100 protein-coding genes, 1 tRNA gene, 1 pseudogene and 1 riboswitch (2 of these 103 only partly in view) are annotated in these 115,343 nt (G+C 69.0%); of the genes and pseudogenes, 62 read left to right on the top strand and 40 right to left on the bottom strand.

Annotated elements, in window-relative coordinates:
- The 6 genes from K883_RS23385 to K883_RS23360 all read left to right on the top strand — a co-directional run.
- A protein-coding gene (locus tag K883_RS23385; protein WP_036455987.1) for a non-ribosomal peptide synthase/polyketide synthase crosses the window boundary here: on the top strand, window positions 1-682 show its 3' portion. The gene continues 24,092 nt to the left of window position 1, outside the view; the window shows 682 of its 24,774 coding nt (coding positions 24,093-24,774); its start codon lies beyond the left edge, outside the window; it ends in the stop codon at window positions 680-682.
- A gap of 121 nt (window positions 683-803) precedes the next feature.
- Entirely contained in the window at window positions 804-1,373 is a 570-nt protein-coding gene (locus K883_RS23380; protein WP_008257873.1) for a carboxymuconolactone decarboxylase family protein, read from the top strand.
- Between the two features lie 62 nt (window positions 1,374-1,435).
- Window positions 1,436-2,560 (top strand): NAD(P)H-dependent flavin oxidoreductase, encoded by a 1,125-nt coding sequence (locus K883_RS23375; RefSeq protein WP_008257872.1) that lies wholly within the window; start codon window positions 1,436-1,438, stop codon window positions 2,558-2,560.
- A gap of 82 nt (window positions 2,561-2,642) precedes the next feature.
- Window positions 2,643-2,826, top strand: a riboswitch (M-box (ykoK) riboswitch).
- Between the two features lie 287 nt (window positions 2,827-3,113).
- The gene (locus tag K883_RS23370) at window positions 3,114-3,359 is read left to right on the top strand and encodes an Rv1535 family protein (protein ID WP_008257871.1); all 246 of its coding nucleotides are present in this window, start codon (window positions 3,114-3,116) and stop codon (window positions 3,357-3,359) included.
- A 206-nt stretch (window positions 3,360-3,565) separates the two neighbouring features.
- A complete protein-coding gene (ileS, locus tag K883_RS23365; protein WP_008257870.1) occupies window positions 3,566-6,715 on the top strand; it encodes an isoleucine--tRNA ligase in 3,150 nt (1,049 codons plus the stop codon).
- A gap of 207 nt (window positions 6,716-6,922) precedes the next feature.
- On the top strand, window positions 6,923-8,308 hold the full coding sequence (locus tag K883_RS23360) for a DNA polymerase IV (RefSeq protein WP_014385151.1): 1,386 nt from the start codon (window positions 6,923-6,925) through the stop codon (window positions 8,306-8,308).
- On the opposite strand, the gene K883_RS23355 is transcribed toward K883_RS23360, so the two are convergent.
- Entirely contained in the window at window positions 8,273-9,199 is a 927-nt protein-coding gene (locus K883_RS23355; protein ID WP_036456157.1) for an asparaginase, read from the bottom strand. The genes K883_RS23360 and K883_RS23355 overlap by 36 nt on opposite strands.
- 70 nt (window positions 9,200-9,269) lie before the next feature.
- Between K883_RS23355 and lspA the strand changes: the two genes are divergently transcribed.
- Window positions 9,270-9,872, top strand: a complete 603-nt coding sequence (gene lspA, locus K883_RS23350; protein WP_080588025.1) for a signal peptidase II — start codon at window positions 9,270-9,272, stop codon at window positions 9,870-9,872.
- On the top strand, window positions 9,865-10,791 hold the full coding sequence (locus tag K883_RS23345; RefSeq protein WP_008257866.1) for an RluA family pseudouridine synthase: 927 nt from the start codon (window positions 9,865-9,867) through the stop codon (window positions 10,789-10,791). Before lspA ends, K883_RS23345 begins: the two co-directional genes overlap by 8 nt.
- Before the next feature lie 44 nt (window positions 10,792-10,835).
- Here the strand turns inward: K883_RS23345 and K883_RS23340 are convergent, their stop codons facing one another.
- Entirely contained in the window at window positions 10,836-11,594 is a 759-nt protein-coding gene (locus tag K883_RS23340; RefSeq protein WP_008257865.1) for a class I SAM-dependent methyltransferase, read from the bottom strand.
- 42 nt (window positions 11,595-11,636) lie between these two features.
- Window positions 11,637-12,043, bottom strand: a pseudogene (locus K883_RS23335) (group 1 truncated hemoglobin).
- Window positions 12,044-12,264: 221 nt separating this feature from the next.
- On the opposite strand from K883_RS23335, the gene K883_RS23330 reads away from it, so the two are divergent.
- The 4 genes from K883_RS23330 (at window position 12,265) to dnaE (ending at window position 18,524) form a co-directional block, all read left to right on the top strand.
- Window positions 12,265-13,305: an SDR family NAD(P)-dependent oxidoreductase gene (locus K883_RS23330; protein ID WP_008257863.1), complete on the top strand. Its 1,041-nt coding sequence runs from the start codon at window positions 12,265-12,267 to the stop codon at window positions 13,303-13,305.
- Between the two features lie 3 nt (window positions 13,306-13,308).
- Window positions 13,309-14,112, top strand: coding sequence for an SDR family NAD(P)-dependent oxidoreductase (locus K883_RS23325; protein ID WP_008257860.1), 804 nt, complete (start codon window positions 13,309-13,311; stop codon window positions 14,110-14,112).
- 325 nt (window positions 14,113-14,437) lie between these two features.
- Window positions 14,438-14,869: a type II toxin-antitoxin system Rv0910 family toxin gene (locus K883_RS23320; RefSeq protein WP_008257858.1), complete on the top strand. Its 432-nt coding sequence runs from the start codon at window positions 14,438-14,440 to the stop codon at window positions 14,867-14,869.
- 121 nt (window positions 14,870-14,990) lie between these two features.
- The gene (dnaE, locus tag K883_RS23315; protein ID WP_020822852.1) at window positions 14,991-18,524 is read left to right on the top strand and encodes a DNA polymerase III subunit alpha; all 3,534 of its coding nucleotides are present in this window, start codon (window positions 14,991-14,993) and stop codon (window positions 18,522-18,524) included.
- 69 nt (window positions 18,525-18,593) lie between these two features.
- On the opposite strand, the gene K883_RS23310 is transcribed toward dnaE, so the two are convergent.
- Window positions 18,594-19,055, bottom strand: a complete 462-nt coding sequence (locus K883_RS23310) for a PPOX class F420-dependent oxidoreductase (RefSeq protein ID WP_036456155.1) — start codon at window positions 19,053-19,055, stop codon at window positions 18,594-18,596.
- A gap of 60 nt (window positions 19,056-19,115) precedes the next feature.
- On the opposite strand from K883_RS23310, the gene K883_RS23305 reads away from it, so the two are divergent.
- Window positions 19,116-19,505: a helix-turn-helix domain-containing protein gene (locus tag K883_RS23305; protein ID WP_020822850.1), complete on the top strand. Its 390-nt coding sequence runs from the start codon at window positions 19,116-19,118 to the stop codon at window positions 19,503-19,505.
- On the opposite strand, the gene K883_RS23300 is transcribed toward K883_RS23305, so the two are convergent.
- A complete protein-coding gene (locus K883_RS23300; protein WP_020822849.1) occupies window positions 19,484-20,356 on the bottom strand; it encodes a class I SAM-dependent methyltransferase in 873 nt (290 codons plus the stop codon). The genes K883_RS23305 and K883_RS23300 overlap by 22 nt on opposite strands.
- A gap of 100 nt (window positions 20,357-20,456) precedes the next feature.
- Between K883_RS23300 and fadD11 the strand changes: the two genes are divergently transcribed.
- From fadD11 to K883_RS23270, 6 genes are all read left to right on the top strand, one after another.
- Window positions 20,457-22,283 carry a fatty acid--CoA ligase FadD11 gene (gene fadD11, locus K883_RS23295; RefSeq protein WP_020822848.1) on the top strand — a complete coding sequence of 609 codons (1,827 nt, stop codon included), beginning with the start codon at window positions 20,457-20,459 and terminating at the stop codon, window positions 22,281-22,283.
- Window positions 22,280-24,184, top strand: a complete 1,905-nt coding sequence (locus K883_RS23290; RefSeq protein ID WP_020822847.1) for a lysophospholipid acyltransferase — start codon at window positions 22,280-22,282, stop codon at window positions 24,182-24,184. Before fadD11 ends, K883_RS23290 begins: the two co-directional genes overlap by 4 nt.
- 87 nt (window positions 24,185-24,271) lie before the next feature.
- Window positions 24,272-25,057: a DUF6065 family protein gene (locus K883_RS23285; protein WP_020822846.1), complete on the top strand. Its 786-nt coding sequence runs from the start codon at window positions 24,272-24,274 to the stop codon at window positions 25,055-25,057.
- Window positions 25,058-25,692: 635 nt separating this feature from the next.
- Complete coding sequence (locus tag K883_RS23280) at window positions 25,693-26,130, top strand: nitroreductase family deazaflavin-dependent oxidoreductase (RefSeq protein ID WP_020822845.1); 438 nt, start codon at window positions 25,693-25,695, stop codon at window positions 26,128-26,130.
- Window positions 26,131-26,168: 38 nt separating this feature from the next.
- Window positions 26,169-27,452, top strand: coding sequence for a threonine ammonia-lyase (gene ilvA / locus K883_RS23275; RefSeq protein ID WP_020822844.1), 1,284 nt, complete (start codon window positions 26,169-26,171; stop codon window positions 27,450-27,452).
- Between the two features lie 16 nt (window positions 27,453-27,468).
- Window positions 27,469-28,374 carry a phosphatase PAP2 family protein gene (locus tag K883_RS23270; protein ID WP_014711935.1) on the top strand — a complete coding sequence of 302 codons (906 nt, stop codon included), beginning with the start codon at window positions 27,469-27,471 and terminating at the stop codon, window positions 28,372-28,374.
- A gap of 2 nt (window positions 28,375-28,376) precedes the next feature.
- Here the strand turns inward: K883_RS23270 and K883_RS23265 are convergent, their stop codons facing one another.
- On the bottom strand, window positions 28,377-29,057 hold the full coding sequence (locus K883_RS23265; protein ID WP_020822843.1) for a pyridoxamine 5'-phosphate oxidase family protein: 681 nt from the start codon (window positions 29,055-29,057) through the stop codon (window positions 28,377-28,379).
- Window positions 29,058-29,085: 28 nt separating this feature from the next.
- Between K883_RS23265 and K883_RS23260 the strand changes: the two genes are divergently transcribed.
- Window positions 29,086-30,414 (top strand): aminotransferase class I/II-fold pyridoxal phosphate-dependent enzyme, encoded by a 1,329-nt coding sequence (locus K883_RS23260; protein ID WP_020822842.1) that lies wholly within the window; start codon window positions 29,086-29,088, stop codon window positions 30,412-30,414.
- Between the two features lie 7 nt (window positions 30,415-30,421).
- On the opposite strand, the gene K883_RS28010 is transcribed toward K883_RS23260, so the two are convergent.
- The 8 genes from K883_RS28010 to K883_RS23225 form a co-directional block, all read right to left on the bottom strand.
- Window positions 30,422-30,586, bottom strand: a complete 165-nt coding sequence (locus K883_RS28010) for a hypothetical protein (RefSeq protein ID WP_014711932.1) — start codon at window positions 30,584-30,586, stop codon at window positions 30,422-30,424.
- A 61-nt stretch (window positions 30,587-30,647) separates the two neighbouring features.
- A complete protein-coding gene (locus K883_RS23255; RefSeq protein WP_020822841.1) occupies window positions 30,648-31,253 on the bottom strand; it encodes a mismatch-specific DNA-glycosylase in 606 nt (201 codons plus the stop codon).
- A gap of 18 nt (window positions 31,254-31,271) precedes the next feature.
- Window positions 31,272-33,008: a malto-oligosyltrehalose trehalohydrolase gene (gene treZ, locus K883_RS23250; RefSeq protein ID WP_020822840.1), complete on the bottom strand. Its 1,737-nt coding sequence runs from the start codon at window positions 33,006-33,008 to the stop codon at window positions 31,272-31,274.
- Window positions 33,001-35,310, bottom strand: coding sequence for a malto-oligosyltrehalose synthase (treY, locus tag K883_RS23245; RefSeq protein ID WP_020822839.1), 2,310 nt, complete (start codon window positions 35,308-35,310; stop codon window positions 33,001-33,003). The genes treZ and treY overlap by 8 nt, the downstream gene beginning before the upstream one ends.
- A gap of 3 nt (window positions 35,311-35,313) precedes the next feature.
- Window positions 35,314-37,524: a glycogen debranching protein GlgX gene (glgX, locus tag K883_RS23240; RefSeq protein ID WP_020822838.1), complete on the bottom strand. Its 2,211-nt coding sequence runs from the start codon at window positions 37,522-37,524 to the stop codon at window positions 35,314-35,316.
- Between the two features lie 59 nt (window positions 37,525-37,583).
- Window positions 37,584-39,770 carry an acyltransferase family protein gene (locus K883_RS23235; protein ID WP_020822837.1) on the bottom strand — a complete coding sequence of 729 codons (2,187 nt, stop codon included), beginning with the start codon at window positions 39,768-39,770 and terminating at the stop codon, window positions 37,584-37,586.
- Window positions 39,771-39,871: 101 nt separating this feature from the next.
- Window positions 39,872-40,663 (bottom strand): NlpC/P60 family peptidoglycan-binding protein RipD, encoded by a 792-nt coding sequence (gene ripD, locus K883_RS23230; RefSeq protein WP_020822836.1) that lies wholly within the window; start codon window positions 40,661-40,663, stop codon window positions 39,872-39,874.
- Window positions 40,664-40,994: 331 nt separating this feature from the next.
- Window positions 40,995-41,432: a hypothetical protein gene (locus K883_RS23225; protein ID WP_008257820.1), complete on the bottom strand. Its 438-nt coding sequence runs from the start codon at window positions 41,430-41,432 to the stop codon at window positions 40,995-40,997.
- A 62-nt stretch (window positions 41,433-41,494) separates the two neighbouring features.
- Between K883_RS23225 and K883_RS23220 the strand changes: the two genes are divergently transcribed.
- From K883_RS23220 to K883_RS23200, 5 genes are all read left to right on the top strand, one after another.
- Complete coding sequence (locus K883_RS23220; protein WP_020822835.1) at window positions 41,495-42,799, top strand: adenosylmethionine--8-amino-7-oxononanoate transaminase; 1,305 nt, start codon at window positions 41,495-41,497, stop codon at window positions 42,797-42,799.
- A gap of 165 nt (window positions 42,800-42,964) precedes the next feature.
- Window positions 42,965-44,122, top strand: a complete 1,158-nt coding sequence (locus K883_RS23215; RefSeq protein ID WP_020822834.1) for an 8-amino-7-oxononanoate synthase — start codon at window positions 42,965-42,967, stop codon at window positions 44,120-44,122.
- A gap of 9 nt (window positions 44,123-44,131) precedes the next feature.
- Entirely contained in the window at window positions 44,132-44,812 is a 681-nt protein-coding gene (gene bioD / locus K883_RS23210) for a dethiobiotin synthase (protein WP_020822833.1), read from the top strand.
- Window positions 44,812-45,321 (top strand): 2'-5' RNA ligase family protein, encoded by a 510-nt coding sequence (locus K883_RS23205; protein ID WP_020822832.1) that lies wholly within the window; start codon window positions 44,812-44,814, stop codon window positions 45,319-45,321. The genes bioD and K883_RS23205 overlap by 1 nt, the downstream gene beginning before the upstream one ends.
- 271 nt (window positions 45,322-45,592) lie before the next feature.
- Window positions 45,593-46,102, top strand: coding sequence for a methyltransferase family protein (locus tag K883_RS23200; protein WP_020822831.1), 510 nt, complete (start codon window positions 45,593-45,595; stop codon window positions 46,100-46,102).
- A gap of 66 nt (window positions 46,103-46,168) precedes the next feature.
- Here the strand turns inward: K883_RS23200 and K883_RS23195 are convergent, their stop codons facing one another.
- The 6 genes from K883_RS23195 to K883_RS23170 all read right to left on the bottom strand — a co-directional run bounded on the left by K883_RS23195 (window position 46,169) and on the right by K883_RS23170 (window position 53,703).
- Window positions 46,169-47,584, bottom strand: coding sequence for a mechanosensitive ion channel domain-containing protein (locus K883_RS23195; RefSeq protein ID WP_231504783.1), 1,416 nt, complete (start codon window positions 47,582-47,584; stop codon window positions 46,169-46,171).
- Between the two features lie 10 nt (window positions 47,585-47,594).
- The gene (locus K883_RS23190; protein ID WP_020822829.1) at window positions 47,595-49,778 is read right to left on the bottom strand and encodes an adenylate/guanylate cyclase domain-containing protein; all 2,184 of its coding nucleotides are present in this window, start codon (window positions 49,776-49,778) and stop codon (window positions 47,595-47,597) included.
- A 51-nt stretch (window positions 49,779-49,829) separates the two neighbouring features.
- Window positions 49,830-51,194: a hypothetical protein gene (locus K883_RS23185; protein WP_020822828.1), complete on the bottom strand. Its 1,365-nt coding sequence runs from the start codon at window positions 51,192-51,194 to the stop codon at window positions 49,830-49,832.
- On the bottom strand, window positions 51,191-51,553 hold the full coding sequence (locus K883_RS23180) for a hypothetical protein (RefSeq protein ID WP_014385129.1): 363 nt from the start codon (window positions 51,551-51,553) through the stop codon (window positions 51,191-51,193). Before K883_RS23180 ends, K883_RS23185 begins: the two co-directional genes overlap by 4 nt.
- Before the next feature lie 4 nt (window positions 51,554-51,557).
- Complete coding sequence (locus K883_RS23175; RefSeq protein WP_036456153.1) at window positions 51,558-53,390, bottom strand: hypothetical protein; 1,833 nt, start codon at window positions 53,388-53,390, stop codon at window positions 51,558-51,560.
- A gap of 112 nt (window positions 53,391-53,502) precedes the next feature.
- A complete protein-coding gene (locus tag K883_RS23170; protein ID WP_020822826.1) occupies window positions 53,503-53,703 on the bottom strand; it encodes a hypothetical protein in 201 nt (66 codons plus the stop codon).
- 134 nt (window positions 53,704-53,837) lie between these two features.
- Between K883_RS23170 and bioB the strand changes: the two genes are divergently transcribed.
- Genes bioB through K883_RS23155 form a run of 3 tightly spaced genes read left to right on the top strand, consistent with a single transcriptional unit; the run spans window position 53,838 to window position 55,795 of the window.
- The gene (gene bioB / locus K883_RS23165) at window positions 53,838-54,875 is read left to right on the top strand and encodes a biotin synthase BioB (RefSeq protein ID WP_036455986.1); all 1,038 of its coding nucleotides are present in this window, start codon (window positions 53,838-53,840) and stop codon (window positions 54,873-54,875) included.
- A 30-nt stretch (window positions 54,876-54,905) separates the two neighbouring features.
- On the top strand, window positions 54,906-55,133 hold the full coding sequence (locus K883_RS23160) for a biotin synthase auxiliary protein BsaP (protein ID WP_008257787.1): 228 nt from the start codon (window positions 54,906-54,908) through the stop codon (window positions 55,131-55,133).
- Window positions 55,130-55,795 carry a DUF2567 domain-containing protein gene (locus tag K883_RS23155; protein ID WP_036455985.1) on the top strand — a complete coding sequence of 222 codons (666 nt, stop codon included), beginning with the start codon at window positions 55,130-55,132 and terminating at the stop codon, window positions 55,793-55,795. The genes K883_RS23160 and K883_RS23155 overlap by 4 nt, the downstream gene beginning before the upstream one ends.
- On the opposite strand, the gene K883_RS23150 is transcribed toward K883_RS23155, so the two are convergent.
- Complete coding sequence (locus K883_RS23150) at window positions 55,790-57,130, bottom strand: lipase family protein (RefSeq protein WP_036455983.1); 1,341 nt, start codon at window positions 57,128-57,130, stop codon at window positions 55,790-55,792. The genes K883_RS23155 and K883_RS23150 overlap by 6 nt on opposite strands.
- 163 nt (window positions 57,131-57,293) lie before the next feature.
- Complete coding sequence (locus tag K883_RS23145; protein ID WP_008257784.1) at window positions 57,294-58,019, bottom strand: NUDIX hydrolase; 726 nt, start codon at window positions 58,017-58,019, stop codon at window positions 57,294-57,296.
- 45 nt (window positions 58,020-58,064) lie between these two features.
- Between K883_RS23145 and nadA the strand changes: the two genes are divergently transcribed.
- Genes nadA through nadC form a run of 3 tightly spaced genes read left to right on the top strand, consistent with a single transcriptional unit; the run spans window position 58,065 to window position 61,548 of the window.
- Complete coding sequence (gene nadA, locus K883_RS23140) at window positions 58,065-59,114, top strand: quinolinate synthase NadA (protein WP_008257783.1); 1,050 nt, start codon at window positions 58,065-58,067, stop codon at window positions 59,112-59,114.
- Window positions 59,111-60,691, top strand: a complete 1,581-nt coding sequence (locus tag K883_RS23135; protein ID WP_036455982.1) for an L-aspartate oxidase — start codon at window positions 59,111-59,113, stop codon at window positions 60,689-60,691. Before nadA ends, K883_RS23135 begins: the two co-directional genes overlap by 4 nt.
- A complete protein-coding gene (nadC, locus tag K883_RS23130) occupies window positions 60,688-61,548 on the top strand; it encodes a carboxylating nicotinate-nucleotide diphosphorylase (protein ID WP_036455981.1) in 861 nt (286 codons plus the stop codon). Before K883_RS23135 ends, nadC begins: the two co-directional genes overlap by 4 nt.
- A 127-nt stretch (window positions 61,549-61,675) precedes the next feature.
- Here nadC and K883_RS23125 read toward each other — a convergent pair whose 3' ends face one another.
- Window positions 61,676-62,089, bottom strand: coding sequence for a nitroreductase family deazaflavin-dependent oxidoreductase (locus tag K883_RS23125; RefSeq protein ID WP_036455980.1), 414 nt, complete (start codon window positions 62,087-62,089; stop codon window positions 61,676-61,678).
- Window positions 62,090-62,198: 109 nt separating this feature from the next.
- Between K883_RS23125 and hisD the strand changes: the two genes are divergently transcribed.
- From hisD to K883_RS23080, 9 genes are all read left to right on the top strand, one after another.
- On the top strand, window positions 62,199-63,602 hold the full coding sequence (gene hisD / locus K883_RS23120; protein ID WP_036455979.1) for a histidinol dehydrogenase: 1,404 nt from the start codon (window positions 62,199-62,201) through the stop codon (window positions 63,600-63,602).
- Window positions 63,599-64,732, top strand: a complete 1,134-nt coding sequence (locus K883_RS23115; protein WP_036455978.1) for a histidinol-phosphate transaminase — start codon at window positions 63,599-63,601, stop codon at window positions 64,730-64,732. The genes hisD and K883_RS23115 overlap by 4 nt, the downstream gene beginning before the upstream one ends.
- The gene (gene hisB, locus K883_RS23110; protein WP_014711916.1) at window positions 64,729-65,361 is read left to right on the top strand and encodes an imidazoleglycerol-phosphate dehydratase HisB; all 633 of its coding nucleotides are present in this window, start codon (window positions 64,729-64,731) and stop codon (window positions 65,359-65,361) included. The genes K883_RS23115 and hisB overlap by 4 nt, the downstream gene beginning before the upstream one ends.
- Window positions 65,358-65,978, top strand: coding sequence for an imidazole glycerol phosphate synthase subunit HisH (hisH, locus tag K883_RS23105; protein ID WP_020822822.1), 621 nt, complete (start codon window positions 65,358-65,360; stop codon window positions 65,976-65,978). Before hisB ends, hisH begins: the two co-directional genes overlap by 4 nt.
- Window positions 65,979-66,060: 82 nt before the next feature.
- Window positions 66,061-66,804 carry a bifunctional 1-(5-phosphoribosyl)-5-((5-phosphoribosylamino)methylideneamino)imidazole-4-carboxamide isomerase/phosphoribosylanthranilate isomerase PriA gene (gene priA, locus K883_RS23100; RefSeq protein ID WP_020822821.1) on the top strand — a complete coding sequence of 248 codons (744 nt, stop codon included), beginning with the start codon at window positions 66,061-66,063 and terminating at the stop codon, window positions 66,802-66,804.
- Window positions 66,805-66,811: 7 nt separating this feature from the next.
- On the top strand, window positions 66,812-67,612 hold the full coding sequence (locus K883_RS23095; protein ID WP_020822820.1) for an inositol monophosphatase family protein: 801 nt from the start codon (window positions 66,812-66,814) through the stop codon (window positions 67,610-67,612).
- Window position 67,613: 1 nt separating this feature from the next.
- Complete coding sequence (gene hisF, locus K883_RS23090) at window positions 67,614-68,402, top strand: imidazole glycerol phosphate synthase subunit HisF (RefSeq protein ID WP_008257764.1); 789 nt, start codon at window positions 67,614-67,616, stop codon at window positions 68,400-68,402.
- Window positions 68,399-68,746 carry a phosphoribosyl-AMP cyclohydrolase gene (hisI, locus tag K883_RS23085; protein ID WP_020822819.1) on the top strand — a complete coding sequence of 116 codons (348 nt, stop codon included), beginning with the start codon at window positions 68,399-68,401 and terminating at the stop codon, window positions 68,744-68,746. Before hisF ends, hisI begins: the two co-directional genes overlap by 4 nt.
- A gap of 61 nt (window positions 68,747-68,807) precedes the next feature.
- On the top strand, window positions 68,808-69,914 hold the full coding sequence (locus tag K883_RS23080) for a calcium:cation antiporter (protein ID WP_020822818.1): 1,107 nt from the start codon (window positions 68,808-68,810) through the stop codon (window positions 69,912-69,914).
- 9 nt (window positions 69,915-69,923) lie between these two features.
- On the opposite strand, the gene K883_RS23075 is transcribed toward K883_RS23080, so the two are convergent.
- A complete protein-coding gene (locus tag K883_RS23075) occupies window positions 69,924-70,382 on the bottom strand; it encodes a peroxiredoxin (RefSeq protein WP_020822817.1) in 459 nt (152 codons plus the stop codon).
- A 53-nt stretch (window positions 70,383-70,435) separates the two neighbouring features.
- Here K883_RS23075 and K883_RS23070 point away from each other — a divergent pair, with 53 nt between their 5' ends.
- From K883_RS23070 to usfY, 11 genes are all read left to right on the top strand, one after another.
- Window positions 70,436-71,974, top strand: a complete 1,539-nt coding sequence (locus K883_RS23070) for an anthranilate synthase component I (protein ID WP_020822816.1) — start codon at window positions 70,436-70,438, stop codon at window positions 71,972-71,974.
- On the top strand, window positions 71,967-72,647 hold the full coding sequence (locus K883_RS23065) for a TIGR02234 family membrane protein (protein ID WP_051197737.1): 681 nt from the start codon (window positions 71,967-71,969) through the stop codon (window positions 72,645-72,647). Before K883_RS23070 ends, K883_RS23065 begins: the two co-directional genes overlap by 8 nt.
- 113 nt (window positions 72,648-72,760) lie before the next feature.
- Window positions 72,761-73,579 carry an indole-3-glycerol phosphate synthase TrpC gene (trpC, locus tag K883_RS23060; RefSeq protein ID WP_008257758.1) on the top strand — a complete coding sequence of 273 codons (819 nt, stop codon included), beginning with the start codon at window positions 72,761-72,763 and terminating at the stop codon, window positions 73,577-73,579.
- Window positions 73,580-73,649: 70 nt separating this feature from the next.
- The gene (trpB, locus tag K883_RS23055; protein WP_179945125.1) at window positions 73,650-74,912 is read left to right on the top strand and encodes a tryptophan synthase subunit beta; all 1,263 of its coding nucleotides are present in this window, start codon (window positions 73,650-73,652) and stop codon (window positions 74,910-74,912) included.
- Complete coding sequence (trpA, locus tag K883_RS23050; RefSeq protein ID WP_020822813.1) at window positions 74,909-75,724, top strand: tryptophan synthase subunit alpha; 816 nt, start codon at window positions 74,909-74,911, stop codon at window positions 75,722-75,724. Before trpB ends, trpA begins: the two co-directional genes overlap by 4 nt.
- Window positions 75,721-77,331: a prolipoprotein diacylglyceryl transferase gene (locus K883_RS23045; RefSeq protein WP_020822812.1), complete on the top strand. Its 1,611-nt coding sequence runs from the start codon at window positions 75,721-75,723 to the stop codon at window positions 77,329-77,331. The genes trpA and K883_RS23045 overlap by 4 nt, the downstream gene beginning before the upstream one ends.
- A gap of 51 nt (window positions 77,332-77,382) precedes the next feature.
- Window positions 77,383-77,826: a DUF2752 domain-containing protein gene (locus K883_RS23040; RefSeq protein ID WP_020822811.1), complete on the top strand. Its 444-nt coding sequence runs from the start codon at window positions 77,383-77,385 to the stop codon at window positions 77,824-77,826.
- 66 nt (window positions 77,827-77,892) lie between these two features.
- Window positions 77,893-79,311, top strand: coding sequence for a pyruvate kinase (gene pyk / locus K883_RS23035; RefSeq protein WP_014711914.1), 1,419 nt, complete (start codon window positions 77,893-77,895; stop codon window positions 79,309-79,311).
- A 26-nt stretch (window positions 79,312-79,337) separates the two neighbouring features.
- Complete coding sequence (locus tag K883_RS23030) at window positions 79,338-80,213, top strand: acyl-CoA thioesterase II (protein ID WP_081490114.1); 876 nt, start codon at window positions 79,338-79,340, stop codon at window positions 80,211-80,213.
- Window positions 80,214-80,356: 143 nt separating this feature from the next.
- Window positions 80,357-81,754 (top strand): bifunctional lysylphosphatidylglycerol flippase/synthetase MprF, encoded by a 1,398-nt coding sequence (locus K883_RS23025; RefSeq protein ID WP_036455977.1) that lies wholly within the window; start codon window positions 80,357-80,359, stop codon window positions 81,752-81,754.
- Between the two features lie 143 nt (window positions 81,755-81,897).
- Window positions 81,898-82,209, top strand: coding sequence for a protein UsfY (gene usfY, locus K883_RS23020; protein WP_014385114.1), 312 nt, complete (start codon window positions 81,898-81,900; stop codon window positions 82,207-82,209).
- A 26-nt stretch (window positions 82,210-82,235) separates the two neighbouring features.
- Here usfY and cydC read toward each other — a convergent pair whose 3' ends face one another.
- From cydC to K883_RS22985, 7 genes are all read right to left on the bottom strand, one after another.
- Window positions 82,236-83,909 (bottom strand): thiol reductant ABC exporter subunit CydC, encoded by a 1,674-nt coding sequence (cydC, locus tag K883_RS23015; RefSeq protein ID WP_020822809.1) that lies wholly within the window; start codon window positions 83,907-83,909, stop codon window positions 82,236-82,238.
- Window positions 83,896-85,509: a thiol reductant ABC exporter subunit CydD gene (cydD, locus tag K883_RS23010; protein WP_081656376.1), complete on the bottom strand. Its 1,614-nt coding sequence runs from the start codon at window positions 85,507-85,509 to the stop codon at window positions 83,896-83,898. Before cydD ends, cydC begins: the two co-directional genes overlap by 14 nt.
- Window positions 85,510-85,571: 62 nt before the next feature.
- Complete coding sequence (cydB, locus tag K883_RS23005; RefSeq protein ID WP_036455975.1) at window positions 85,572-86,612, bottom strand: cytochrome d ubiquinol oxidase subunit II; 1,041 nt, start codon at window positions 86,610-86,612, stop codon at window positions 85,572-85,574.
- Between the two features lie 42 nt (window positions 86,613-86,654).
- Entirely contained in the window at window positions 86,655-88,127 is a 1,473-nt protein-coding gene (locus K883_RS23000; RefSeq protein ID WP_014711908.1) for a cytochrome ubiquinol oxidase subunit I, read from the bottom strand.
- A gap of 86 nt (window positions 88,128-88,213) precedes the next feature.
- On the bottom strand, window positions 88,214-88,819 hold the full coding sequence (locus K883_RS22995; RefSeq protein ID WP_026071350.1) for an HdeD family acid-resistance protein: 606 nt from the start codon (window positions 88,817-88,819) through the stop codon (window positions 88,214-88,216).
- Window positions 88,820-88,857: 38 nt separating this feature from the next.
- Entirely contained in the window at window positions 88,858-90,189 is a 1,332-nt protein-coding gene (locus K883_RS22990) for an adenylate/guanylate cyclase domain-containing protein (protein WP_014711907.1), read from the bottom strand.
- Window positions 90,190-90,921: 732 nt separating this feature from the next.
- Window positions 90,922-90,998: transfer RNA gene (locus tag K883_RS22985), tRNA-Leu, on the bottom strand.
- Window positions 90,999-91,111: 113 nt separating this feature from the next.
- Here K883_RS22985 and K883_RS22980 point away from each other — a divergent pair.
- Window positions 91,112-91,726 (top strand): ANTAR domain-containing response regulator, encoded by a 615-nt coding sequence (locus K883_RS22980; RefSeq protein ID WP_008257686.1) that lies wholly within the window; start codon window positions 91,112-91,114, stop codon window positions 91,724-91,726.
- 195 nt (window positions 91,727-91,921) lie between these two features.
- Here K883_RS22980 and K883_RS22975 read toward each other — a convergent pair whose 3' ends face one another.
- Both K883_RS22975 and K883_RS22970 read right to left on the bottom strand, forming a co-directional pair.
- Window positions 91,922-93,130 carry a lipid-transfer protein gene (locus K883_RS22975; RefSeq protein WP_020822806.1) on the bottom strand — a complete coding sequence of 403 codons (1,209 nt, stop codon included), beginning with the start codon at window positions 93,128-93,130 and terminating at the stop codon, window positions 91,922-91,924.
- Window positions 93,127-93,567: a Zn-ribbon domain-containing OB-fold protein gene (locus K883_RS22970; protein ID WP_020822805.1), complete on the bottom strand. Its 441-nt coding sequence runs from the start codon at window positions 93,565-93,567 to the stop codon at window positions 93,127-93,129. Before K883_RS22970 ends, K883_RS22975 begins: the two co-directional genes overlap by 4 nt.
- Window positions 93,568-93,731: 164 nt before the next feature.
- Between K883_RS22970 and polA the strand changes: the two genes are divergently transcribed.
- The 5 genes from polA to coaE all read left to right on the top strand — a co-directional run bounded on the left by polA (window position 93,732) and on the right by coaE (window position 101,379).
- The gene (gene polA / locus K883_RS22965; RefSeq protein WP_162143695.1) at window positions 93,732-96,392 is read left to right on the top strand and encodes a DNA polymerase I; all 2,661 of its coding nucleotides are present in this window, start codon (window positions 93,732-93,734) and stop codon (window positions 96,390-96,392) included.
- Between the two features lie 13 nt (window positions 96,393-96,405).
- Window positions 96,406-97,047: a TetR family transcriptional regulator gene (locus K883_RS22960; protein WP_179945123.1), complete on the top strand. Its 642-nt coding sequence runs from the start codon at window positions 96,406-96,408 to the stop codon at window positions 97,045-97,047.
- Between the two features lie 17 nt (window positions 97,048-97,064).
- On the top strand, window positions 97,065-98,600 hold the full coding sequence (locus tag K883_RS22955) for a carotenoid oxygenase family protein (protein ID WP_020822802.1): 1,536 nt from the start codon (window positions 97,065-97,067) through the stop codon (window positions 98,598-98,600).
- 103 nt (window positions 98,601-98,703) lie between these two features.
- The gene (rpsA, locus tag K883_RS22950; RefSeq protein WP_020822801.1) at window positions 98,704-100,146 is read left to right on the top strand and encodes a 30S ribosomal protein S1; all 1,443 of its coding nucleotides are present in this window, start codon (window positions 98,704-98,706) and stop codon (window positions 100,144-100,146) included.
- Between the two features lie 18 nt (window positions 100,147-100,164).
- Window positions 100,165-101,379 carry a dephospho-CoA kinase gene (gene coaE / locus K883_RS22945; protein ID WP_020822800.1) on the top strand — a complete coding sequence of 405 codons (1,215 nt, stop codon included), beginning with the start codon at window positions 100,165-100,167 and terminating at the stop codon, window positions 101,377-101,379.
- Between the two features lie 126 nt (window positions 101,380-101,505).
- Here the strand turns inward: coaE and K883_RS22940 are convergent, their stop codons facing one another.
- From K883_RS22940 to K883_RS22920, 5 genes are read right to left on the bottom strand one after another with little or no spacing between them, the layout of a single operon-like run.
- Complete coding sequence (locus tag K883_RS22940) at window positions 101,506-101,919, bottom strand: hypothetical protein (protein ID WP_020822799.1); 414 nt, start codon at window positions 101,917-101,919, stop codon at window positions 101,506-101,508.
- A 47-nt stretch (window positions 101,920-101,966) separates the two neighbouring features.
- Window positions 101,967-102,752 (bottom strand): Fpg/Nei family DNA glycosylase, encoded by a 786-nt coding sequence (locus K883_RS22935; protein ID WP_020822798.1) that lies wholly within the window; start codon window positions 102,750-102,752, stop codon window positions 101,967-101,969.
- Complete coding sequence (gene ligD / locus K883_RS22930) at window positions 102,745-103,635, bottom strand: non-homologous end-joining DNA ligase (protein WP_020822797.1); 891 nt, start codon at window positions 103,633-103,635, stop codon at window positions 102,745-102,747. The genes K883_RS22935 and ligD (K883_RS22930) overlap by 8 nt, the downstream gene beginning before the upstream one ends.
- Window positions 103,635-104,633, bottom strand: coding sequence for a non-homologous end-joining DNA ligase (ligD, locus tag K883_RS22925; RefSeq protein WP_020822796.1), 999 nt, complete (start codon window positions 104,631-104,633; stop codon window positions 103,635-103,637). The genes ligD (K883_RS22930) and ligD (K883_RS22925) overlap by 1 nt, the downstream gene beginning before the upstream one ends.
- 5 nt (window positions 104,634-104,638) lie before the next feature.
- Complete coding sequence (locus K883_RS22920; RefSeq protein ID WP_020822795.1) at window positions 104,639-105,280, bottom strand: chemotaxis protein CheB; 642 nt, start codon at window positions 105,278-105,280, stop codon at window positions 104,639-104,641.
- 106 nt (window positions 105,281-105,386) lie between these two features.
- On the opposite strand from K883_RS22920, the gene K883_RS22915 reads away from it, so the two are divergent.
- Complete coding sequence (locus K883_RS22915; RefSeq protein WP_020822794.1) at window positions 105,387-106,100, top strand: Crp/Fnr family transcriptional regulator; 714 nt, start codon at window positions 105,387-105,389, stop codon at window positions 106,098-106,100.
- Window positions 106,101-106,111: 11 nt separating this feature from the next.
- On the opposite strand, the gene K883_RS22910 is transcribed toward K883_RS22915, so the two are convergent.
- Together K883_RS22910 and K883_RS22905 are read right to left on the bottom strand one after the other, a co-directional pair.
- Window positions 106,112-106,552 (bottom strand): ribonuclease FAU-1 family protein, encoded by a 441-nt coding sequence (locus K883_RS22910; RefSeq protein WP_008257664.1) that lies wholly within the window; start codon window positions 106,550-106,552, stop codon window positions 106,112-106,114.
- 94 nt (window positions 106,553-106,646) lie between these two features.
- Entirely contained in the window at window positions 106,647-109,241 is a 2,595-nt protein-coding gene (locus K883_RS22905; RefSeq protein ID WP_231504782.1) for an FHA domain-containing protein, read from the bottom strand.
- Between the two features lie 157 nt (window positions 109,242-109,398).
- Between K883_RS22905 and K883_RS22900 the strand changes: the two genes are divergently transcribed.
- The 4 genes from K883_RS22900 to K883_RS22885 form a co-directional block, all read left to right on the top strand.
- A complete protein-coding gene (locus tag K883_RS22900; protein WP_008257662.1) occupies window positions 109,399-111,438 on the top strand; it encodes a serine/threonine-protein kinase in 2,040 nt (679 codons plus the stop codon).
- Between the two features lie 20 nt (window positions 111,439-111,458).
- Window positions 111,459-112,259 (top strand): hypothetical protein, encoded by an 801-nt coding sequence (locus K883_RS27260; RefSeq protein WP_369798928.1) that lies wholly within the window; start codon window positions 111,459-111,461, stop codon window positions 112,257-112,259.
- 557 nt (window positions 112,260-112,816) lie between these two features.
- The gene (gene uvrB / locus K883_RS22890) at window positions 112,817-114,988 is read left to right on the top strand and encodes an excinuclease ABC subunit UvrB (RefSeq protein ID WP_008257660.1); all 2,172 of its coding nucleotides are present in this window, start codon (window positions 112,817-112,819) and stop codon (window positions 114,986-114,988) included.
- Window positions 114,989-115,045: 57 nt separating this feature from the next.
- A protein-coding gene (locus K883_RS22885; protein WP_008257658.1) for an MFS transporter crosses the window boundary here: on the top strand, window positions 115,046-115,343 show its 5' end (the start). 1,121 nt of this gene lie beyond the right edge of the window; the window shows 298 of its 1,419 coding nt (coding positions 1-298); its start codon is at window positions 115,046-115,048; its stop codon lies beyond the right edge, outside the window.

Here is a 115,343-nt window from a genome sequence, read left to right as displayed (position 1 = left end):
CGGCAACAGCAAGTGGGCCGGCGAGGTGCTGCTGCGCGAGGCCCACGACCTGTGCGCGCTGCCCGTCGGGGTGTTCCGCTGCGACATGATCCTGGCCGACACCACCTACGCCGGTCAGCTCAACCTGTCCGACATGTTCACCCGGTTGCTGTTCAGCGTCGTCGCCAGCGGCGTCGCGCCGCGCTCGTTCTACCAGCTCGACGCCCGGGGCAACCGGCAACGCGCGCACTTCGACGCCCTGCCGGTCGAGTTCGTCGCCGAGTCGATCACCACGCTGGGCGCCCAGGTGGGCCGCGATTCGGCCGCAGGGTTCGAGACCTATCACGTGATGAACCCGCACGACGACGGCGTCGGGCTCGACGAGTACGTCGACTGGGTCATCGAGGCCGGCTACCCGATCGAGCGGGTCGACGACTTCGGGGAGTGGCTGCACCGGATGGAGACCGCGCTGCACGCCCTGCCGGAACGCCAGCGCCACCAGTCGGTGCTGCAGCTGCTGCAGTTGCGCAACGCCCAACACGTGCCGCCGGCGGACCCGGCGCGCGGCTGCCTGGGACCGACCGAACGGTTCCGCGCCGCGGTGCAGGAAGCCAAAATCGGCCCCGATAACGACATCCCGCACATCACCGCGGCGGTGATCGTCAAATACGTGACCGACCTGCGGTTGCTCGGTCTGCTCTGAAATATTTTGGGCTGCAGCGTATTTCGCCGCCGCGTCCGAAGTCGTCGTCGCCGCGCCTCCCGCTGACTACCATGACCCGTAGAACGCGACGGTCCCGCCGCCGGAGAGGAGTGCTCATCCGATGACAACAGCGCGCCTGCCCAAACTGCCACTGGACGAAGCCAAAGCCGCCGCCGACGAAGCGGCCGTCCCCAACTACATGGCCGAACTGAGCATCTTCCAAGTGCTGCTCAACCATCCGCCGCTGGCGCGCGCCATCAACGACCTGCTCGCCACCATGCTCTGGCACGGCGCCCTCGACGCGCGGTTGCGCGAGTTGGCGATCATGCGGATCGGCTGGCTGACCGCCTGCGACTACGAGTGGACGCAGCATTGGCGCGTCGCGTCCCGGCTCGGCGTCCCGGGTGACGACCTGCTCGGCGTGCGAGATTGGCGGAACTACGCCGGGTTTGGGCCCGCCGAGCGGGCCGTGCTGGCGGCGACCGACGACGTGGTGCGCGACGGCGCGGTCAGCGCCGCGAGCTGGGCGGCCTGCGAGCGCGAATTCGACGGTGACACAACGGTTCTCGTTGAGCTGGTCACGGTCATCGGCGCGTGGCGCATGGTCTCCTCCATCCTGCAGAGCCTCGAGGTGCCGTTGGAGGAGGGCGTATCGAGCTGGCCCCCGGACGGCCGGCCGCCCGGGCCCTAAGGCTGAATTGCACAGGGCCGTAAGCGATTGACTTATCAATCGGGAACTCTTAGCGTCGGGCAATGAGAACCAGGGTCGCCGAGATGCTCGGTGTTGAATTCCCGATCTGCGCCTTCAGTCATTGCCGCGACGTGGTGGCCGCGGTGACCAACGCGGGCGGATTCGGCATCCTGGGCGCCACCGCGCACAGCCCGGCGCGGCTGCGCAGCGAGCTGACCTGGATCGAGCAGCAGACCGGCGGCAAGCCCTACGGGGTCGACCTGCTGCTGCCGCCCAAATACGTCGGCGCTGAGCAGGGCGGGATCGACACCAACCAGGCCCGGACCCTGCTGCCCGAGGAGCATCGCGCGTTCGTCGACGACCTGCTGGCCCGCTACGGCGTGACGGCGCCCGCCGGGGACGCCCGCCCGTCCGTGGGCGGTTTGAACATCTCGCCCAAGAGCTACCAGCCGCTGCTCGACGTGGCCTTCGACCACGACATCCGGCTGATCGCCAGCGCGCTCGGCCCACCCCCGGCGGACCTCGTCGAACGCGCCCACGACGCCGGCGTGCTGGTGGCCGCGCTGGCCGGCACCACCCGCCACGCCCAGCGGCACGCCGCCGCCGGCGTCGACCTGATCGTCGCGCAGGGCACCGAGGCGGGCGGCCACACCGGCGAGGTGGCGACGATGGTGCTGGTGCCGGAGGTCGTCGACGCCGTGGCCCCGGTGCCGGTGCTCGCCGCCGGGGGGATCGCCCGCGGCCGTCAGATCGCGGCGGCGCTGGCGCTGGGCGCCGAGGGCGTGTGGTGCGGGTCGGTGTGGCTGACCACCGAGGAAGCCGAGACGGTGCCCGTGGTCAAGGAGAAGTTCCTGGCCGCCACGTCGTCGGACACGGTGCGGTCGCGCTCGATGACCGGCAAGCCGGCGCGCATGCTGCGCACCGCCTGGACCGAGGAGTGGGACCGGCCGGAGAACCCCGACCCGCTGGGCATGCCGTTGCAGACCGCGCTGATCACCGAGCCGCAGCTGCGCATCAACAGCGCCGCCGCCCACGACGGCGCCAGGGCGCGTGAGCTGGCGACTTACTTCGTCGGGCAGGTGGTGGGCTCGCTCGACCGGGTCCGGCCGACGCGCTCGGTGGTGCTGGACATGGTCGAGGAATTCATCGACACGATCGGCCGGCTCGACGGCCTGGTCGAGAAGTGATCCCGGGCCGGTCGGTAACGAATCGCGGACACGCTGTCCAGGGATTTGACCGCGTCAGACCGCTCGTGCATTATCGGTCGGGTAAGCACCTCGTTAGGTGAGGCGTCTACACGAATACAGGCCACTGACCCCGAACGTCGAAAGACGCCCCGGGTCAGGACAGCTCCTCCCGGCTTAAGGGTTGAGCCCAGGTGGCTTCCGGTTTGGATTTTTTCCAGGCCAGGACACGTCGTGTGGTGCCGAAGCTCTGACGAGAGGGGTGCGGATCTCCGGCGGTCGTCGGATTCTGCTCCTTTTGCTGCGCCTAGATCGCATGCGATCCCGCATGCGTCGCGACCGCGAGGAGGTGAGGGACACATGAGTTCTTGCGATAGTCCGGATCGAAGTCCGAACCCTGTTTCGTCCCGATCCGTTCTCCGGCACGACCTCCTCGGCTGAGGCGTCGCACACGCTAAGTGCTTATCCGCCAAGCGTTCTGAGATCGGAACCGACCCGGGACGGGACACGTCAGTCCTTTTTGGTCCCCGTTGGAATTCTCCTCTAGGAGTCGATCATGACCGCAGCTCTCTACGACGACGTCGTCACCGTCGCGCCCGCCCGCACCCTGAGGGTGGTACGCGACGTCCCCGAAATCCACGTCCCCGAGCCCGTGGAAGAGCCGCGCCGCAGCGACTTCCCGCTCTTCGGCCCGGGCGGCGACCCGCTGATCCACGGGGCCTGCCGGTTGCTCAGCATTCCGCTGCGCCACGTGTACGCGGCGCTGTGGCGGGTGGGTGTGCTCGAGGTTCGGGGCCAGTAGAATCGTTTCATTGGCGTCGATCCGGCCATCACCGGGGAGCTTTCGGAAGAACGGCCGTTCCGGCTCAGTAGAACCGAACGGGTAGGCCCGTCACAGCCTTCAATGAGCGGTCGCGCGTGAGCGCGGCAAGCGGGGTGGTACCGCGGCGCTCGCGCAGCCGGCGCGTCGTCGTCCCCAGGCCTGGAGACTGGCACAGGAGACGACGTTTGACCGAGCACACATACCCGAAGCCGGCGGGCGGGGCGCCCGACTTCCCGGCCCTCGAGGTCGAGGTGCTGGACTACTGGGCCCGAGACGACACCTTCCGCGCCAGCATCGCCCGCCGCGACGGCTCGCCGGAGTACGTGTTCTACGACGGGCCGCCGTTCGCCAACGGCCTGCCGCACTACGGGCACCTTCTCACCGGCTACGTCAAGGACATCGTCCCGCGCTACCGCACCATGCGCGGCTACAAGGTCGAGCGCCGATTCGGCTGGGACACCCACGGGCTGCCCGCCGAACTCGAGGTCGAGCGCCAGTTGGGCATCACCGACAAGTCCCAGATCGACGACATGGGCATCGCCGCCTTCAACGACGCCTGCCGCGCCTCGGTGCTGCGCTACACCGACGAGTGGCAGGACTACGTCACCCGCCAGGCGCGCTGGGTCGATTTCGACAACGACTACAAGACGCTGGACCTGCCGTACATGGAGTCGGTGATCTGGGCGTTCAAACAGCTGTGGGACAAGGGCCTGGCGTATGAGGGCTACCGGGTGTTGCCCTATTGCTGGCGCGACGAAACGCCGTTGTCCAACCACGAATTGCGGATGGACGACGACGTCTACCAGAGCCGCCAGGACCCCGCTCTCACCGTCGGATTCAGGGTGGTGGGCGGTTCGCTTGATGGCGCGCATCTGCTGGTGTGGACGACGACGCCCTGGACGCTGCCGTCCAACCTCGCCGTCGCCGTCAACCCCGACGTGACCTACGTGCAGGTACGGGTGGGCGAGCGTCGTTTCGTGCTGGCGGAGGCGCGGCTGGCCGCCTACGCCCGCGAGCTGGGCGACGAGCCCGAGGTGCTGGGCACCTTCCGGGGCGCGGACCTGCTCGGCACCCGGTACCTGCCGCCGTTCCCGTATTTCGTGGACACCCCCAACGCATTTCGGGTCCTGCCGGGCGAGTTCGTCACCACCGAGGACGGCACCGGCATCGTGCACATGGCGCCGGCCTACGGCGAGGACGACATGGAGGTCGGCGAGGCGGCCGGCATCGCGCCCGTCACGCCGGTCGACTCCAAGGGCCGATTCGACGCCAGCGTCCCGGATTACCAGGGGCAGCACGTCTTTGACGCCAACCCGCACATCATCCGCGACCTGAAGAACGGCACCGGCCCCGCCGCGGCCAACGGGGCGGTGCTGGTGCGCCACGAAACCTACGAGCACCCCTACCCGCACTGCTGGCGGTGCCGCAATCCGCTGATCTACCGGGCGGTCTCGTCGTGGTTCGTCGCGGTCACCGAATTCCGGGACCGCATGGTGGAGCTCAACCAGCAGATCACCTGGTACCCCGAACACGTCAAGGACGGCCAGTTCGGCAAGTGGTTGCAGGGGGCCCGCGATTGGTCGATCTCGCGAAACCGCTACTGGGGCACCCCGATTCCGGTGTGGAAGTCCGACGATCCGGACTACCCGCGCATCGACGTGTACGGCAGCCTCGACGAGCTGGAGCGCGATTTCGGGGTGCGGCCGACCAACCTGCACCGTCCCTTCATCGACGAGCTGACCCGGCCCAATCCCGACGACCCGACCGGGCGTTCGGTGATGCGGCGCATCCCGGACGTGCTCGACGTGTGGTTCGACTCCGGGTCGATGCCCTATGCCCAGGTGCACTACCCGTTCGAGAACTCCGACTGGTTCGACGGTGTCGATTGCGCCGACCCTGGCAAGCAGGTCGTCGCACACTACCCGGGCGACTTCATCGTCGAGTACATCGGCCAGACCCGCGGCTGGTTCTACACGCTGCACGTGCTCGCCACCGCGCTGTTCGACCGGCCCTCCTTCAAAACCTGTGTGGCCCATGGCATCGTGCTGGGCTCCGACGGCCAGAAGATGAGCAAGTCGCTGCGCAACTATCCCGACGTCTCCGAGGTGTTCGACCGCGACGGCTCCGACGCCATGCGGTGGTTCCTGATGGCCTCGCCGATCCTGCGCGGCGGCAACCTCATCGTCACCGAGCAGGGCATCCGCGAGGGCGTGCGCCAGGTGCTGCTGCCGTTCTGGAACGCCTACAGCTTCCTGGCCCTCTACGCGCCGAAAGTCGGTACCTGGCGTACCGATTCGGCTCAGGTGCTGGATCGCTACATCCTGGCCAAGCTCGCCCAACTGCGCGACGACCTGACCCGCGAGATGGACAGCTGTGACATCTCGCGGGCCTGCGAGCAGCTGCGCCTGTTCACCGAGGCGTTGACGAACTGGTATGTGCGACGGTCGCGTTCGCGGTTCTGGGCCGAGGACGTCGACGCCATCGACACCCTGCACACCGTGCTCGAGGTGACCGCGCGGCTGGCCGCGCCGCTACTTCCGTCGGTGACCGAGGTCGTCTGGCGCGGCCTGACTTCTCAGCGCTCGGTGCACCTGACCGATTGGCCGGCACCCGGTGCCGTGCCCGCCGACCCCGAGCTGGTCGCCGCGATGGATCAGGTTCGCGAGGTGTGCTCGGCCGCCTCGTCGCTGCGCAAGGCCAAAAAGCTGCGGGTGCGGTTGCCGTTGCCGAAACTCACTGTGGCCGTGGAGAACCCGCACCTCCTGGAACCGTTCGTCGACCTGATCGCCGACGAGCTCAATGTCAAGAGCGTCGAGCTGACCGACGCGATCGACACCTACGGCTCCTTCGAGCTCACCGTCAACGCGCGGGTGGCCGGGCCGCGGTTGGGCAAGGACGTCCAGGCGGCGATCAAGGCGGTCAAGGCGGGGGAGGGCGTCGTCAACGACGACGGCACCCTGACCGCCGGGCCCGCGGTGCTGCAGCCCGGTGAGTACAGCTCGCGGCTGGTGGCCGCCGACCCGGAATTCACCGCGGCCCTGCCCGACGGCGCGGGCCTGGTGGTGCTGGACGGCACCGTCACACCAGAACTCGAAGCCGAGGGCTGGGCCAAGGACCGCATCCGCGAACTGCAGGAGCTGCGCAAGTCGAGCGGGCTGGACGTCTCCGATCGCATCAGCGTGGTGATGTCGGTGCCCGCCGAGCGCGCCGACTGGGCGCGGGCGCACCGCGACCTCATTGCCGGCGAAATCCTGGCCACCAGCTTCGAATTCGGCGACCCGGCCGACGGCGCGGACATCGGCGACGGCGTGCGGGTGAGCATCGCCAAGGCCTGAGCCGTCACATCCGCCACTTTCGTCTCTCCGCGAGGCGACACGTTTTGTGCCACCTCCGAGCGACAATCGCCACCGCAGCGTGTCGGCGTGACCAACTGTCGCTGTGAGGCGGGCACAACACCATATGGTCGGACGCGGCTTTCGGCGGCCAAGCGAGCCGGGCGCGCGTCCGGAGGGCCCTAGCATCAATCTGTGGAGTCGCGTTGGGTGCTGCACCTGGACATGGACGCGTTCTTCGCTTCCGTCGAGCAGCTCACCCGGCCGACCCTGCGCGGTCGGCCGGTGCTGGTCGGCGGTTTGGGTGGGCGCGGAGTGGTGGCCGGCGCCAGCTACGAGGCCCGGGTGTTCGGCGCCCGGTCGGCCATGCCCATGCATCAGGCCCGCCGGCTGGTCGGCGTGAGCGCGGTGGTGCTGCCGCCGCGCGGCGTGGTGTACGGGGTGGCCAGCCGGCGGGTCTTCGACACCATCCGCGCCGTCGTCCCCGTCGTCGAGCAGCTCTCCTTCGACGAGGGATTCGGCGAACCCGCGCAGCTGGCCGGCGCGTCCGCCGCCGACGTCGCAACCTTCTGCGAGGACCTGCGCCGACGGGTCCGCGACCAGACCGGGCTGATCGCCTCGGTCGGCGCGGGCTCGGGCAAACAGATCGCCAAGATCGCCTCCGGTCTGGCCAAGCCCGACGGGATCCGCGTCGTCCGCCGCGACGAAGAACGGTCGCTGCTCGGCGGGTTGCCGGTGCGCCGCCTATGGGGAATCGGTCCGGTCGCCGAGGAGAAGCTGCATCGCCTCGGCATCGAGACCGTCGGCGAGCTGGCCGCGCTGAGCGACGCCGAGGCGGCCAACATCCTGGGCGCGACGATCGGGCCGGCGCTGCACCGGCTGGCCCGCGGCGTCGACGACCGCCCCGTCGCCGAGCGCGCCGAGGCCAAACAGATCAGCTCCGAGTCGACCTTCGCCGTCGACCTGACCAGCCTCGAGCAGCTGCGGGAGGCGATCGAACCGATCGCCGAGCACGCCCATCACCGGCTGCTGCGCGATGGCCGCGGCGCGCGCACGGTCACGGTCAAGCTGAAGAAGTCCGACATGAGCACGCTGACCCGGTCCGCGACGCTGCCCTACGCCACCACCGAGGTCGCCGCGCTGGTCGGCGTGGCCCGCCGCCTGTTGCTCGATCCGCGCGAGATCGGGCCCATTCGCCTTCTCGGCGTGGGGTTTTCGGGGTTGAGCGACGTGCGCCAGGAGTCGCTGTTCCCCGATTTGGAATTGCCGCAGCCGCAACCGGATTCGCCGTCGGTCGAAACCGCGACCGAGGTGATGTTCACCAAGGGGCCGGAAGAGGCTGGGTGGCGGGTGGGCGATGACGTCGTGCACCGCGAGCTCGGGCACGGCTGGGTGCAGGGCGCGGGCCACGGCGTGGTGACCGCGCGGTTCGAAACCCGCACCTCCGGGCCGGGCCCGGCCCGCACGTTTCCCGCCGACAGCGGAGAGCTCGCCCGCGCCAACCCGGTCGATTCGCTGGACTGGCCGGACTATGTGGGCGATCTGCAGACCGACGCCGCGTCAGCCCCACCGGCCGATGACGTCGGCGACCGGTAACCCGGCGGCCAGCGCGGCGATCAGCAAAACCCGCGCCTGGGCCGGGCGCAGCCCGGGCACCATGATCGCCCCGGCCGCCGCCATGTCATGGCCGGGGCCGTAGCTCGCGCCGACCCGCCCGCCGGGGACCCGGGTGGACACCGCGACGACGACCCCGTCGCCGCAGTGCCGGCGCACCGCGTCGACCACCGCGGGACCGGCGTTCCCCGAGCCCAGCGCCTCGAGCACCACGCCGCGCGCCCCGGCAGCCACGCAGGCGTCGAGCGCGACCGCGTCACTGCCCAGGTAGGCCGCGACGATGTCCACCCGCGGCGCCGAGTCCGCCCGCACCTCGCCCACGTACGGCCTCGTCTTCGACCCGGTCAACGCCACCTCGCCGGCGACGGTGCCCAGCAGCCGGCCGGTGAAGCCGCTCAGGTCCTCGGTGGCCACCTTGTACATGCCCAGCGGCTGCAGCACCCGGCCCGCGAAACACATCACCACGCCCAGGCCGCGGGCGGCGGGGCTGGCCGCCACGGCCAGGGCGTCGCGCACGTTCGCCGGACCGTCCGCGTCGGGCGCGTCGGCGCTGCGCATGGCGCCGGTCAACACGACCGGCGCGTCGCCGCCGTAGGTCAGGTCGAGCCACAGGGCGCTTTCCTCCATCGTGTCGGTGCCATGCAGGACGACCACCCCGTCGGCGCCCGCGTCGAGCGCGCCCGTCACCGCGTCGCGGATCCGGTCCCAATCGGCCAGCGTCAGCTCCGAGCTGTCGACCGCCAGCAGGTCCACGACGTCGACGTCGAGACCGGACGTCAGCTCCGCCGCGCCGTAGGCCGGCCGATGCACCCCGTCGGCGCCGGTGGCGGTCGATATCGTGCCCCCGGTGGCGATCACGGTGAGGCGGGCCATGTTCGAATCATTGCGCATCGCTGTCGCGGACGTCGCTCGCCCGCGCGGGGCGGTAGGGGATGATGGGAGAGTGCCTGAAGAACCAACGGGATCGACTGAGCCGGTGACCTCGGCCGACAAGCCCGAGGACGCCGCGGCGACCGACCCGCAGCGGCCCCCGCGCCGGCTGCGCCTGCTGCTGTCGGTCGCGGCCATCGTCCTGGCCCTCGACATCGTCACCAAGGTGCTCGCCGTCAAGCTGTTGCCGCCCGGCCAGCCGGTGCCGATCATCGGCGACACGGTCACCTGGACCCTGGTGCGCAATTCGGGTGCCGCGTTCTCGATGGCCACCGGATACACGTGGATGCTGACCTTGATCGCGACGGGCGTGGTGGTCGGCATCTTCTGGATGGGCCGGCGGCTGGTATCCCCCTGGTGGGCGGTGGGCCTGGGGTTGATCCTCGGCGGCGCCATGGGCAACCTGGTCGACCGCTTCTTCCGGGCCCCCGGACCGCTGCGCGGCCACGTCGTCGACTTCCTCTCCGTCGGTTGGTGGCCGGTGTTCAACGTCGCCGACCCCTCGGTGGTCGGTGGAGCCATCCTGCTGGTGGTGCTGTCGATCTTCGGCTTCGACTTCGACTCGGTCGGTCGGCGTCGCAAGGACGACGACACCGGGGACAGCGCGGGTGAGTGACCGCTCGATGCCGGTCCCCGAGGGACTGGCGGGCATGCGCGTCGACGCCGGGCTGGCCCGCCTGCTGGGGCTGTCGCGCAGCGCGGCGGCGGCGCTGGCCGAAGACGGCGGCGTCGAGCTGGACGGGGTGCAGGCCGGCAAGTCCGATCGTCTGACCGGCGGGGCGTGGCTGCAGGTGCGCCTGCCCGAGCCGCCGGCGCCGTTGCAGAACACGCCGGTCGACATCGAGGGCATGACGATCCTGTATTCCGACGACGACATCGTCGCGGTCGACAAACCGGCCGCGGTGGCCGCGCACGCGTCGGTGGGCTGGAGCGGGCCGACGGTGCTCGGCGGCCTGGCGGCCGCCGGTTACCGGATCACCACCTCCGGCGTGCCCGAGCGGCAGGGCATCGTGCATCGCCTCGACGTCGGCACCTCCGGGGTGATGGTGGTGGCGCTCTCCGAGCGCGCCTACACGTTGCTCAAGCGGGCGTTCAAGCAACGCACCGTCGACAAGCGCTATCACGCGCTGGTGCAGGGACACCCGGATCCGTCCAGCGGCACCATCGACGCGCCGATCGGGCGCCACCGCGGCGGCGAGTGGAAGTTCGCGATCACCAAGGACGGCCGGCACAGCCTCACCCACTACGACACCGTGGAGGCCTTCGTCGCCGCCAGCCTGCTCGACGTGCACCTGGAAACCGGGCGCACCCACCAGATCCGGGTGCATTTCTCCGCGTTGCACCACCCGTGCTGCGGAGACCTGGTCTACGGCGCCGACCCAAAGCTCGCGAAAAGGCTTGGGCTGGAACGTCAATGGCTGCACGCCCGCTCGCTGTCGTTCGCCCACCCGGCCGACGGCCGGCGGATGGAGATCGTCAGCCCCTATCCGCCCGACCTGCAGCACGCGCTGGACGTGCTGCGCGACGAGGGCTGACTCAGTCTGATGGTCGCGCCCGGCTTCGCCGCGCTTGCGATCGCTCAGCTGGGCTTACGGGCCTCGACGAGCAGCCGCACGGAGTCGGTGACGAACGGCCCCTCGGACTCGATGCGCTCGTGCAGTTCGGCCAGCCGGTCGCGGTAGCGCTGGACGGTGAAGTCGGGCACCGACCAGATCACCTTGCGTAGGAAGTAGACGATGGCGCCGATGTCGAAGAACTCCGCGCGCATCCGCTCCATGCGCAGATCGACGATCTGCAGCCCGGCCGCCTCGGCCTGCGCGCGCACGGCGTCGGGGTGAAACTCGGTCCCTTTCTCCGGTTGGGGCCCGATGAAGTACTCGACCAACTCGGCCATCGTGGCGGGGCCGATGTGCTGCGCGAAGTAGCTGCCGCCGGGGCGGAGCACCCGAAAGATCTCGGTCCACCAGACGGAGATCGGATGGCGCGTGGTCACCAGGTCGAACGCGTCATCGGCGAACGGCAGTGGCGGCTCGTCCCGCGTCGCGACGACCACCGCGCCCAGCGGATGCAGGCGTTGCGTGGCCAGGGCGGCGTTGGGAGGCCACGTCTCGATGGCCGCCATGGTGGGCGGGAAGGGGGCGGCGCCGGCGAGCACCTCGCCGCCTCCGGTGTGAATGTCCAGCGCGGCCGACACGCTCGCCAACCGTTGCCGCAGCAGGCGCTGGTAGCCCCACGACGGGCGTTCCTCGGTCGCCCGGCCGTCCAGCCACGAGAAATCCCAGCCGTCGACCGGGGCGGCCTCCGCCTCCGCGATCAGGTCGTCAAATGTGCGCCGCATGTCAGCATGCTAGGCACCGTTCGAGACGGATAGCACGCGCGCTCAGACCGTCGCCTTGGCGTCGCCCGTCGCGATCTCGGGCGCCAACGGCGCGATCGCACCGAGGATCTCGGTCACCGTCTCGGGCGGCACCCCGGCGGCTGCCAGCGCATCGGCAAGATGCGCGGCCACCAAACCGAAGTGGTGCATGGTGATTCCGCGGCCCTGATGCACCTGCTTCATCGGTGCGCCGGTGTAAGGCTCCGGGCCGCCCAGCGCCGCGGCGAAGAACTCGACCTTTTGCCCTTGAGGCGGTTCATGTTCGTGCCGGCGAAGAAGCCGGCGAGTTCGTCGTCCGCAAGCACTCGGACGTAGAAGTCGTCGACGGCGACCTCGATCGCCTCGTGCCCGCCGATCCGGTCGTAGATGGTGCCCGGTTCAGGCTTGCGGAAGCGCGCCAGAATTTTCATAAGGCCGATTGGAACATCCGGGCGTTGCCCGTCGGTTAGTGCGCGATCACGTCCGGATTGCTGTGTGTAACAAGCGGATTGCCTATCGGTGGCGATCGTGATGGGTGGACCGTGAGAGGGCGTGGCGGGCCACATGAGTGCAATCCGCATCGGGGCGGGGGCCTGATGACCTAGGTTGGCGGTATGACCCGCGTCACATCACTGTCCAGGAGCGAACGCCGATGAACCTTGGCGACTTGACGAACTTGGTGGAGAGCTCGCTGGGGAGCTTGGTGGAAAAGCCGCTGGCGACGGTGTCTCACCTCGTCAACACCCCGAACTCGGCGGGCCGGTATCGGCCGTTCTATCTGAGGAATCTGCTCGACGCGGTGCAGGGCCGCACGCTCGAGGAAGCCGTCCGCGACAAGACCATCCTGATCACCGGGGGATCGTCGGGCATCGGCGAGGCCGCCGCGAAGAAGATCGCCGAGGCCGGGGGGACCGTGGCGCTGGTCGCCCGCACCCGGGAAAACCTCGAGAAGGTCGCGGACGAAATCAGCGGTGCCGGCGGGGCCGCCCACGTCTACCCCTGCGACCTGTCCGACATGGACGCCATCGCGGCCATGGCCGATCAGGTGCTCGACGAGCTCGGCGGCGTCGATGTCCTGATCAACAATGCCGGGCGGTCGATTCGCCGATCGCTGGAGCTGTCCTACGACCGCATCCACGACTATCAGCGGACCATGCAGCTGAACTACCTGGGCGCGGTCCAGCTGATTCTCAAGTTCATCCCCGGGATGCGCGAGCGGGGGTATGGGCACATCGTCAACGTCTCCTCGGTGGGTGTGCAGACGCGGGCGCCCCGCTTCGGGGCCTACATCGCCAGCAAGGCCGCGCTGGACAGCCTGTGCGACTCGCTGCAGGCCGAGACCGTCAACGACGGCGTCAAGTTCACCACCGTGCACATGGCTTTGGTGCGCACGCCGATGATCAGCCCGACCACGCTGTACGACAAGTTCCCGGCGCTGACGCCCGAGCAGGCGGCCGGGGTGATCGCGGACGCGATCGTGCACCGGCCGCGCCGGGCCAGCTCGCCGTTCGGGCAGTTCGCCGCCGTCGCCGATGCGGTCAACCCGGCGGTGATGGACCGGGTGCGCAACCGGGCGTTCACCATGTTCGGTGACTCCAGCGCCGCGAAGGGTGATCAATCGACAAGCGACACAACGGAATTCGATAGACGAAGCGAAACGTTTGTGCGGGCGACCCGCGGGATACATTGGTGAGACATGAGCCTTCCGAAACCTGACATCCAGACCACCGTCGTCATCACCGGGGCCTCCTCGGGCATCGGCGCCGAACTGGCTCGCGGCCTGGCCCGCCGCGGCTTCCCGCTGCTGCTGGTGGCGCGGCGCCGCGAGCGCCTCGACGAGCTGGCCAACGAGGTCGGCCAGGAGTACTCGGTGGCGGTCGAGGTGCTCCCGCTGGACCTCAGCGACGAGCAGGAGCGCGCCAAGCTGGCGAGCCGGCTGCGCGCGGAGCCGATCGCCGGGCTGTGCAACAGCGCCGGCTTCGGCACCAGCGGCGTCTTCCACGAATTGCCGGTGGAACGCGAGAGCGAGGAGGTCACCCTCAACGCGCTGGCGCTGATGGAACTCACCCACGCGGCCTTGCCCGGGATGGTCGAGCGCGGCGCCGGCGCGGTGATGAACATCGCCTCGATCGCCGGCTTTCAGCCGGTTCCGTACATGGCCGTCTATTCGGCCACCAAGGCGTTCGTGCAGACGTTCTCCGAAGCCGTGCACGAGGAGCTGCACGACACCGGGGTGTCGGTGACCTGCCTGTGCCCGGGGCCGGTGCCGACCGAGTGGGCGGAGATCGCCAACGCCGAGCGGTTCAGCATTCCGCTCGCTCAGGTTTCGCCGCGCGACGTGGCCGAGGCGGCGATCGGCGGCATGCTGTCCGGCCGCCGCACGGTGGTGCCCGGCGTGGTGCCCAAGGTGGTCAGCACGGGCGGGCGGTTTGCGCCGCGCAGCCTGCTGCTGCCGGGCATCCGGATCGGCAACCGATTTCGCGGCGGGCCCAAACACTGAGGTATATGGCGCGTGTTCGTCTCACGCGCTGTTTCGTCTCACGCGCCACACCCGTCCCTCCGTCGGGAGACTGACGAATTGCCCACCTCCGAGCGACAAATGTGATGGCGCGCGTCGCCTCCTGTTGTCGCCCCGCGTCGCCTCTCGTTGTCGCCCCGCGTCGCCTCTCGTTGTCGCCCCGCGTCGCCTCCCGTTGTCGCCCCGCGTCGCTTCCCGTTGTCGCGCGGAGGTGGGCACAAGACCATATCCCTCCCCGGCGCGACCCGAGTGACGGATGTGAGGCGCGACCCAAGTGACGGATGTGACGCCGGGCTAAGCTCAGTCGGTGGCCGCCGTGGAGATGACCGCCGACGTACCGATGAGCCCCCAGCAGATGTGGGACCGGGTCTCCGATCTGTCGGACCTGGGCGACTGGCTGGTCATGCACGAGGGCTGGCGCAGCGAGCTGCCCGACGAGCTCGGCGAAGGCAGCCAAGTCGTCGGCGTGGCCCGCGCCAAGGGCTTCCGCAACCGGGTGACCTGGACGGTGACCAAGTGGGACCCGCCGCACGAGGTCGCGATGGCGGGCTCGGGCAAGGGCGGCACCAAATACGCCGTTTCACTCACCGTGCGGCCCACCGGCGAGGGCTCGACGCTCGGCCTGCGCCTGGAACTGGGCGGGCGCCCGCTGTTCGGTCCGGTGGGCGCGGCGGCGGCCCGCGCCGTCAAAGGCGACGTGCAGAAGTCGTTGAAAAACTTCGTCGAGTTGTACGGATAAACCCTGTGGCGATCGCAAGCGCTGCGCAGCCGGGCGCGAAGGGTCGCCTCCGAAATCATCCGTGACACACGCCCCGACACGCCCAACTCGTGTCGGTCCGCGGTCATAGACTGGCGTCCCTATGAACCACTCGTCCTTCGTGCACCTGCATAACCACACCGAGTACTCGATGTTGGACGGTGCCGCGAAGATCGCGCCGATGCTCGCCGAGGTGGACCGGCTGCAAATGCCCGCGGTCGGGATGACCGACCACGGAAACATGTTCGGCGCCAGCGAGTTCTACAACGCGGCGACCAAGGCCGGGATCAAGCCGATCATCGGCGTCGAGGCCTACATCGCGCCCGCGTCGCGGTTCGACACCCGGCGGATCCTGTGGGGTGACCCCGGCCAGAAGTCCGACGACGTCTCGGGCAGCGGCTCCTACACGCACATGACGATGGTGGCCGAGACGCCCACCGGCCTGCGCAACCTGTTCAAGCTGTCCTCGTTGGCGTCGTTCGAGGGCCAGCTCGGCAAGTGGTCGCGGATGGACGCCGAGATCATCGCCGAACACGCCGAGGGCATCATCGCCACCACCGGCTGCCCCTCGGGGGAGGTGCAGACCCGGCTGCGCCTCGGTCACGACCGCGAGGCGCTGGAGTCGGCGGCCAAGTGGCGCGAGATCTTCGGCGCCGACAACTACTTCCTCGAGCTGATGGACCACGGGCTGTCCATCGAGCAGCGGGTCCGCGACGGGCTGCTCGAGATCGGCCGCAAGCTGGGCATTCCGCCGCTGGCCACCAACGACTGCCACTACGTCACCCGCGACGCCGCCCACAACCACGAGGCGCTGTTGTGCGTGCAGACCGGCAAGACGCTCTCGGACCCCAACCGGTTCAAGTTCGACGGCGACGGCTACTACCTGAAGTCGGCCGCCGAGATGCGCCGCATCTGGGACGACGAGGTCCCCGGCGCCTGCGACTCCACCCTGTTGATCGCCGAGCGGGTGCAGCCCTACGACGAGGTCTGGGCGCCGCGCGACCGGATGCCGATCTTCCCGGTGCCCGAGGGGCACGACCAGGCGAGCTGGCTGCACCACGAGGTGATGGAGGGGCTGGCGCGCCGCTTCCCGTCCGGCGTCGGGCAGGACTACATCGACCGGGCCGAGTACGAGATCAAGGTCATCTGCGACAAGGGTTTCCCGTCGTACTTTTTGATCGTCGCCGACCTGATCAACTACGCCCGGTCGGTCGACATCCGGGTGGGGCCCGGGCGCGGTTCGGCGGCGGGGTCGCTGGTGGCCTACGCGCTGGGCATCACCAACATCGATCCCATCCCGCACGGCCTGCTGTTCGAGCGGTTCCTCAACCCGGAACGTCCGTCCGCGCCCGACATCGACATCGACTTCGACGACCGCCGTCGCGGCGAGATGGTGCGCTACGCCGCCGACAAGTGGGGCTCCGACCGCGTCGCCCAGGTCATCACCTTCGGCACCATCAAAACCAAAGCGGCCCTGAAGGATTCGGCACGCATCCACTACGGCCAGCCCGGCTTCGCCATCGCCGACCGGATCACCAAGGCGCTGCCGCCGCCGATCATGGCCAAGGACATCCCGCTCTCGGGGATCACCGATCCCGCCCACGAGCGGTACAAGGAGGCCGCCGAGGTCCGCGGACTGATCGAGACCGACCCCGACGTGCGCACCATCTACCAGACCGCGCGTGGGCTGGAAGGCCTGATCCGCAACGCCGGGGTGCACGCGTGTGCGGTGATCATGAGCAGCGAGCCGCTGACCGAGGCCATTCCGCTGTGGAAGCGGCCGCAGGACGGCGCCATCATCACCGGCTGGGACTACCCGTCGTGTGAGGCCATCGGCCTGCTGAAGATGGATTTCCTGGGCCTGCGCAACCTGACGATCATCGGCGACGCCCTGGATAACATCAAGGCCAACAGGGGAATTGACCTCGACCTGGAATCCGTCCCGCTGGATGACGGACCCACCTATGAGCTGTTGGGCCGCGGCGACACCCTGGGCGTGTTCCAGCTCGACGGCGGGCCCATGCGCGATCTGCTGCGCCGCATGCAGCCCACCGAGTTCAACGACATCGTCGCGGTGCTGGCGCTGTACCGCCCCGGCCCGATGGGCATGAACGCCCACAACGACTACGCCGACCGCAAGAACGGCCGCCAGCCGATCAAGCCGATTCACCCCGAGCTCGAGGAGCCGCTGCGCGAGATCCTTTCCGAGACTTACGGTTTGATCGTCTACCAAGAGCAGATCATGTTCATCGCCCAGAAGGTCGCCTCCTACACCATGGGCAAGGCCGACGCGCTGCGCAAGGCCATGGGCAAGAAGAAGCTCGAGGTGCTCGAGGCCGAGTACAAGGGTTTCTACGAGGGCATGACCGCCAACGGCTTCTCCGAAAAAGCGGTGAAGGCGTTGTGGGACACCATCCTTCCGTTCGCCGGGTACGCGTTCAACAAATCACACGCGGCCGGCTACGGCCTGGTCTCGTACTGGACCGCCTACCTGAAGGCCAACTATCCGGCCGAGTACATGGCCGGGCTGCTGACCTCGGTGGGTGACGACAAGGACAAGGCCGCCGTCTACCTGGCCGACTGCCGCAAGCTGGGCATCACGGTGTTGCCGCCCGACGTCAACGAATCGCTGGTGAACTTCGCCTCGGTCGGAACGGACATCCGTTTCGGGCTGGGTGCGGTGCGCAACGTCGGCGCCAACGTGGTGGGTTCGCTGATCAGCACCCGCAACGGCAAGGGCAAGTTCACCGACTTCTCGGACTACCTGAACAAGATCGACATCGCCGCCTGCAACAAGAAGGTCACCGAGTCGCTGATCAAGGCCGGCGCGTTCGACTCGCTCGGTCACGCCCGCAAGGGCTTGTTCCTGGTGCACACCGACGCGGTCGATTCGGTGCTGGGCACCAAGAAGGCCGAGGCGATCGGCCAGTTCGATCTGTTCGGCGGCGACGACGGGTGCACCGAAGCGGTGTTCACCATCAAGGTGCCCGACGACGAGTGGGAGGACAAGCACAAGCTCGCGCTGGAGCGGGAGATGCTGGGCCTCTACGTGTCCGGGCATCCGCTCAACGGGGTGGCGCACCTGCTGGCCGCGCAGGTGGACACCCAGATCCCGGCCATCCTCGACGGTGACGTGCCCAACGAGACCCAGGTGCGCGTGGGCGGCATCCTCGCGTCGGTCAACCGGCGGGTCAACAAGAACGGGATGCCTTGGGCGTCAGCGCAATTGGAGGACCTCACCGGCGGCATCGAGGTGATGTTCTTCCCGCACGCGTATTCCACCTATGGCGCCGACATCGCCGATGACTCCGTCGTGCTGATCAACGCCAAGGTGGCCATCCGCGACGACCGGATCAGCCTGATCGCCAACGAGCTTGTGGTGCCGGACTTTTCCAGCGCCCAGGTGAACCGGCCGATCGCGGTCAGCCTGCCGACGCGGCAGTGCACCATCGACAAGGTCAGCGCGCTCAAGCAGGTGCTGGCGCGGCATCCGGGGACCTCGCAGGTGCATCTGCGGCTGATCAGTGGGGACCGGATCACCACGCTGGAACTCGATGCGTCGCTTCGGGTGACGCCGTCGCCGGCGTTGATGGGTGACCTCAAGGAGCTGCTCGGCCCGGGCTGCCTGGGCGGCTAGCGGCGCCGAGCGTGCAGCCGGCCGCGCACTCGCCGACGAGTGTGACGCTGGGCGCACGCTCGCAAACGCTCAGGCGAGCTGCACCCGCACGATGACGCTGTCCGGCCACACCCCGCGGTCTCGCGCGCGCCGCACCTTCTCGCGCAGACACAGATCCCGGTGCACGTTGGTCACGCCCGGCACCTTGATCAGCGGCACGATGTTCCACTGCCAGCCATAACGGCGGTGCAGCACGCGGTTCGCCCGCTCGGCGTCGGCGCCAGAAAGGACGGTGGCGCGGCCGGGCACCCACGGCGTCTTCGCGCCCGGACGCACCCGGCCTCGGTAATCGCAGGCCACCAGTTCGACGTCGCCGCGCGTGGCCAGCCGCCGGGTCTTGGGGCCCACCTTCGTTCGGAACACCAATCCGTCGCCGTCGAACGCGAACCAGATCGGGGTGTCGACGGCGGTGCCGTCGCGGCGAAAGGACCGGAGCAGGGCGTAGCGGGATCCGTCCAGTTCCGCTCGTGAGGGGCGTGCGGGGATAGCCATCACCACAGTCAAGGACTTAGAGTTGGCTCTAAGTCAAGCATCGAATCGTCGGGAGGCGCCATGGCCGGCGGCCGCACCATCGGGGAGATATCCCGCCAAACCGGGGTCGCCGCGACGACGCTGCGCTACTACGAGCAGATCGGCCTGGTGCCCGAGCCGACGCGGCGAGGCGGCCAGCGTCGCTACGACGACTCGATTCTGTCCCGGCTCGAGGTGATCGCGCTGTGCAAGTCCGCGGGGTTCTCGCTCGACGAGATCCAGCTGCTGTTCGCCGACGACGCGCCCGGACGGCCGGCCAGCCGCGCCCTCGCCGAGGCGAAACTCGCCGAGATCGACGCCCAGCTGGAATCGCTGGCCCGCGCCCGCGCGGTCATCGAGTGGGGGATGCGCTGCACGTGTCCGTCAATTGACGCCTGTACGTGCGGCATTCACACCGCACCGCCGGTCTGAGCCGGCTCGAACCGGTAACGGAGTATCCGCGCTTTACGGGCGGACGCCTTGAACTTTCCGGACATCTTGGTAGCCAACCGAATCCAGCCCGGAAACAACTCGACCTCAGGAGCGTGCGCCAGGCTGGATTCTTCGACCAACCTCAACCGCGGATTCCACGTCTGCGGCACCCGCGCGTCTTTGAAGCCCGAATAGCCCCACTGCGCACCAACCTGGCTGAACATCTGCTGTGGGGCCAGCCTGACCGCAAGGCGGCTGAACCAACCGATGTGCCCGTAGTCGTTGAAGGCCAGCTCCCCGGATTTGAAGTGTTCGGTGATGCGACGGAAGACGCCGACGATCACCGCCTCGGACAAAAACGCGAACAGCCCGTCCGCGATGACCATGGTCGGCCGATCGCTGGGGATGGTCTGGGGCCAGCTCTCGTCGGCCACCGATGCGACGACCGAGTGGGCTTGCCGGCTCGTCGGCAGCAGCTTTTCGCGCAACGCAATGACACGCGGCAGGTCGACGCTGTACCAGTCCACCGTGGCGGGCGGGGCGACTCGAAACAGGCCCGTGTCCAAACCGGCGCCGAGGTCCACCACGACCGCATCGGGGTGGACGGCGGTGAAACCCCGGACCCGGTCATCGAGCATCTTGGCCCGCAGGGCCGACTGGCAGACCACACTCCTGGGGATGCCGAGCGCGCCGAAGTCGTAGTCGATCTTGCGGACGGTGTCGTCGGCGAGCGTGTCGCCCAGGATGGGCCGTGGCCAACGGCTGTCGAGCGCTCGCGCGTACTGGGTCAGCAACGCGGTCTGCTCAAGTGGGGAAAGATCGTGTACGTCAAAACCCGGTTCGGACCGCATAATCGCCAACGTACTAGGTGACCCGAGCGGCGTCGTTGCCGCACCGAAGAATTCGATCAATGTATTCCGTGCTCGCTGACCACCGACGTACGCTACGGAAATGACGACTGCCGAGCATCCGGCCACCCTGTGCGAGGCGTTCCAGCGCACCGCCGCGATCGACCCGAATGCCGTCGCGCTCCGCACGCCCGGTGACACCCAGACGTTGACGTGGCGAGAGCTCGCGACCCAGGTGCGCAAGGTCGCCGCCGGGCTGGCGGGCCTGGGGGTGCGGCGGGGCGACACGGTGTCGCTGATGATGGCCAACCGGATCGAGTTCTACCCCTTCGAAATCGGCGCTCAACACCTCGGCGCCACATCGTTTTCCGTGTACAGCACGTTGCCGGCCGAGCAGCTGACGTATCTGTTCGACAACGCCGGCACCAAGGTCGCCATCTGCGAGGCGCAGTACGTGGACCGCATCCGCGCCAGCGGCGCACCCATCGAGCACATCGTCTGCATCGACGGCTCGCCGCCCGGCACCCTCTCCGTGGATGACCTGTATGCCGCCGCCCCAACAGATTTCGACTTCGAAACCACCTGGCGGGCGGTGCAATCCGGCGACGTCGCCACGCTCATCTACACCTCCGGGACCACCGGGAATCCCAAGGGCGTGGAGATGACCCACGCCAACCTGCTCTTCGAGATGTATGCCTTCACCGCCGTGCTGCCCAGCCGGTACGCCGACCGCGTCACGTCGTTTCTGCCGACGGCGCACATTGCCGACCGGGTGATGGGCCTGTACAGCCTGGAGGTGTTCGGCGCCCAGGTGACGGTGGTCTCCGACCCACGCGCGATTGCCGCCGCGCTGCCCGACGCGCGGCCCACCGTGTGGGGAGCGGTGCCCCGGGTCTGGGAAAAGCTCAAGGCGGGAATCGAATTCGCGATCGCCAACGAGGCGGACGAGGCCACGCGCCAGGCGTTGCAGTGGGCGATGTCGGTGGCCGCCAAGCGTGCCGCCGCACTGGTGGCCTCAGAGCCGATGCCCGATGATCTGGCCGCCGAATGGGCCACGGCCGACGAGCTGGTGCTGTCGAAGCTGCGCGAGCGCCTCGGCTTCGGCGACCTGCGCTGGGCGGTCTCCGGGGCGGCGCCCATCCCCAAGGAGACGCTGGCCTTCTTCGCCGGCATCGGCATTCCGATCGCCGAGGTCTGGGGGATGTCGGAGCTGAGCTGCGTCGCCACCGTCAGCCACCCCCGCGAGGCGCGGCTCGGCTCCGTCGGCAAGCTGCTCCCCGGGCTCGAGGGCAAGATCGCCGACGACGGCGAGTTTCTGGTGCGCGGCCCGCTGGTGATGAAGGGCTACCGTAAGGAGCCGGCGAAGACGGCCGAGGCGATCGACGCCGACGGGTGGCTGCACACCGGCGACATCCTCGAGGCCGACGCGCAGGGCTACCTGCGGGTGGTGGACCGGAAGAAGGAGCTGATCATCAACGCGGCCGGAAAGAACATGTCGCCGGCCAACATTGAGAACTCCATCCTGGCCGCGTGCCCGATGGTCGGGGTGATGATCACCATCGGCGACGGACGGCCCTACAACACCGCGCTCATGGTCTTCGACGCCGACTCGGTCGGCCCGTATGCCGCTCAACGCGGGCTGTCCGACGCGTCGCCCGCCGCGCTGGCGGCCGACCCGGAGGTCGTCGCCCAGATCGCCGCCGGGGTGGCCGCCGGCAACGCGAAACTCTCTAGGGTGGAACAGATCAAACGGTTCCGCATCCTGCCCACGCTGTGGGAGCCCGGCGGCGACGAGATCACGCTGACGATGAAACTCAAGCGCAAGCCGATCATGGCCAAGTACGCCGAGGAGATCGAAGAGCTCTACGCGCTCGACCCGCCGCCCGAGGTGCACGAGCCCTCCGGCGCCGCAACGGTGCAGCCGGCATGATCGGCGGGCCGGCGGGCACCGCCCGCGAGATCGGTCGCGTCGGAGCGCGAAAGCTGTTGCAGCGCACCGGCCTCATCGAGGAGTCGACGACGCCCCTGGCGACCGACCCGGCCGAGGTCGCCCGATTGCTGCGCGCGCCATGGTATGACGAGCGGCTGAGCAAGCTGGCCGACGACCTCGGCCGCGATCCTTCCGCCGTGCGCGCCGAGGCCGCGTCCTACCTGCGGGAGATGGCGCCCTCGCTGGACGAGCGGGCGGTGCGGGCCTGGCGCAGCTTCAGTTGCTGGCTGATGCGGGCCTACGACGTGCTGGTCGACGAGGACCAGATCGCCCAGCTGCGCAGGCTGGATCGCAAAGCCACTCTGGCGTTTGCCTTTTCGCATCGCTCGTATCTGGACGGGCTGCTGCTGCCCGAAGTGATCCAGGCGAACCGGCTCTCGCCGGCGCTCACGTTCGGCGGCGCCAACTTGAACTTCTTCCCGATGGGCGCCTGGGCCAAGCGAACCGGGACGATCTTCATCCGGCGTCAGACGAAGGACATTCCCGTCTACCGCTTCGTCTTGCGCGCGTACGCCGCGCAGCTGGTGCAAGACCACGCCAACATGACGTGGTCCATCGAAGGCGGCCGAACCAGGACGGGCAAACTGCGGCCCCCGGTGTTCGGGATCTTGCGATACATCGCCGACGCGGTCGACGAAATCGACGGTCCCGAAGTGTATTTGGTGCCGACCTCGATCGTGTACGACCAGCTGCACGAGGTGGAGGCCATGACCACCGAGGCCTACGGCGCGACGAAGCGGCCGGAAGACTTCCGCTTCCTGATCCGGTTGGCGCGCCAGCAGGGTGAGCGATTGGGCCGCGCCTACCTCGACTTCGGTGAACCGCTGCCGCTGCGCAAGCGCCTCGAGGAGCTGCGCGCCTTGCAAAAAACATCAGAGTCCGGCGCCAGCACCGAGATCGAACGCATCGCGCTGGACGTCGAGCACCGGATCAACCGCGCCACGCCCGTCACCCCGACCGCGGTGGTGAGCCTCGCGCTGCTGGGCGCCGACCGCTCGCTGTCGATCAGCGAGGTGCTGGCCACCGTGCGGCCGCTGGCGAGCTACATCGCGGCGCGCAACTGGACGGTGGCCGGCGCCGCCGACCTGACGAATCGCTCCACCATCCGCTGGACCCTGCACCAGCTGGTCGCCTCCGGCGTCGTGAGCGTGTACGACGCCGGCACCGAACCGGTCTGGGGCATCGGGGCCGAGCAGCACCTGGTCGCCGCGTTCTACCGCAACGCCGCCATTCACATCGTGGTCGACCGCGCGATCGCCGAGACGGCGCTGCTGGCCGCCGTCGAAGACGCCGAGGCCTCGGTCGAGGGCCTGGTCCAGCCGACGGCCGTGCGCGACGAGGCGCTCCGCCTGCGCGAGCTGCTGAAATTCGAGTTCCTGTTCTCGGCGCGCGCGCAGTTCGAGAAGGAGCTCGCCGACGAGGTGCGCCTGATCGGACGGGTGGACGACACCCGCAAGGCCGCCCACGCGGCCGACGTACGCGGCCTCCTGGAAAAGGCTGACGTGCTGCTGGCGCACCTCGTGTTGCGCCCGTTCCTCGACGCCTACCACATCGTGGCCGACCGGCTCGCCGCCTACGACGACGAATCGTTCGACGAGGACGCGTTTCTCGCCGAGTGCCTCGAGGTAGGCAAGCAATGGGAGTTGCAGCGCAGGATCGCCAGCGCCGAGTCGCGGTCGATGGAGTTGTTCAAGACGGCGCTGCGACTGGCCCGGCATCGCGAGTTGGTCGACGGCGCCGAGGAGCCGGACATCGCCCGACGCCGGCGCGAGTTCGCCGACGAGATCGCCACCGCGGTCAGGCGGGTCAACGCCATCGCGGAGTTGGCCAGGACCTGCTGATCACTCGTCCACCGGGCGCGTGGGTTCACGGACCATTAACGTTTGGTCGCGATAGTGCGTTGGCCCTATCGGTGAAGCGAGGATCTGATGAGTGACGAGTCGACCGGGCAGGCCCGCCCGCTGATCGGGTACATCACCCATGAGATCGCGCCGCAGATCACCCCCGCGCCGATCGGTCGCACGTGGATGTCGGAGATGCGTCAGGGCTGGCCCCACCGGTGCCTACCGATGCTGATCGCCAATCAGAGCGGCTGGGAGGTGCGCAACCGCAACGCGTTCACGGCGACGTGGATGGGCGGGGACGACCGCACCAGCCTGATGATCGCGCCCGACACCCGCGAGAGCGGCCAGTTCCTGCCCTCCAGCCACTTCGGCTACGGCATCTTGACCTGGCACCTGCCGATGCTGTTTCGCACCCCGCCGGGCTACAACCTGTTGGTGCGGGGTCCGGCGAACCATCCCAAGGACGCCATCTCCGCGTTGGAAGGCGTCGTCGAAACCGATTGGTCCAGTTCGAGTTTCAGCATGAACTGGAAATTCACCCGCGAGTTCATGCCGGTGCGCTTCGAGGTCGACGAGCCGATCTGCATGATCGTCCCGCAGCGCCGCGCCGAACTGGAGGAGTTCGCCCCCGAACTTCGGCCCATCGAGTCCGACGACGAACTGCATCGCAAGCACGAGTTCTTCCTGGGCTCACGCGGCGCGCTGGGACGCGAGCAGGAGACGGCCGACGGCGCCCCCGGCGAGCGGGTGCCGTGGCAGGGCGACTACACCCGGGGCCGCCACGCCGACGGCGAGTCCGGGGCCGACGACCACCAGACGAAGCGCCGCCTGCGTCCCTTCGCCGCGCACGAACCCGAGCACCGGGACTAGCGCGATTGCCCGCCTCCCAGCGACAGCGGTGTGGACGAGCCGTAACCCACCTGGGGGTCCTGGCCGGACCTACACTTTCTAGTTATGAACAAGGTTACGAGGGTCTTGTTTGCGCTGTTGCTCGCCTTCGCGGTCTCAACAACCTCGGTGAGCTGCGTACCTCCCTACTGCCCCCTCACCGGCGGCCCGGCCGTCATCTGCTAGTCACCGCGGCCACTGAGGGGTGAAACCGCTCGCCGCACGGATAAGCCAACCGCGTGGCTGGCCTTCGGCAGCGCAGCCGTTGGGCGGCCGCTGATCGTGTTGGCGAATCAGGCTGGGCGGTCATAGATCTGGGACCTCGAGCGCGAAGCGCATGCTTTGAGTGTGGCTGGGCGCGCCGCGGTTCACAGCCGTCGATGGTTTGCGTCTTGCTGTGCTTGACCGCGTCGCGTGACGGCCGCAGCGCCACGAGGGTGAGCAAGGGAGAGATCGCCATGTGCCACGAACAATGAGAACCGGCCGTTGTCGCTCGGAGATGGGCATTGGCACTATGTCCCTCGAGATGTCCCTCGAGCCGTGACCCGTGGGGCCGGTGCGGCCCCTGTGGCGAACTCAGTCACCGCAGACGGGGCGCCGCGCTTAAAGTTGGTGGCATGCCGCTTTCTGGAGAGTACGAGCCGTCGCCCTGGGATTGGTCTCGCGAGCAAGCCGACAAGTACGCCGCGTCGGGGGGCGCCGAGGCCGCCGACATGAAGGGCAAGCCGATCATCCTGCTGACCACGGTCGGCGCCAAGACCGGCAAACTCCGCAAGACGCCGCTGATGCGGGTCGAGCACGAGGGTCAGTACGCCGTCGTCGCCTCGCTCGGTGGGGCGCCGAAAAACCCGGTCTGGTACCACAACATCAAGAAGAACCCCCGGGTGGAGTTGCAGGACGGCTCCGTCACCCGCGACTACGACGCCCGCGAGGTGTTCGGCGACGAGAAGGCCACCTGGTGGGAGCGGGCCGTCGAGGCCTGGCCGGAGTACGCCGAGTATCAGACCAAGACCGACCGCCAGATCCCGGTGTTCGTGCTGACCCCGGTCGGCTGAATTCCGGAGTTGGCCAGCTGGCATGGCACCATTAATCAGTGTCCGCTGAATTGAGCCGTCCTCCGAGCGTCGCGCCGCTGACCGCGGCGGACATCGACACCGCGGCCAAGCGGATCGCGGCCGTCGTGACGCCGACACCGTTGCAGTTCAGCGACCGGTTATCGGCCATCACCGGCGCGCGGGTCTACCTCAAGCGCGAGGACCTGCAGATCGTGCGCTCCTACAAACTGCGGGGCGCCTACAACCTGCTGGTTCAGCTCTCCGAGACGGAGCTGGCCGCGGGCGTGGTGTGCTCGTCGGCGGGCAACCACGCCCAGGGCTTCGCCTACGCGTGCCGGATGTTGCAGGTGCACGGACGCGTCTACGTGCCCGCCAAAACGCCCATGCAAAAGCGTGACCGGATCCGCTACCACGGCGGGGACTTCATCGAGCTGATCGTCGGTGGCACGACCTACGACCTTGCCGCCGAGGCCGCGCTGGCCGACGTGGAAAGCACCGGCGCCACCCTGGTCCCGCCCTACGACGACCCGCGCACCATGGCGGGCCAGGGCACCATCGCCGTCGAACTGCTCGACCAACTCGAGACCGAGCCGGACCTGGTGGTGGTCCCGGTCGGCGGCGGCGGCTGCATCGCCGGCATCACCAGCTACCTCGCCGAGCGGACCGAGAACACCTCGGTGCTCGGCGTCGAGCCGGCCGGCGCCGCGGCGATGATGGCCGCCCTGTCCGCCGGCGAGCCGGTGACGCTGGATCACGTCGACCAGTTCGTCGACGGCGCCGCGGTGCGCCGCGCCGGCGACCTGACCTACGCCGCGCTGGCGGCCGCCGGCGACATGGTGTCGATCACCGCGGTCGACGAGGGAGCGGTGTGCACCACGATGCTCGACCTCTACCAGAACGAGGGCATCATCGCCGAACCCGCGGGCGCCCTGTCGGTGACGGGATTGCTGGACGCCGATATCGAGCCCGGCTCGACGGTGGTGTGCCTGATCTCGGGCGGCAACAACGACGTCTCGCGTTACGGCGAAGTGCTGGAGCGCTCGCTGGTCCACCTCGGCCTCAAGCACTACTTCCTGGTCGACTTCCCGCAGGAGCCCGGCGCCCTGCGCCGGTTCCTCGACGAGGTGCTCGGACCCAACGACGACATCACGCTCTTCGAGTACGTCAAGCGCAACAACCGGGAGACCGGCGAGGCGCTCGTCGGCATCCAGTTGGGATCCTCGGCCGACCTGGACGGCCTGCTGTCGAGGATGCGCGCGACGGAGCTGCACGTCGAAAGCCTGAAACCCGGGTCGCCCGCCTACCGCTACCTGCTGCTCTAGTCTCGGGCCGCAATTGATGCACGAGCCGTATGGACCCGGGACCCCCGGTTTCGGGGTCGTCAGCGCCGCCACCATCGCCTGGCTCGTGCTGCTCGCGTGGGCGGCCATCTGGGTCGCCCGGCGCGGGCGCCTGCTGCGGGGCCTGCGGGAGAGGGTGTCGGGCGTCGCCGTGATCGGCGAAACGCTGGCGTGGGCGCGCGAGCGGATCAGCGACCGCTGGCGGGAGCTGGCCGGCCGGCTCCCGATCAGCGAGGTCGCCGCCGTGGCGCTACTGCTCGGGCTGGCCGTGGTCGTGACGCTGGCGGTCGGCTTCACCGAAGTGCTCGACGACGTGCTCGAGGGCGACGGCATCGCCGTGATCGACCACCCGGTGACCCGGTGGCTTGCGACCCATCGTGACCTGTGGCTGACCACCGTCCTGCGGACGATCACCGTCGCGGGCGGCCCCCTGTTCCTGGCCGCGTTCGCCCTGCCGATTGCCATGGTCGCCGGCTGGCGGTGCGGGTCGTGGCGCCCGGTGGTGCTCGCCTTGGCGTGCGGCGCCGGGGTCCCGTTGATGCTCTTCACCGCCAAGGCCTTGGTGGGGCGGAATCGCCCGGCCCTGCCGTTCGCCCTCGTCGACGCGGACGGGTACTCGTTTCCCTCCGGACACGCCACCGGCACCGCGGCGATCATGGTCATCTCCGCGTGGATATTGACGCGCTGGCTGATCCGGGGCTGGACCGGGCGCGTGACGGTGTGGGCCGTCACGATCGGCGCGGGGTTCCTGATCGGGTTCTCGCGCGTCTACCTGGGCGTCCACTACCTCAGCGACGTGCTCGCGGGCTGGCTGCTGGGCATGGCCTGGGCGGGAGCGGTCATGGTCGTCGGAACCTGGTGGGACAACACCCGACGGGCCCGCGACCGGCAACCGGGGGCGTGAGCTCAGCGGCGCCGGTCCAGGTATGGCGGCGCGGGAATGGCGGGATCGAGGTCGTCGGCCGGCACCGGGGTCCCGGCCGTCAGGGTCAGCGGCACGACGCCGGCCCAGTGGGGCAGCGGGAGGTCCTGCGGGTCGTCGGCCGGGGGACCGCCGCGCACCTTGGCCGACACCTCGGCGAGGTCGAGCGCGAGCACCCCGGTCGCGGCGAGCTCGCGGGCGTCGGGGGCCCGGCAGTCGGCGGCGCGCCCGGGCGCGATGTGGTCGAGCAGGCAGCCCAGCGCCCGCGACTTCTCCGCCGGGTCGTCGACCACGCGCGCCTCACCCACCGCGACCACCGAGCGGAAGTTCACCGAGTGGTGCATCGCCGAGCGCGCCAGCACCAGCCCGTCGACCAGGGTGACGGTGACGCACACCGGCAGGCCCGAACCCGCTGCCTCGGCCGCCCGCGCCGCCAAAAGCGGGCCGCCGCCGGTCGAACCGTGCAGGTAGAGCGTCTCGTCCAGCCGGGCGTGCGTGGTCGGCAGGACCACCGGGCGGCCGGCGCTCAGGTACCCCAGATGGCAGACCAGCGCCTCGTCCAGGATGTCGTGGACGGTGCGACGGTCGTAGCGGGCGCGTTCCCGGTAGCGGGTCGGGGTGGTGCGTGAGGTCGGCGGGTATGCGCTGTCCACGAAATTGCCCATTGATTTGTCCTAGTACATAATATAATGCGTGCCAGTACAAAACAGCATAACCGGAACCGGCGCGGATTCCATAGCCGCGAGCATCGAAGCGGCGATCTCGGCCGGCTCGCTGACCCCCGGCGACGCGCTGCCGCCGGTCCGCGAGCTGGCCACGCAGCTCGGCGTGAACGCCAACACCGCCGCCGCGGCCTACCGCCTGCTGCGCGATCGCGGCGCCGTCGAGACCGCCGGCCGCCGGGGCACCCGGGTGCGGCACCGGCCGGCGACCAGCCCGCGTTCGCTGCTCGGGCTCGAGGTGCCCGCGGGCGTGCGCGACCTGTCGACCGGCAACCCGAACCCGCACCTGCTGCCCATCGCGGGCGCCGCCCCGCCCGCACCGGCGCCCGCCGCGCCCGTGCTCTACGGCGGGCCGGCGATCTCGCCGGCGCTGGAGGAGTTCGCCCGCCACGCGCTGACCGCAGACGGGGTGCCCGCCGAACACCTGGCGGTGACCAGCGGCGCGCTGGACGGCATCGAGCGCGCGCTCACCGCGCATCTGCGCCCCGGCGATCGGGTCGCCATCGAGGATCCGGGGTGGGCGAACCTGCTCGATCTTCTTGCCGCCCTGGGGCTTTCGGCCGAGCCGGTGCGCGTGGACGACGACGGCCCGTTGACCGCCGACCTGGCCCGGGCCCTCGGGCGCGGGGCACGCGCGCTGGTCGTGACCAACCGCGCGCAGAACCCGACGGGCGCCGCGCTATCGGCGGATCGCGCCGAGGGCCTGCGTGAGGTGTTGGCCCGCCGCGCCGAGGACCTGCTGGTGGTCGAGGACGATCACTGCGCGGGCATCGCCGGCGTACCGCTGCGCACCTTGGCCGGGTGCACCGCCCACTGGGCGTTCGTCCGCTCGGCGTCCAAGGCCTACGGGCCGGACCTGCGCGTGGCCGTGCTGGCGGGTGACCGCCGGACCGTCGAGCGCGTGCATGGCCGCCTGCGGCTCGGGCCGGGCTGGGTCAGCCACCTGTTGCAGCGGCTGGCCGTCGGCCTGTGGTCCGACAGCGCGGCAGCCGAGCTGGTCGCCGACGCCGAGCGGCGCTACGCCGACCGCCGGTCGCGGCTGTGCGGCGCCCTGGCCGGCCGCGGTCTCGACGCGCACGGACGGTCCGGGCTCAACGTGTGGGTGCCGGTTCCCGACGAGGCGGTCGCGATCTCACGGCTGCTCGGCGCCGGCTGGGCGGCGGCGCCGGGCGCCCGGTTCCGCATGCGGACTCCGGCGGGGATCCGGCTGACGATCTCGGACCTGGCGCCCGACGAGATCGATCCACTCGCCGACGCGGTCGCCCAGGCGGTGCGCCCCGACGGCCGGCCCATCGTGTAGCCGCAGGTCAGGCGGTCTCGTCGTCACCCGGGCCGGGGCCCGTCCACAACAGCTCGATGGTGGGGTTGGGCGGCGCGTCGCGGCGCACGGTGCGCCGGGCGCTCAGGCCGCGGCGGGTCGGATTGTGCGAGCAGATCCGCCGCAGTTTGTGACCGAATTCAGAATGATTCATGGCCGCATCATCGGGGTCGACACACCGCCGCCGCCACTCAGTTATCCACAGCCCGCCGGGATCAGCTCCGGCTCGAGCTGCGAGCCGAAGAACTGGCAAGGATTCCGGCTGCGCGGGCGACTTCGCCGTATGCGGCCGTCAGGCTCGACAACGTCGAATGCGCGTTGCGGCCACTGGGGTTGGGGACCACCCACAGTTCGGTTGCGCGATACGGCGACGCCTGCTTGCCGGCCGCAGCGCGGCGCTGACCGAAAGCGTCTCGATATGCGGTGATGCCGAGGACTGCAACGACGCGCGGCGAGAAGTCTTCAACCATCCGGTCCAGTTTTCGCCGGCCGCTGATCAGTTCGGCGCCGGTGAGCTCGTCCGCGCCCGCGGTCGCCCTGCCGACCAGGTTGGTGATGCCAATCCCGCGGCGCAACAAGTATTTCCGATCGTCCGGTGTAAACCCCGACGAGGCGTCGATCAAGTGATCGGTGATGCCGGCCCGGTACAATGCCGGCCAGAACCGATTGCCGCGAGGCGCGAAATGCGCTTGTACCGCAGCGGTTCTCAGGCCGGGGTTGATGCCCACGAACAGCAGTCGGATGTGATCGGAGATCAGGTCGGGCACAGTGCTACCGTAAAACCGCTTCAGCTGCTCCCGGGTGAAGCGGAGTTCATCCATGGTGTGACGAAGCCGTGTTCAGCTGGGGCCGCCGGTGGCCCGCAGTATCGCGAACGAATGCCCTTGCAGCACAGCGCCATCGGCGTCGACGGCCGGCTCGTCCCAGGCCAGCACGACGTCGCCGCCGACCGGCACCCGTACCGGCTCGGCGCCCAGGTTACACACGATGCGCAGCCGCCCGCGCGACACGGCGATCCAGCCCTGGTCCTCGTCGTAGTCGACCGCGAGGTGCTCGAGCCAAGGGTCGGCGAGGTCGGGGTCGGTGCGCCGCAACGCGATCAGGTCGCGATACAGCCGGCGCAGGCGGGCGTGTTCGCCGTTGTCGACCTCGTCCCAGTTCAGCTTGGAGCGCACGAACGTCTCGGGGTCCTGCGGGTCGGGGATCTCGTCGGCGTCCCAGCCGTGCTCGGCGAACTCGGCCTTGCGTCCCTCGGCGGTGGCCCTCGCCAGCTCCGGTTCGGGATGGGAGCTGAAGAACTGGAACGGCGTGGACGCCGCGTATTCCTCGCCCATGAAAAGCATTGCGGTGTAGGGTGATCCGAGCGCCAGGGCCGCCTTGACGGCCAGTTGGCCGCCGGTCAGGTTCTGCGAGGGCCGATCCCCGAGGGCGCGGTTGCCGACCTGATCGTGGGTGCAGGTGTAGGCGACCAGGCGGGTCGCCGGGATGGCTCCGGTGTCCAGCGGGCGGCCGTGGCGGCGACGCCGAAACGACGAATAGGTCGCGGCGTGAAAGAAGCCCTGGCGCAACGTGTGCGCGAGGGTGGCCAGGCTGCCGAAGTCGCCGTAGTAGCCCTGGCGCTCGCCGGACACCGCGGTGTGGATGGCGTGATGAACGTCGTCGGCCCATTGCGCGGTCAGACCGTAGCCGCCGCGGTCGCGCGGGGTGATCAGCCGCGGGTCGTTCAGGTCGCTCTCGGCGATCAGCGACAACGGGCGCCCCAACTGCTGTGCCAGCCAGTCGGTTTCGGTGGCAAGTTCTTCGAGGATATGCATGGCGGTGGTGTCCACCAGCGCGTGGACGGCGTCCAGCCGCAGGCCGTCGGCATGAAAATCGCGCATCCAGCGCAACGCGCAGCCGATGATGTAGCGGCGGACCTCGTCGGAGTCGGCGTCGGCGATGTTGATGCCCTCGCCCCACGGGTTGCTCGCCGAGGACAGGTAGGGTCCGAACCGCGGCAGGTAGTTGCCCGACGGGCCCAGGTGGTTGAACACCGCGTCGATCAGCACGCCCAGCCCCTTTGCGTGGCAGGTGTCGACGAAGCGCACCAGCGCGTCGGGGCCGCCGTAGGGTTCGTGCACGCTGTACCACAACACCCCGTCGTATCCCCAACCGTGGCTGCCGGCAAAGGAATTCACCGGCATCAGCTCGACGAAGTCCACGCCGAGGTCCACCAGATAGTCCAGCTTGTCGACGGCGGCGTCGAGGGTCCCGGCGCCGGTGAACGTGCCCAGGTGCAGCTCGTAGATTACCGCCCCTTCGACCGACCGGCCGGCCCACCCGGTGTCGGTCCACGTCACGCCCGCCGGGTCCCACAGCTGCGAGCGGGCGTGCACGCCCTCGGGCTGGCGCGCGGAGCGCGGGTCGGGCAGCACGGTGGGATCGTCGTCGAGCAGGTACCCGTAGCGGGCGTCCGGCGCGGTGTCCACGCTCGCATGCCACCAGCCGTCCCGCGAGCGCGTCATGGGGTGCACCTCGCCCTCGACGTCGAGCCGGACCCGTTCGGGTTTGGGCGCCCACACCCGGAAGTCAGTCATGGTGTCGCTCCAGCAGCACGACCGGCAGGTCGGCGAACAACTGGGCCGCCGAGGTCGGTCCGTCCGCGACCGCCCCGGTGAGCGCGTCTTTCCAGGTGCCGTCGGGCAGCGGCAACACGGTGTTGCCCCAGCCCGTTTCGGCCAGCCGCACCGTCCAGCGGGTCACCGCGACCACGATGTCGCCGCCATTTGAGCCCCGGCGGAAGGCCACCACGTGGTCGGCCGCGTCGCCGTCGGCCAGCACCGGGACGTATTCCCCCCTCAGGAAGGTGTCCGGGTGGGCGCGGCGCACCCGCAGCGCGGTGGTGACGACCCGGATCTTCGGGTGCTGCAACTCGTGCAGGGCGGCGCGCCGGGCCGCGTAATCGACCGGGCGGCGATTGTCCGGATCGACCAGGCTGTCGTCCCACAGCTCGGTGCCCTGATAGACGTCCGGAATCCCCGGCACGGTCAGCGCCAGCAGCTTCTGCCCCAGCGCGTCACTGGCGGCGTGCGGATTGAGTTGCGCGACAAGCTCGGTCAGCTGCCCGGCCACCGGGCCGTCGAGCACCGTGTCCAGCCAGCGGTGGATCGCGTCCTCGAAGTCGGCGTCGGGGTCGTTCCACGAGGTGCGCCAGGCCGCTTCCCGGATGGCCTTCTCCGCGTAGCCGTGCAGCCGGTCGCGCAGCTCGCGGGTGACCTGCCCGTTGACCGGCCAGACGCCGAAGATGTTCTGCCACAGGAACTGTCCGGTCGCCGGGTCGGGGGAGGGGGCGCGGGTTTCCCACCGGGCGACGAACTCGGCCCACAGCGACGGCACCTGCGACAGCACCCCGATCCGGGCGCGCACGTCCTCTCCGCGTTTGGTGTCGTGGGTGGTCAGCGTCGTCATGGTCTGCGGCCACAACCGGGCGCGGCTGGCGGCGCTGTGATGGAACTCGGCCGCGCCGACCCCGAAGCGGTGCGGCTCGCCGCCGACCTCGTTCAGCGATACCAACCGGGCGTCGCGATAGAACAGGCAGTCCTCGACCGACTTGGCGGTGACGGCCCCGCACAGCTGCTGTAGCCGGGTGGCCGGCTCGCAGTCGCGGGCCAGCGCCGCGGCCAGCACCTGCAGCGCCGGGCCCAATTCCGGTGCGGCCGCCTCGGTTTCGGCCAGTGCGGTGGGCAGCAGCGCGACCAGGCCGGGGTAGTCGCTGCGGTAGACCCCGAGGTGGGTGAGCAACGCCGCCACCGCCTCGGGCAGCTGCGGGTGGTCGGCGCCGGCGGCGGCCGCGATGCTGCGGCGCAGCCGGGACAGCTCGCTGCCCAACGTGTCGGTGGCCGAACGGATCTTGAGGTCGGCCAGCATGTCCGGCAACGCCCGGTAGTCCACGCCGGAGGACTCCACCAGCGCGGTCAGCGCCGGGGCGCCCTGCGGATCCACGAAGACGCCGCCGACCTCACGCAGCACGTCGTAACCGGTGGTGCCGCCGACCGGCAGGGTGGGCTCGAGCGCCTCGTCGACCGCCAGGATCTTCTCGATCACGATCCAGGCCGAGGGGCCGACCAATTCGCGCAACCACGCCAGGTAGCCGCACGGATCGGACAGGCCGTCGGGATGATCGATGCGCACACCGTCGACGAGCCCCTCGGCGAACCACCGCCCGACTTCGGCGTGCGTGGCGTCGAAGACCGCGCGGTCTTCCTGGCGCAGCCCCGCCAGCGAGGTGATCGAGAAGAACCGGCGGTAGCCGCACACGCCGTTGCGCCAGCCCACCAGGCGGTAGTGCTGGCGATCGTGCACCTCGGGACCGGTGCCGCCGGCGGTGCCGGGCGCGATCGGCAGCGCCAGATCGCCCAGGCGCAGCACGTCCCCGTCGACGGTCAGGTCGGCGGCGTCCTCGTCGGAGCCCAGCACCGGCAGCACGATGCGGCCATCCTTGTCGAGGTCCCAGTCGATGTCGAAAAACGTTGCGTAGGGCGAAGAACGGCCGTTCCGCAGGACGTCCCACCACCAGGGGTTCTGCCGGGGCTGGTCGATTCCGACGTGGTTGGGCACGATGTCGACGACCAGGCCCAGGCCGCGCGCCCGGGCCGCCGCCGACAGCCGCGCCAGGCCGTCACGGCCGCCGAGCTCGGGGGACACCGTCGTGGGGTCGGTGACGTCGTAGCCGTGGCTCGACCCGGTGGTGGCGGTCATGATCGGGGACAGGTACAGGTGCGTCACCCCGAGCTCGTCCAGGTAGTCCAGCAGGTCTTCCGCGTCGGCGAAGGTGAACGCGGACCCGCTCGATTCACCACGCAGCTGCAGCCGATAGGTGGACAGCATGGGTAACTCCATGCGTCACAGAGTCTTACGCAAGATGAGCAACGAGCGTGAGGGCAGCGACACCTTCTCCTCGGCGGTCACCACCTGGTCGGGGCCCTCTTTGCTGCCCGTCGGTTCGTTGGTGTCCAGTTCCACCGTCCACTCCTGCGCATAGTCGTCGGGCGGCATCGAGAACTCCACCGGGTCGTCGCCGGCGTTGAAGCACAACAGGAATGAGTCGTCGACCACCTGCTCCCCGCGGGCGTTCGGCGCGGTGATGGCGTCACCGTTGAGGAAGACGGCCACGCACTTGTGAAAGCTCTCGCCCCAATCCTCGTGCGTCATCTCGCGGCTGCTCGGATTCAGCCAGGCGATGTCACGCACCTCGTCACCGCTGCGGATCGGCTCGCCCTCGAAGAACCGGCGCCGGCGAAACACCGGGTGCTGCTTGCGCAGCGCGGTCACCTTGCGCGCGAACGCCAGCAGGTCGGAGTTCTTGTCGACCAAAGACCAGTCCATCCAAGACAATTCGGAGTCCTGGCAGTAAACGTTGTTGTTGCCGTTCTGGGTACGCCCGAGCTCGTCACCGTGGGCGATCATCGGCGTGCCCTGGCTGACCATCAGCGTCGCCCAGAAGTTGCGCATCTGTCGGTAGCGCAGCTCGGTGATGTCGGGGTCGTCGGTGGGGCCCTCGACGCCACAGTTCCACGAGCGGTTGTGGCTTTCCCCGTCCCGGTTGTCCTCCCCGTTGGCCAGGTTGTGCTTTTCGTTGTAGGACACCAGGTCATTCAGCGTGAAGCCATCGTGCGCGGTGACGAAGTTGATGCTGGCGCTGGGGCGCCGGCCGGTCGCCTCGTACAGGTCCGACGACCCGGTCAGCCGGGAGGCGAACTCACCCAGGGTCGCGGGCTCACCCCGCCAGTAATCGCGCACAGTATCGCGATACTTCCCGTTCCACTCGGTCCACAAACCCGGGAAGTTTCCGACTTGATAGCCGCCCTCGCCGACGTCCCACGGCTCGGCGATCAGTTTGACCTGGCTGACGATCGGATCCTGCTGCACCAGATCGAAAAACGCGCTCAACCGGTCGACGTCGTGCAGTTCGCGGGCCAGCGTGGCGGCCAGGTCGAAGCGGAATCCGTCGACGTGCATCTCGGTCACCCAGTAGCGCAGCGAGTCCATGATCAGCTGCAGCACGTGCGGGTGGCGCGGGTTGAGGCTGTTACCGGTGCCGGTGTAGTCCTTGTACAACCGCAGGTCGCCGTCGACGAGCCGGTAGTACGCGGCGTTGTCGATGCCGCGGAAATTGATGGTCGGCCCCAGGTGATTGCCCTCGGCGGTGTGGTTGTAGACCACGTCGAGGATCACCTCGATGCCCGCCTCGTGGAAGCTGCGCACCATGGACTTGAATTCGGCGACGCTGGAGTTGCGGTTGGCGGCGTATTGGTTGTGCGGGGCGAAGAACCCGAACGTGTTGTAGCCCCAGTAGTTTCGCAATCCCAGGTCGAGCAGTCGCGAGTCGTGCATGAACTGGTGCACCGGCATCAGCTCGATGGCGGTGACGTTGAGCGACTTGAGATGGTCGATGATCGCCGGGTGGGCCAGGCCGGCGTAGGTGCCCCGCAGCTCCTCGGGGACGCTGGGGTGGTTCTGGGTCATGCCCTTGACATGCGCCTCGTAGATGACGGTTTCGTGGTAGGGGGTCAGCGGGGCTCGGTCGGATCCCCAGTCGAAGAACGGGTTGCTCACCACGCTGGTCATGGTGTGGCCCAGCGAGTCGACCATGGGGGGAGTTCCCGGGTCGGCGCCGTCGGCGTTGGGTCCGTCGGGGTCCCTTTCCCGGTAGGCCTTCAGGTCGTAGGAGAACAGCGCCTGGCCGAACGTGAAATCGCCGTGAAAAGCCTTGCCGTACGGGTCGAGCAACAGCTTGCTGGGGTCGCACCGGTGACCCGCCGCCGGGTCGAACGGTCCGTAGACGCGAAACCCGTAGCGCTGGCCCGGGTTGATGTTGGGCAGATAGGCGTGCCAGACGTATCCGTCCACCTCCTCCAGCGGAATCCGCGACTCGCCGCCCTGGTGGTCGATCAGGCACAGCTCGACCTTTTCGGCGATTTCGGAGAACAGGGAGAAGTTGGTCCCGGCGCCGTCGTAGGAAGCCCCGAGCGGATATGGGTTTCCCGGCCAGACGGTGGCGAGTTTGGGTTGTTGGTGACCGCCTGGTTCTGAAGCGGAATTGTTGGTGGACACCTATCGACCTTATCCGCGGTGCGGGATCCTCACGAACGTACGGCGGTCCGCGAGGCGGTTCACCACCAGCCGGTGTTCTCGGCGATCTGGCGGCCCAGTTCCGGCGCCATGGTCCGCATGTAGGTGGGGGACAGGTGGTGGGCGCCGTGGTAGACCAGGATGTTGCCCTCGACCGGGCGGCACACGTCGGCGCGGCAGATCGCGTCGGACATGTCGAGCACCTTGAGCTGCGGGAATTGGCTGACGAAGTCGAGGGTCTGGTTGCGGTCGGAGAGCAGATCGGACCGCTTGATCGCGCACGATTGCGGGGTCGCGCCCCGTTTGGCCAGGCAGTCCGCCGGGTCGAACGGCTGGCCGTTCTTCACCAGCCACGGGGTGTCTCGCATCCCGAGGATGGGAATGTTGTTGTCGGACAACGTTTGCCAAATCCCGATGTAGGTGGCGGGCATCACGTCACCGGACTTGATGTTCCACGGTCGGGTGGTCGTGGTGAAGACGTAGTCGGGCCGGTCGGTGACCAGTTTGGTCATCGTCTGTTGCACCCACTCGCGGCACTGCGGGTAGGGGGCGTTGTTGCCCATGATCAGCGGGACCTGCTCGGTCGACAGCGGGCAGCCCATCTTGAGATACGTCACGACCTTGAAGTGGTGCAGCTTGCCCAGGATGTCCAGCGCGGGCAGCCAGTGCTCGGCGTGCGACCCGCCCGCCAGCGCGATCGTGCGCTCGGCGGCGGCATCGCCGTAGGTGCAGTTGACCACCGCGGGGTTGACGAAGTCGCTGATGCACCCGTCCTTGGTCGAGGCGGGCAGGTCCTGTTTCACCTCCAAGACAGTGGGCCGCATCGGCAGTTTCGGCACGCGCACGTGTTCGGTCAGGGCCCGTGCGCCGGGGTAGTCCTGCGGGTTGAGGACGCTGAGCTCCTTGCCGGCCGACCGCAAGACCGTGACGTGTTGACGCCACGTGAACGACGTCGCCGTCAGCGTCACGCCCAGCAGCACGACCGCCGATCCCAGTACCAGCGTCGGCCGCCGGAGGCGGGCCAGCCACCGGGTGGTCGGCGCGGCCGGCCGGGGTGCCGGCTTCGAGGCCGCCCGGTAGCGCAGCGGGTCCTCGACGAGCCGGTTGGTCAGGTACGCCAGCACACCCGACACCACCAGCAGCACCGCGCCTTCGAGGAACGTGGCGTGCTTGTGACCGGTATAGGACAGCCAGAAGATGAGCAGCGGCCAATGCCAGAGGTAGAGCGAATACGCCATGGCGCCCAGCTCGACCAGCGGACGTGTCGCCAGCAGCCGATTGGGCAGCGGCAGCCGGCCCTCGGCGCCGCGCTGGTCCGTCGAGCCGGCTCCGACGAGGATCAGCAACATGGCGGCGCCGACGGGCACCAGGGCCCACGGGCCGGGGAACTCGCGCACGCCGTCGATGAGCGCCCCGCACGACAGCACCGCGCCCAGCGCGACCGTCGCCAGCGCGGTGCGCAACCACATGGGCCAGCGGATGCGGGCCACCAGCGCCCCGACCAGCGCCCCCAGCAGCAACTCCCAACCGCGGGCGAAGCTGTCGTAATAGGCGGCCGTCTGATTGTCCTGGTGCGCGATGACCGCGTAGACGAACGAGGCCAGCGTCAGCGCGCTCAGCACCACCAAAAACACGGTCTTCAGCCGTGCGCCCGGCCGACGCCCGCACAGGTACGCCAGGCCGGCGATCAAGACGAGGAAGCTGATGTAGAACTGGCCCTGCACCGACATCGACCAGATGTGTTGTAGGGGGCTGACGGCCTCGCCGGCGCGCAGGTAGTCGGAGGCGGTGTTGGCCAACTCCCAGTTCTGGTAGTAGCCGAGGCTGGCGAGGCTTTGGTCGGCGAAGGCCTCCCAGCGTGTTTCCGGCTGAACCAGGATGGTGAGCACCGCGCATCCGGCCAGCACGACGACGAGGGCCGGAACGAGGCGACGGACGAGCCGGATCACCTCGGCCACCGGCGACAGCGTGACCGCCGGGTTCAACGCGGCGCGAATGATCTTGCCGCCGAAGAAGAATCCGGACAGCGCGAGGAAGACGTCGACGCCACCGGAGACGCGGCCGAACCAGATGTGGAACACGGCGACGAGCGCGATCGCGATGCCGCGCAAGCCGTCGAGGTCGTCGCGATAGAACCCCTGCGATCCCCAGGATTCCGCGGTGGGCGCCCCCGAGTCCCCCGGATCGGCGGCGGCGATCGGTGCGGAAGAACGTGTCGGGGTCTGCATGATCGACCGCTAATTTACCCAAAACCCGCCACCCGTTCCCGACCGCGCGCGGCGGGGGAGCGAGTGGCGGGCGTCGGAAGGCAGCGGACGACCCGTGGGACTTACCGGGTGAGACCGGCGCCCGCCGGCTGCAACGGGGCCTGCTGGGTGGGCAGCTGCTGCACGGGTGCCTGCTGTAACGGCGACTGTTGCGTCGGTGCCTGCTGTAACGGCGCACGCTGGGTCGGCACCTGCTGCGCCGGCGCCTGTTGCGTCGGTGCCTGCTGTAACGGCGCACGCTGGGTCGGCACCTGCTGCGCCGGCGCCTGTTGCGTGGGGACCTGCTGCAGCGGCGCCTGTTGGGTCGGCACCTGCTGCAGCGGCGCCTGCTGAGCCGGGGCCTGGGGCGTCGGCGCGGAAGCGCCGAGGATGCGGACCATGTAGGGCGTCATGCCGTTGGCGCGCACCGGCGAGACCTGCACGACGTCACCGACCTCGAGCATCTGGTTGTTGCCCAGGTACATCGCGACGCTCTGCGTGCCCTCGGGACCGTAGAAGATCAGGTCACCCTTGCGGGCCTGCTGCGGCAGGATCTTCTGGCCGACCCGGTAGATCGCCCCGGAGGAACGCGGCAGCTTCACGCCGGCACCGGCGTACGCGTACTGCATCAGCCCCGAGGCGTCGAAACCGACGGTGTTGGCGCCGGTACCGGTGCCGCGGGTGGGGCCGTTGATGCCGCCCCCGGCCCAGGAGAACGGCACGCCGCGCTGCGACAGACCGCGGGCGATCACCACGTCGGTGGCCTGCTGATAGTCCATCGACCTGGCGCCCGGGTCGGCGGTCGCGACGGTGGGAACCACCATCGGCGCCCCGAGCAGGGCCAAACCGATCGCGAGGGCGTGGATGCGTTTCATGTTTCTGGCCTCTCAGGCGCTCGTGGGGCCTCGACGCGGTGACCTCGCGCGTCCGCCCCCGGTTCATGGATCGGGCGACGGCCCCCACGCTGGGGCCGCGCCGTCCATGGCACTTGCGTAGTGAACCGGCCCGTCAGACGGCCGTATTCACATCAGTCACAACCGCCACTTTGACAACAGATGGTGTTAGCCGCCAGGGCCCCGGGGGATTATTTGTCGTACCGTGACCGGACGGTGACTGGCGCGCCCAATCCCGTATGCGCAGTTGTGATTTCGGTCTCAGCCGGCTACGACGTAGCCATCCCGTCACGGGGCGGAGACGCCGGCCCGATCAGAGCCAATAGCGTTCGCTGAACAGGGTCAGCATCGTTCCCGCCGCGGAGCTCACCATGACCAGCGCCAGAGCCAGAACCGGCCAGAAGGACATGTACCAGCCCTTCAGGATGGACACCACCGGGCCGATGACGGCGGCGGTGAGGGCCGCCCCGATCCCGCCCCACACCACCGGGTGGATGTACAGATCCAGCCCGAAGGGAACCGGCCCGCAGGTCTCGTCCGCGCAGACATGCGCCAGGAAGCCGAAAAGCCGCGACGGCCAGGTCGTCGCCGTGGCCAGCACGGCGAGCAGGACCAGCAGGGTGACGGTGCAGACGACGTCCCACACCGCCAGCCGCACCCGGATCACCCGCGGCGCCCCGGGGGCCTCGGCGTCGTAATCCACCAGGTCGGGTGCGGGCCCTGCGCTGTCGGGCTGCTGCGGCGTGGCCATGATGTCCCATGCTTCCCGACGGCCCGGGATTGCGCGAATCGGCTGCTTTACCCTCGATCACTATGCCCGCGGCGAAGGCCGGGCTGACGCCCGAGCAGATCAGCGCGATCGACGCCGCGCACCTGTGGCATCCGTACAGCACGATCGGCGCCGAATCCATCGCACCCGTCGTCGCGGTCGCGGCGCACGGCGCCCGGTTGACCCTGATCCGCGGCGGCGAACCCGTCGAGGCGCTCGACGCCATGAGCTCCTGGTGGACCGCGATCCACGGGCACGGCCACCCGGTCCTGGACGCGGCCCTGTCCGCCCAGCTCGGCGCGATGAACCACGTCATGTTCGGCGGACTGACCCACGAGCCCGCGGCCCGGCTGGCCCAGCTGCTGGTCGAGATCACCCCGGCCGGCCTGGAGACGGTGTTCTTCAGCGACTCCGGATCCGTGTCGGTGGAGGTGGCGGTGAAGATGGCGCTGCAGTACTGGCGCAGCCTCGACCGGCCCGGCAAGCACCGGCTGATGACCTGGCGCGGCGGCTACCACGGCGACACCTTCACCCCGATGAGCGTCTGCGACCCCGACGGCGGCATGCATTCGCTGTGGACCGACATCCTCGCCCGGCAGGTCTTCGCCCCGCAGGTGCCGCGGGACTACGACGCCGCCTACAGCGCGGCGTTCGAGGCGCAACTGGCCCGCCATGCCGACGAACTGGCCGCGGTCATCGTCGAGCCCGTCGTGCAGGGCGCCGGCGGCATGCGCTTCCACGACCCGCGGTACCTGCGCGACCTGCGCGAGATCTGCCGCCGACACGACGTGCTGCTGATCTTCGACGAGATCGCCACCGGCTTCGGCCGCACCGGCGAGCTCTTCGCCGCCGACCACGCCGGCGTCAGCCCCGACATCATGTGCGTCGGCAAGGCGCTGACCGGCGGCTACCTGAGCCTGGCCGCCACCCTGTGCACCACCGAGATCGCCCACACCATCAGCGCCGGCGAGGCCGGCGCGCTGATGCACGGGCCCACGTTCATGGCCAACGCACTGGCCTGCGCGGTTTCGGTGGCCAGCGTCGAGCTGCTGCTCGGGCAGGACTGGCGGTCGCGGGTCACCGAGATCGGCGCCGGGCTGGCGGCCGGGCTCGAACCCGCCCGCGCGTTGCCCGGCGTGACCGACGTCCGGGTGCGCGGGGCCATCGGCGTCATCGAATGCGCGCGCCCCGTCGACCTCGCCGTCGCCACGCCGGCCGCGCTGGACCACGGCGTCTGGCTGCGCCCGTTTCGCAAGCTGGTCTACGCGATGCCGCCCTACATCTGCACGCCCGACGAGATCTCCCGGATCACCTCGGCGATGGTGCAGGTCGCCCACCTCGTCGGCTAGCAGTGGCGACCCGCTGCGCCCGGCGTGGACTATGCGGCGACCCGCTACGCCCGGCGTGGACTATCCGGCGACCCGCTGCGCCCGACTACGCCGCGCTGGCGGTCGCCGCGGCCGGGCTGGCGGTCGCCGCGGCCGCGCGGGCGATCGCCACTAGGCTGAGCCCCTATGAACGCCTCCCCGCAGGCACCGATCGACGTCTCCCCGCTGGCCTGGCTGGAGGCGGTGGAACGGCAGCGCCGCGAGGCGGGGCTGCGCCGCTCGCTGCGGCCGCGCCCCGCCGTGGCCACCGAGCTGGACCTGGCCTCCAACGACTATCTGGGGTTGTCCCAACATCCCGACGTGATCGACGGTGGGGTCGCCGCGCTGCGCCTGTGGGGCGCCGGGGCGACCGGGTCCCGCCTGGTGACCGGCGACACCGAGCTGCACGAGGAATTCGAGACCGATCTCGCCGGCTACGCCGGGGCGGCCGCGGGCTTGCTGTTCTCCTCGGGCTACGCGGCCAATCTGGGGGCCGTCGTCGGGCTGTCCGGCCGGGGTTCGCTGCTGGTGTCCGACGAGTTTTCGCACGCCTCGCTCGTCGACGCCTGCCGGCTGTCGCGGGCCCGGGTGGCGGTGACGCCGCATCGCGACGTCGGCGCCGTGGAGGCGGCGCTGCGGGCGCGCGACGAGGAACGCGCGGTCGTCCTCACCGAATCGGTGTTTTCCACCGACGGCGCCCTGGCGCCGCTTCGCGAACTGCACGACGTGTGCCGTCGGCATCGCGCCCTGCTCATCGTCGACGAGGCGCACGGCCTCGGGGTGCGCGGCGGCGGGCGCGGGCTGCTGCACGAGGTCGGGCTGGCCGGTGCGCCGGACGTGGTCATGACCACCACGCTGTCCAAGGCGCTGGGCAGCCAGGGCGGCGCGGTGCTCGGGCCGGCGTCGGTGCGCGCCCATCTGATCGATTCGGCGCGCACGTTCATCTTCGACACCGGCCTGGCCCCGGCGGCAGTGGGTGCCGCGCGCGCCGCGCTGCGGGTGCTGCGGGCCGAACCGTGGCGCGCGGACGCCGTGCTGCGCCATGCCGGCATCCTCGCGGAGGCCTGCGGGGTACGCGAGCTACCGCAGTCGGCGGTGGTGTCGGTGATCCTCGGCGACCCCGACGTGGCGGTGGCCGCCGCGACCGCCTGCCTGGACGCCGGCGTACGGGTCGGATGCTTCCGGCCCCCGACCGTGCCCGCCGGCACCTCGCGGCTGCGGCTGACCGCGCGCGCGTCGCTGGACGACGCCGAGCTGGACCTCGCACGCCGGGTGCTCACCGACGTGCTCGCCGGGCTTGGCTAGGGCACCCCGGTGACGGTCCTGGTCGTCACCGGCACCGACACGGGGGTCGGCAAGACGGTCGTCACCGCGGCGCTGGCCTGCCACGCCCGCCGGGCCGGCCTCGACGTGGCGGTGTGCAAACCGGTCCAGACCGGCACCGATGACGGCGACGACGACCTCGCGGAGGTGGGCCGGCTGTCCGGGGTGACCGAGCTGGCCGGGTTCGCCCGGTACCCGCAGCCGCTGGCGCCGGTGGCCGCGGCCGAGCAGGCCGGGATGCCGCTGCCCACCCGCGAGCAGCTGCTGGGGCTCATCGGGGAGTTGGACCGGCCGGGGCGGCTGACGCTGGTCGAGGGCGCCGGGGGCCTACTGGTCGAACTCGGTGAAAACGGTGTCACCGCACGCGATCTCGCCGTCGCGCTCGGCGCCCAGGCGCTGGTGGTGGTCAGCCCGTCGCTGGGCACCCTCAACCACACCGCGCTCACGCTGGAATCACTTGCCGCACACAATGTTTCGTGCGCCGGGCTGGTGATCGGGGCCTGGCCCCGGTGCCCCGGGGTGGTGGAGGCGTCCAACCGGTCCGCGCTGGCCCGGTTGGCCGCGGTGCGCGCCGCGCTGCCCGCGGGGGCGGCGTCGCTGGACGCGGCCGACTTCGCCGCGCTGTGCGCAGGCGCATTCGACCGCGACTGGGTCGCCACGCTGGCCGGCTGATGGTCCACTCCATCGAGCTGGTCTTCGACCGCGACACCGAGGCCGCGATCCGAAACATCTGGGAAGCGTTGGCGGCGGCGGGAATTCCCAGCCAGGCGCCGGCCAGCCGGCCGCACGTGACGCTGGCGGTGGCCGAGGGCATCGCCGCCGACGTCGACCCGCTGCTGGCCCCGCTGCGCAACCGGCTGCCGCTGGGCTGCCTCGTCGGCGCGCCGGTGTTGTTCGGCCGCGGCAGCGCCGTTTTCGCGCGGCTCGTGGTGCCGACCGGCGAGCTGCTGGCCCTGCACGCCCGCGTGCACGAGCTGTGCGCCCCGCATCTGGTGCCCGGCCCGATGCCCAACAGCCTGCCCGGTCAATGGACCGCGCATGTCACGATCGCCCGCCGGGTCGGCGGCGCCCAACTCGGCCGCGCGTTGCGCATCGCGGGCCGGCCCGCCCAGATCGACGGCAGCTTCGCGGGTTTGCGCCGCTGGGACGGCAACAAGAAGGTCGAGCACCTGATCGGTTAGTGGCGACCGCAAACGCGGTGTGGCGGGGGGGCGGAGGGTCGCCCGTCGGTGCATCGCACAGAAATTCTACGGTCGTTGACTTATCTCCGTCGATGTCGTTAGCTTGAGTGCGGAGAAACTCCGCAGTTGGGGAGTTATGCGGTGCCGGTTTCACGACGGGTCGCGCGCCGGGGCATCAAGGCGCCCGACTTCCTGCGGCGGGACGCCCTCGCCGTATCTGGCGTGAAAACCATTGGGAACGCGCGAGTTACAGGCTCTGAGCGAAGGGAGCATGATGCGTACAACGACTGCGGCGCTAGGCAGCGCGGCGTTTTTTCTCGTCGCCCCGGGGACCGTCGCCGGGCTGATCCCCTGGCTGATCACCGGCTGGCATCGCCATCAACCGCTGCCACACTGGGTGATCGCCCAGATCGTCGGGGTGCTGCTGATCTGTGTGGGCCTGGTACCGGTGGTGTCGGCGTTTGCGGAGTTCGCCAAGGCGGGCGGCACCCCAGCACCCGTCGCGGCGCCCCGACGACTCGTCGTCAGTGCATTCAACCGGTATGTCCGCAATCCGATGTACGTCGGCCTGCTGGTGGTCATCGTCGGCCAGGCCCTGCTGTTCGGCAGCCTCGGCACGGCCGTCTACGCCGCGGTGATGTGGGCGGTGACGGCCTCGTTCGTGCGCTGGTACGAAGAACCCACCCTGCAGCGCCAATTCGGGACCGACTACGAGGCCTATCGGCAGGCGGTGCCCGCGTGGTTCCCGCGACTGCGCCCGTGGACGCCCGGCCCGACATGACATCGCCCGCCGGGCGCGGCGCCCCGGCCGCACATCAGCGTTCGTCGCGCTGCGGCGCCGCGCGGCTCACGGGGTGGCCGACAGTGCGAACTCCTGCCCCATGGCCTCGTGCACCCTGGCGCGTCGCTCGTCGATGGCGCGGCCCAGGTCTTGCAGCAGCAGCGGCTTACTGGTCACCAATTCGACGAGGTGGTCGCGATCGATCTCCAGCGCGGTGATTTCGTCGACCGCCTGCGCGTCGGACAGGTTGGGCTGCCGGGTCAGCGCGGTCACCCCCAGGAACGAGCCCTCGTCCAGCCCGCCGATCGCGACCGCCGTTCCGTCCCTGGCGGTGGCGGTCAACCGCACGCCGCCCGCGAGCAGAAACGTCATCTTGTCGGGAACCCGGCCGGCGTGCTCGACGATCTCGTTCGCCCCGTAGCGAACGATTTTGGCTTGCGATACCAGGGCCTGCTGGTCCGGTGGACTCAGGCGCAACGCGGGAGCCACCACGGTCCTGATGGCCCGCTCGATGCGCTCGGTCGTCGAGATGTCGTCGTCGGCGCCGTCGAGGCGCAGGCCTTCGCGCCGCGCGGCGTACCAGAGCCAACGCAGGAACGTCGCCTGCGCGGCGGAGTCGTCGGCGGGCGACCGCAATCCGACGGTGAGGTGATACTCGGCACCGCCTGCGGGCGTCGCGGCGGCCATTGCGTTGGGCCTGCGCTGCGGCAGCGCGTTGGCCACCCGTTCCAGCAGCGCGCAGACCCGGTCGGGCGGGTCAGCCTCGGAAAACGTTGTGGTAAGTGCCAATTGGTGGCCGCCGGGCGGGCGGCTGAGGTTGGTGAACGAGGTCGTGGCCAGCACCGAGTTCGGGGTGATCTGTAGCCCGCGGCCGGTCTGGATGTGGACGGAACGCCAGTTCGCCTCCACGATCCGTCCCCGGGCCGCGGGGGTGTCCAGCCAGTCGCCGATCCGGAATGGCTGTTCGAACAACATGAACAGCCCCGACACGATCTGGCCGACGGAATTCTGCAGCATCAGCCCGATCACCACCGAGGTGACACCCAGCGCGGTGAAAAGGCCGCCGACGCGCACGCCCCACACGTAGGAGAAGATGACCGCCAGCCCGATCCCGATCAGCACGAAGCGGGTCACGTCGAGGAAGATGCCCGGAATCCGTTGGCGCCACGTCCCTTGCGGTGCGCCCTCGAACATGGTCGCGTTGAGTCCGGACAGCAGCAGCACCAACACCACGAAGCCGAACACCGTGGCGAGAACCCGCACCGACGTGAACTGCGCCGGCATCCGCGCCACGTTGACCAGCAGCACCAACAGGGCGCCCAGGGGGATCACGTAGGTGCGCAACAGGAACGCGGGCCGGGCCAGCGGGCTGTTCTTGCGGGCCAGGCTCTGATGCCATTCGGTGAGGGCGATCAGCAGCAGCGGCAGGCCGACGACCACACCGGCGGCCCAGTACAGCGATGGCGAATCCAAGGATGTCACGGCCCTGCCCTTATCCTTCCGACAACTTCCAGATCTGTTGCTCGACGCCGGCGACCGTGATGGTGCCCGCCGGCGTGAATTGGCGGATGTCGCGCAGCGCCTCGTACACCGTCGAGGTGACAAAGATCCCCGTTTGCGTTGTGCTGCTGCGTGTTTGATGAGCAAGGTTGACCGCCGCGCCCCACATGTCGTAGACGATGCTGGATCGCCCGACCAGTCCGCTGATCACGTTTCCGGTGTTGATGCCGGCCCGCAGGTCCAGGTGGTAGCCCGTCCTGCCGTTGAAGCGCGCGATGATGTCCTTCATCTCGACGGCGAACTCGATGGTGCGGTGGACGCTGTCCAGGCGGGGGAAGTTCAGGCCGCAGCTGGCGAGGTAGCCGTTGTGCAGCGTGCGAATCGGCTCGATGCCAAGGGATTCGGCCGCCGAGTCGAGTTCGCGGATCAGCTCGTCGACGATGCCCACCAGTTCGCGCCCGGAAAGCCTGCCCGAGATCTCGTCGAGGCCCACGAGGTCGGCAAAGAGGACGGTGACGTCCTGGTGCTCTTCGGCGATCGTCTGTTCACCCTCGCGGTAACGCCTTGCGACCGGCTCGGGCATCAATGACCCGAGCAGCCGGTCGTTTTCCTTGCGTTGCTCGCCCAGCAGCTCTTCCTTGATCTGCAGGTTTCGGCTCATCTCGTTGAACGCGGCCGTGAGTTCCCCGATTTCGTCGCGGGACGTGACCGGGATCGCCACGTCGTAATTGCCGGCGCCGATCTCCTGGGCGCCGGCCTGCAACCTGCGGATGGGTCGCACGAAGATCTGCGCGACCAGCAGCGCCGCCACACAGATCACGAAAACCATTGCGGTGGTGGTGATCACGAGCGTCTGGGTGAGCGACATGACGCGGGCGTTGGCCTCGGCGGTTTCCCTGGTCGCGACGATCGACCAGTGCAGGTCGGAATTGGGCACGGACAGCGGGGCGTAGGCGGCGAGTTCGCGCCGGCCCAGATAGCTGGTGTCGGTGAGGGTTCCCGTCTCTCCGCGGTCGGCGGCGCGCACCGCCGCGGTGGCCACGGGCTGAACCAGCGTGGTGCCGCCCCACCTGATCGCCGTGTCGACGGCGGACGGCCGGGTTCCGGCCGCGACCGCATCCCGTTTGTATCGCTGGGGGTCCTCGAGGAACAGCCGCGAATCCGAGCGCATCAAGTGGTCCGGACCGGCGAGATACGTTTCGGCGGTGTCGCCCATGCCCGCGGCTTTCCACTGCTTGTCGGCGGTCATGATCCGATTCACCTTGGCGATCGGCAGGGGCAGCGCCAGCACCCCGGCCGCGTTGCCGGGTGGACCGATCGGCGCCGTCAACCACGCGATGGGCTGACCGAGTTGAGCCTGATAGGGCGCGAAGTCGGTGATCCACACGAAATCCACCGAGTTGGCGGCCATCGCCTTCTCGTAGGCGTCGCGCAGGTTGGATTGGCGATACGGGCCGGTGCGGACATTGGTACCCAGCGACGCGGATTTCTTCACGCTGTAGACGACGTTGCCGCGGGTGTCGAGCAGCACCGCATCCCGGTATTCGAATCGGGTTGCGATCTCGCGAAAGTAGTCGTTGAAGCGCGCATTGGCGGCCGACCATGCGCTGCCGTCGCCGGCGTCGTCGGGCGTGGGTGCCGACTTATCCGAGGACCGATTCGCCGCCACCGTGTAGTGCGCCTGCAGGTACTTCTGCGCGTTGTTGCTCGGCAGCACGGCGTCGAGGGCCAGCTTCTTGCCGGTGTCGCGCTCGATCGGTTCGATCAGCTTTTTGGTGTAGAAGTCCACCAGCGCGCGTTGCTGCCCGGGGTCAACGGGAGCGTTGGCGAGTTGGTCGAAGCCGGCGGTGAACTCGCGCACCGCGTCCAACGCGGTGGTTCCGTGGCTGTAGACCACCAGCGAATCCGATAGATCCGAGAACAGGGTCTCGATGGCCCGTTTCTGCGCCGCGCGCATCTGGGTCATCCGCTCGGAGGCCGCGGGCAACAGCGCGTTGCGCGCCGCGACGTATTCGACCGTTCCGATCACTCCCAGCGACGCCAGGCTGGCCACCAGCAGCATCAGCATCACCTTGGACTGAATGCTGAATCGGGACAGCGCTCGCAGGCGACGCCACGTCGTTCGGGCCGGGTTCTGCTCGTCCGGGGGGACCGGCTCGGTCGAGCGCCCAGCCATCAATCGAGTTCGGTCAGGGTTCGCGTTACGGAGGAGCGCACGCCGCAACGCCTACCCACCGAAGAGCAGATACAAACCGGTGAAGGTGTAGCCGACCATCACCAGCATCATGGTCAACTGTCCGGTGAGCTGATGGCCGGCGGGCAGCAGTCGCAGGGCTTTGTCGTGGGCGGCGATCACCGCGACGATGTGCCCGGTGACCACGCAAATCACCTTGATCGCCGCCAGCACCGGCGGATGCATGGACAACACGTAGGCCACGTGTAAGTGCGCCAGGCCGAACAGGTTCCAGCCGCGGCCGAACGGGTCGGCCAGCGCGAACACCGCCTGCTGTCCGCGCTCCACCAGATACGACAGGTAGTGCGCGAAGATGTAGCCCACCACGATCGGGATCAGCGAATGCGCCATCTGGCCGGGCAGCGCGCGGCGCCGCTCGCGGTCCACGCCGCCGGTGGCCCGCGCTGCCAACGAAAACGTCACCGCCACAACGGAAATGAAGACGATCAGCCCGGCGGTGCGCAGCGCCGACGACGCTAAAGTGGGGGACACGCCGACGTCCCGCGTGAGCCGATCGGCGAAGCCGCGCCAGGTCGGCGACGACGAGAAGCTGTCGAACGCGGTGGACCCGAGCAGCACCGCCAGCAGCACGACGACGCCCGGACGCACCGGCAGCGACGGCAGATGGTCGAGCGGGTTGCCGACGACGATCCGCCCGGTCTCCCGATTGCGGCGAAACGGTGAGAGCCGGGAGACGGCCATGCTGTACACGCCGAACGGGTCGGCGCGCGCCAGCCAGCGCTGCCCGCACAGCCAGGCCCCGGCGAGCATCAGCACGGCGTAGGCGGCGATCCACGTCCTGATCCAGGGCAGCGACGCCGAGTTCGGGCTGGCCAGTTCCATCCACACGAACGCGAACAGGCCGACCGCGGCGGGGCGGTAGCCCCAGCCTTCCGGGTAGGACCGCCGCGACCGGCCGATCCGCCGCGGCGTGACGCGGCGCAGCAGCAGGTACACCGTGCGCATGGGCGAAATCACCCGCCACACCGGCCCGAAGGCCAGCGACAGGGCCACCAGCCCGACCCACAGCAGCACGTAGAACGCGCCGAGCAGCGCGTTGGTCTCCGACTGGGGGCCCCAGATCCCGGCCGACACCGCCCACAGCGCGAACACCAGCGCCAGCGCCGCGGCCGTCCAGCGGCTCGCCCGGGCGTCGACGAACGCCGTCAGCGCCGCCGGCAGGGGCCTGCCCGGCTTCAGCGGATCGAACCGCGGCTGTCGCCAGGCGAAAGCGACCAGGGCGAAGGTGAACGTCAGCGCCCATGCCGCCCCGACCATCGCGTAGGCGTACGGCACCGGAAGGTCGCCCGACCCGCCGAGCCCATGCGCGAGCACCACCGCCGCGTGGGCGGAGGTCACGGCTGCACTTGGATGGTGGCGATGGTCCGGTCGAGATGGTGCAGCTCCACCGCGACGTTGCCGGGCACCTCGACGGCGAAGTCAAACGTCTGGTGGGGCGCCGCCGCGACCTGGAACTTGTGGTCCGGCGTCGAGTGCACGTGCAGCTCGTCGGTGGCGTCGCTGGTCACGTGCAGGGTGATCTGCTGGCGCACCTTGGCCTGCAGTGTGGCGTTGGTCGGGGTCACCTGACCGTGGGCGATGGTCACGTCGATCACCAGCGGCGCCGCCGGTGACTTGTCGGTGGAACCGCCGCAGGCGACCAGCCCGCAGACCAGCGCCGTCACCCACGCCGCGAGGAGAGTGCCGCGAATCGTCATTGCCCTACGCCGCCCGGGGAGCGGGCTGCTTGTCCTCGACGGGCTCCGGCTCGGTGACGGCGTTGCCGAGCCGCCCCGCACCCCACGTCAGGCCGGCGATGACCATCAGCGTCATGAACAGCACCACGATCGAGCCGGCGGTGAACAGCCACACCGGCGCGTTCTGGTCGCGTTCGCGCTGCAGGATTGTGATCTCCTGCACGAACGGGCGGTTCATTGCCGGCAACGCCGGAACCTCGGGCGCCGGGATCGCCTCGTCGGCCGGTTCGTAGATCGGCACCGCGGTCATCGTGTAGCCGTCCTGAACCCGCAACAGCGTCTTCCACGTACCCCACACCGGAAGCGGGCGCGTCGACCGGTAATGCCCGGGACCCACCTGCTCGAGCTCGTCGATCTGTAGACCGCGATTGTTCTCCATCCGGCCCTGCCAGGACAGGATCGTCACCCACTCCGGATGCCGGCCGACCATGTCGGACGGTTGCAGTTGGACGTCGGCCGAGACCATGCGCTGCCCGGGCGCCGCGGGCAGATCGGTCAGCGTGATGGCGGCGTTGTTCTGGCGCGGCACGACGATGTGCAGGCCGTTGGCCACCGCGCCGCCGATCACCAGCACCGTGACCACCACCACCGAGATGCCGGCGGCGCGGCCGGGGAGCCGCTGGCCGGTGAGCACCATGCCGAACAGCGCGCCGCACATCCCCATCAACACCGCGACCGGCACCGCCATGGCCAGTGCCTCGCCCCACATGCCGATCGGCCACGGGTAGTGGTAGACCGCCGCGATCCACAGCGACTCCAGCCCCAGCCCGACGGTCCCCACACCGAGGCCCGCGACGGCGCCAAATGCGATGGGGCGCTTGATCAGCGGAGTCAGCGCGATCAACTCGACCGCGAGCGCGGGGCCGAGATACAGGGGGAACCAGTTGATCGGGGCCCCCAGGATCGGCCCGACCAGCAATGCCACACCACCGCGCAGCGCGATGGCGAAGACGGCCGCGATCAGGGCCGCGCCCCGTCCCATGGTGATGCGGGCGGCCACCGCCGCCAGCGCCGCCGCCGCGGCGATCATCATGGGCTGCAGGACGAGGCGGAATTGCTCGACGCCGAAGTCGTATTCGATCTGATAGACCGACAAACCGATGAACATGCCGCCGAACGACAGGTAGCGCAGGAACGTGATGAACGCGCCGTGCAGGACGTCGGCACCCAGTTGGGCCTCACCCTCGCGCTCGAGCATCAGCACCGCGAACAGCGAGAAGCAGGCGCCGCCGATCATCATCAAATGCGTTGGTCCCCACAGGGTTACGTCCTGGCCGAAGATGCGGTGCCAGATGTCGTCGAGCGGGAACCCGATCAGCGCGTACAGGCCGCAGCCGGCCATCAGCACACCGCCGACGGGGGCCTGCCAGTTCCGGGTGATGCGCACCGCCGCCGGGCCGGGCTGCTCGAAGGGCAGCACGACCGCCGTCATTCCGCCGAGGAAGATGCCGAACAGCCCGATGATGATGAAGTAGTGCGCCGGGTTGGCCAGCGGGCCGGGGTCGCGGCCATTGCCGATATGCCAGCTGACGTCCCAGATGAAGCCGAACAGCGCGCAGATGATCGATGTGGTGAACACCAGCACCGGCAGGGCGACCCAGCTCGGCCGATGGAATTTTTCGCCCACCTTGTCCGCGAGGCGGGCCAACCAGGTGATGCGATGCGTGCGGTGGGCGTGGCCCACCCACAGCATCAGCAACGTGATCACCACCGCGGCGATCGAGAGCCCGATCACCTGGTCCAACCCCGCACCGCGCGCCGGTGCCTCAGCAACAATCGTCAGTTCATTCGACCGCATCGTCGTGCCTCCCACTCGCGCCGGGCTGCCCCGGAGGATCGATTGAAGTCAACCGCTTATTACTGTCAAGTAGGTTCGTGATTGTTTGTTTAATGCCCAGATCCGGCGCCCGTCAATCACGCTCTTGGTCGGGCGTGTCGGGTTTCGCTGAGTCGGCGGTGGCCTTGGTGGCGCCTGTGACGTTGCGGCCTTCGCGGCGGTCGCGCAGCGCGATGTACAGGATGACGGCGACGACGATCACCGCAGGCAGGAATGCCGGCGCCGCCAACAGCAGGTAGTGGTGCGCCAAGTATTCGAGGTGCGGGGTCACCATGGTCGTATACCCAGGGGTAGGCGGAGTTCTTCGGCCGTTACCCTACTTTGAACACCTTTTCATTCCGGCTGCCACCACCACGGGGCAGATGTGTCCCCACGCGCGGACACGAGAAAGAGGCAAGGGAGTACCTGGTGACCCAAGCGGCAACCCGACCGACGACCGAAACCGGCAACGGCGAGGACATCCTGGCGGTGGCCCGGCAACAGGTGCTTCAGGACGGCCAGGGCTTGAGCCGCGACCAGGTCCTGCGGGTGCTGCAACTGCCCGACGACCGCCTCGACGAGCTGCTGGCGCTGGCCCACGAGGTGCGGATGCGCTGGTGCGGCCCCGAGGTCGAGGTCGAGGGCATCATCAGCCTCAAGACGGGCGGCTGCCCGGAAGACTGTCACTTCTGCTCGCAGTCGGGGCTGTTCGCGTCGCCGGTGCGCAGCGCCCGGCTTGACATCCCCAGCCTGGTGGAGGCGGCCAAGCAGACCGCCAAGTCCGGTGCCACCGAATTCTGCATCGTGGCCGCCGTGCGCGGTCCCGACGAGCGGCTGATGGCCCAGGTCGCGGCCGGCATCGAGGCGATCCGCAACGAAGTGGACATCAACATCGCCTGCTCGCTGGGCATGCTGAGCGCCGAGCAGGTCGAGCAGCTCTCGGCGATGGGCGTGCACCGCTACAACCACAACCTCGAGACCGCGCGCTCGTTTTTCACCAACGTCGTCACCACCCACACCTGGGAGGAGCGCTGGGAGACGCTGTCGATGGTGCGCGACGCCGGCATGGAGGTGTGCTGCGGCGGCATCCTCGGCATGGGCGAAACCCTCGAGCAGCGCGCCGAATTCGCCGCCGAGCTGGCTGAGCTCGACCCGGACGAGGTGCCCCTGAACTTCCTCAACCCGCGCCCGGGCACGCCGTTCGGCGACCTGGAGGTGCTGCCCGCCAGCGAGGCGCTGAAGTCCGTCGCCGCGTTCCGGCTGGCGCTGCCGCGCGTCATGCTGCGCTTCGCCGGGGGGCGCGAGATCACCCTGGGCGACCTCGGCGCCAAGCAGGGCATGCTGGGCGGCATCAACGCCGTGATCGTCGGCAACTACCTGACCACGCTGGGCCGTCCGGCCGAATCCGACCTGGAACTGCTCGGCGACCTGCAGATGCCCCTCAAGGGGCTCAACGCCAGTCTGTAAGCGACTCGCCGCGGCTAGGGTTGGACACTTGTGGTTGGCGATCTGGGTGCTGCGGTCAGCGCCGGCGTCTACAACGTCTACACCGGGGAGTTAGGGGGCACCGCCGTGCCGACAGCGGCTCAGCTGGGCCTCGAGCCGCCCCGGTTCTGCGCGGCGTGCGGACGCCGGATGGTGGTGCAGGTCCGCCCCGACGGCTGGCGGGCGCGCTGCTCGCGCCACGGTGAGGTCGACTCCGCCGACCTGGAGGCGCAACGGTGAGCGAGCAGGCCAACACGGACGCCCCGGCCCCGCCCGTCGCCGTAACCCGCCGGGCGCGGGTGCGCGCGCTCGTGCTCGTCGCGGGGGCCTCGGCGGTGACCGGTCTGCTGATCGGCGCGCTGTGGGCGTGGATCGCGCCGCCGATCCGCGCCGTGGTGGCGCTGACCCGCTCCGGCGAGCGGGTGCATGACTATCTGGGCAACGAGTCCGAGCATTTCTTCGTCGCTCCCGCCCTGATGCTGGGCCTGTTGACCGTGCTGGCGGTGGTCGCGTCCGTGTGGGCGTGGCAATGGCAACAGCACCGCGGCCCGGGAATGGTCGTCGCCCTGTCGGTCGGCATGCTGACCGCCGCCGCCGCGGCCGCTGCGGTCGGGGCGGGGCTGGTGCGGCTCGCCTATGGCGCCCTGGACTTCGACGCGGTGCCGCTGAGCAAGAGCCCGTCCGTCGCCTACGTCACCCAGGCGCCGCCGGTGTTCTTCTCCGACCGTCCCCTGCAGATCGCGGTCAGCCTGATGTGGCCGGTGGGCGTCGCCGCGCTGGTGTACGCCGTGCGGGTGGCCGCGGACGCCCGTGACGACCTGGGGGCGCTGCCGCCGGAGCGCCGGGCCTCCGACGCGCTGCCCGTGGGAGGGGGCGGCGCGGCGGAAGCGGCCGTGTCATAGCGGACGGCGGCGAATCCTGCGGCCCGTGACCACCTTGGCCGCGATCTTGAACAGCCGGGCCATGCCGACGTAGGTCATCGGGTTGAACATCGTCGGCCAGGTGGTTCGCACCAGGTGCTCGGTCAGCGGGCGACCCTCGAAGCGGTCCGTCAGCCAGCGCAAGGTCATCGGCGCCGACAGCGGGTGCAGCATCATGTGTTCGTTGAACGCGTCGCGGTGGTAGGTGACCCGCGCGCCGCCCGCCGAATAGGCGTCGGCCAGCACGTCGATGTCGTGGACGTCGATCAGGTAGTCGTGCACGGCCTGCACGATCAGCACCGGTGGCGTCGGGACCGCGGCGCCCAGCTTGATGTGGTCGAAGACGTACGAGACTTCCGGGGTGGACAGGATCTTCTCGAGCGGCTCGTCGAGATAGTCGCCCATGTTCTTGCCGGCCATGCGGACGACGGCCCCCACGGTCGTCATCTTCTCCAGCGAGTCGAGCAGGGCGCGCCCCTCCTCGTTGGCGTGCTCCTTGATCACCCGGTCCAGATCGGGATAGATGTGCGCGAGCGCGGCCACCACCAGCGCGGGCAAGCCCGACAGGAAGCTGCCGTTGAGCCGGCGGAAGGTGTTGCCCAGGTCCCCGACGGGCGAGCCGAGCACCGCCCCCACGATGTCGAGTTCCGGCGCGTATTCGGCGCACACCTCGGCGGCCCACGCGCTGGCCAGGCCGCCCCCGGAGTACCCCCACAGCCCGATCGGGGCCGACCTGGACAGCCCGAGCCGCTCCGAACCCAGCGCGGCCCGGATGCCGTCCAGGACCCGGTAGCCGGGCTCATACGGCGCCCCCCACAGGCCGCGCAGGCCTTCGTGGTCGGGCACCGAGACGGCCCAACCCTCGGCAACCGCGGCGGCGATCAGGAAGAGCTCGAACTGGCCGATCGCCCCGAGGGCCTTCGCCCGGCGGCGCAGCGCATAGGACGGGAAGCAGCGCGACGACACGGCGTCGATCGCGCACTGGTACGACAGCACTGGGCAGGGACGCCCCGGGGCGAGGTCGGTCGGGACGATCACCGTCGTCGCGGTCGCCTCCGGCTGGCCGTGCATGTCCATCGTCCGGTAGAGCAGCTGGACGGCTTTGATGGGCTGCGGGATCAGGCCGAGGAAGGCCAACTCGACGTCGCGCGAGCGCAGCACCGTCCCGGGCTCGGCGTGCTGGAATCCCAGCGGCGGCTGGTAGAACGGGTCGTCCGAGGGCAGCAGCGGACGCACCTTGGGCTGCAGTTCCTCGTGGGGCGGCCGGGCGATCCATTCCGCGCCATGCGTGCCTGCCAGGTTGCCGAGCTCAGCCATTGAGGCTCCCTTCGTGGCCACCCGGCATTCTCGCGTACGAACGGCAGGTAACCAAAACGTCATCGCCGCGCTGTGAGCGACTTCTCGTCACCTGCGGGCGGGCCAGACACGTCACGGGTGCCGACCGGATGGCACGTCGCTGCTACGACGCGTTCGGGTAAGCCTAGCCGGGGACCCCGGGTGGCCTGAGCGCGGCGAATTCGTCGGTGACCCGCAACGCGGCGTCGGTGAACCGGTACAGCGCGGCCGGGCGCCCGCCGCTGCGGCCGGATTGCGCGATGGTGCCGGTCGCGGTGATGACGCCGCGCCGCGCCAGCACCCGCTGCAGGTTCGTCGCGTCGACCTGGTATCCCAGCGCGGCTCCGTAGATGTCACGCAGCGTGGAGAGCGCGAATTCCCTTGGCGCCAAAGCGAACCCGATGTTGGTGTAGGACAGTTTGGCGTTCAGCCGGGTGCGGGCGTGATCCACCATCGGGGCGTGATCGAAGGCCATCGGTGGCAGGCGGTTCACCGGGTGCCAGCGGGTGTCCGGCGGGAGCTCGGGGCTGGCGGGGGAGGGCACCAGGCCCAGGAAGGTGGACGCGATCACCCGGGCGCCCGGCACCCGGTGCGGGTCGGAGAACACCGCGAGCTGTTCCAGATGTGCCAGCTCCTTGAGGTCGACCTTCTCGGCGAGCTGGCGGCGCACCGAGGTGATCATGTCCTCGTCGTTGCGGACCTGCCCGCCCGGCAGCGACCACGCGCCGCGTTGCGGGTCCTTGGCGCGCTGCCATAACAGCACGTTCAGCTGCGGTTTCGCCGTCGGTCGCCCCTTGGCAACCTCGTCGGTGACTTCGCGAACCTGGAACACGACCGCGAGCACTTCGTGGGCGGTGCTACGATGGGCCATGTTTTCGATTATAAGTCGAAAACCTCCTGGCTGAAAGGAGCCCCCATGACGGTGATCAATCGCATGGACACGCTCGCCGAAGACATGGTTGCCGACATCACGAATTCGCCCACCGGCTACGCCGGCGTGGTCGCTGATGCGCAGTGGGCCGCCGAGATTCGCCGACTGGCGAAGTTGCGCGGCGCCACCGTGCTCGCGCACAACTACCAGCTGCCCGAGATCCAGGACGTCGCCGACCACGTGGGCGACTCGCTGGCGCTGTCGCGGATCGCCGCCGAGGCGGCGGAGGACACCATCGTGTTCTGCGGCGTGCACTTCATGGCGGAGACGGCCAAGATGCTCAGCCCCGACAAGACGGTGCTCATCCCGGATCAGCGCGCCGGCTGCTCGCTGGCCGATTCGATCACCGCCGACGAGTTACGCGCGTGGAAGGACGAGCACCCCGGCGCGGTCGTCGTCTCCTACGTCAACACGACGGCGGCGGTCAAGGCGCTCACCGACATCTGCTGCACGTCGTCCAACGCGGTCGACGTGGTCGAGTCCATCGACCCGGACCGCGAGGTGCTGTTCTGCCCGGATCAGTTCCTCGGCGCCCACGTGCGCCGGGTCACCGGCCGCAAGAATCTGCACGTGTGGGCCGGCGAATGCCACGTGCACGCGGGGATCAACGGCGATGAACTGGGCGACCAGGCCCGCGCGAATCCCGACGCCGAGCTGTTCGTGCACCCCGAATGTGGTTGTGCCACATCGGCCCTCTACCTCGCCGGCGAAGGCGCGTTCCCCCCGGACCGGGTGAAGATCTTGTCCACCGGCGGCATGCTCGACGCCGCGACCCAGACCAACGCGCGAAAAGTGTTGGTGGCCACCGAGGTCGGCATGCTCTATCAGCTGCGGCGGGCCGCGCCGCAGGTCGACTTCCGCGCCGTCAACGACCGCGCCTCCTGCAAGTTCATGAAGATGATCACCCCGGCGGCCCTGCTGCGCTGCCTCGTCGAGGGGGCCGACGAAGTCGACGTCGACCCCGACATCGCGGCCGCCGGCCGGCGCAGCGTGCAGCGAATGATCGAGATCGGGCAGCCGGGCGGTGGCGAATGACCGCCCGTCCCCAGTGGACTGACAGCGCCGACGTCGTCGTGATCGGCACCGGTGTCGCGGGATTGGCCGCCGCGCTGGCCGCCCACCGCGCCGGGCGCCGCGTCGTCGTGCTGAGCAAGGCCGATCAGGCGCGCGGCGCGACGGCGACCCACTACGCGCAGGGCGGCATCGCAGTCGTCCTGCCCGACAACGACGACTCGGTCGAGGCGCACGTCGCCGACACCGTGGTCGCCGGGGCGGGCCTGTGCGATCCCCAGGCGGTCTACTCGATCGTCGCCGACGGGTACGCGGCCGTGACCGAATTGGTCGGCGACGGAGCACGATTCGACGAATCCGCGCCCGGCCACTGGGCGCTGACGCGCGAAGGCGGGCACTCGCGGCGGCGCATCGTGCACGCCGGGGGTGACGCCACCGGCGCCGAGGTGCAGCGCGCACTCGACCACGCCGCGCGCACGCTGGACATCCGCACCGGGCACGTGGCCCTGCGCGTGCTGCACGACGGCGCGGCCGTGACCGGCGTCCTGGTGGGCAACCCGCAGGGATACGGAATCATCGGCGCGCCCTCGGTGATCGTTGCCAGCGGGGGGCTCGGGCACCTGTACGGCGCGACCACCAACCCGGAGGGATCCACCGGCGACGGAATCGCCTTGGGGCTGTGGGCCGGCGTCGCGGTCAGCGATCTCGAGTTCATCCAGTTCCACCCCACGATGCTCTTCGCGCCCGGGGCCGCCGGCGGGCGGCGCCCGCTGGTCACCGAGGCCATCCGTGGAGAGGGCGCCAGACTGATTGACCGGCAAGGGGATTCGGTAACCGCCGGTGTTCATCCGATGGGCGACCTGGCCCCCCGCGATGTCGTCGCCGCGGCCATCGACGCGCGGATGAAGGCCACCGGTGACCCGTGCGTCTTCCTCGACGCCCGCCATATCGGGGACTTCGCCAACCGGTTCCCGACGGTGACGGCCGCCTGCCGGGCCGCCGGCGTCGACCCCGTCCGTCAACCCATTCCCGTTGTGCCCGGGGCGCATTACAGCTGCGGGGGCATCGTCACCGACGTGTGCGGCCAAACCGAGCTGCCCGGGTTGTTCGCCGCCGGTGAGGTCGCCCGTACCGGCCTGCACGGCGCCAACCGGTTGGCGTCCAACAGCCTGTTGGAAGGTTTGGTGGTCGGTGGCCGCGCCGGCAGGGCGGCGGCCGCGCACGCCGCGGCGGCCGGGCCCGCCCGGGCGGTCGCACCCGAGCCGGTCGCGCACACCGCGCCCGAGCGCACCGAGCTGCAGCGCGCGATGAGCCGCGACGCGTCGGTGGTGCGCGACGCCGCCGGGCTGACCCGGCTGTCCACCACGCTGTCGCGGGCCAAGGTGCGCGCCGTGGCGGGTCGTCGCGACTTCGAGGACGTCGCGCTGGCCGTCGCCGCCCGCGCCGTGACGGCCGCGGCCCTGGCCCGCACTGAAAGCCGGGGCTGCCACCACCGCGAGGAACATCCGCAGACCGTGGCGGAACAGGCGCGCAGCAACGTGCTGCGACTGGCCGACGACCAGAACTCGGTGCTGGTGGAGGCCTTGGCGGCGGTCGTATGACCTCGATGTCCGACTGCGAACTCACCGCCGCGCGCGAAACCATCCGGCGCGGCCTGGTCGAGGACCTGCGCTATGGCCCCGACGTCACCACGCTGGCGACGGTGCCCGCCGACGCGGTGGCCACCGCGTCCATGGTGCCCCGGCAGCCCGGCGTGATCGCCGGCATCGACATCGCGCTGCTGGTGCTCGACGAGGTGCTCGGCGCGCGCGGCTACGAGGTCATCGACCGCGTCGAGGACGGCGCCCGGCTGCAGGCGGGCCAGCCCGTGCTGACGGTGCGGGCCGAAACCCGCGGCCTGCTGACCGCCGAGCGGACCATGCTGAACCTCATCTGCCACCTGTCGGGGATCGCCACCACCACCGCGCACTGGGTGGCCGCCGTGGACGGCACCAAGGCCAAGGTGCGCGACACCCGCAAAACCCTGCCGGGCCTGCGGGTGTTGCAGAAATATGCGGTGCGCGTCGGCGGGGGCGTCAACCACCGCCTCGGGCTCGGCGATGCCGCGCTGATCAAAGACAACCACGTGGTGGCGGCGGGCTCGGTGGTCGAGGCGCTGCGCGCGGTCCGCGACGCGGCGCCGGACCTGCCGTGTGAGGTGGAAGTGGATTCACTCGAGCAGCTCGACGAGGTGCTGCCCGAAAAGCCCGAGCTGATCTTGCTGGACAACTTCCCGGTGTGGCAGACGCAGATGGCGGTGCAACGCCGGGATGCGCGCGCGCCGGCCGTCCTGCTCGAGTCCTCCGGCGGCCTCAGCCTGGAAAACGCCGCCGCCTACGCCGCGACCGGGGTGGACTACCTGGCCGTCGGCGCGCTGACGCACTCGGTGCGGGTGCTCGACATCGGCCTGGATATGTAGCGCGGCCGCATCGGGTGTGAAACCTGGGCGTTGAGTGTGAATCGTCGGCGCGATTCTTCGGCGTGTCGCCGCCGTGGCCGCACACTGAAAGCCACTGGCGCACACTCAAAGTCGGCGCGCCCCGGTCTCAGGCGATGTCGGCGACGAAAACCCCGATCCGGCGCAGCTGCATGCGCGCCAACGCCGGCAGCCCGTCGCCGTCGGAGCCGGCGGGCAGGATCCGCGGGTTGATGAGGTGGAGCACGCGGTTGCGGCTCAACTCCACGTCCGCCTCGCCCGCGGCCAGCACGTTCTTCACCCAGTTCGTCTTGCCGTGGCCCAGCGCGATGGCCAGGGTGTTGCCCTTGCGGTACGTGGTCACGATGGTCTCGTAGGGCTTGCCGGAGGTACGGCCACGGTGCTTGATCGTCGCGGTGCCGGGCAGGTAGCGCACGATCGGCTTGACCGCCGGGTTGAAGTACTTGATCTGGAAGCGCTCGAACCAGGGCGGGAAGATCATCGGGACGCCGGGGGCGTTGTTGGGGTGATCCTTGGCGGACATGGCGGCTCCCTGGGTCGGCTCTAATCGTCTCAGCGTCATTTCAGCGCGGGGCATGGCCTCTTCACCGGCACACTACCGGTCGGATATCGATTTGAGTTCCTCTGGGACAATGGACACCGTGAGCACCACCCGACCGTCGCCGATGGCCCGTATCGACCTGCGGGGCGCGGAATTGACGGCTGCCCGTTTGCGGGCGGCGCTGCCGCGTGGCGGTGCCGACGTGGAGGCGGTGCTGCCCAAGGTGCGCCCGATCGTGCAGGCCGTCGCGGAGCGCGGCGCCGAGGCCGCCCTCGAATTCGGGGAGTCCTTCGACGGGGTGCGGCCCCCGGCCGTCCGGGTGCCCGCGGAGGCGCTCGAGAAGGCCCTCGCCGAACTGGACGCGGCGGTCGCCGAGGCCCTGCGCGTGATGATCGAGCGCACCCGCGCGGTGCACGCCGACCAGCGCCGCACCGACGTGACGACGACGCTCGGCCCGGGCGCGACGGTCACCGAGCGGTGGGTACCGGTCGAGCGGGTGGGCCTCTACGTGCCCGGCGGCAACGCCGTCTACCCGTCCAGCGTCGTGATGAACGTGGTGCCGGCGCAGGCCGCCGGCGTCGCCTCGCTGGTGGTGGCCAGCCCGCCGCAGGCCCAGTTCGGCGGCCTGCCGCACCCGACCATCCTGGCAGCGGCCCGGCTGCTGGGCGTCGACGAGGTGTGGGCCGTCGGCGGCGCGCAGGCGGTGGCGCTGCTGGCCTACGGCGGCACCGATACCTGGGCCGAATGGCCCGGCTTCTCCTCGGATCGCGCACGATCCGCATCGTCGCCGGGGGCAGACGCCGAGTTGGCGCCCGTCGACATGATCACCGGGCCGGGCAACATCTACGTCACCGCCGCCAAGCGGCTGTGCCGTTCGCGGGTCGGCATCGACGCCGAGGCCGGGCCGACGGAGATCGCGATCCTGGCCGATAACACCGCCGACCCCGCGCACGTGGCCGCCGACATGATCAGCCAGGCCGAACACGACGAGATGGCCGGCAGCGTGCTGGTGACCCCCAGCGAAGACCTGGCCGCGGCCACCGACAAGGAACTGGCCGCCCAGTTGCGCACGACCGTGCACCGCGAGCGGGTGGCCGCCGCCCTGGGCGGGCGTCAGTCGGCGATCATCCTGGTCGACGACGTGGACGCCGGCGTCAAGGTCGTCAACGCCTACGCCGCCGAACACCTGGAGATCCAGACCGCCGACGCGGCGAGCGTGGCCGGGCGAATACGCGCGGCGGGAGCCATATTCGTCGGCCCGTATGCGCCGGTGAGCCTCGGCGACTACTGCGCCGGATCCAATCACGTCCTGCCGACCGCCGGTTGCGCGCGGCATTCCAGCGGCCTGTCCGTGCAGACCTTCCTGCGCGGCATCCACGTCGTCGACTACACCGAGGCGGCGCTCAAAGACGTGTCCGGGCACGTGATCACGCTCGCCGAGGCCGAGGACCTGCCGGCGCACGGCGAGGCGGTACGGCGGAGGTTCGAGCGATGACCGGGCCGCGGCAACCGACACTGGACGACCTGCCGCTGCGCGACGACCTGCGCGGCAAGTCGCCCTACGGCGCACCGCAATTGGCGGTCCCGGTGCGGCTGAACACCAACGAGAACCCGCACCCGCCCAGCACGGCGCTGGTGGACGACGTGGTGCGCTCGGTCGCCGACGCCGCCGCCGACCTGCACCGCTACCCCGACCGCGACGCGGTCGCCCTGCGGACCGACTTGGCCGAATACCTCAGCGCCCAGACCGGCGTTGCACTCGGGGTCGAAAACCTCTGGGCGGCAAACGGTTCCAACGAGATCCTGCAGCAACTGCTGCAGGCGTTCGGCGGCCCGGGGCGCACGGCGATCGGGTTCGTTCCCTCCTACTCGATGCACCCGATCATCTCCGACGGCACCCGCACCGAATGGTTGCAGGCCGCCCGGGCCGACGACTTCAGCCTGGACGTCGAGGCCGCCGTCGCCGCCATCACCGACCGCCAACCCGACGTGGTGTTCGTCGCCAGCCCGAACAACCCGTCCGGACAGAGTGTTTCGCTGCCGGATCTGCGGCGGCTGCTCGACGTGGTGCCCGGCATCCTGATCGTCGACGAGGCCTACGGCGAATTCTCGTCGGAGCCCAGCGCGGTGGCGCTGGTGGGGGAGTATCCGACCAAGCTCATCGTCTCGCGCACCATGAGCAAGGCGTTCGCCTTCGCCGGGGGGCGGCTCGGCTATCTGATCGCCACGCCGGCGGTGATCGACGCGATGCTGCTGGTGCGGCTGCCGTATCACCTGTCGTCGGTCACCCAAGCCGCCGCGCGGGCGGCCTTGCGGCACGCCGACGACACGCTGGGCAGCGTCGCGGCGCTGATCGCCGAGCGCGAACGCGTGGGGGCGGCGTTGACCCGCCTGGGTTTTCGGGTGATCCCCAGCGACGCGAACTTCGTGCTGTTCGGGGAGTTCGCCGACGCGCCGGCCACCTGGCAGCGGTATCTGGATGCCGGCGTCCTGATCCGCGATGTCGGAATCCCCGGCTATCTACGGGTCACCACCGGCCTGGTCGAGGAGAACGACGCCTTCCTGAGGGCCAGCGCCCAGATCGCCGCCACCGAGCCGGCCCCCGTCAACGTAGGAGCGCCATGACCGCCGTCAACACCGACAAAGCCGCCCGCCGTGCGCGCGTCGAGCGCCGCACCAAGGAATCCGACATCGTCATCGACCTCGACCTCGACGGCACCGGCCAGGTCGACGTCGACACCGGGGTGCCGTTCTACGACCACATGCTCACCGCGCTGGGCAGTCACGCCAGCTTCGACCTGACGGTGCGCACCAAGGGTGACGTCGAGATCGAGGGCCATCACACCATCGAGGACACCGCCATCGCGCTGGGGCAGGCGCTCGGCCAGGCCCTGGGCGACAAGAGGGGCATCCGCCGGTTCGGGGACGCCTTCATCCCGATGGACGAGACGCTGGCCCACGCGGCGGTCGACGTGTCCGGCCGGCCCTACTGTGTGCATAGCGGGGAGCCGGATCACCTGCAGCACACCACCATCGCCGGAAATTCGGTGCCGTATCACACCGTCATCAACCGGCACGTGTTCGAATCGCTCGCCATGAACGCGCGCATCGCGCTGCACGTCCGCGTCCTGTATGGGCGCGACCCGCACCACATCACCGAGGCGCAGTACAAGGCCGTGGCCCGCGCGCTGCGCCAGGCGGTCGAGCCCGACCCCCGGGTGTCGGGCGTGCCGTCCACCAAAGGTGTTCTGTGACAAAGAAATCGGTTGTTGTCCTCGATTACGGCTCGGGCAACCTGCGGTCGGCTCAGCGCGCCCTCGAGCGGGTCGGTGCGTCGGTCGAGGTGACCGCGGACGCCGGAGCCGCGGCCGCGGCCGACGGCCTGGTGGTGCCCGGCGTCGGCGCGTACGAGGCCTGCATGACGGGGCTGCGCACGATCAACGGCGACCGCATCATCGCCGATCGGGTCGCCGCCGGGCGTCCCGTGCTGGGCGTGTGCGTCGGGATGCAGATCCTGTTCGCCCGCGGCGTCGAGTTCAGCGTGGAGACCGAAGGGTGCGGGCAGTGGCCGGGATACGTGACGCGGCTGCAGGCGCCGGTGATCCCGCACATGGGTTGGAACGTCGTCGATTCCGGGCCCGGCAGCGTCCTGTTCAAGGGGCTCGGCGCGGACACCCGGTTCTACTTCGTGCACTCCTACGCCGCCCAGCAGTGGGAGGGGTCGCCCGATGCGGTGCTGACCTGGGCCACCCACGAGGGGCCGTTCCTGGCCGCGGTCGAGGAAGGGCCGTTGTCGGCCACCCAGTTTCACCCGGAGAAGAGCGGAGATGCCGGCGCGGCCGTCTTGAGCAACTGGGTCCAGGCACTGTGATGGCTTCCGCCAAACTGTATTCCACGACACAAACGCCGAGAGGACCCGTAGCCAGTTGCAGTCTCGGCGTGAAGGAGAAAGCGTGTTGATCTTGTTGCCCGCGGTCGACGTGGTCGACGGCCGCGCCGTGCGTCTGGTGCAGGGCAAGGCGGGCAGTGAAACCGAATACGGCTCGGCGCTCGACGCCGCGCTGGCCTGGCAACGCGACGGCGCCGAATGGATCCATCTGGTCGATCTGGACGCGGCGTTCGGGCGCGGCTCGAACCGCGAACTGCTCGCCGAGGTGGTCGGCAAGCTCGACGTGCAGGTGGAGCTTTCCGGCGGGATCCGCGACGACGACTCGCTGGCGGCGGCGCTGGCCACCGGCTGCGCCCGGGTCAACCTGGGCACCGCGGCGCTGGAGAACCCGCAGTGGTGCGCGCGGGCGATCGGCGAGCACGGGGACAAGGTCGCCGTGGGGCTCGACGTCCAGATCGACAAAACCCATCCGGGCGGCACCCACCGGCTGCGGGGGCGCGGCTGGGAGACCGATGGCGGTGACCTGTGGGAGGTGCTGGAACGCCTTGACCGCGAAGGGTGTTCGCGGTTCGTGGTCACCGACGTCACCAAGGACGGCACGCTGGGCGGCCCCAACCTGGAGCTGCTGGCGGCCGTCGCCGACCGCACCGACGTCCCGGTGATCGCGTCGGGCGGGGTGTCCAGCCTGGACGACCTGCGCGCCATCGCCACCCTGACCGGCCGCGGCGTCGAGGGCGCCATCGTCGGCAAGGCCCTCTACGCCGGGCGATTCACGCTGCCGCAGGCGCTGGCCGCGGTCGGAGAGTAACGGCGGCATGGACTTGGACGCGTTGGTCGAGACGGCATCGGCAATCCTCGACGACGCCGCCGAACCCTTCCTCGCCGGTCACCGCGCCGACTCCGCGGTGCGCAAGAAGGGCAACGACTTCGCCACCGACGTGGACCTCGCGATCGAGCGTCAGGTGGTCGCCGCGCTGACCGAAGCGACCGGAATCGGCGTCCACGGCGAGGAATTCGGCGGCTCGGCCGTCGATTCACCGTGGGTGTGGGTGCTCGATCCCGTCGACGGCACCTTCAACTACGCGGCCGGGTCACCGATGGCCGGGATCCTGCTCGGGCTGCTGCACCACGGCGACCCGGTGGCCGGGCTGACCTGGTTGCCGTTCATGGACCAGCGCTACACCGCGGTGTCGGGAGGACCGTTGCGCAAGAACGGGATCCCGCAGCCGCCACTGGCGGCGATCGACCTGGCCGACGCCCTCGTCGGCGCGGGATCGTTCAGCGCGGACGCCCGGGGGCGGTTCCCGGGCCGCTACCGGATCGCGGTGCTGGAGAATCTCAGCCGAGTCTCGTCGCGGTTGCGCATGCACGGTTCCACCGGCCTCGACCTCGCCTACGTGGCCGATGGAATCCTCGGCGCGGCAATCAGTTTCGGCGGCCACGTGTGGGACCACGCCGCCGGGGTCGCGTTGGTGCGGGCCGCCGGCGGTGTCGTCACCGACCTGGCCGGCGAGCCCTGGAGCCCCGCGTCGGATTCCGCGCTGGCGGCGGGCCCCGCCGCGCACGCCGAGATCCTCGACCTCTTGCGCAGCACCGGCCGACCGGAGGACTACTGACATGCACGCCAACCACAGCGGTCTCGCGGTCCGGGTGATCCCGTGCCTGGACGTCGACGGCGGGCGCGTGGTCAAGGGGGTCAACTTCGAAAACCTCCGGGACGCAGGCGATCCCGTGGAACTCGCGGCCGCCTATGACGCCGAGGGCGCCGACGAGCTCACCTTTCTCGACGTGACCGCGTCGTCGTCGGGACGGACCACGATGCTGGACGTGGTGCGGCGCACGGCCGAGCAGGTCTTCATCCCGCTGACCGTCGGCGGCGGGGTGCGCACCGTGGCCGACGTCGACGTGTTGTTGCGCGCCGGGGCGGACAAGGTGTCGATCAACACCGCCGCGATCGCCCGGCCCGAGTTGCTGGCCGAGATGGCGCGGCAGTTCGGATCCCAATGCATCGTGCTCTCCGTCGATGCGCGCACGGTGCCGCCGGGCTCGGTGCCCACCCCGTCGGGCTGGGAGGTCACCACCCACGGCGGGCGCCGCGGTACCGGGCTCGACGCCGTCGAATGGGCTTCCCGCGGAGCCGATTTGGGGGTGGGGGAGATCCTGCTGAACTCGATGGACGCCGACGGCACCAAGGCCGGGTTCGACCTCGAGATGCTGCAGGCGGTGCGCTCGGCGGTCACCGTGCCCGTCATCGCCAGCGGCGGAGCCGGGGCGGCCGAACACTTCGCACCCGCGATCGCGGCCGGCGCCGATGCGGTGTTGGCGGCCAGCGTTTTCCACTTCCGGGAGCTGACCATCGGGCAGGTGAAGGCGGCCATGGCCAAAGAGGGGATCACCGTTCGATGATGCTCGACCCGCGGATCGCCGCGCGCCTGAAGCGCAACGCCGACGGCTTGATCGCCGCCGTCGTGCAGGAGCGCGGGAGCGGCGACGTGCTGATGGTCGCGTGGATGGACGACGCGGCCCTGGCCCGCACCCTGGAAACCCGTGAGGCGACGTACTATTCGCGGTCGCGGCGCGAACAGTGGGTGAAGGGCGCGACCTCCGGCCACACCCAATACGTCCATTCGGTGCGATTGGACTGCGACGGGGACACCGTGCTGTTGACCGTCGACCAGGTCGGCGGCGCCTGCCACACCGGCGATCACAGCTGCTTCGACGCCGACACGCTGCTGCAACCGGAGCGCTAGCGCGTGGCCCGCGTCACTTTCGGCGGGCGCGGGCGCATGACTTCGACAAGAATGGCGGGCAATGTCGAAATGGGTGTCCCGGGACGTCTTGTCCTGGAACGTGGTGGTTCCGGTGCTTGCCGTCGTCGTGCTGGCCGCGATCTGGGGCGAGAAGCTGGGACCGGTGCTGGTCGCGGTGGCCGCGCTGTTTCTCGTCGGTGCCGTGGTCGCCGCGGTGCACCACGCGGAGGTGGTCGCGCACCGGGTCGGCGAGCCGTTCGGGTCGCTGATCCTCGCGGCCGCGGTCACCATCATCGAAGTGGCCCTCATCGTCGCCCTGATGACCTCCGGCGGCAACGAGGCCGCGACGCTGGCCCGCGACACCGCGTTCGCCGCGCTGATGATCACCACCAACGGGATCGCCGGTTTGTCGCTGCTGCTCGGGTCGCGGCGCTACGGCGTGACGCTGTTCAACGCCGAGGGCGCCGGGGCCGCGCTGGCCACGGTCACCACGGTGGCCACGCTGAGCCTGGTCCTGCCGGCCTTCACCACCGGGCATCCGGGCAAAGAGTTCACCTCCAGCCAGCTCGCCTTCGCCGCGATCGCCACGCTCTTGGTGTACCTGCTGTTCGTGTTCACCCAGACCGTGCGGCACCGCGACTTCTTCCTGCCGATCGCGCAGCGGGGCCAAAAGCGCGTGTTCGAGGACGAGAGCCACGCGGATCCGCCCAGCAGGCGGCAGGCGCTGAGCAGCCTGGTGCTGCTGCTCTGCGCACTGGTGGCGGTGGTCGGCCTGGCCGAGGAGGAGTCGCCGGCCGTCGAACACGCGGTCATGGTGGCGGGTCTGCCGCAGTCGTTCGTGGGTGTGATCATCGCGGCGCTGGTGCTGCTGCCCGAGACGCTCGCGGCGGCCCGGTCGGCGCGAAAGGGCCGCATCCAGATCAGCCTGAACCTGGCGTACGGCTCGGCGATGGCCAGCATCGGCCTCACCATCCCGACGATCGCGCTGGCGTCGATCTGGCTCAAAGGGCCGCTGGTGCTCGGCCTCGGCCCCATCCAGCTGGTGCTGCTCGCGCTGACCGTGGTGATCAGCATGCTGACCGTGGTACCCGGGCGGGCCACCCGGCTGCAGGGCGAGGTGCATCTGGTGCTGCTGGCCGCCTACGTCTTCCTGGCGATCAGCCCCTGAGGGCCGCCGCTAGGACCGGGCGCGCAGCGTCGCCAGCGCCTTGTCGGCGTGGGTGTCCATGTTGAACTCGCTGGAGATCACGTCGAGCACCGTGCGGTCGGTGTCGATGACGAACGTGGTGCGCTTGACCGGCATCAGCTTGCCCAGCAGGCCGCGCTTGACGCCGAATTGGGCGGCGACGGCGCCGTCGGTGTCCGACAGCAGCGGGTAGTCGAACTTCCGCAGGTCGGCGAACTTGGCCTGCTTTTCCACCGGGTCGGCGCTGATCCCCACCCGGTTGGCCCCGACCGCGGCGAATTCGGAGGCCAGGTCGCGGAAATGGCACGCTTCCTTGGTGCAGCCGGGCGTCATCGCCGCAGGGTAGAAGAACAGCACGACGGGCCCGCTGGACAGCAATTCGCTGAGCTTGCGCGGCGTGCCCGTCTGGTCGGGCAGTTCGAAGTCGGCGACGGTCTCACCAGGTTTCATGGCGGACACGCTACGCGCGCGGGCCGTCCGCCCGCGTCTGGGAGGATGGGTCGGTGCACGCCCACCTCGCCGCGACGACCTCACGAGAGGATTTCCGCCAGCTGGCCGCCGAGCACCGCGTGGTCCCGGTGACCCGCAAGGTGTTGGCCGACAGCGAGACGCCGCTGTCGGCCTACCGCAAACTCGCCGCCAACCGCCCGGGCACGTTTCTGCTGGAATCGGCCGAGCACGGCCGCTCCTGGTCGCGGTGGTCGTTCATCGGTGCCGGAGCGCCCTCGGCGCTGACCGTGCGCGACGGCGAGGCGATCTGGCTCGGCGTGGTGCCGCAGGACGCGCCCACCGGAGGCGACCCGCTGCGGGCCCTGCGGGCCACCCTCGAGCTGCTGGCCACCGGGCCGCTGGCGGGTCTGCCGCCGCTGTCGGGCGGCATGGTCGGGTTCTTCGCCTACGACCTGGTGCGGCGCCTGGAGCGGCTGCCCGAGCTGGCCGTCGACGACCTGGGCCTGCCGGACATGTTGTTGCTGCTGGCCACCGATGTGGCGGCGGTGGATCACCACGAGGGCACCATCACGCTGATCGCCAACGCCGTGAACTGGAACGGGACCGACGAGCGGGTGGACGAGGCCTACGACGACGCGGTCGCCCGGCTGGACGTGATGACCGCGGCGCTGGGCCAGCCGCTGTCGTCGACCGTCGCCACGTTCGATCGGCCCGAGCCGCGCTACCGCGCGCAGCGCAGCGTCGAGGAATACGGGAAGATCGTCGACTACCTCGTCGAGCAGATCGCCGCGGGTGAAGCCTTTCAGGTGGTGCCCTCGCAGCGATTCGAAATGGACACCGCCGTCGACCCGATCGACGTGTACCGGATGCTGCGGGTGACCAACCCGAGCCCCTACATGTACCTGCTGCACGTGCCGAATAGCACTGGGGGAACGGACTTTTCGATCGTCGGGTCCAGCCCGGAGGCGCTGGTCACCGTCGCCGACGGCGTCGCGACCACCCATCCGATCGCCGGAACCCGCTGGCGCGGGGACACCGACGAAGAGGATCAGCTGCTGGAAAAGGAGCTGCTGGCCGACGAGAAGGAACGCGCCGAGCATTTGATGCTGGTCGATCTGGGCCGCAACGATCTCGGCCGGGTGTGCGCGCCGGGCACCGTCCGCGTCGAGGACTACAGCCACATCGAACGCTATAGCCACGTCATGCATTTGGTGTCGACGGTGACCGGGCTGCTAGGCGAGGGCCGGACCGCCCTGGACGCGGTCACGGCCTGCTTCCCGGCCGGCACGCTGTCGGGCGCGCCGAAGGTGCGGGCCATGGAGCTGATCGAGGAGGTGGAGAAGACGCGCCGCGGCCTGTACGGCGGCGTGGTCGGCTACCTGGACTTCGCCGGCAACGCCGACTTCGCGATCGCCATCCGGACCGCCCTGATGCGCGCCGGCACCGCCTACGTGCAGTCCGGGGGCGGGGTGGTCGCCGACTCCAACGGCCCCTACGAATACACCGAGGCGACCAACAAGGCGCGCGCGGTGCTCAGCGCGATCGCGGCGGCCGAGACGCTGACCGAGCCGGGGGCCGGCCGCGATGGCTGAGGCCTCGGCGCGCCGCCTGAACAGTCCCTGGTTGATCCGCGTCGCCCAGGCGACGCTGGTGGTGGCCGCGGGCGCGCTGTGGGTGGCCTCGCGCCTGCCCTGGGTGGTGATCCGGTCGTTCGACGGGCTGGGGCCGCCCAAGGAGGTGACGTTGTCCGGCGGGGCGTGGTCGACGGCGCTGCTGCCGTTGGCGATGCTGCTGCTGGCCGCGGCCGTCGCCGCCATCGCCGTGCGGGGCTGGCCGCTGCGCGCGCTGGCGGGGTTGCTGGCGCTGGCCAGCCTGGCGGTCGGTTACCTGGGCGTCAGCCTGTGGGCGCTGCCCGACGTGGCGGTCCGCGGCGCCGAGCTGGCGCACGTCTCGGTGATGTCGCTGGTAGGAAGCGAGCGACGGTACTGGGGCGCCGGGGTCACGGTGGCCGCCGCCGCGTGCGCCCTGATCGCGGCCGTCCTGCTGATGCGGTCCGCGTCGGACTCCGGGTCGGCCCGATCCAGCGCCATCAAGTACACGACGCCGGCGACGCGCCGCTCGATTGCCCGACGCGACGACGCCTCCGGGGCGATGCTGGAGGGGCGACAGACGCCGGAAATGTCGGAGCGGATGATCTGGGACGCGCTTGACGAGGGGCGTGACCCAACCGATGCGCCGAGCGAGTCTGACACCGAGGGTCGGTGACGGGCCGCAAGCCGCGGGCCGCTACCCTTCATTGACGCCGTCGCAATCGGCCGGGGACAACCGAGTGGCCGTGGGATGACAGCGGGGCGACAGGGCGAAGGGAAACGACAGGCATGAGTCCGGCAACCGTGCTTGACTCCATCCTCGAGGGAGTCCGGGCCGACGTTGCCGCGCGCGAAGCCCTCATCAGCCTGTCCGAGATCAAGGCCGCCGCGGCGGCCGCGCCGCCGCCCCGCGACGTGATGGCCGCCCTGCGCGAGCCCGGAATCGGCGTCATCGCCGAAGTCAAGCGCGCCAGCCCGTCGGCGGGTTCCCTGGCGACCATTGCCGATCCGGCCAAACTGGCCAGGGCGTACGAGGACGGCGGCGCGCGCATCATCAGCGTCTTGACCGAGGAGCGCCGCTTTCACGGTTCGCTCGACGATCTCGACGCGGTTCGGGCGGCGGTCTCGATACCGATTTTGCGCAAAGACTTTGTGGTGCAGCCCTATCAGATCCACGAAGCGCGTGCGCACGGCGCCGACATGTTGTTGCTCATCGTCGCCGCGCTGGAGCAGTCGGCGTTGGTGTCGATGCTGGACCGCACCGAATCGCTGGGCATGACGGCACTCGTCGAGGTGCACACCGAAGAGGAGGCCGACCGCGCGCTCAAGGCCGGGGCCAACGTAATCGGCGTCAACGCCCGCGATCTGGCCACGCTGGCGGTGGACCGGGATTGCTTCGCGCGCATCGCTCCCGGGCTGCCCAGCAACGTGATCAGGATCGCCGAATCCGGTGTGCGCGGTACCGCAGACCTGCTGGCGTACGCCGGTGCGGGTGCCGACGCCGTGTTGGTGGGCGAAGGTCTGGTCAAAAGTGGTGACCCGCGCGCCGCGGTCGCCGATCTGGTCACCGCGGGCACCCATCCGTCCTGTCCGAAACCCTCTCGCTAGTCGCTGCGTCACTGAAGAGCCCCTTCGCTGTAACGTTGAACCCCATGAGCCATCCCCGCGTAGAGCCTTGGTGATGGTGGATCTGTCCCGCCCGGACCTTCCGCTTCCGAGCGCAGCCATCGCCGAACCCACCCGCCACGAACCCGATGCGGGTGGCCATTTCGGTGTGTACGGCGGCCGCTACGTTGCCGAGGCGTTGATGGCCGTGATCGAAGAGGTCACCGCGGCCTACGAGAAGGAGCGCGTCAACCAGGATTTCCTGGACACCCTGGACTACCTGCAGGCGCACTACGCCGGGCGGCCGTCACCGCTGTATGAGGCGCCTCGGCTGTCCGAGCAGGCCGGCGCCCGCATCTTCCTCAAGCGAGAAGACCTGAACCACACCGGTTCTCACAAGATCAACAACGTGCTCGGCCAGGCGTTGCTCGCTCAGCGGATGGGCAAGAAGCGGGTGATCGCCGAGACCGGAGCCGGTCAGCACGGCGTGGCGACCGCGACCGCGTGCGCCCTGCTCGGCCTGGAGTGTGTGATCTACATGGGGGCCGTCGACACCGAACGCCAGGCGCTCAACGTGGCCCGGATGCGCTTGCTGGGAGCCACGGTCGTCTCGGTCCAGAGCGGTTCGAGGACGCTCAAGGACGCCATCAATGAAGCGTTCCGGGATTGGGTTACCAATGCCGACAACACCTTCTACTGCTTCGGCACGGCGGCGGGGCCCCATCCCTTTCCCGCCATGGTGCGCGACTTTCAGCGCATCATCGGTCTCGAGGCCCGCGCCCAGATCCAGGCGCAGGCGGGCCGGCTGCCCGACGCGGTGCTGGCCTGCATCGGTGGCGGATCGAACGCCATCGGCATCTTCCACCCGTTCATCGACGATCCCGGCGTGCGGCTGATCGGATTCGAGGCGGCCGGCGACGGCGTCGAAACCGGAAGGCACGCCGCGACCTTCAGCGGCGGTTCCCCCGGGGCTTTCCAGGGATCGTTCTCCTACCTGCTGCAGGACTCCGACGGGCAGACCATCGAATCCCATTCCATCTCAGCGGGTCTCGATTATCCGGGGGTGGGTCCGGAACACGCGTGGCTGCGCGAGAGCGGACGCGCCGAGTACCGGCCGATCACCGACTCCGAAGCGATGGAGGCATTCCGCACCCTGTGCCGCACCGAGGGGATCATCCCCGCCATCGAATCCGCGCATGCGGTGGCCGGGGCCCTGAAGGTGGCCCCCGAATTGGGGAAGGCCTCGATCATCGTGGTGAACCTGTCCGGCCGCGGGGACAAGGACGTCGAGACGGCCGCGCAGTGGTTCGGGCTGTTGGGATCCAGCGACCGATGACCGTCAAGCAGAGCGAGGCCAGCAGGCTCGGGCCGATCTTCGACGTGTGCCGCGACGACGGTCGCGCCGCGCTGATCGGCTATCTGCCCACCGGGTACCCGGATGTGACGACGTCCGTGCACGCGATGGTCGCCCTGGTCGAATCCGGTTGCGACATCGTCGAAGTCGGGGTGCCCTATTCGGATCCCGGCATGGACGGCCCGACGATCGCCAAGGCCACCGAGGCCGCGCTGCACGGGGGAGTGCGCGTCCGCGACACCCTGGCCGCGGTCGAGGCGATCAGCGCCGCCGGTGGCCACGCCGTGGTGATGACCTACTGGAACCCCGTGTTGCGCTATGGAATTGACGCCTTCGCCCGCGACTTGGCATCGGCCGGCGGGTACGGCCTGATCACTCCGGACCTCATCCCCGACGAAGCCGGGCAGTGGTTGGCGGCGTCCGAGGCGCATCGGTTGGACCGGATTTTTCTGGTGGCGCCCTCCTCGACGCCGCAGCGCTTGGCGATGACGGTCGAGGCGTCCCGCGGATTCGTCTACGCGGCGTCGACGATGGGCGTCACGGGAGCACGCGACGTGGTGTCCAACGCCGCGCCCGAATTGGTGGGCAGGGTCAAGGAGATATCGGACATCCCCGTCGGTGTCGGGCTGGGGGTGCGGTCGGGTGAGCAAGCCGCCCAGATCGGCGGCTACGCCGACGGTGTCATTGTCGGTTCCGCGCTGGTGTCGGCGCTGGGGGACGGGGGTTTGACCGCATTGCGCGCACTCACTGAGGAACTCGCCGCCGGTGTACGTCAAAGGGCGGCGGCGTCGTGACGAAGTTGCTCGCCTATTTTCCGAGTCCCGCGCAGGGCGTCTGGCACGTCGGGCCGCTGCCCATCCGGGCCTATGCCCTGTTCATCATCGCCGGCATCGTGGCCGCCCTGCTGATCGGCGACCGGCGCTGGGAGGCGCGCGGCGGTGAACGTGGGGTGATCTACGACATCGCGCTGTGGACCGTGCCGTTCGGGTTGATCGGTGGTCGGCTCTACCACCTGGCCACCGACTGGCGAACCTATTGGGGCCCGGGCGGAGCCGGGCTCGGGGCGGCGATCCGGATCTGGGACGGCGGCCTGGGCATCTGGGGTGCGGTGGCGCTCGGGGGTGTGGGCGCCTGGATCGGCTGCCGCCGGCACGGCATTCCGCTGCCGGCCTTCGCCGACGCGATCGCCCCGGGAATCATTCTGGCGCAGGCCATCGGTCGGCTCGGGAACTACTTCAACCAGGAACTCTATGGCCGCGAGACCACGCTGCCGTGGGGGCTGGAGATCTTCTACCGCCGGGACCCCTCGGGATACATCGACCCGCATTCGCTGGACGGGATCTCCACCGGGCAGGTGGCACTCGTCGTGCAACCGACGTTCCTCTACGAATTGCTGTGGAACCTGCTGATTTTCGCCGTGCTGATCTATGCGGACCGGCGATTCACGCTGGGACATGGCCGGCTGTTCGCGCTCTATGTGGCCGGCTATTGCGTGGGCCGCTTCTGTGTCGAGCTGCTGCGCGACGACACCGCCACCCACATCGCCGGCATCCGGATCAATTCGTTCACATCGACTTTCGTGTTCATCGGGGCCGTGGTGTACATCATGGCGGCGCCCAGGGGCCGCGAAGATCCCGAGAGCCTGCGCGGAAACCAATACGTTGATGAGGAATCCGCCGAACTGGAGCCGGCGACCGTTGCGGCGACGGCAGGTGCGGCGGGTGCGACGGCCGCGGCGGGTGGCGGTGACGACGACGTGCCGACCGCGGCCATCGCCGGCGCGGCACAAGCCGAAGAGCCGCAGGCCGAGGCGGTGGCCGATGAGGCCGAGGCGGAGGAATCCGAGGCCGAGGAGGTCGAGCTCGGCGAGCCGGAGGCCGCCGCGGAAGTCGAAGCGCCGCAAGTGGAAGAGGCCGACGAGGCGGAAGCCGACGAGGCGGTGGCCGAAGAATCCGCAGGCGACGCCGAAGAGCCGGAGGCCGAGGCGGTGGCCGATGAGGCCGAGGCGGAGGAATCCGAGGCCGAGGAGGTCGAGCTCGGCGAGGCGGAGGCCGCCGCGGAAGCCGAAGCGCCGCAAGGGGAAGCGGCCGAGGCGGAAGCCGACGAGGTGGTAGCCGAAGAATCCGCAGGCGACGCGGACGAGCCGCAGGCCGAGGCGGTGGCCGATGAGGCCGAGGCGGAGGAATCCGAGGCCGAGGAGGTCGAGCTCGGCGAGGCGGAGGCCGCCGCGGAAGACGAAGAGCCGCAAGCGGAAGCCGCCGGCGAGGCGCAAGGCGAGGAACCGGAAGCCGAAAGCGCAGAACCCACTACGGAAGAGCCCGTCGCCGAAAAGATTTCGGATCAACCGGAAACCCGGCGGCGATGGGGCTCGCGTCTGCGGAACCGACTGTCGGGCCGCTGACCACCCGCTCATGACGGCGGGGCGCGGTGCGTCTGGCATGCTGGAAGCACTGTGACCAACGCGAGGCCCGCCCTGCCACCCGCGCACGCCGGTGCGCACGGTCTGCGTCATCATCTCGGCTACGTCGGGGCCGCGACCGGCCTCGCGCTGGGCGGCGCGCTCGGCTATGTCGCGCTGGCCGACCCGCACAATCCCGCGTCGATCTATCCGCCGTGTCCGTTCAGGTGGCTCACCGGCTGGAATTGCCCGTTTTGCGGCGGGCTGCGGATGACGTATGACGTGGTGCACGGCGACCTGGCGGCCGCCCTCCACGACAACGTTTTCGTGCTGGTCGCAATCCCGATGCTGGCCGCGTGGCTGGTGGTTCGCCGCGCGCGCGGCGCATCGCCGCTGTCACGGCCGGTGTTGCTGACCGTCGTGGTCGCGACGGCCGTTTGGACGGTTGCGCGTAACTTGCCCGCCTTCCCGTTGATTCCGACCGTTCTTGGTGGGTAAAAGCACACTGCCCCGGCGGCGTTATGTGCACGCCCCGGGGGTCACACGCGACTATGCTGGGTCGGCGTGAGTAGACGCGGGAAGATCGTCTGCACCCTTGGGCCTGCGACCAATTCGGACGAGTTGATCTTGGCGCTGGTTGAGGCGGGAATGGACGTCGCCCGGTTGAACTTCAGCCACGGTGATTATGCCGATCACAAAGCCGCCTACGAACGGGTCCGGGTGGCCTCCGACGCCACCGGCCGCGCCGTCGGCGTGCTCGCCGATTTGCAGGGCCCCAAGATCAGGCTGGGACGCTTCGCGACCGGCCCAACCTACTGGGCCGACGGTGAGACCGTCCGGATCACCGTCGCCGACGTCGAGGGCAGCCACGACCGGGTGTCGACCACCTACAAGAAACTGGCCGAGGACGCCGCCGTCGGTGACCGGGTTCTGGTCGACGACGGCAAGGTCTGCCTGGTGGTCGACGGCATCGAGGGCGACGACGTCATCTGCACGGTCGTCGAGGGCGGCCCGGTCAGCAACAACAAGGGAATCTCGTTGCCGGGCATGAACGTGTCGGCACCGGCCTTGTCGGAGAAGGACATCGAGGACCTCACCTTCGCCCTGGACCTCGGCGTCGACCTGGTCGCCCTGTCCTTCGTGCGCTCGCCGGCCGACGTCGAGCTGGTGCACGAGGTGATGGACCGGGTCGGGCGACGGGTTCCGGTGATCGCCAAGCTGGAAAAGCCCGAAGCCGTCGACAATCTGGAAGCCATCGTGCTGGCCTTCGACGCCATCATGGTGGCCCGCGGCGACCTCGGCGTCGAGCTGCCCCTGGAAGAGGTTCCGCTGGTGCAGAAGCGGGCCATCCAGATGGCCCGGGAGAACGCGAAACCCGTCATCGTGGCCACCCAGATGCTCGATTCCATGATCGAGAACTCACGCCCGACCCGCGCCGAGGCCTCCGACGTCGCCAACGCCGTCCTCGACGGCGCCGACGCGGTGATGCTGTCCGGGGAGACGTCGGTGGGCAAGTATCCGATGGCTGCCGTGCGGACCATGTCGCGCATCATCTGCGCGGTCGAGGACAATTCCACCGCCGCCCCGCCGCTGACCCACGTGCCCCGCACCAAACGCGGCGTGATCTCCTACGCGGCCCGCGACATCGGCGAGCGGCTCGACGCCAAAGCCCTGGTCGCCTTCACCCAATCCGGCGACACGGTCAAGCGGCTCGCGCGCCTGCACACCCCGCTGCCGCTGCTGGCCTTCACCGCCTGGCCCGAGGTGCGCAGCCAGCTCGCCATGACCTGGGGCACCGAAACGTTCATCGTCCCGATGATGACCTCCACGGACGGCATGATCCGCCAGGTCGACAAGTCGCTGCTCGAACTCGGCCGCTACAAGCGCGGCGACCTGGTGGTCATCGTCGCCGGCGCGCCACCTGGCACAGTAGGGTCGACCAACCTGATCCACGTGCACCGGATCGGGGAGGACGACGTCTAACGCCCGGACCCGAAGGAGAGGCCGCCATCAGCACCGATTCTGATTTCCAGGAACTGCTGGCGACACTCGACCTCGATCGTCTCGATGATGACCTGTTCATCGGCTCGCATCCCAGCAAGAACCCGATGCGGACGTTCGGCGGTCAGCTCATGTCGCAAGCGTTCGTCGCGGCCAGCCGGAGCCTGGTTCGCGGCGACCTGCCGCCGAGCGCGCTCTCGGTGCACTTCATCAACGGTGGCGACACCGGCAAGGACATCGAATACCGCGTTACCCGGCTGCGCGACGAGCGGCGGTTCGCCAACCGGCGCGTCGACGCGACGCAAGACGGCACGTTGCTGTGCTCGGCCATGGTCTCCTACATGGCCGGCGGCCGGGGCCTCGAGCACGGCATCGAGCCGCCGCAGGTCGCCGAACCGCACACCCAACCCACGATCGGCGAGCTGTTGCGCGGGTACGAGGAGACGGTCCCGCACTTCGTCAACGCCCTGCAGCCCATCGAGTGGCGCTACACCAATGACCCGGCGTGGGTGATGCGGACGAAGGGGGACCGGCTGCCCCACAACCGGGTCTGGGTCAAGGCACTGGGCGAGGTTCCCGAGGACCCGGTATTGCACACGGCGACAATGGTGTACTCCTCGGACACCACGGTGCTCGACTCGGTCATCACCACGCACGGCCTCTCCTGGGGCTTCGACCGCATCTTCGCCGCGTCTGCCAACCATTCCATCTGGTTTCACCGGCAGGTCAACTTCAACGACTGGGTGTTGTACTCGACGTCGTCGCCCGTGGCCGCGGATTCGCGTGGCCTGGGCACCGGGCACTTCTTCGACCGGTCCGGGCAGCCGCTCGCCACGGTGGTGCAGGAGGGCGTGCTGAAGTACTTTCCGTCTTCTGCCCGATAAACCGTTACCCAATAGCTGCAGGATATCCGCCCGAATCTCTCCCGGATGGGCCCTGATCGGGCGTAGCTTTGACGTAGCCGGGTATTCGGTGCAGAGGCGGCAGACATGCCGCCCAGCTGTTGTCAGCGCATCGGGAGGTGAGTGTGAACGGGCCGGTGGTGGACGTCACAGCACGACCTCGCGTGCGCGAACGTGTTGTCGTCTCGGCCGATTCGCGGGCGGCCCGGTTGATCGGCGCCCTGGCGCTGCTGTGCGCGGCGTGCTGGCTCATCGAGATACTCGCCCGTCACCACAGCCAACCCAACTGGCATTTCGCCGACCGGTTGGCGTGGTCGTTGACGGTCCTGGTCGCGGTGGCGTGGATCGCGCGCGGCGTCTTCCTGGGCCGCCCGGTGACGACGATGCACGCCATTGCGGCCGCGTTTTTCGTGCTGGCGGGGCTGGGCATGCACGTGCTGTCCTTCGATCTGCTCGGTGACGTCGTGATCGCCAGCTCGGGCCTGGTGTTGATGTGGCCGATGACCTCACACCCGCGGCCCGCCGACCTGCCGCGCGTGTGGGAATTGATCAAGGTGACCCGCGATGACGCGTTGGCGCCGTTCACAATGCAGACCGGCAAGAGCTACCACTTCACCGCCGACGGCTCCGCGGCGCTGGCCTACCGGACGCGGATGGGAATCGCCGTGGTGAGCGGCGACCCCATCGGCGAGGAGAAGCGTTTCGGCGAACTGGTGGCCGATTTCGCCGCCACCTGTCATGCCCACGGATGGCGCATCGCGGTGGTGGGGTGCGGCGAGCGGCGGCGCGAACTCTGGACCGACCCGGCCGTCCTGGGACAAACGTTGCGGGCCATACCGATTGGGCGCGACGTCGTTGTCGACGTGTCGGGCTTCGACATGGTGGGCCGCAGGTTCCGCAACCTGCGTCAGGCGGTCAAGCGCACCCATAACTGCGGTGTCACAACCGAAATCGTGGCCGAGCAGGAGCTCGACCACACGTTGCTGGCCGAGCTGACCGAGGTGGTGCGGGAATCGTCCAAGGGGGCTCGCGCCGACCGCGGATTCCACATGAATCTCGACGGCGTCCTGGAAGGCCGTTTCCCGGGGATACAGCTGATCATCGCCAGGGACGCCACCGGCAAGGTGCAGGCCTTTCACCGATACGCCACGGCCGGCGGCGGCAGCGACATCACCCTCGACGTCCCGTGGCGACGCCGCGGCGCCCCCAACGGACTCGACGAGCGGCTCAGCGTCGACATGATCATGGCCGGCAAAGACAATGGGGCACAGCGGGTTTCGCTCGCATTCGCCGCTTTCCCCGAGATATTCGACGACAAGAACCGCGGCTGGACCCAGCGCGTGTTCTACCGGCTGATCCACATCCTCGACCCGCTGATCGCGCTCGAGTCGTTATACCGGTACGTGCGCAAGTGGCACGCGCTCGACGCGCGGCGCTACGCGCTGATCTCCATGACACAGATCGTCCCGCTACTGTTCGTGCTGCTGTCGCTGGAGTTCATGCCACGCCGCCGACACCTCTGAGCGTGCCGCCGGCCATGGGGGACAGCCTGATTGGCAGCGGCCGTCCAGTTACCCGACAGCACATTCTCACCCTTCGTCGCTACCGTTGAAGAGGTAGGCACCCCCGGATACCGCGGTGGACACACGGGGAAAGGCGCTTTGTCATGGGTGACACGTTTCGCGACCCCATCGACCATGCGAGGACGACCAGGCCGCATGCGGGTGAGTCGCTGATCGACGTGATGAGCTGGCCGGGCTACCTGTTCATGCTGGTGGGGGTGATCGCCGTCTTTCGGTGCCTCGTCGCCCTCGGCACCGGCCACGAGGGCCGGAGCCTGATCGGCGGCGCGATCGCGATCGCGGCGATCACGGTCGGGTTGGTGTGGCTCAAGGTCGAACGCGGGCGGGTCCGCAAGCTCGAGAACCGCTGGTATGACGAGCACCCGGACGCCCATCGGCAGCGCCCGGCCAGCTGACCGCTGCCCGGCTGACACGCGGTAGTTCAGGCTTTGTGATCGACGCGCAGCTCGTCGCAGCCAAGTCCCTTGGGCAGGTGGTGAGTGGCCACCACCACGGTGCGCTCGGGGGACAGCAGCCGGGAATCCGGGGCCAACAGGTCGCGCAGGACCTTCTCGGCGTCGGTGACGTCGAGGTGTTCGGTGGGTTCGTCGAGCAGCACGATCCGCGCGGGCGAGAGGACCGCCCTGGCCAGCAGCAGCCGCCGGCGCTGGCCCGCCGAAAGGGATTGCGCGCCACCGATCAACACCGTGGCCAAGCCCTCGGGCAAGCCGGCGAGCCACCCGCCCAGCCCGACGGCGCCCAGGGCCGCGGTGAGTTCGTCGTCGCGGCGGTCGCCGCGGGCGACCAGCAGGTTGTCCCGGATCGTGGTGGCGAAAATGTGGGCGTCCTCCGCGAAAAAGCCGATGGCGCAGCGCAAATCGGCTTCGTCGAACCGAGTCGCGGCGACGCCGTCGAGCAGCACCTGCCCTTCGCGCGGCGGCAGCAACCCGGCGAGCGTCATCAGCAGCGTCGTCTTCCCCGAGCCGCTGGCGCCGGTCACCGCCAACCGCGCGCCCGGGGGCAGGTCCAGCGCGACGCGGATCGAGCCTGCCGCGCTGTGACCCGAACGCACGTCCGCGGACAACCGGCAGGTGCCGACCGGCCTCGGTGTCGTCTGCGTGGCGTCGACGGTCTCGCGCGGGCCCTCGGCCGCCAACTCGAGCAACCGCCGCGCGGCGATCCGCGACCGGGTCAGCTGCACGGCCGCCGCCGGCAGGGGCGTCATCGCCTCGAAGGCGGACAGCGGCAGCAACATCAGCACGGCGAGCGTGGTGGGCGCGACCGCGGGTGCCAACCCGATCCCGGCCACCACCGCACCCAGCACGCTGGCCCCGACGGCCGCCGTGGTCATCGCCTCGGCAATGGCGGCCGGTTTGGCCGCGGTGTCCAGGGCGTCACCCCAGGCGCGGTGCCGGCGTTGCGATTCGGCGATGACGCCGGGGAGCAGCCCGGCGACGCGAAGCTCGGGCGCGTGTTCGAGCGCGACGAGCGCCGAGGTGTCGCGCTCGGAATGCTGCTGCCGCGCGATCTCCTCCTGGGTCGCGGCGGCCCGCGCGGCGAGTCGGGGAGCGACGAAACCGGCGATGAGCAGGCAGATGGCGAGCACGACGGCCGCCGCCGGCGAAATGGCGGCGACGACCGCGGTGGCCGCGAGCGCCAGCACCGCCGCGACGCCGATCGGAACCAGGGCGCGCACCAAGACGTTCGCCAGGTCGTCGACGTCGGCGCCCACCCGGGACACCAGCTCACCGCTGTGCAGCCGGACGGCGGCCGCCGCGGGCCCACGCGCCAGCCGCTGATAGACCTGCACCCGGGCGGTGCCGGCGGCGCGCAGGGCTGTGTCGTGGGTGACCAGGCGCTCGCAGTAATGCAGCACGGCCCGCGAGATCGCGAACAGGCGCACCGCGACCGCGGCGACCGAGAGGTCGAGCACGGGCGGCATCTGCCAGGCGCGGGTGATCAGCCACGCCGCAACACCGGCCAGCGCCAGCGCGCTGCCCAGCGAGAGCACCCCGAGCGTGATCGCGGCCAGCACGCGCGGCAACCGGGGCCGCAGCAGCGCCGCGGCGGCAAATAGGGGTTCAGGGCGAGTCGCCGCCGAATCAGGCCGGGGCATAGCGCACCCCACGGTCGGCGATCACCTCGACGACCCGATCGCCGATGGCCAAAACCGGCTCGCGGTGCCCGACCACGATCACGGTCGCACCGGCGCGCGCCCGCGCCGCGATGGCCCGCAAGACCCGTTCCTCGGTGCGCGCGTCCAGGTGCGCGGTCGGCTCGTCGAGCAACAGCACGTCGGCCGTCGATCCGAGGGCCCGCGCGAGACCCAGCCGTTGCCGCTGTCCCAAAGAAAGCCCGACGCCGCCGCGCCCCAGCACGGTGTCGCCCCCCTCGGGAATCTCGGCCAACACGGCGTCGAATCCGGATACCGCACAGGCGGTTTCGCGGTCCTCGAGCTCTCCGAGCAGCGCCAGGTTGTCATCGACGGTGCCGGGAACGAGCACCGGGCGTTGGGGCAGCCAGGACAGCTGAGCCCACCACCGGGCCGGCTCGAGATCCGCGACATCGACCCCGGCGACGGTGACCCGGCCCGACGAGGCCACGGTGATGCCGGCGATCGCCTGCAGCGTGGTGCTTTTCCCGGCACCGTTGCGCCCGGTCAGCACGGTCACGGCGCCGGGCTCGATCACCGCGTTCAGATCCCACGGCGCCCGACCGTCGCGGCCGGCGACGGTGAGACGTTCGAGGCGGATCGGCGCGCCGCGCGCGGTCACCGTCCGGGTGCCGCCCTTGGCCGGGGTGTGCTCGCCGATGAGGGCGAACGCCGCACCGGCCGCGGCCCTTCCGTCTTGAGCGGCATGGAACTCCACGCCGATGCGGCGCAGCGGCCAGTACACGTCCGGCGCCAGCAACAGCACCGTCAACCCCGTGGTCAGGGTCATCTCGCCGAACACCAGGCGGAGCCCGATTCCGACGGCGATCAGCGCCACCCCCAGGGTGGCCAGCAATTCCAGCACCAGAGCCGACAGGAAGGCGATCCGCAGCGTCGCCATGGCCGAGCGGCGGTGCGCGGCGGCGAGTTCGGCGATGCGCTGTTCGGGGCCCGCGCCGCGTCCCAACGCCCGCAGGGTGGGGATCCCGGCGATCAGGTCCAGCAGCCGCGCCTGCAGGGTGGTCATCGCGGCCAGGGCGGCCGCCGAGCGGTCCCGGGTCGCCAGCCCGATCAGCACCATGAAGACCGGTATCAGCGGCAGCGTGATCGCCACGATCGCCGTCGATTTCAGGTCGTAGGCCGCGATCACGGCGACGGTGGCCGGCGTCAGGATCGCGGCGAGCAGCAACGCCGGCAGGTATCCGGTGAGGTAGGGCCGCAGGCCGTCGAGTCCGCGGGTGACCACCACCGCGGCGGCGTCGCGTTGCGCCGCGAGCTCACCGGGCTGCCTGGCGGTCACCGCATCGAGCACCCGGCCGGACAGGTCCGCGATGACGGCGCTGGCCCCCCGCTGCCCCAATCGGGCCTGAAACCAATGCCCTATCGCGCGAATTACCCACAGCGCCAACAGGAGTGACAGCGGACCCCACCAGGCGTGCAGGCCGCGCGCGGGGGGATCGTCGACGACGCGTGCGACGATGCGCGCCAACACGATCGCCGAGCCGATCGCGCAGCCGGAGATCAGCACCCCGCAACCCACCGCGGCGACCAGATAGCGGCGCAGCGCCGCCGATGCCCGCCACAGTCTCGGGTCCAGTGGCGCCCGGCTCGCGCGGTCGTTACCGCTCAGGACGGGCGCCTTGCCAGACCGATGGGTGCGGGTATCCGCTCGGCCGAGATCCGTTGCCGGAACACCCAGTACGTCCATGCCTGGTACACCACCGTCAGCGGCGCCATGAAGGCGGTCACCCACGTCATGACCTTGAGCGTGTAGTGCGTCGACGACGCGTTGTAGATGGTGAGACTCCACTGCCTGTTCAAGGTCGAGGGCACCAGGTTCGGATACAGCGAGCCGAACAACAGGATCACCACCGCCGCGACCACCAGCGCGACGCACGTGAACGCCCAGCCGTCGGAGGCCCGCCGCCACACCAGCAGCACCGCGACCACCTGCGCGACCACCGCGGCGGCCAGCACCGCCCAGGTCCAGTTTTTGCCGTACGCCAGTTGCGTCCAAAGTCCAAAGCCCGCAACCAGTCCGGTCACCGGCAGCGAGAGCCACACGGCGAACCGGTGGGCGTCCTCACGGATGGCGCCGGACGTCTTCAACGCGACGAACACCGCTCCGTACAGCAAGAACAGACCGGCGGTCGCCAAGCCGCCCAACACCGTATACGGGTGCAGCACGTCGGCGACCGACAGGTGAATGTGGCCCGCGGCGTCCACCGGAAGCCCGCGGACCAGGACGGCGAACGCGACACCCCACAAGACGGCCGGCAGCCACGAGCCGGCAGCGATGCCGAAATCCGCCCAGCCGCGCCATTTTGTGTCGTCGATCTTGCCGCGCCACTCGATCGCCACGGCACGCACGATCATGCCGAACAGGATCGCCAGCAACGGCAGGTACAGCGTCGAGAACACGGTGGCGTACCAACCGGGAAAGGCGGCGAACATCGCCGCACCGCCGACGATCAGCCACACCTCGTTGCCATCCCAGACCGGGCCGATGGTGTTGAGCGCCGTGCGCCGCAACGGCTCGGCCTCACCGATGCCCGCGCGCGCGAACGGCTCCATCAACATGCCCACGCCGAAGTCGAAGCCCTCGAGGATGAAGAACCCCAGGAACAGCATCCCGATGATGCCGAACCACACTTCTTGCAGTCCCACTGCGATCAGCTCCTTTCGGCGTCGATAAGCCCCATCACGCCCTTAGTAGGCGAACGACAGGGGCGCCACCTCGTCAGCGTCGGGCGCCTGCGGGGGAGCGGGTTCCGCGTCGTGTTCCAGCGGCCCTTCGACGGTGTAACGCTTGAGCAGAAAGAACCACACGACCGCCAGCACCGCGTAGACGACGGTGAAGGTCACCAGCGACGTGATGACCATGCCCGGCACGTGGTTCGACACGCCTTCGCGGACGGTCATCCGGACCAGCGGGTCACCGGTCGGGTTCGGAGCCACCACCCATGGCTGCCGGCCCATCTCGGTGAACACCCAACCCGAGATGTTGGCCAAAAACGGCGTGGGAATGGTGAGCAGTGCGAACCAGGAAAACCAGCGGCCCTTGGGGGTTCGCCCGGCGCGGGTCAGCCACAGCACGGTCAGGGCGAACACCACGGGGAACACCAGGAACCCGATCATCAATCGGAACGACCAGTAGGTGACGAACAGGTTCGGCCGGTAGTCGTCGGGTCCGAAGCGGTGCTGGTACTGCTGCTGCAGCTCGTTCACCCCCTGCAGCGTCACGCCGCTGAGCTTGCCCTCGGCCAGGAACGGCAGCACGTAGTGCACCTTGATCACTTCCGTGACGCTGCCGCAATTGTTGTGGGTGCCGATGGTCAGCACCGAGAAATCGGGGTCGGTTTGTGTGCGGCACAACGCCTCCGCCGACGCCATCTTCATCGGCTGCTGGACGAACATCAGCTTGCCCTGGCGATCGCCGGTGAAGAACAGGCCGACCGCGGCGAGCAGCACCACCCCGCAGCCCAGGATTGCCGCGGGGCGAAACATGGTGCGGGCCTCGGTTTCCGCGGCGGGGGCGGTGGATTCGGTCCTGCGTGAGCGCACCATCCACCACGCGCTGACGGCGGCGACGAAGGTGCCGGCGGTCAGCAGCGCTCCCGCCACGGTGTGTGAAAACGCCGCTTGCGCAGTGTTATTGGACAGCAGGGCGAAAATGCTGTCCAGCTCGGCGCGCCGTGTCGCCGGGTTGTAGTGCGCGCCGACCGGGTGTTGCATGAACGAGTTCGCCGCGATGATGAAGAACGCCGAGGCGTTGACACCGATCGCGACGATCCAGATGCAGGCCAGGTGGAGCAGCTTCGGCAGCCGGCTCCAGCCGAAGATCCACAAGCCGATGAACGTGGATTCGAAGAAGAAGGCGAACAGCCCTTCCATCGCCAGCGGTGCACCGAAGATGTCGCCGACGAACCGCGAATACTCGCTCCAGTTCATCCCGAACTGAAATTCCTGGACGATGCCGGTCGCCACACCGATGGCGAAGTTGATCAAGAACAGCTTGCCGAAGAACTTGGTCAGCCGGTACCACGCGGTGTTCCCGGTAGCCACCCACACCGTCTGCATGATGGCGATCAGTGGGGCCAAACCGATCGTGAGCGGCACAAAGATGAAGTGGTAGACGGTAACAATACCGAACTGCCACCGCGAAATATCGACGACATTCATCTGTCATCTCCCGACTGCGGAGGCCCGATCAACGGCTACGACAGAGTGTAGTAGATGGGTAGGCGCCTGCGCCACCGGCGCGCGCGTCAGCTGCCGAGCGAGTTGGACGCCTTGCGGATGCCGAAGGCCGAAATGACCTCGAAGATCCCGATGACCACGAACCACGCGCCGACCACGATCGCCAGGGTGACAATCGATTCGAACGGTGACGCCACGACCACGATGCCGGCCAGCAGGCTGAGCACGCCGAGGAAGATGTTCCAGCCCCGGCCCGGCAGGTGCGGGTCGCTGACGGCCGAAATCGTCGTGGCGACACCACGGAAGATGAACCCGATGCCAATCCAGATGGCCAGCAGCAGAATTGCGTAACCCTGACCGAAGTGGCGGAACGCGAGCAACGCCAGAATCAGCGACGCGGCCCCGCTGATGAACAACAAGACTCGGCTCCCCGCCGAGACGTGCAGTGAGAACGCGAATACGACCTGCGCGATACCGGTGATGAGCAGGTAAACGCCGAAGGCGACGGCGGCCACCAGGATGGAAATTCCCGGCCACGCCAACACCAGGACACCGAGGACGATCGACAGAATTCCCGACAGCAGAGCGGATTTCCACAGATGCGGCAGCAAGCTTGGAACGGGGTGGGTTCCAGGAGAGCCAGGGGAGATAGTCATGGCCGCAGTCTGACACAAACGCGGGCCCTGGTACAGGGACCGTGCAGGGGCTTTGATCAGACGTGGACGGTGTGTGGTCGCCCGGTGAGCAGGTCGGCGGGCTCTTCGTCCGCCTTGCGGCCGATGAGGTACCAGGTGCGCATAACGCCCTTGCCCTTGACTTCGATGCGGCCGCGCTCCTGCAGGACGAACTCGTTCTTGAGTCGCTCGTACATCGCCTCGGGCACCTGGATTCGGCCCACCGAATCGGTGGATTCCATCCGCGACGCGACATTGACCGCGTCGCCCCAGACGTCATAGAAGAAGCGGCGCGAGCCGACGACGCCCGCGACCACGGGCCCGCAGGCCATGCCCATCCGCAGCGCGACCGGATCGCCGTGCGGATCCTTCAGTGCGGCAGCGATATTGGCCATGTCGAGCGCGAAATCGGCAAGAGCGAAGGCGTGATCCGGCCGAGCCCGCGGGACCCCGCTGACCACCATGTAGGAGTCGCCGCTGACCTTGATCTTCTCGAGGCCGTGTTTGTCGACCAGTTCGTCGAAGGCGCCGTACAGCCGGTTCAAGAACCGCACCAGGTCGGCCGGGGTGGTGGTGCTGGCGCGTTCGGTGAACCCGACGATGTCGGCGAACAGGACGGAGACCTCGTCGTACTTGTCGGCGATGACGCTGCGCGACGAGCTCTTGAGACGCTCGGCGATGCTGCCCGGCAACATGTTGGCCAGCAGCGCTTCCGAGCGCTCGTACTCGGCCTCCATCACCGCCTCGGCGCGCTGCGTGTCGCGCAGCGCGAACCACACCGCCACGAACACCATCACGCAGGCGGAGACGATGGTGACCACGAAGGTCATCGACTGCGCCCACGCCGGCTGTAATCCGGTGTCGCGGGGGACCAGGAACTCCAGGGCGATCACCAGCCCGGCCCCGACCGCCGTCAGGCCGGCCGCCAGCACGGTGTGTTCGATGCCCAGCAACAGCACCACCAGGCACGCCCCGACCAAAAAGAAGAACTGCGCGCCCGTACCCGTGCCAGCGTCCCAGGTGCTGACGAAGACCGTGACGTAGGCGGCGCCGATGAAGGTGAGCGGCGCGATGAGGTCACCGAAACGGTGCAGCCACGGCACCGCGGCGAAGATCATCGCGGCGAGGGCGTTGAGCGAGATGATCTGCCACGTCCAGACTCCGGTGATCAACTGCAAAGCGACGAAGTCGACGCAGACCAGCACGGCCAGCCACGCGGCAATCGCGAGCACCCGGTATTGGCGCGCGGCGCTGTCGGCGTAGTGCTGGTTGCGGGCGCGCGACTGGGCCCGCGCCGCGGCTACACAGTCCGGGCGCTTCGACGAGCCGTCTGGCCATCGCGGTGGGCCACCACAATCCTTGGCCGCCACGCAGCAAGCCTAACCGCTGAGCAGGGTATTTGTCGGCTGTCTAATGAATATCACCGTTTTCGCCCCCGTAAGTTTCCGGATCTGATAACCATCTAGTTATCGGGTTTTTGTCGGGTTACGAGTCATTTGGTTCGGTTATTCAACACGTGTTGGACGCTCTGCGTGACGCGTGTTCGCCTCGACTAAGGGGTGCCTGATGGCGGTTCTCAGAAGAATCGTTCTTGCGTCGCTCATTGCCCTTACCGCCATGCTGATGGACGGCTGCAGCGTCGCCTGTAGTGATCCGAGTTGGCTGCTACGGGTGGCCGGCGATTCCATCGGCAATTACACCGCGGGGCCGGAGGTTTCGGCATCCGGCCAGGTGTGTGTCACGCGATCATTCGGCGACTGACGGTTCCGAGCCCGCCCGGGGTTCCCGCGGATCGCCGGGACCGATAGCGGGGCCGGCGGTGGGCGTCGCCGATTCGATTCGGGATCGTCGCCACCGAAATCGCGATCGGCCGCGTCCTGCCCGCGCCGAATTATGAATTCAAGTGATCTTTTGCGCGCCATATTCTTGCCTGCAATACGAAGAACTATAAATGCGCAGAGTTTATAAATGCGGCTGAATTCATACCATTGGAAGGTATTGGGCCCGATATGGAAACTTGTGAACCGGATGCGTCGGCCGGTACCGCTACTTCGGTACCGAAGAAAGCCGGCCGAGCCGATGGCGCCGCCGACCGCGATCGCTGGTGCCCTCGGTGAGATTCGAACTCACACTGGACGGGTTTTGAATCCGTTTCCTCTGCCAGTTGGGATACGAGGGCGTGCCGGCCTCTTACCTTAGAGGCAGCCTCCCACCATAGAGGATTTGGTGTCCTCACCTGCCACACCGCCCCCGCGCACGCTGGTCTGAGGCGTTCGCGACACAATATTCGTCATGACAGGCCCCACGACCGACACCGACGCCGCTGTGCCGCGCCGGGTCCTGATCGCTGAAGACGAAGCGCTCATCCGACTGGATCTCGCCGAGATGCTCCGAGAGGAGGGTTACGAGATCGTCGGCGAGGCCGGCGACGGGCAGGAAGCCGTCGAGCTGGCCGAGCGCCATCGGCCGGACCTGGTGATCATGGATGTGAAGATGCCGCGCCGTGATGGCATCGACGCGGCCTCGGAGATCGCCAGCAAGCGCATCGCACCGATCGTCGTGTTGACCGCGTTCAGTCAGCGCGACCTGGTCGAGCGGGCCCGGGATGCGGGGGCGATGGCGTACCTGGTGAAGCCGTTCACCATCAGCGACCTGATCCCGGCCATCGAATTGGCCGTCAGCCGATTCGGTGAGATCGCCGAGCTGGAACGCGAGGTGGCGTCACTGTCCGACCGGCTGGAGACCCGCAAGCTCGTGGAGCGCGCCAAGGGGCTGCTGCAGACCGAACAGGGGATGACCGAGCCCGAGGCGTTCAAGTGGATTCAGCGGGCAGCCATGGACCGGCGGACCACGATGAAGAGGGTGGCCGAGGTCGTCCTGGAGACCCTGGACCCGCCCAAGGAATAGCCCGAGCAGCAGGCCGAGCAGCAGCCCGAGGAGCACCCCAAGGAGCACTCGAGCCGTCGAGTGTGAATCGTTGGCTTTGGATGTGAACCCCCGGCGGCGACACGCCGACAATCCGCGCCCAGGCTTCACACTGAAAGCCGTGGCTTCACACTCAAAACCGTGGCCGCACAACGCAAGCCAACGCGGCGGCAATCCCTAGCGGGCGACGATCACCGACGAACCGTGCCCGAACAGCCCCTGGTTGGCGGTGATGCCGACCGTGGCGTTTTCCACCTGTCGGCCCGTGGCCCGACCGCGCAGCTGCCACGTCAGCTCGCAGACCTGAGCGATCGCCTGCGCGGGGATGGCCTCGCCGAAGCAGGCCAGCCCGCCGGACGCGTTGACGGGCACGCGGCCGCCGATGGTGGTGGCGCCGCTGCGCAGCAGCGCCTCGGCCTCGCCCTTGGGGCACAGGCCCAGGTGTTCGTACCAGTCGAGCTCGAGCGCGGTGGACAGGTCGTAAACCTCGGCCAGGCTCACGTCCTCGGGCCCGATGCCCGCCTCGGTATAGGCCGCGTCGAGGATATGGTCCTTGAACGCCCGATCGGGCGCGGGCACCGCGGCGGTGGAATCCGTTGCGATGTCCGGCAATTCGGGCAGATGCTGCGGATAGTTCGGGGTGACCGTGCTGACCGCCCGCACCGACGGCACACCGGCCAGCGAGCCGAGGTGTTCGCGGGCGAACTTCGCGCTGGCCACGATCAGCGCGGCCGCGCCGTCGGAGGTGGCGCAGATGTCCAGCAGCCGCAACGGGTCGGCCACCACCGCGCTGGCCAGCACGTCCTCGACCGACACCTCCTTGCGGTACCGCGCGTTCGGGTTCTGCAGGCCATGCCGCGAGTTCTTGACCTTGACCTGGGCGAAATCCTCGAGCGTGGCGCCGTAGAGGTCCATCCGGCGCCGCGCCAACAGCGCGAAGTACACGGGGTTGGTGGCGCCGATCAGGTGGAACCGCTGCCAGTCGGGATCGTTCTTGCGCTCTCCGCCGACCGGGGCGAAAAAGCCCTTCGGCGTGGTGTCGGCGCCGATGACGAGGGCGACGTCGCAAAAGCCGGCCAGGATCTGGGCGCGGGCGCTCTGCAGCGCCTGCGAACCGCTGGCGCACGCGGCGTAGCTCGAGCTGACCGGCACGCCGTTCCACCCGAGCTTCTGGGCGAACGTCGCGCCCGCGACGAACCCGGGGTAGCCGTTGCGGATGGTGTCCGCGCCGGCCACCAACTGGATCTGTCGCCAGTCCAGGCCCGCTTCGTTCAGCGCGGCCCGGGCCGCGGCCACCCCATATTCGGTGAAGTCGTTGCCCCACTTGCCCCAGGGATGCATCCCGGCGCCCAGGATGTACAGCGGTTCGGGAGCGCTCATGGTCACGCCACCTTCCACGCGTGCACGATGCGCTGCACGCCGTCGTCGTCGGTGTAGAGCGGCATGGTGGTCAGTTCCATCTCCATGCCGACCTTCAGGTCGGCGGCCAGCGTGCCCTCGACCACCTTGCCCAGCACGATCACGCCCTCCTCGGCCAGCTCCACGGCGGCGACGGCGAACGGCTCAAAGGGGTCCGGCGACGGGTAGGGCGGCGGTGGCGCGTACCGGTTCTCGGTGTAGCTCCACAACTTTCCCCGCGTCGACAGCGCGACGGATTCCAGCGTGTCGCTGGCGCAACCCGGATTGGGGCAGTTGTTCGCCCGCGGCGGGAAGACGTAGGTGCCGCACTCGGGGCACTTGCTGCCGATCAGATGCGGGACACCGGCGTCGTCGGTGGCGAACCATCCATCGACCGCCGGTTCTTGTCGGATGACTTCTGGCACCGGGCCAGCGTACCCAGCTCGCGCACAAAACTGAAACGTGTTGCAGTTCTGCGGGCGGCGCGGTCGGGGCGCGTAACTCGTCACACCGGGTGCCTAAAGTGAAAGCCGTGCCCGCCACGAAAACCGCTACGAAGGCCAGCGAGGAACAGACCAGGCCGACGCTCATGCTGCTGGACGGCAACTCCCTGGCGTTCCGGGCGTTCTATGCGCTGCCCGCCGAGAACTTCAAGACCCGCGGCGGGCTGACCACCAACGCGGTCTACGGCTTCACCGCCATGCTGATCAACCTCCTGCGCGACGAAGCCCCCACCCACATCGCCGCGGCCTTCGACGTGTCGCGGCAGACCTTCCGCTCCGAGCGCTATCCGGAGTACAAGGCCAATAGGTCGGCGACGCCCGACGAGTTCCACGGCCAGATCGACATCACGAAGGAGGTCCTGGCCGCCCTGGGCATCACGGTGCTCGCCGAGCCGGGATTCGAGGCCGACGACCTGATCGCCACCCTGGCCACCCAGGCCGAAAACGAGGGCTATCGCGTGCTGGTGGTCACCGGCGACCGCGATTCGTTGCAGTTGGTCAGCGAGAACGTGACGGTGCTCTACCCCCGCAAAGGGGTGAGCGAATTGACCCGCTTCACCCCGGACGCGGTCGTCGAAAAGTACGGGCTGACGCCCACGCAGTACCCCGACTTCGCCGCGCTGCGCGGCGACCCCAGCGACAACCTGCCCGGCATCCCCGGTGTGGGGGAGAAGACCGCCTCCAAGTGGATCGGCGAATACGGGTCGCTGCAGGCGCTGGTCGACAACGTCGATTCGGTCCGCGGCAAGGTGGGCGACGCGCTGCGCGAACATCTGGCCAGCGTGATCCGCAACCGCGAGCTCACCGATCTGGTCAAAGACGTGCCGCTGGCCCAGACTCCCGACACGCTGCGGCTGCAACCGTGGGACCGCGACCAGATCCACCGGCTCTTCGACGACCTGGAGTTCCGGGTGCTGCGCGACCGGCTGTTCGAAACCCTGGCCGCGGTGGAGCCCGAGGTTGACGAGGGCTTCGACGTGCGCGGCGGCGCGCTGGAAGCCGGCGAGCTGGCGGTGTGGCTGGCCGAGCACAGCTCGGGGAAGCGCTTCGGGCTGGCCGTCGTGGGCACCCACCTGGCCTACGACGCCGACGCCACCGCGCTGGCCATCGTCTCCGCCGACGGCGAGGGCCGCTATATCGACACTTCCGAGCTGGATCCCGAAGACGAGGCGGCGCTGGCGTCCTGGCTGGCCGACCCCGGGCCGCCCAAGGCCCTGCACGAAGCCAAGCTGGCCATGCACGACCTGGCCGGGCGGGGCTGGACGCTGGCCGGCGTCACCTCCGACACCGCGCTGGCGGCCTATCTGGTGCGCCCCGGGCAGCGCAGCTTCTCCCTCGACGACCTGTCGCTGCGCTACCTGCGCCGCGAGTTGCGGGCCGAAAACCCTGAGCAGCAACAGCTTTCGCTGCTCGACGACACCGACGGCACCGACGACCAGGCGGTGCAGACGCTGCTCTTGCGTGCCGTGGCGGTGCTCGATCTGGCCGACGCGCTCGACGAGGAGCTGGCCCGCATCAACTCGACCTCGTTGCTCAGCGGCATGGAGCTGCCGGTGCAGCGGGTGCTGGCGGGGATGGAAAACGCCGGCATCGCCGTCGATTTGGAGTTGCTGACCGAGCTGCAGAGCGACTTCGCCCACCTGATCCGCGACGCGGCCGAAGCGGCGTACGCGGTGATTGGCAAGCAGATCAACCTGGGCTCGCCAAAACAGTTGCAGACGGTGCTCTTCGACGAGCTGGAGATGCCGAAGACCAAGCGCACCAAGACCGGATACACCACCGACGCGGACGCGCTGCAGTCGCTGTTCGACAAGACCGGTCACCCGTTCCTGCAGCACCTGCTGGCCCACCGCGACGCCACCAGGCTCAAGGTCACCGTCGACGGGCTGCTGAATTCGGTGGCCTCCGACGGGCGCATCCACACCACGTTCAACCAGACCATCGCCGCGACGGGCAGGTTGTCCTCGACCGAACCGAACCTGCAGAACATTCCGATCCGCACCGAGGCGGGCCGGCGGATCCGCGACGCGTTCGTGGTCGGCGAGGGCTACAGCGAGCTGATGACCGCCGACTACAGCCAGATCGAGATGCGGATCATGGCCCACCTGTCCAAGGACGAGGGACTCATCGAGGCGTTCAACACCGGGGAGGACCTGCACTCGTTCGTCGCCTCCCGCGCCTTCGGCGTGCCGATCGAGGAGGTCACCGCCGAGCTGCGCCGCCGGGTCAAGGCGATGTCCTACGGGCTGGCCTATGGATTGAGCGCCTACGGGCTGTCGGCCCAGCTCAAGATCTCCACCGAAGAGGCCAAAGACCAGATGGAGCAGTACTTCGCCCGGTTCGGCGGAGTCCGCGACTACCTGATGGCCGTGGTGGAACAGGCCCGCAAGGACGGCTACACGTCGACGGTGTTCGGCCGGCGCCGCTATCTGCCCGAACTCGACAGCAGTAACCGCCAGGTGCGCGAGGCCGCCGAGCGGGCGGCGCTCAACGCGCCCATTCAGGGCAGCGCCGCCGACATCATCAAGGTGGCGATGATCGAAACCGACAAGGCGATCAAGGACGCCGGGCTGTCCTCCCGGATCCTGCTGCAGGTGCACGACGAGCTGCTGTTCGAGGTCGCGCCGGGGGAGCGCGAGCAGCTCGAAGCGTTGGCCCGCGACAAGATGGGCGGCGCCTACCCGTTGGACGTCCCGCTCGAGGTTTCGGTGGGCTACGGCCGCAGCTGGGACGCTGCGGCGCACTGACAGGCCACCGACTATGCGCCCGTCCAGGCCCCCCGCAAAGCGCAGTCGAGGTCGCCCGGCGGGCTCGCGGGTGGATCCCGGCGAGCGGCGCTCGGAGCTTCTCGACGCCGCCGAGCGGGTGATCCGCGCCAAGGGGCCGTCCGCCGGACTGGTCGACATCGCGGGCGAGGCCGGCTTCGTCCGCTCGGCGGTCTACGCCATGTACCCCGGCCGTGACGCGCTGCTGGCCGAGCTGAGCAAACGCACCTCGCAGCGGCTACTCGCCGAAATCACCACTCGGGCAGCCGGTTCCACCGACCTCCGGGAGCGGATGGCGTTGTTCTTCGACGTGATCAGCGCGTGGATGGAAGCCGAGCCGAATCTCTACCGGGCCCTCACCGGTGACCCGTCGACCAGTGTCTTCGAGCAGCTGGCCGGCGCGGTCGAATGGATGCTGGCGTCGTCGTCGGGCTCCGAGGCCGCGCGCATGGCGGCGGCCCCCTGGTCGCGGGCCATCGTCGGGTCGGCGGTGGCGGCCGCGGAATGGTGGTGCCGGACGGGAACCATGCCGCGGGAGGCGCTCGTCGAACACCTCACCGTGCTGTGCTGGGACGGCGGGGCGGCCCTGCCGTTCAACGCCGACGACATCAAGACCATTGACAACGCCCAGCGATAATAGACACACTGTCTTTTATGGTTCTGGCAGACGTTCAAGCTCCGTCGCGCTACTGGGAAAACATCGTCGGCGAAACCGACGTCGACGTCACCGAAATCACCGGGACGATCCCCGACGGGCTCCTCGGCACCCTTTACCGGAACGGGTCGGGCCGCTGGAATCTCGGATCGACGCAGGTCGAGAGCATTTTTGATGCCGACGGGATGGTCAGCGCGTTCGTGCTCGACGGGTCGGGGGTGCGTTTCCGCAACCGCTTCGTCCGCACCAAGCACTACCTGAGGTCGACGGCGGCCGGACGGCTGGTGGACCGCGGCTTCGCCTACCAGCGCGACGGCGGCACGTTGGCGAACGCGCTGCGGCTGCCGGCCAACACCGCCAACACCAGCGTCATGGTCAACCGCAACCAGCTGCTGGCGCTCTGGGAGGGCGGACCGCCGCACGAACTCGATCTCGACACCCTGGACACCATCGGGCCGTCAAGCCTCGGCGGGGCGCTCAAGGGGGCGGTCCGGGCCTATTCGGCGCACTACACCTACGACCCGGCCGCCAACACCAAGATCAACTTCGGGTTCGACCCGTACTTCCCGCGAATCGACCTCGGCCACGCGCTGCGCGGGGCGCGCGGCGGCGAGCGGTGGCGCCGGCTGCGGGAGTTGGCGGGCGAGGCGGTGCCGCGGATGCGCTTGCGGCTCTACGAGACCGGCGCCAACGGTGTGACCCGCTACCTGAGGGCGGTGCCGCTGCCGGGGATGGGCGTGGTGCACGACATGGCGCTGACCCGGCGCTACGCGATCTTCGTGGTGTCGCCGCTGCGGATCAACCCGTGGGCGCTCGCGGGCCACCAATCCTATTGGGAATCCATATTTTTCAAGCGGGATGCGCCGTCCTATTTCGTTCTCGCGCCGCGCGATGGGGGCCGGGTGCGGGTGGCCGAGACCGATCCGTTCTATCACTGGCATTTCACCAACGCGTATGACGACGGCGACGACGTCGTCGTCGAGCTGCCACGGTTCGCGCCCGAGACGTACGGCGGCATGAAGAAGTACACCGCCCACATCCGGTCCGACATCGCCCAGGTCGACGACTACGGGGCCATCGACGACGCCGTGGTGCTGACGCGGTTCCGGATCGCCCCGTCGGGGCGCGTGTCCCGCGAGCCGTTGGCCGATTTCGGGTGCGAGTTCCCCCAGATCGACGAGCGGCGTTCCACGACCCGGCACGACGTGTCCTACGTGACGGTCCAGGACCCGGCCAGGTTTGCAGGCCAGGGAATCGCCCGCATCGATCACCGCACCGGCGCGGTCCAGACCTATTGCCCGCCCGGGGACGTGCTGGTGGAGCCGACGTTTGTGCCGCGACCCGGCGGAACGGCCGAGGACGACGGCTGGCTACTCACCGTCGGATACCAGGAATCGCAGCATCGCAGCAGGTTAATGGTGGTCGACGCGGCCCACGTGGCCGACGGCCCGATCGCGGAGGCGTGGCTGCCGTTCCACGTGCCGATGAGCTACCACGGCGCCTTCACCAACCGGGTGGCCCATCGAACCGGGTGAGCCGCCGGGACTGGGTTTGGCCAGCGTGTGCACAGTCGAGTAGCCTCGATGGGTAAATCCCAATTGTCCCTACGACCAAACCTGTCCGGAGCACCCCAACAATATGCCGAGTCCCGCCGTCACCTCGCCCCAAGTAGCCGTCAACGACATTGGCTCCAGCGAGGACTTTCTCGCCGCAATAGACAAAACGATCAAGTACTTCAACGATGGCGACATCGTCGAGGGCACGATCGTCAAAGTGGACCGGGACGAGGTGCTCCTCGACATCGGCTACAAGACCGAGGGGGTCATCCCCGCCCGCGAGCTCTCGATCAAGCACGACGTCGACCCCAACGAGGTCGTTTCCGTGGGCGACGAGGTCGAGGCCCTGGTTCTCACCAAGGAGGACAAAGAGGGCCGCCTGATCCTGTCCAAGAAGCGCGCGCAGTACGAGCGCGCTTGGGGCACCATCGAGGCGCTCAAGGAGAAGGACGAGGCCGTCAAGGGCACCGTCATCGAGGTGGTCAAGGGTGGCCTGATCCTCGACATCGGGTTGCGCGGCTTCCTGCCCGCCTCGCTGGTCGAGATGCGCCGGGTGCGCGATCTGCAGCCGTACATCGGCAAGGAGATCGAGGCCAAGATCATCGAGCTGGACAAGAACCGCAACAACGTGGTGCTTTCGCGCCGGGCGTGGCTGGAGCAGACGCAGTCCGAGGTGCGCAGCGAGTTCCTCAACCAGCTGCAGAAGGGCGCCATCCGCAAGGGTGTCGTCTCCTCCATCGTCAACTTCGGTGCGTTCGTCGACCTCGGCGGCGTCGACGGTCTGGTGCACGTCTCCGAGCTGAGCTGGAAGCACATCGACCACCCGTCCGAGGTGGTCCAGGTCGGCGACGAGGTCACCGTCGAGGTGCTCGATGTCGACATGGACCGCGAGCGGGTTTCGTTGTCGCTCAAGGCGACTCAGGAAGACCCGTGGCGCCACTTCGCCCGCACCCACGCCATCGGCCAGATCGTGCCCGGCAAGGTCACCAAGCTGGTTCCGTTCGGCGCGTTCGTCCGCGTCGAGGAGGGCATCGAGGGCCTGGTGCACATCTCCGAGCTGGCCGAGCGCCACGTCGAGGTCCCCGACCAGGTGGTTGCCGTCGGCGACGACGCGATGGTCAAGGTCATCGACATCGACCTGGAGCGCCGCCGGATCTCCTTGTCGCTCAAGCAGGCCAACGAGGACTACACCGACGAGTTCGACCCGGCGAAGTACGGCATGGCCGACAGCTACGACGAGCAGGGCAACTACATCTTCCCCGAGGGCTTCGACTCCGAGACCAACGAATGGCTCGAGGGATTCGACAAGCAGCGCACCGAGTGGGAGGCCCGCTACGCCGAGGCCGAGCGCCGGCACAAGATGCACACCGCGCAGATGGAGAAGTTCGCGGCGGCCGAGGCGGCCGGCCACGGGGCCGGCGAGCAGTCGCCGGGCAACGGTGCGCCCGCCGAGAAGGCGGGCGGATCGCTGGCCAGCGATGCCCAATTGGCCGCGCTGCGGGAGAAACTCGCCGGCAACGCGTGATCCTGACCTGAGGGCGCCATGCTGCGTATCGGGTTGACCGGTGGTATCGGCGCCGGCAAGTCGGCGCTGTCGTCCACGTTCGATCGATGCGGCGCCGTCATCGTCGACGGGGACGTCATCGCGCGTGAGGTGGTCCAGCCGGGCACCGAAGGGCTGGTGGCGCTGGTCGAGGCGTTCGGTGCCGACATCCTGCTGCCGGATGGATCGCTGGATCGACCGGCGTTGGCCGCCAAGGCCTTTCGCGACGACCAGGCCCGCCAGACGCTGAACGGGATCGTCCACCCACTGGTGGGGAAGCGCCGCGCGGAGATCATCGCCTCGGTGCCCGAGGATTCGGTTGTGGTCGAGGACATTCCGCTGCTGGTGGAGTCCGGGATGGCGCCGCTGTTCCCGCTCGTCGTGATCGTGTACGCCGACGTCGAGGTGCGGCTGCGGCGACTGGTCGACCAGCGCGGCATGGCCGAAGACGACGCCCGCGCCAGGATTGCCGCGCAGGCCAGCGACGAGCAGCGCCGTGCGGTCGCCGACATCTGGCTGGACAACTCGGGCACCCCGGAAGACCTGGCGCAACGCGCCCAACAGGTGTGGGACCGTCGCATCGTGCCGTTCGCTCACAATCTGAGCACGCGTCAGATCGCCCGGGCGCCGGTCCAATTGGCGCCGCCCGACCCGACCTGGCCGGACCAGGCGCAGCGAATCCTCAACCGCCTGAGGACGACCTGCGGGCACCGGGCGTTGCGCGTCGACCACATCGGGTCGACGGCCGTGCCGGATTTCCCCGCCAAGGACCTCATCGACATCCAGATCACGGTCGAATCCCTGGCCGTCGCCGACGAACTCGCCGAACCCTTGTTGTCCGCCGGGTACCCGCGCATCGAGCGCATCGTCGGCGATGTCGCCAAGAGCGACGCGCGCAGCACCGTCGACCGCTACGACCGCGACGACGATCCGGCGTTGTGGTCCAAGCGGATTCACGCCTCGGCGGATCCCGGCCGGCCCACCAATGTGCACATCCGGGTGGACGGGTGGCCCAATCAGCAGTTCGCCCTGCTGTTCCCCGACTGGCTGACCGCCGATCCCGATGCGCGGGCGGAGTACCTGAGCGTCAAGCGCACCGCCGAAACCGACGGCGGGGGAGACATTGCGGCCTATGTTGCAGTCAAGGAGCCGTGGTTTCTCGACGCCTACCGGCGGGCCTGGGAGTGGGCCGACGCGACGGGCTGGCGTCCCTAGGTCGATTGGGGGGGCGACCCGCTGCGCCCGGCTGCGCCGCGCTTGCGATCGCCCTAGGTCGATGGGGGGGCGACCCGCTGCGCCCGGCTGCGCCGCGCTTGCGATCGCCCCCAGCCACTACGGCACTTACGGCAGGGGCGCCCCACACTGCAGCGCGCCGTTGTTGGGGTCGGCGTTCCCCGCCACCGGCCGGACCATTTGGTCGGCCTGGACGAAAACGTTGTCGTCCACGTCGATCTCGCAGTGCACGTTCGCCGAGTACGGGAAATGCAGCACGATCCGCATGCCGGCCTGCTGCGGATCGGGCAACACGGTGTCGGCCTCGAATGCGTTGCCGGGCATCGAGCTCAGCCCGGCCGTGTTCGTCTGGCCCCCGTTGATGACGAACGTGGCCTGACTGCCGGTCGTGACGCCGTCGATCCTGGCCCGATAGGTGATGTTGTGCAGGTCCGCGCTCGCCGTCGCCGGATACACCTGGGCCCCGGCGGCGATCACCGTCACCGCGGCGACCGCCAGGAACCCGTGGCCTTTGCAGCTCATAGCCGGTGACATTACAACCCGCGTGATTTCCGAGCCAGATCGTTTGGCTACGGCTGGCAGCGCGGACACCACAGCGTCGCTCGTCCGCCCACCCGGGCGCGCTCGAGCCGCGTCCCACAGCGGGGGCAGCGCGGGTCGGCCTCGTCACGCACCCTGGTGAGCCAGCGCGGCAGGCCAGGCACCCGGCCGTGGCGCACCGCGGTGCGCAGCACCCGGGTCATCGCGGCGTGCAAGGCCTTCACGTCGTCGTCGCCCAAGTCCGCGACCGCCACGGTCGGTCGGAATTTGGCCCGCCAGCAGATCTCGTCGACCAGCAGGTTGCCGAGGCCGGCGAGCACCGACTGGTCCATCAGCGTGGGTTTGAGCTGCCGCGAGCGGGCCGACCGCGAGGCCAGCACCGCGCGGAACTCGCGCAGGCCGAGGCCCAAGGCGTCGGGTCCCTGCGGTCCGGTGATGTGCCCGATGTCGTCGGCATCGTCGGCCAGCCACACCCCGCGCAATTTGCGGAGGTCGGCGTAGCGCAGCTCGCCCTCGTCCAGCGACACCAGCAGCCGCTCGTAGGGGTCGTGGGCGGCCCCGTCGGGGGCATAGTAGGGCCGGCCGGTCATGCCGCTGTGGATCAGCAGCGCCGGGCCGTCGGTGGGGAGCACCAACCACTTGCCGTGCCGGCGTGGGCCGGCGAAGCGGTGACCGGTCAACCGGCGCGCGAGTGCTGGCGCGGTGGTGTTGCGCAGAATCCCGGGATCGTGCACCTGCACGTGCCGGATTCGCCGCCGCGGCAGGTTCGCGGCCAGTTGCCGCCGAAACCCTTCCACGTCGGGCAGCTCAGGCACGCAGCCTCGCCAATCGCCGCATCGGGCCGGCCAGTGAGCGGGCGTGCCGCGTCATGTGCGCCCACGGATCCGGTTGTCCGGCAAGCCGTTTGGGAACGTCTCGGATGGTGAACCGGTCGGCCCGCAACCGCCCCGCGTCCAGCTCGTCCCATTCCAGCGGGGTGGCTACCGGCGCGCCGTTGCGGGCCCGAACCGAATACGGCGCGACCGCCGTCTGCGCGTAGGCGTTTCGCATGATGTCGAGATAGACCCGTCCGTCGCGCTTGCCCTTGCGAGCCTCCACGGTGCGATGAGCGGGATCGTCCGCGGCGACCACTTCGCTGACCTCGCGGGCGAACTGCCGGGCGGTGTCGAAATCGGTGTCGGCGCGCAAGGGAGCCACGACGTGCAACCCGCGCGAGCCGGTGGTCTGGACGTAGCACGCCAGGCCCAGGTCCCCGAGTATCCCGGCCGTGGCGCGTGCGGTCGCTCGCACCACGGCGAAGTCGCCGTCGGACGGATCGAGGTCGAAGACGAGCCGGTCCGGGTTGTCCAGCCGGGCCCGGCGCGACTGCCACATGTGCAGGGTGATGCAGCTTTGATTGGCCAGCCATCGCAGCGCCTCCGGCCGTTCGACGACCGGATGCTCGACGGTGCCGCCCTCCTTGGCCACCCGGACACTACTCATCCAGTCGGGTAGCGAATCGGCGAAATCCTGCTGGATGAACCCTGTTTCGGCGATGCCGCGGGGATAGCGCTGCACGTTGAGGGCCCGGCCCCGCAGGTGCGTCAACATGGTGTCGGCCACCTGGTCGTAGTAGGCGGCGAGATCGCGTTTCGTGATCCCGTCGGCGGGAAACAGAACGCGGTCCGGGTGGGTGATCTCGACGTCGACGCGGGCCATCAGTGCGTCTCCCGCACCACGTCGCCGGGCTCCTTGTCGGTGCGCATGCCGAGGTAGCGCGGATGGCGCAACTTGCCATCGCGCGTCCACTCGCTGAATCCGATCTGAACCACCATCTCGGGGGATACCCAGTTCGCGCCGGCCTCGCGCACCAAACCGCGGACGAACGGCGGCGTGTCCCGGGTGATCGGCGACAGGCGCGCGTGCAGCCGGCGCAGCGTGGCGTCGTCGAAACCGGTGCCGACCTTGCCCGCGTAGACCAGGTCGCCGCCCTCGTAGTAGCCGAGCATCAGGGCGCCCAACTCGACGCGACTGCCCTTGGGACTGGTGTAGCCCCCTACCACGAACTCCTGATCGCGCACGCATTTGAACTTCAGCCAGTTCTTCGAGCGACCGCTCTGGTAGGTGGAGTCGGCCCGCTTGGCGATCACTCCCTCGTCCCCGCGTTCACATGCGCGCCGGTAGGCGGCGATCCCGTCCCCGACGCGGTGCGGCGCACAGCGCAGCGGGTCGCCGAAGTCGATCGCTCTGCGCAGCAACCTCTTTCGCCACAGGAGCGGCACCTCGACGGTGGACATGCCGTCGAGATGCAGCAGATCGAACACGTAGTAGAAGACACGCACCGGCGACGCCCGGGCCACGTCGGGGTCGGTGAGGCCCAGCCGACCCTGCAGCCGTGCGAAGCTGGTCCGTCGGCCGTCGAAGGCCACCACCTCTCCGTCCACGACGAACCGCGTGACCGGTTGGGCGGCAAGCGCATCCACCAATTCGGGATAGGTTCCATTGAGCGGCTGACGATTACGCGACAACAGCCGCACCCGATCGCCGTCGCGGAACGCCAGGCAGCGCATGCCGTCGAACTTGCGCTCGAAGATCCAGTGCGGATCGGAGAACCGGTCGTCGGTGAGGGTGGCCAGGGTTGGCGAGCGCCAGTCGGGCACGGGTTCGTCGTACAGCGCTTCGCGCACCGCACCCGGCAGGCTCGCGAAGTCCGTCATGCCGACTAGTTAAGACATGCCCACGGCGGCACGGGAACCGTCAGCAGTTCGGCGCCCCCGGGAGCGGTGGTCAGGGCCAGCACCGCCGCCGCGAGGCGATCGGGCGGCAGCACGAAATCCACGCAGCCAGTGGCGATCGCGTGCGCCGGCATGCTCGACGCCTCGGCCGTCGAAGGGTCTTGGACGAGCACGCGTCCGCCGTTGCGCTTGACCGCGCGGCATCCGTTGGCGCCGTCGGCCAGCCGCCCGGTCAGGATCACGGCGACCGTCGGCACCAGCGCGGCGGAGCTGGCCAGGATCGTGTCTCCGACGCCGGCGTTGGACGTCTCCTCGGCGAGCATCCAGGCGCCGTTCGCATCGATGGTTGCGGTCTTTCCGGCGGGCACGATGGTGATGCCGGGATTGTCCGCCGCCGCCCCGGGCTCGGCGACTCGAATCGGCAGCGAGCTCGCGCGGGACAAGATCTGCGCCAGCGGATCGTCGCTGCTGAGCGTGGGGCGGCGATGCTGGGCGACGACGACGGGTACCGCAAAATCACCCGGCAGACCCCCGAGCACGGTGCCCAGGGCTTTCATGCCGCCCAGCGACGCCACCAGCACCACTCGCCCAAACGCCGCCTGGACGGGCTTGTGTTGGGTCGCGGACATAGGCGCCAGGGTAATCCTTGTGTCGGGTCGCCGACATAATTCCTGGAAACGTGGGTAGCCGACGAAACGTGCCGGAGTGGCGACGGCACGGGCAGGAGCCGACGAGATGAACCAGGACCCGTTTTTGCGCAACGCGATACTCGCGCAGCTGCCGGAGGCCGAGTACGCGCAGCTGCGGCCTCACCTGCGGCTCGAACACGCCGAGATGAAGGAAACGGCCTACGAGCCGGAAGCTTCCATCACCCGGGTGTACTTTCCCCTGTCGTCGGTGTATTCCCTGGTGGCAACCGCCAACGGGCAGCTCGCCGTCGAAGTGGCGACGATTGGGCCCGAAGGCTTTGTGGGGCTGCCGGTGTATCTCGGTGCGATGTCCAGTCCGCAGACGGCGTTTTGCCAGGTTCCCGGCGACGCCGCCTGCCTGGGCGTGGCGGAATTTCGTCAAGCGCTGAGCCGTGCCGGCGAACTGCGTGCGCTGCTGAACCGCTACACCCAAGCCACTATGGTTCAGATCTCCCAAAACGTGGTGTGCAACAGAACGCATCCCACCGAACAACGTATGGCGCGTTGGCTTTTGACCACCCACGACCGCGTCGGCCGCGACGAATTCCCGCTGACCCAGGAGTTCCTTGCGCAGATGCTGGGGGTGCACCGGGCCACCGTGTCCGAGACGGCACAACGCATCCAGGCCCAGAACCTGACCCGCTACAGCCGCGGCATCGTGACCATCACCGACCGTCAGGGGCTGGAACGACTAGCCTGCGGCTGCTACCGCATCGTCAGAGACGAGTTCGACAGCATCACCAACCACCGGCCAAGGTAGTGCGGCCGCGCTCAACGGCCGCGCCAGGTGAGCTCCATGCCGCCGGCGGCCAGCCACCGCGACAGGTCATAGCCGTTGCGGGCCAACCCATCCACGGCGGCCACGGCGCGTCGCACCGCGAGCTCCGCGACCTCGGGGGTCAGCAGGCCGTGGCGGACCGCATCGAGCAACTCGTCGACGTCGGTCAGTTCCGCGCGGGCGCCGGTGCGGACCTCGATGTCGAGGTAATGATCCTCGGAGCGCCAGACTTCGGGGCCAGGCGTGTATTCGCCCACATCCAGGTAGTAGTCGTGGCCGCGTTCGTGGCCGGGGTTGAAGTGAAAGACCGTGGCGCGCAGGCCCAACGACGGCAGCAGCCACGATTCGAGGTAATGAAACTGGGCGCGGCCCGGGGTGGGGCGGGCGACGTAGAGACCCCACGGGTGCACCGCATACTCGTCCACGGCCCGCACGATTCCCTTGGGATCGGTGTTGGTGCGGCCCACTAGGTCGAACGTCTCGTGTTTCGGTGGGTGAATCTCGCTGTTCCTCCTGAATGATCACACCCTACCGGCGCAACCGGATCTTCCACCGCACAAACCCGCCGTACAACAGCGACAGCGCGGCCAGCATGGCCATGTCCAGCAGCCAGGTCTTCGGCGCGTGCTGCCAGAACCGGTCCTGGGACAGCAGCGAATCGGGCACCAGGTGCCGCAGGTCCACCGTCGACGAGGCGGCGGCGTAGCCCCAGCGCGCCGGCATCGCCCACGACAACTGGTTCAGGCCGAGCCGGCCGGTCACGGGCACCATGCCGCCGCACAGCACCAGCTGCGCCATCACCGTCACCACGAACAACGGCATGATTTGCTCGCTCGAGCGCACCTGCGACGAGATGGCCAGGCCCAGGATGGCCGAGGCGACGCACGTCGCGGCCACGGTCGCGAACAGCTCGACCGTGGCCCCAATCGTGGAGTGGCCGAACAGATTTGCGCCGCGCGTCGGTGCGCCCTTGCCGGCCACCACGATCGCCGTGACGATCGCCGACTGCAAAATGGCGAACGCGCAGAACACCGCGCTCTTGGCGAGCAGGTAGGCGGTGGTCGACAGGCCGACCGCCTGCTCGCGCTGGAAGATGGCCCGTTCGCCGACCAGATCGCGAATTGTCAAGGCGGTGCCCATGAATGCCGCGGCCGGCATCAGCAGGGCCAGTATCTGTGCGGCCTCGTCGGGCGTTCCCGCATTGGGCCCCGGCGCATGAAATCCGTTGCTGCCCGGGACGGTCAGGGACAGCGAACCCAATATGAAGGGCAGTAGCGCCAGGAAGACGAAGTAGGCGCGGTCGGCGACGACGAGGCGAAACTGCCGCCGGGCGATGGTCGAGATCTGGCGTCGCACGCTGGTGTGCACCGGCTCACCCAGGCCGCTCGGCTCATCGGCCTTGTCCGGCATGCGCTTTTGGGCCTCGCTGCGTTCCACGAAGCGGCGATTGGCTTCGTCCGGGTCTGCGCCCACCTGGGTGAAGATCTTGGCCCAGTTGGTGGTACCCATCGCGTCGCCGATCTGCTCGGGCGAGCCGCGGTAGGCCGTCTTGCCGCCGGGGGCCATCAGCAACACCTGGTCGCAGACGTCCAGGTAGGACAGCGAGTGCGTCACCACCAGCACCACACGACCGGCATCGGCCAACTGGCGCAGCATGGTCATGACCTGCAGGTCGAGCGCGGGGTCCAGGCCGGAGGTGGGCTCGTCGAGGATCAGCAATGACGGGCCGGTCAGCAGTTCCAGCGCCACCGACGCGCGTTTGCGCTGCCCGCCGGACAGCTTGTCGACGCGGGTGTCGGCATGTTTGGTCAGGTCGAGCTCCTCGAGCACCTGGGCGACGACCCCGGCACGGTCGGCCTTGCCGGTGTCGGGCGGCAGCCGCAGCTCGGCGGCGTAGCCCAGCGCCTGGTTGACGGTCAGCTGGCGATGCACCACGTCGTCTTGGGGGACCATGCCGATCCTGCTGCGCAGCGACGCGTACTCGGCGTGAATGTTGTGTCCCTCGAACGTAACTGAGCCCGAGCTGGGTGTGGTGTAGCCGGCGATGAGCCTGGCCAGGGTGCTCTTTCCGGCGCCCGACCCGCCGATCACGGCGGTGAGCGTTCCGGGACGTGCGACCAGCGAGATGTCGTCGAGCAGTTGTTTGCCGTTGTCGACGACGTACTTGACGTTGCGCACCTCGAGCCCGCCGCTGCGCGACGCGGCTTCGCTGCGCTTGGTGAGCGTGCCGTCACGGAACACCAGGTCGACGTTGCCGATGGTGACGACGTCGTCCTCGGACAGGATCGCCGACCCGACCCGGGTGCCGTTGACGAAGGTGCCGTTGACGCTGTTGTCCCGGATCTCGGTGCCCAGCGGTGTGGGCACCAAGGTCGCGTGCCGTCGCGACGCCAATACGTCGGGGACGACGATGTCGTTTTCGGGGGCGCGCCCGATGGTCAGGGCGCCGGTCGTGCCCGCGGCGGACGACGCGCGCGGCGAGAGCAATCTCACAAAGCGCGTCGCCAGGTTCGACACGTCGGCCGTCTTGGCGTCGATCACCGTGAATTCCGTTGCCGGCGCCGCCCGCAACCTGGCGGGCGAGCCGGGATCGATGACGGTCAGCTCCTGCGGTGGTGCGCCGCGCACTGGCGACGGCGCCGCGAGCGGCGGCGGGGGCGCGGGGCGAGGCAGCGGACCTCGGGGACCGCCGCGGCGCGGCGGGGGCCGATGATGCGTCGGATTCGTTTGCTCGCCAACCACGGACCACGTCAGGGTCGGTGGCCCGGAATCGTGGCTGGGCCGGGTGCGGGCCGGGCGGGTCGCCTGGCCCTGCCGGGGCCCGATCGCGAAGGTCAGGTGCGGGCCGCGCGGGTTGCCGACGTGAATGCTCTGGCCGTCGTGGATATCGATGACCGGCATCCGGTAACCGTTGAGATAGGTCCCGTTCAGCGAACCGTTATCGATTGCCAGCCAGCGGCCTTGATCGAAACGCAGGATCAGATGCGCGCGCGAGATGCGCGGATCGGCGATCTGCACGTCGGCCTGCGCGTCGCGTCCGACGACCACTTCGTGTCCGGCCGCGAAGGATCGTTGGGACCCGTCGTGCCGAATGGTCAGCAGAGGCGGGGCGGGTCGAGTCACCACTCAAGTATCGGGTCGCGCCGGCCGTGCTTCTATGGGATCCGGCTGTGACTTCCCTTTGTTTCGGCACGGCTATTCATAGCTGTTTCATAGTCGGCGGAGTCGAATCGCCTACGGCCGTGCGGCATTATTCGATCGGAGGGGGACCAACGCATTGATGGATGAGCACAAGCGAACGACCCGGCGCATCGGCACCGGGCGACGACTGCTGACCAACCCGCGCCAGGCACGCGACGCCCTGCGCGCGGGTTTTCACTCGTTACCCGCGATGCCGATCGGGCAGCTGTTTCGCCGGATACCACCGGTGAGTTCCGCGCCGAACGCGGAACCCCAAGCGCCGCAACCACACAACGCTTCCGTGCCAGTGGATAATGGTGCGTCGTTCGCCGGCTACACGATCTTGCGGCAACTGGGCGCCGGTGGCATGGCCGAGGTCTACCTGGCATTGCATCCCCGGCTGCCGCGCCGCGACGTGATCAAAGTCCTCGCCGAGGCGGTGACGGCCGATCCCGAGTTTCGCGAAAGGTTCAATCGGGAGGCCGATCTCGCGGCGACGCTGTGGCATCCCCACATCGTCGGCGTCCACGACCGCGGCGCCTTCAACGGGCATCTGTGGATCTCGATGGACTATGTCGAGGGCACCGATGCGTCGCGGTTGGTCAAGCAGAGCCACCCCGAGGGCATGCCGATCCACGAGGTGTGTGCCATCGTGCAAGCGGTCGCGGGTGCGCTGGACTACGCGCACGACCGTGGCCTGCTGCACCGCGACGTCAAGCCCGCCAACATCCTGCTCACCCACCCGGAAGACGGGGAACGCCGAATCCTGTTGGCGGACTTCGGTGTCGCGCGCCACCTGGGCGACGTGAGCGGCATCACCGAAACGAATGTCGCGGTGGGAACCGTGGCCTACGCCGCGCCCGAGCAGCTCGCCGGTGCTCCGATCGACGGGCGGGCCGACCAATACGCTTTGGCCGCAACGGCTTTCCATCTGCTGACCGGTGCGCCACCGTTTCGGCATTCCAACCCGATCGCGGTGATCAGTCAGCACCTGCACGAGGCGCCTCCCCGGCTCAGCGACTTTCGGCCGGAGCTGGCGGAGCTCGACGACGTGTTCTCGACGGCGCTCGCCAAACGGCCCGAGGACAGGTTCGCGCGGTGCCGGGAGTTCGCCACCGCCGTCAGGGAGCGGGTTTCCGAAGCCCGTCCCCGGGCGCCGCGCACCGCCCTGTTGACGCCGCACCGCCGGCGCGGGCTCGCGGCCTTGAACCACCGGTTCTCGTCGAGAACCCGGTGGGCCGCAGCGCTGGTGTGCGCGGTGCTCGTCGCCGTCGCGGCGACCTGGTCGATCCTGTACTCGTTCGAGCCCACCACGCCGCCGCCCAGCCCCGCGCTCGCCTCCAAACCGTCCCTGCCCGCTCCCAGCGCCGCACCCACCGCGGGGGGACCGGCGCTGAACGGGACGTATCGCCTGGACTATGACCAGACCAAGCGGACCACCAACGGCATCGGCATCCGGCACGGCGGAGCCACCACCGACTGGTGGGCGTTCCGGTCGGCCTGCACGACCAACGGATGCGCGGCCACCGGGACCCAGCTGGACGATGCCACCCACCAACTGGCCAGCACCACCGGCGGCGGCCAGGCCGACACGTTGCGCTACGTGGGTGGCTACTGGCAAGGGGCTCCCGAGCAGTTGCGAGTGGGCTGCGTCCAGCCGAACGGGCACGCCCCGGCCACCCAGCAGGAAACCGTCGCGTGGTCGCTGGCGCCGCAGGCCGACGGCACGCTGCGGGGCACGCAGACCGAGACCGTGCTCAGCAACGAGTGCGGCGCTCAGGGGGCGGTGGTCCGGGTGCCCGTGGTGGCCGCCCGGGCCGGCGCCGCGCCGGCCGGCGTGGCGTTGGGCGACCCCACCCAGGTCATCAACGCCTCGACCACCGCGTCCGCCCCGCCGCCGCCCGTGCTGGGCGGGTTGTGCGCCGATGTCGGCAAGGTCGCCTACGACCCGACCAACAACGAGCAGATCGTCTGCGAGGGCAGCAGCTGGGCCAAGGCCCCGATCACGATGGGCGTGCACGCGGCCGGTAGCTCGTGCGACCGGCCGGGCACCTCGGTGTTCGCCATGAGCACCTCCAGCGACGGCTACCTGCTGCAATGCGACCCGGTCACCCGGACGTGGACGCGTCCCGCGGGTTAGCCGAGGACGGGGCCTCTGACTTGTCCGCGGCACGCTCGCGAGTTCGATATGTCGTCGAGGACGCCTTTGGGGCGGGTTTCGATGTGCGCGAGGACATGTCGGTTACCGATCGTTCGACTGCCGGTTCGATCGCGCAGCGCGCCATTCGGCAATCCCAGGCGCAGACCTATGCCGATGATATTCGTCAGCGCGCGGCGCAAGTGGTCGCTCTTGATCAACAGGTCGCGGGCAAAGTCACTGCGGCCGTGGCCGGAATCCGCGATACCTTCCCGCCGGAACCGAATCCTGATGAGCCACGGCCCAAACCCACAGTCCAAGCCGTTGACAATCACACATTCAAGCAGGAGCCTCCGCCCGCAGGGTCATACCCGACCAACGAGGTAGTAGCCGAGGCGACCGACCTAGATGGCAACCATGTTGTTCTTCGACGCGGCTACTACGACGAGCGCACGCAACGGGGCTTCGGATGGGATAAGGCGTTCTGGAGACACCACGTAACAAACCCCAACGTATTCAAAGATCTGATCTCACACAGTCGACCGATCAGTAGCAAAGACGGAACTCTGGTCTACGAAGTGCCGATTAATCGTGTTCACTGCACGCAAGGATCGTTTGGAATCGCTGACTGCGAGGACACTGGTGAGAGCCTGACGATGAGAATAGTGGTGAACGTCAATGAAGGACGCGCCGGCATCCCTGACGGAGGTCAGAAGGGAGTGATCTCTATGTACCCGCTCGCGGGCGGTAGTGGCGTCGTAGAAGTCGAACCGGGATGGACACTGTGTCCGCCGTGGGTGAACAAAAATGTGCCCATCAACTGAACTTAACGACGCTCATGTCAAGTTTGCCGCCGACGTGCTGCGGAACCTCTTGCGCCACATCGACGACGAGAACGTCAAGCGGCACAATCCATTTCTGGTCTCTCACGCGTGGACCGACGGCCCACTGATGTTCTTGGTATACACGGCACCGCCGTCGGACAGGACCTGGGGCCTGGTCCGCGACACCAGGGAGTCGATTATCGACCGTGGCCCATGGCCAAACTTGGATGAGGCCGTCCTGTACTACTTTCTGGTCGACTTCGAGGAAAACCAGCCGTCCTGGTCCTCCCGCCAACCGGGAGAGCCAGACACTATTTGGTGGTTCGGCTATCCGCGCGAGAACCTCCCTGACCGGACGTCGAGCATCTCTGAGGCGTATCGGTATACGCCGTCGACCGGAGCGCCCCCGTCTAGCGCCAGCCAAAACCAAGCTCGACCAAAGACGCAGCCTCGTCTTTACCAAGATCCTCCATGAGCGAATCCCTCAACCGTCAGGACGACGACCTGCAAAGACCAGCTCCAACGCACTTGTCGGTGATCGCCTCTACCCTGGTGGCATGGCATTCGCCACGGAACATCCGGTAGTCGCCCATTCGGAATATCGCCCGGCCGAAGAGGCCGTGGCGGGGTTGGTACGCGCCGGCGGCCGCTTCGAGGTCGTCAGCCCGCACGACCCCGCCGGGGACCAACCGGCGGCCATCGACGAGCTGGAACGCAGGATCAGGGCGGGGGAGCGCGATGTGGTGCTGCTCGGCGCCACCGGCACCGGGAAGTCGGCCACCACCGCCTGGCTCATCGAGCGCCTGCAGCGGCCCACCCTGGTGATGGCACCCAACAAGACGCTGGCCGCCCAGCTGGCCAACGAGCTGCGGGAGATGTTGCCGCACAACGCCGTTGAGTACTTCGTGTCGTACTACGACTACTACCAGCCCGAGGCCTACATCGCGCAGACCGACACCTACATCGAAAAGGACAGCTCGATCAACGACGACGTCGAGCGCTTGCGGCACTCCGCGACGTCGTCGCTGCTGTCGCGGCGCGACGTGGTCGTGGTGGCGTCGGTGTCGTGCATCTACGGCCTGGGCACCCCGCAGTCGTACCTGGATCGTTCGGTGGAACTGCGGGTCGGCAACGAGGTGCCTCGGGACGGGTTGCTGCGGCTACTGGTCGACGTCCAGTACACCCGCAACGACCTGTCCTTCACCCGCGGCTCGTTCCGGGTGCGCGGCGACACGGTGGAGATCATCCCGTCCTACGAAGAACTGGCGGTGCGCATCGAGTTCTTCGGCGACGAGATCGAGGCGCTGTACTACCTGCACCCGCTGACGGGCGACGTGATCCGCCAGGTCGACTCGCTGCGCATCTTCCCGGCCACCCACTACGTGGCCGGCCCCGAGCGGATGGCCCACGCCATCTCGACGATCGAAGAGGAACTGGCCGCCCGGCTGGCCGAACTCGAGGGCCAGGGCAAGCTGCTCGAGGCGCAGCGCCTGAGGATGCGCACGAACTACGACATCGAGATGATGCGGCAGGTCGGATTCTGTTCGGGCATCGAGAACTACTCCCGCCACATCGACGCCCGGGGGCCGGGCTCGCCGCCGGCGACCCTGCTTGACTACTTCCCGGAAGACTTCTTGATGGTCATCGACGAGTCGCACGTCACCGTGCCGCAGATCGGCGGCATGTACGAGGGCGACATGTCGCGCAAGCGCAACCTGGTCGAATACGGGTTCCGGTTGCCGTCGGCGTGCGATAACCGCCCGCTGACGTGGGAGGAGTTCGCCGACCGGGTCGGGCAGACGGTGTATCTGTCGGCCACCCCGGGCCCCTACGAGCTCAGTCAGTCCGGCGGCGAGTTCGTCGAGCAGGTCATCCGGCCCACCGGCCTGGTGGACCCGAAGGTGGTGGTCAAACCGACCAAGGGGCAGATCGACGACCTGATCGGCGAGATCCGCAAGCGCACCGACGCCGACCAGCGGGTGCTGGTCACCACGCTCACCAAGAAGATGGCCGAGGACCTCACCGACTACCTGCTCGAGATGGGCATCCGGGTGCGCTATCTGCACTCGGAGGTCGACACGCTGCGCCGGGTGGAATTGCTGCGCCAGCTGCGGCTCGGCGAGTACGACGTGCTGGTCGGCATCAACCTGCTGCGCGAGGGCCTGGACCTGCCGGAGGTGTCGCTCGTCGCCATCCTGGATGCCGACAAAGAGGGCTTCCTGCGCTCCTCGCGCAGCCTGATCCAAACCATCGGCCGCGCCGCCCGCAACGTCTCCGGCGAAGTGCACATGTACGCCGACACGATCACCGACTCGATGAAGGAAGCCATCGACGAGACCGAACGGCGCCGGGCGAAGCAGATCGCCTACAACGAGGCCCACGGGATCGACCCGCAACCGCTGCGCAAAAAGATCGCCGACATCCTCGACCAGGTCTATCGCGAGGCGGACGACACCGAAACGGTGGAGATCGGCGGGTCAGGGCGGAATGCGTCCCGCGGTCGGCGCGCGCAGGGCGAGCCGGGCCGCGCCGTCAGCGCCGGGGTGTTCGAGGGCCGCGACACGACCAGCATGCCCCGCGCCGAACTGGCCGACCTGATCAAGGACCTCACCGCGCAGATGATGGCCGCCGCCCGGGACTTGCAGTTCGAGCTGGCCGCCCGGTTCCGGGACGAGATCGCCGACCTGAAGAAGGAACTGCGCGGGATGGACGCCGCCGGCCTGAAATGAGTTTGCTGGCAACCGATCTGCGCCGGGTAACCCCGCGGCACCCCATACGGTAGAGGGGTGACCGACGCGGCGACTATCACCGGCGGCTGGCGAGAGCTGCTGGGCGCCCGGTATCTGAGGACGTCAATCCTGCTAGCCGGTGGGGTAGCGCTTTACGCCACCAACGAGTTCCTGACCACCAGCTTGTTGCCCAACACCATCGCCGAGATCGGCGGAAGCCGGCTCTACGCGTGGGTGACGACGCTGTACCTGGTCGGGTCGGTGGTCGCGGCGACGATGGTCAATCCGATGCTGCTGCGCGTCGGGGCGCGGTCGTCGTATCTGTTCGGACTCGCCGTATTCGGCATCGCCAGCA

This window comes from Mycobacterium sp. TKK-01-0059 (genome assembly GCF_000709305.1).
GTDB classification, from domain to species: Bacteria; Actinomycetota; Actinomycetes; order Mycobacteriales; family Mycobacteriaceae; genus Mycobacterium; species Mycobacterium intracellulare.
The sequence above is the reverse complement of the archived record's forward strand: the minus strand, read 5'-3'. Positions and strand labels throughout refer to the sequence as shown.

What these genes read in the sequence shown, in the direction of transcription:
- K883_RS23380 (WP_008257873.1), top strand. Translation starts at nt 804, where the DNA reads ATGACAACAGCGCGCCTGCCCAAACTGCCACTGGACGAAGCCAAAGCC.
- K883_RS23375 (WP_008257872.1), top strand. Translation starts at nt 1,436, where the DNA reads ATGAGAACCAGGGTCGCCGAGATGCTCGGTGTTGAATTCCCGATCTGC.
- K883_RS23370 (WP_008257871.1), top strand. Translation starts at nt 3,114, where the DNA reads ATGACCGCAGCTCTCTACGACGACGTCGTCACCGTCGCGCCCGCCCGC.
- K883_RS23355 (WP_036456157.1), bottom strand. Translation starts at nt 9,199, where the DNA reads ATGGCCCGCCTCACCGTGATCGCCACCGGGGGCACGATATCGACCGCC.
- K883_RS23340 (WP_008257865.1), bottom strand. Translation starts at nt 11,594, where the DNA reads ATGCGGCGCACATTTGACGACCTGATCGCGGAGGCGGAGGCCGCCCCG.
- K883_RS23330 (WP_008257863.1), top strand. Translation starts at nt 12,265, where the DNA reads ATGAACCTTGGCGACTTGACGAACTTGGTGGAGAGCTCGCTGGGGAGC.
- K883_RS23325 (WP_008257860.1), top strand. Translation starts at nt 13,309, where the DNA reads ATGAGCCTTCCGAAACCTGACATCCAGACCACCGTCGTCATCACCGGG.
- dnaE (WP_020822852.1), top strand. Translation starts at nt 14,991, where the DNA reads ATGAACCACTCGTCCTTCGTGCACCTGCATAACCACACCGAGTACTCG.
- K883_RS23310 (WP_036456155.1), bottom strand. Translation starts at nt 19,055, where the DNA reads ATGGCTATCCCCGCACGCCCCTCACGAGCGGAACTGGACGGATCCCGC.
- K883_RS23305 (WP_020822850.1), top strand. Translation starts at nt 19,116, where the DNA reads ATGGCCGGCGGCCGCACCATCGGGGAGATATCCCGCCAAACCGGGGTC.
- K883_RS23300 (WP_020822849.1), bottom strand. Translation starts at nt 20,356, where the DNA reads ATGCGGTCCGAACCGGGTTTTGACGTACACGATCTTTCCCCACTTGAG.
- fadD11 (WP_020822848.1), top strand. Translation starts at nt 20,457, where the DNA reads ATGACGACTGCCGAGCATCCGGCCACCCTGTGCGAGGCGTTCCAGCGC.
- K883_RS23290 (WP_020822847.1), top strand. Translation starts at nt 22,280, where the DNA reads ATGATCGGCGGGCCGGCGGGCACCGCCCGCGAGATCGGTCGCGTCGGA.
- K883_RS23285 (WP_020822846.1), top strand. Translation starts at nt 24,272, where the DNA reads ATGAGTGACGAGTCGACCGGGCAGGCCCGCCCGCTGATCGGGTACATC.
- K883_RS23280 (WP_020822845.1), top strand. Translation starts at nt 25,693, where the DNA reads ATGCCGCTTTCTGGAGAGTACGAGCCGTCGCCCTGGGATTGGTCTCGC.
- K883_RS23270 (WP_014711935.1), top strand. Translation starts at nt 27,469, where the DNA reads ATGCACGAGCCGTATGGACCCGGGACCCCCGGTTTCGGGGTCGTCAGC.
- K883_RS23265 (WP_020822843.1), bottom strand. Translation starts at nt 29,057, where the DNA reads ATGGGCAATTTCGTGGACAGCGCATACCCGCCGACCTCACGCACCACC.
- K883_RS28010 (WP_014711932.1), bottom strand. Translation starts at nt 30,586, where the DNA reads ATGAATCATTCTGAATTCGGTCACAAACTGCGGCGGATCTGCTCGCAC.
- K883_RS23255 (WP_020822841.1), bottom strand. Translation starts at nt 31,253, where the DNA reads ATGGATGAACTCCGCTTCACCCGGGAGCAGCTGAAGCGGTTTTACGGT.
- treZ (WP_020822840.1), bottom strand. Translation starts at nt 33,008, where the DNA reads ATGACTGACTTCCGGGTGTGGGCGCCCAAACCCGAACGGGTCCGGCTC.
- treY (WP_020822839.1), bottom strand. Translation starts at nt 35,310, where the DNA reads ATGGAGTTACCCATGCTGTCCACCTATCGGCTGCAGCTGCGTGGTGAA.
- K883_RS23235 (WP_020822837.1), bottom strand. Translation starts at nt 39,770, where the DNA reads ATGCAGACCCCGACACGTTCTTCCGCACCGATCGCCGCCGCCGATCCG.
- ripD (WP_020822836.1), bottom strand. Translation starts at nt 40,663, where the DNA reads ATGAAACGCATCCACGCCCTCGCGATCGGTTTGGCCCTGCTCGGGGCG.
- K883_RS23225 (WP_008257820.1), bottom strand. Translation starts at nt 41,432, where the DNA reads ATGGCCACGCCGCAGCAGCCCGACAGCGCAGGGCCCGCACCCGACCTG.
- K883_RS23220 (WP_020822835.1), top strand. Translation starts at nt 41,495, where the DNA reads ATGCCCGCGGCGAAGGCCGGGCTGACGCCCGAGCAGATCAGCGCGATC.
- K883_RS23215 (WP_020822834.1), top strand. Translation starts at nt 42,965, where the DNA reads ATGAACGCCTCCCCGCAGGCACCGATCGACGTCTCCCCGCTGGCCTGG.
- K883_RS23205 (WP_020822832.1), top strand. Translation starts at nt 44,812, where the DNA reads ATGGTCCACTCCATCGAGCTGGTCTTCGACCGCGACACCGAGGCCGCG.
- K883_RS23200 (WP_020822831.1), top strand. Translation starts at nt 45,593, where the DNA reads ATGATGCGTACAACGACTGCGGCGCTAGGCAGCGCGGCGTTTTTTCTC.
- K883_RS23190 (WP_020822829.1), bottom strand. Translation starts at nt 49,778, where the DNA reads ATGGCTGGGCGCTCGACCGAGCCGGTCCCCCCGGACGAGCAGAACCCG.
- K883_RS23180 (WP_014385129.1), bottom strand. Translation starts at nt 51,553, where the DNA reads ATGACGATTCGCGGCACTCTCCTCGCGGCGTGGGTGACGGCGCTGGTC.
- K883_RS23175 (WP_036456153.1), bottom strand. Translation starts at nt 53,390, where the DNA reads ATGCGGTCGAATGAACTGACGATTGTTGCTGAGGCACCGGCGCGCGGT.
- K883_RS23170 (WP_020822826.1), bottom strand. Translation starts at nt 53,703, where the DNA reads ATGGTGACCCCGCACCTCGAATACTTGGCGCACCACTACCTGCTGTTG.
- K883_RS23150 (WP_036455983.1), bottom strand. Translation starts at nt 57,130, where the DNA reads ATGGCTGAGCTCGGCAACCTGGCAGGCACGCATGGCGCGGAATGGATC.
- K883_RS23145 (WP_008257784.1), bottom strand. Translation starts at nt 58,019, where the DNA reads ATGGCCCATCGTAGCACCGCCCACGAAGTGCTCGCGGTCGTGTTCCAG.
- nadA (WP_008257783.1), top strand. Translation starts at nt 58,065, where the DNA reads ATGACGGTGATCAATCGCATGGACACGCTCGCCGAAGACATGGTTGCC.
- K883_RS23135 (WP_036455982.1), top strand. Translation starts at nt 59,111, where the DNA reads ATGACCGCCCGTCCCCAGTGGACTGACAGCGCCGACGTCGTCGTGATC.
- nadC (WP_036455981.1), top strand. Translation starts at nt 60,688, where the DNA reads ATGACCTCGATGTCCGACTGCGAACTCACCGCCGCGCGCGAAACCATC.
- K883_RS23125 (WP_036455980.1), bottom strand. Translation starts at nt 62,089, where the DNA reads ATGTCCGCCAAGGATCACCCCAACAACGCCCCCGGCGTCCCGATGATC.
- hisD (WP_036455979.1), top strand. Translation starts at nt 62,199, where the DNA reads ATGGACACCGTGAGCACCACCCGACCGTCGCCGATGGCCCGTATCGAC.
- K883_RS23115 (WP_036455978.1), top strand. Translation starts at nt 63,599, where the DNA reads ATGACCGGGCCGCGGCAACCGACACTGGACGACCTGCCGCTGCGCGAC.
- hisB (WP_014711916.1), top strand. Translation starts at nt 64,729, where the DNA reads ATGACCGCCGTCAACACCGACAAAGCCGCCCGCCGTGCGCGCGTCGAG.
- K883_RS23095 (WP_020822820.1), top strand. Translation starts at nt 66,812, where the DNA reads ATGGACTTGGACGCGTTGGTCGAGACGGCATCGGCAATCCTCGACGAC.
- hisF (WP_008257764.1), top strand. Translation starts at nt 67,614, where the DNA reads ATGCACGCCAACCACAGCGGTCTCGCGGTCCGGGTGATCCCGTGCCTG.
- hisI (WP_020822819.1), top strand. Translation starts at nt 68,399, where the DNA reads ATGATGCTCGACCCGCGGATCGCCGCGCGCCTGAAGCGCAACGCCGAC.
- K883_RS23080 (WP_020822818.1), top strand. Translation starts at nt 68,808, where the DNA reads ATGTCGAAATGGGTGTCCCGGGACGTCTTGTCCTGGAACGTGGTGGTT.
- K883_RS23075 (WP_020822817.1), bottom strand. Translation starts at nt 70,382, where the DNA reads ATGAAACCTGGTGAGACCGTCGCCGACTTCGAACTGCCCGACCAGACG.
- K883_RS23065 (WP_051197737.1), top strand. Translation starts at nt 71,967, where the DNA reads ATGGCTGAGGCCTCGGCGCGCCGCCTGAACAGTCCCTGGTTGATCCGC.
- trpC (WP_008257758.1), top strand. Translation starts at nt 72,761, where the DNA reads ATGAGTCCGGCAACCGTGCTTGACTCCATCCTCGAGGGAGTCCGGGCC.
- trpA (WP_020822813.1), top strand. Translation starts at nt 74,909, where the DNA reads ATGACCGTCAAGCAGAGCGAGGCCAGCAGGCTCGGGCCGATCTTCGAC.
- usfY (WP_014385114.1), top strand. Translation starts at nt 81,898, where the DNA reads ATGGGTGACACGTTTCGCGACCCCATCGACCATGCGAGGACGACCAGG.
- cydC (WP_020822809.1), bottom strand. Translation starts at nt 83,909, where the DNA reads ATGCCCCGGCCTGATTCGGCGGCGACTCGCCCTGAACCCCTATTTGCC.
- K883_RS23000 (WP_014711908.1), bottom strand. Translation starts at nt 88,127, where the DNA reads ATGAATGTCGTCGATATTTCGCGGTGGCAGTTCGGTATTGTTACCGTC.
- K883_RS22980 (WP_008257686.1), top strand. Translation starts at nt 91,112, where the DNA reads ATGACAGGCCCCACGACCGACACCGACGCCGCTGTGCCGCGCCGGGTC.
- polA (WP_162143695.1), top strand. Translation starts at nt 93,732, where the DNA reads ATGCTGCTGGACGGCAACTCCCTGGCGTTCCGGGCGTTCTATGCGCTG.
- K883_RS22960 (WP_179945123.1), top strand. Translation starts at nt 96,406, where the DNA reads ATGCGCCCGTCCAGGCCCCCCGCAAAGCGCAGTCGAGGTCGCCCGGCG.
- K883_RS22955 (WP_020822802.1), top strand. Translation starts at nt 97,065, where the DNA reads ATGGTTCTGGCAGACGTTCAAGCTCCGTCGCGCTACTGGGAAAACATC.
- rpsA (WP_020822801.1), top strand. Translation starts at nt 98,704, where the DNA reads ATGCCGAGTCCCGCCGTCACCTCGCCCCAAGTAGCCGTCAACGACATT.
- coaE (WP_020822800.1), top strand. Translation starts at nt 100,165, where the DNA reads ATGCTGCGTATCGGGTTGACCGGTGGTATCGGCGCCGGCAAGTCGGCG.
- K883_RS22940 (WP_020822799.1), bottom strand. Translation starts at nt 101,919, where the DNA reads ATGAGCTGCAAAGGCCACGGGTTCCTGGCGGTCGCCGCGGTGACGGTG.
- ligD (WP_020822797.1), bottom strand. Translation starts at nt 103,635, where the DNA reads ATGGCCCGCGTCGACGTCGAGATCACCCACCCGGACCGCGTTCTGTTT.
- ligD (WP_020822796.1), bottom strand. Translation starts at nt 104,633, where the DNA reads ATGACGGACTTCGCGAGCCTGCCGGGTGCGGTGCGCGAAGCGCTGTAC.
- K883_RS22920 (WP_020822795.1), bottom strand. Translation starts at nt 105,280, where the DNA reads ATGTCCGCGACCCAACACAAGCCCGTCCAGGCGGCGTTTGGGCGAGTG.
- K883_RS22915 (WP_020822794.1), top strand. Translation starts at nt 105,387, where the DNA reads ATGAACCAGGACCCGTTTTTGCGCAACGCGATACTCGCGCAGCTGCCG.
- K883_RS22900 (WP_008257662.1), top strand. Translation starts at nt 109,399, where the DNA reads ATGGATGAGCACAAGCGAACGACCCGGCGCATCGGCACCGGGCGACGA.
- uvrB (WP_008257660.1), top strand. Translation starts at nt 112,817, where the DNA reads ATGGCATTCGCCACGGAACATCCGGTAGTCGCCCATTCGGAATATCGC.